Here is a 103,431-nt window from a genome sequence, read left to right on the forward strand (position 1 = left end):
CCCGCACCCCGTCCGTACCCCGCGACGGAGGGTGACAGCGATCTGTGCGGGCTCTGCCAGCGATCGCTGCCAGCATCGGCGACATGCGGTACGGATTCCAGGCCGAGGCCCTCGTCAAGCGTTTCGGCACGAACACAGCGCTCAGCGGCGTCGACTTCGCGGCCCGCCCGGGCACGGTACTCAGCGTGCTGGGCCCCAACGGCGCGGGCAAGACCACGGCGGTACGGATCCTCGCCACCCTGCTGCGCCCGGACTCGGGCACGGCGACGGTCGGCGGGATCGACGTGGTGCGCCAGCCGGCCCGGGTGCGCCGGCTGATCGGCATCGCCGGGCAGGACACCTCGGTCGACGAGGACCTGACCGGCACGGAGAATCTGGTGCTCATCGGTCAGCTGCTCGACCTGCGCAAGGCCGAGGCGGCCGCGCGGGCCGTCGAGCTGCTGGAGCGGTTCGAGCTGACCGAGGCGGCCGGCCGTCGGGTCCGCACCTACTCCGGCGGCATGCGGCGGCGCCTCGACCTGGCCGCCAGCCTGATCGGCCAGCCCGCGGTGATCTTCCTCGACGAGCCGACGACCGGGCTCGACCCGGCCAAGCGCGAAGAGGTCTGGCGGATGATCCGGACGATGGCCGGCGACGGCACCACCGTCCTACTCACCACGCAGTACCTGGAGGAGGCGGACACCCTCTCCGACGACATCGTCGTCCTCGACCGGGGCAAGGTGATCGCCGACGGCAGCCCGGACGAGTTGAAGCAGGTCGTCGGTGGGCAGACCATCCAGCTGCGCGCGGCCGATCCGGCGCAGGTCAGCGAGGCCGCGGCCATCCTGGGCAGCGTCGCCGGGCACGTGCCCGAGCAGGTCGGCCCCGGGGTGCTCACCGTGCCGGTGGTCGGCGACTCCGCGTTCACCGAGGTGGTCCGCCAGCTCGCCGCGGCGAACATCGCGGTCACCGAGCTGTCCCTGCGGCTGCCCAGCCTGGACGAGGTGTTCTTCACCCTCACCGGCCGGCACACCGCCGAGCCCGAGCGCGAACAGGAGGTGGCGGCGTGACCGCGACCAGTGTTCCCAGCCAGTCCACCGGCACGGTGACCGAGCCGGTCAAGCGCCCGTACGGGCTGCTCCGGCACAGCCTCGCGCTGGCCCGGCGGAGCCTGATCAAGGTGCGCCGCACCCCGGAGGGGCTCGCCCACGCGGTGCTCATCCCGGTGATCTTCCTGGTGATGTTCGTCTACCTGTTCGGCGGCGCGGTCTCCGGCAACACCGGGGACTACCTGCAGTTCATCTTCCCGGCCGCGCTGGTGATGACGGTGATCATCTCGGGCATCATGATCACCGGGGTGAGCCTGAACGCGGACATCCGCACCGGCGTCTTCGAACGGTTCCGCAGCCTGCCCATCGGCCGGTCCGCGCCGCTGATCGGCTCGGTCCTCGGTGACCTCATCCGGTACGTGATCTCGCTGGTCACCGTGTTCGCCTTCGGCTACCTGCTCGGCTTCCGGGTGGAGACCGGCTTCCTCCAGGCCCTCGCGGCCGGCGCGCTGACGGTGTTCTTCGGCTTCTGCCTGAGCTGGGGTTACGTGCTGGCCGGCGTGGTCTCCCGGGATGCCGCCGGAGTGCAGGGCATCGTCACGCTGACCATGTTCCCGCTCGCCTTCGGCACCAACATGGTGGCGCCCACCGACACCCTGCCGGGCTGGCTCCAGGCCTGGGTCAAGATCAACCCGGCCAGCCACGCCATGGAGGCGTGCCGGGGCCTGCTGCTCGGCGGGCCGGTGGCCGGACCGGTGATGCGCACCCTGCTCTGGTCGGTCGGGCTGCTGGCGTTCTTCATGCCGCTGGCGGTGCGCGCCTACCGACGGCGTACCTGAGCGTCGATGAGGGCGAGGGCGCCGGCCCGGTCCCGGGCGCGCCCTCGCTCGACGGCGGCGGCGTGCAGGTCCCCGCCCAGCGTGTCGGCGAGCCGACGGCCCAGTTCGGTCGCGTCCGGGTGGAACGAGTCCGGGCCGCGGTGCAGAGCGCTGGCCGCGCCGAGCAGTTCCGCCGCCAGTTCCGCCTCGCCGGACGCCAGGCACGCCGCCGCCGTGGCCACCCCGATCTCCGCCAGCACCGGCATGTAACCCGGCTCGACGGACAGGGCGAACGCGGCGGCCAGGTGCTCCCGGGCGGCCGCCAGGTCCCCCCGGGCCACCGTTAGCTGGGCCACGGCGCACCGGTGCATCGACCGGTACAGCGCCGCGTCGAAGGTGATCCGCTCCAGATCGGCGCGGGCCCGGTCGTACGCTCGCGCCGCCTCGTCGAGGGCGCCGTCGTAGCGGGCGAGGTGGCCCAGCCAGAGGTGGGCCAGCACCAGGTAGCGGGCGGCGACCGGCCGGGCCGCCGGGGCGACCAGCGAGCGCAGCTCGTCCCGGGCCCGCGACAGGTCGCCGTGCCAGATCAGCGCGACGGCCAGCAGGACGCGCTGGAGCGCGGCGTCGGCGGTCGCGTCGAGCGTGTGCAGCAGGGTGGCGGCCTCCTCGGCGGCCGCCATGGCCACCGGGAAGTCACCGAGCACCAGGTGGACGTGCGCCTCGAAGGTGAGCGCCATGGCCAGGCCCCAGCGGTCCCCCGTCTCCCGGAACGCGGTCGCCGCCTCCGCCAGGTCGGCCCGCATCGCGGCGGTGTCGCCGTCCTGGCCGTGCAGCAGCGCCGCCATCAGCATGAGCGTGCCGCGCGCCCACGGGTCGGGGTGGCGGCGCAGGTGGGCGATGGCCGCCAGGCCGGCGGCGACGTCCTCGTGAACGAAGGCCAGCGCCGGGTCGAGCAGGGCGGCGACCGGGTGGTCGTCCGGGCCGTCGCAGTCGGGCAGGCGGGCCAGCAGGGTGTCAATCGGGACGTCCCCGCCGACCCGGCCGCCGGTGAGCACGGTGTTGAACAGGTAGGCCGCGGTGGCGGCCCGGCGCGCCGCGGGCGGCGCCTCGCCCGGCAGTTCGAGCACCGCCCGCAGCCAGGCGCCCGCCTCGGCGTGGTTGCCCTGCACCGTCCACAGCGGGCTGACCGCGGCGGCCAGCCGGACCGCGACCCCCGCGTCGCCGGTGTCGCAGGCGAAGTGGAACGCGGCCAGCAGGTTCTCCCGCTCCGCGGCCAGCCGGGGCAGCCAGACCACCTGCTCCGGCCCGCGCAGCCGAGGCTCGGCCCGCTCGGACAGCTCCAGGAAGTACTGGGCGTGCGCCCGCCGGGCGGTGGCCACCTCGTCCTCCTCGGCCAGCCGCTCCAGGCCGTACTCCCGGATGGTCTCCAGCATCCGGTAGCGCGGCCGGGGGCCGTCCAGCCGCTGCAGCAGCGACTTGTCGACCAGGGCGGAGAGCAGATCCAGCGCGGCCGGCGCGATCGGCGGGGACAGCTCGCAGAGGCGGGCCGCGCTCTCCGGGGTGACCGCGCCGGGGAAGACCGCCAGCCGCTGCGCCAGCCGGCGCTCGTCGGGCTCCAGCAGATCCCAGCTCCAGGCGACCACCGCCCGCAGCGTGCGGTGCCGGGGCATGGCCGTGCGGCTGCCCCCGGTGAGCAGCCGGAACCGGTCGGAGAGCCGGGCGGCCAACTCCTCCACCGGCAGCGTCCGGGTGCGGGCGGCTGCGAGTTCGATGGCGAGCGGCAGGCCGTCCAGCCGCCGGCAGACCTCCACCACGGCGGCGACGTTGGCCTCGGTGACCGCGAAGCCGGGGCGGACCGCGGCCGCCCGATTGACGAACAACTGCACGGCCGGGGACCCGACGGCCTCGGCGAGGGTGGCCGCCGGGGCCGGCAGGCCGAGCGGCGGCACCGGGCAGAGCGCCTCGCCGACGATGCCCAGCGGCTCCCGGCTGGTGGCCACGACCCGCAGCTGGGGGCAGCGGCCGAGCAGTTCGTCGACCAGTTGGGCGGCGGCGTCCACCAGGTGCTCGCAGTTGTCGAGCACCAGCAGCGTCGGCGCCACCGAGAACGCCTCGACCAACTGGTCGAGCAGGTCGCGCGGCGCCGGGCCCTCGAGCAGGCCGGCCTCGCGCAGGCCGAGCGCCCGGACCACCACCTGCGGCACGTCGGCCGGGTCGGTGACGGCGGCCAGCTCGACCAGCCAGGCGCCGCCGGGATGGGCGTCGGCCAGCGTGCCGGCGAGCGTGGTGGCCAGCCGGGTCTTGCCGGCGCCGCCCGGTCCGACCAGGGTCACCAGCCGGCCGTCCCGGAGCTGGTCGGCGAGGCGGCGCAGCTCGGTGTCCCGGCCGACGAAGGTGGTCAGCGGGGCCCGCAAATTGCCCGGCCGGGCGACCGGGCCCGGGGGCTCCGCCGGGGCGGCCCGGCCGGCGGCGGCCGGCGGCCCGGCCGGCGGCGGGGCCGTGTCGGCCGGCGTGGCCGGGGCGAGCGGGACGGCGGCCGGAGTCAACGCCGGGTCCCGGCGGAGCATGGCCACGTGCAGGTCGCGGACCCGGGGGGACGGGTCGACGCCGAGTTCCTCGGCGAGCCGGGCCCGGAATTCCTCGTACGACCGCAGCGCCTCGGCCTGCCGACCGGTGGCGTAGAGGGCGTTCATCAGCAGCGCACGGGTGCGCTCCCGCAGCGGCTGCCGGGCGGCCAGCTCCTCCAGCTCGGCGACGAGCTGGTCGGCCCGGCCGGTGACCAGGTCGGCCTCGGCCCGGTCCTCCAGCGCGGAGAGCCGCAGCTCCTCGAGCCGGGCGGCGGCCGCGGCGGCGTACCGGGTGTCGGTGACGTCGGCGAGGGCCGGGCCGCGCCACAGCGACAACGCCTCGGCCAGGCAGGTGGTCGCGGTGACCGGATCGCCCGACCGCAGCGCCCGCTGGCCCTCCCGGGCCAGCCGCTCGAACCGGTAGGCGTCGACCGCCTCCCGGGGCAGCTCCAGCCGGTAGCCGCCGTGCGCCGAGTGCAGCGCGGAGGTGACCGGCAGGGCGCGGCGCAGCCGGGAGACCAGCGACTGGACGGCGTTCGTCGGGTCGGTGGGGGCGGTGTCGGCCCAGAGCGCGTCGGTCAGCGCCTCGACGGTCACCGTACGGCCGACCTCGAGGGCGAGCAGGATCAACAGCCGGCGCAGCCGGGCGCCGCCGATCTCGACCTGTCGCCCGTCGGCGGCCACCGTGAGCGGCCCGAGGATGCCAACCTGCATGCGCCCCATCATCTCACCGGGTACCGACGCGGTGACGAACAGTCGGTGCCGTGGCGAGGCGCCGGCCGGTCGGGTCAGTCCGGCGTGGCCGGGGTCGACACCCGGCCGACCAGATAGGTGTAGAGGACGGCGGAGTTCACCCCGTCCAGGCCGAGGGCGGCGTGCAGCGCGTCGTCGTAGAAACCGCAGAGGCCCACGCTGGACAGCCCCAGCCCGGTGGAGACCAGGGAGAGGTTCTGCGCCACGTGCCCGCCCTCCAGCAGCACCAGGCGGTAGGACCGCAGGCCGTAGTGCAGCCGCTGGTAGGTCAGGTCGGCGACCAGGAAGAGCCAGAGCGGGCAACCGGCGGCGTCGATCTTGCCGCCGGCCTTGGTGGCGGGCAGCCGGGGGTCGGTCGCCGGCACCGCCGGGATGAGTTCGCCGGTCAGGTCGCGGGCGTCGAGCGGGAGCAACGCGTGCGCATCGGGGTCGTGCAGGTAGAGGCCGCGCGGCACACCCGCCACGTCGTGGCAGTAGGCCAGCAGCCGCACCGGGTAACGGTTGCCGCCGCTGGGGTGGGGCCGGACCCGCAGCGGCGCCTCCGCGCCGTCCATGGTCTTCTCCCCGGTGACCGCGGCGGAGTGGTAGAGCAGTCGGCCCACCTCGTCGGCGGTGAGCGGGCCGGTGTACGTGCCGTAGGCGCTGCGCCGGGCGAGCAGCACCTCGGCCAGCCCGGGCAGCTCCGCGTCGGGCCCGGCCAGCGGCAGCGGCGTCCCGCGTACGGGCAGCGGCTGCCGGCCTTCCGTGCCGGCGCCGACCAGGTCCGGCATCTGGTCGAGGATGGTGGCCGGCGCGTACTTGGCCTCCTCGTGCAGCCGGCGGTCGAGCGCCTCGGGACCGTCGGCGAAGAACGGACCGCGCGGCGTGGCCCGGAGCACCGCGAGGGACACCAGCCAGGCCGCCTGGGCCCGTTCGGCGGCGGTCAGGCCGATCCGCTCCTGGTGCGCCCCGACCAGCCGGCGCAGGACCGCCCCGGCCGGAGCGTCGAGCCGGCCGGCGCGCTCCAGCTCACGCAGTTCGCCGAGGGTGTCGGCGAGGTGCCGCCGCCACTCCCCCAGCCCGGTGCCGGCGGCCCCGACCTCCTCGCGAATGCGTCGGTGCCAGGCCGTCCACTCCGCCTCGTTGCGCAGGAAGGCCGTCTCGGCGGCGAACCGGCCCTCGCCGGCCGGCGCGACCTCGCCGGCCGGGACCCGCGTACGGTCGCCCGGATCGACCGGTCCGGCGTCGCCGCGCAGCCAGGCCAGCGACGACGCCCAGTCCAGTCCGGTGGCGACCACCGCCGCCAGCAACAGGCCGGCGGCGGCCCGCAGCCGGGTCGGCGCGGAGCGGGCATCCGCCCAGACTGCCTGCTCCAGCCCGGGGGCGACGGCCAGGTGCCGGTCGACGACGTCGGCCGCACCGGGGCCGCCCGGGCCGGCGGCGGGCGGCGCGGTCTCCGGTCGGGCGGAGGCGGTCAGTGTCATCGGCGTACGCTCCCTCGACGGTCGGGCGGTGAGCGCACGATAGGCAGCCGGGGAAGCCGGTCACAAGCATCGAATCTGGGCAATCTGGGAGGTGATCCGGCGGGGCCCCGGGTGGACAATCCGCCGGCTCCCCGGCACCGGCCCGCGCGGACCCGCCGCAGCCGTCTCGGGGGCGGCGGTGCGCTCGTGGCGGTACTACTCGCCGGCCCCGGCCAGCGGTGCCGGCGCGCTGCGGGAACAGCAATCTGCGCGAAGACAGTACGCCCGCGCAGGCGCACCCTCTAGGCGGACCCGGCCGGTCCCGGCGGCCCCGGTACCGCCGCCGACCAGGCATGATCCGCCGGCCACGCCGGCCGGGCAGCACCCGGAGAACCCCTACCGACACCCGTACCCGCCGGAGGCCCCAGTGACCACGGACCCCGAGTCGCGGCGCACGTTCCCGCTGACCGACCTCCAGGCCGGCTACCTCGTCGGCAGCAGCCCGCTGATCGAACTCGGCGGGTTCCGGCCCACCATGTACGTCGAGCTGGACGTGGCCGGCTTCGACCCGGAGCGCGCCCGGGCGGCGGTCGACCGGCTGATCGACCGGCACGAGCACCTGCGCACGGTGATCCTGCCCGACGGCGGCCAGCGGGTGCTGCCCGACGTCCGGGTGACGCCGTTCCCGCTGGCGGTGACCGACCTGACCGGACTGCCGCCCGCCGAGCGCGACGCGGCGCTGCGCGCGGTCCGGGAGCGGATCGCCGAGCAGGGGGTGGACCCGACCGGCTGGCCGCTGTTCCAGGTGGTCGCCCAGCGGCTGCGCCGGCACCGGTGGCGGCTGCACCTGGCGATGAGCCTGCTGCTGCTCGACTCCGCCAGCACCCGGCACCTGCTCGGCGAATGGTGGCAGCTCTACCAGGACCCCGGGGTCGCGCTGCCCCCGGTGGCGCGGGCCTTCGCCGACAGCGTCCGGGACCTGGTGGCCTGGCAGGACACCGAGCCGTACCGGGCGCACTGGCGGTACTGGGAGCAGCGGCTGGACAGCCTGCCGGACGCGCCGCAGCTGCCGCTGGCCGGCCCGCTGGCCGGCATCGATCCGGTCCGTCTGGTCCGCCGGGTCTGCCACCTCAGCCGCGCCGAGTGGGACCGGCTCTGCGCCGCCGCCCGGCAGCACCGGGTGCTGCCGCCGAGCGCGCTGCTCCAGGTCTTCGCCGAGGTCCTCGGGGGCTGGGCCGCACAGCCCCGGTTCTGCCTCAACGTGCTGCACCAGAACCTGCCCACCCTGCACCCCGAACTGGCCGGGGTGGTCGGCCAGCTCAGCGCCACCCTGCCCCTCGAGGTGGACCTGGGCGCGGGCGACGACTTCTGGGAGCGGGCCCGGCAGTTGCAGCGCCAGCTCTGGCGGGACATGGCGCACAGCGACGTCACCGCCGTGCGGGTCACCCGGGAGCTGGCCGCCCGGCGCGGCTGGACCAGCCGGGCAGCCCTGCCGTACGTCTTCAACAGCATGCTCGCCCCGCGCCGGCCGGCCGGCGCGGCCGCCGGGCGGCCGGTCTGCCGCCAGGTCGACAGCCACCTGCGCACCCCGCAGGTGTTGGTGGACAACCAGCTCCAGGACGCCCCGGACGGGGGCGTGGACTGCATCTGGGACGTGGTCGACGACGCCTTTCCCGCCGGGCTGCCGGAGGCGGCGTTCGAGGCGTACGAGCGGCTGCTGCGGGCGCTCGGCGCGGCCGGGACGCCGCCCGAGCCGGTGCCGCCGGCCCACCGGGCGGTGGTGGCCCGGGACAACACGCCCGCCGGGCCGCCGCCGGCCGGCCGGCTGGAGGACGGCTTCCTGCGCCGGGCCACCGAACGGCCGGACCACCCCGCGGTGGTCACCGACACCCACACGTTGAGCTACCGGGACCTCGCGACCGCCTCGGCCGCGGTGGCCGGGGCGCTGCGCCGGCACGGCGTCGGCCCCGGTGACCTGGTGCCGGTGGTGATGGCCAAGGGCTGGGAGCAGGTGGTCGCCGTCCTCGGCGTGCTGCGCGCCGGCGCGGCGTACTGCCCGGTCGACGTGGCGCTGCCCGCCGAACGGATCGGCCACCTGATCGACGAGTGCGCGGCCCGGGTGGCGCTGGTCCAGTCGCACCACCCTGCCGACCTCGGCGGGCGGGACGTGCCGGCGATCCAGGTGGACCGGCTCCCGGCCGCCGCCGGGCCGGAGGGGCCCGACGGGCCGGCCGGGGCGGCGGGCGACCTGGCGTACGTGATCTACACGTCCGGCTCCACCGGCCGGCCCAAGGGGGTCGCGGTGGCGCACCGGGCCGCCCGCAACACGGTGGCGGACATCAACCAGCGGTTCCATCTGGGCCCCGACGACCGGGTGTTCGGCATCTCCTCGCTCAGCTTCGACCTGTCCGTCTGGGACGTGTTCGGCACCCTGGCCGCCGGCGCGACCCTGGTGCTGCCCGCCGGTGGCAGCCGCCCCGACCCGGTCGGCTGGGCCGACGCCGCGACCCGGCACGGGGCGACCGTGTGGAACTCGGTGCCCGCGCTGGCCCAGATGCTGGTCGAGGTGGCGGCCGCCCGACCGGCCGACGACCGGCCCCCGGTCCGGGCGTTCCTGCTCAGCGGCGACTGGGTGCCCACCGTCCTGCCCGACCGGCTCCGGGCGACCTGGCCGGGCACCCGGGTCACCGCGCTGGGCGGCGCCACCGAGGCGGCGATCTGGTCCAACAGCTACGAGATCGGCGCGGTCGACCCGGCCTGGCGGAGCATCCCGTACGGCCGGCCGCTGCCGAACCAGACCATGCGGGTGCTCGACGAGCGGTTCCGGCTACGTCCACCGTGGGCGGTCGGCGGCATCTACATCGGCGGGGCCGGGCTGGCCGAGGGCTACTGGCGGGACCCGGAGCGGACCGCCGAGCGGTTCGTCACCGACCCGGCCACCGGAGAGCGGCTCTACCGCACCGGCGACCTGGGGCGGTACTGGCCGGACGGCACCATCGAGTTCCTCGGCCGGGAGGACCGCCAGGTCAAGGTGCAGGGGTTCCGGGTGGAACCGGGCGAGATCGAGGCGGTGGCGCGGACCCACCCGCAGGTGCGGGACTGCGCGGTCACCACCCAGCAGGTGCCCGGCGGGCAGCGCCGGCTCGTCGCCATCGTGGTGCCCGCGGCGGAGACGACTCCGCCGGATCCGGCGGCGCTCGCCGGGTACCTGCGGGAGAGGCTGCCCGCGTACCTGGTGCCGGCGCGGATCCACCTGCTGGACCGGCTGCCGCTCAGCGGCAACGGCAAGGTCGACCTGGACCGGGCTCTCGCCGCCGCCGAGGCCGCCGCCGGCTCCGGACCGGAGACCGACCGACCGGCCGCGGCGGTCGGCGGAAGTCCACTGGAGGAGCGGATCTGCCGGGTCTGGGCGGAGCTGCTGGAGGTGCCGGCGGTCCGGCCGGACGACGACTTCTTCGCCCTCGGCGGCAACTCGCTGCTCGCGCTGCGCCTGGTGCAGCGGCTCCGCGCCGAACTCGGCGCCGAGGTGCCGTTCGGGCAGATCTTCGACGCGCCGACGGTACGCGGGCTGGCCGCCCGGCTCGCCGCCGGCGACGGCACCGTCCGGTGTGCCGTACCGCTGGCCGACGGTGCCGGGCAGCCGCTGTTCCTGTGCCACCCGGTGGGCGGGTCGGTGGCCCGCTACGCCGACCTGGCCCGCGCCTGGGCCGGCCCGGTGTACGGCTTCCAGAGCCGGGCCCTGGCCGGCGACGACCCGGCCGGCCCGCCCAGCCTCGCCGACATGGCCGCCGGCTACCGGGCCGAGCTGCGCCGGCTGGCGCCGCACGGACCGTACCTGCTCGCCGGCTGGTCGATGGGAGGTGTGCTGGCGCACGAGCTGGCCGCCCAGCTGCGCGACGAGGGCGAGGCGGCCCGGGTGGTCATGGTGGACAGTGACATCCGCACCCAGCGGCTGCCGGCCGACGAGCGGGAGCGGCACCGCGAGTTCCTCACCGACCTGGCCGGCGGTGCGCTGCCCACACCGGTGATCGCGGCGCTCGACGCGGCCCCGGCGCACGGGCTGGCGGGCGCGGCGCACGAGGCGGCGCGGGCGACCGGGCTGCTGCCGGCCGAGCTGGACGAGGCCGGGTATCGGCGGCTGGTCCGGGTACACGGGGACAACCTGGCCGCACTGGCGGCGCACCGGCCCGCCCCGGGAGTGGCGCCGGTGCTGCTGATCGTGGCCGACCGGGTGGAACGCCCGGACCCGGTGCCCGCCTGGCGGGCGGCCTGCCCGGAGCTGACCGTGGAACGCTGGCCGGAGGACCACCACTCGATCGTGTCCGCCGCCGCCTCGGCCCGGTTGGCCGAGCGGATCGCCCGTTTCGCCGCCGAATCAGAGGCGGCGACGACCGCCGCCGGGGGCTCCGGTCGACACCGGGTTGTGCTCGGTCACTAGCCCGTCCGACGGCGGTCTTTCCAGCTTCCGACCGCGGCAACGTGAGGGACCCGGCCCGGCGGAGCCTCCCGATCAGGCTCCGGGGCGGTCAGGACGGCGCGTCGGCGCCCGCAACCGCTCGGTTCACGGCCGCGTGGATCTGCAGCCAGGTCGGATCGCCTTCGGTCGCGTCCGTCACGGTTGCCAGGTCATCCGGTTGCCAGGTACGCACCCCGTCGGTGCGAACGGCCTGCTCCTCCCAGGCGGCGTCGTCGGGAACCTCGGACGTCTCGTCCACGAACGCCGCCACCAGGGCCTGCGATGCCGCACGTTCCGCGCCACGGTCCCCTGCCGGGACGGCCGGCACGGACACGACGCACAGGTTGCCGTCACCATCCGCGACGACGATTGCACCCGTCGCCGTGGCGGCCAGCGCGGTGACCGGGGAACCGGCCAGGACGTCGTGCTCGACCAGGTGTGCGTCACGGACGTCGAGCTCGACGAGAACCCCGGCCGGCGTGCCGACCCACAGCACGCCGGGCCGGGCCCCGAAGGCGATGTTGTGCCGCGACCAGGCCCGCATCTGCTCGAGCCACTCGTCCGGATAGGGGTAACCGGGGCTGGGCGGCCCGAGGGTGGTGCCGAGGACCCGCTCGAGCGAGGGGAACGCGAACACCTCGACGGTGTGCCCGTACGAGTTGCCGCGGATCGCGAAGTGCCGGCCGTCAGCGCTGAAGATCGGCGTCTGGTAACCGTCCACGTCCAGGATCAGCGTCCGGCGCAGAAGGCGCATCGCGGCCGGGACCGCCTCGCCGTCGACTCGCGCGAAGGTCGCGTACGTGGCACCCTGGTCGCTGCGGAGAGTGACCAGCAGCCCGCCGCCCGGATGTACGGCGACACCCGTGTCCCACCTCGGCCCGACACCGACGGTTGCCGACCCGAGATCGAGAACGTCGGAGGACTCCCACGCGTCCTCCCCGCCGCCGGAGGCCGGCGACGCCCACAGCGTCCGGCCGTCGGGGCTGAAGGCCAGACTGTGATAGGCGGTGGGCGAGGGAGCACCCGCCAGCGCGGACACGTCGCCCGCCGTCCACTGCACCACCTCACCGTCGACCGCCACCACCAGCAACGGCTCGTACGGATGCCACGCCGCCACCGGTGTCCGCTCGAACCGGTCCCAGCCATCGGCTTCTCCGTAGCCGGGCGAGTCCGCACCCACGATGCCGCACTCGCGCGGATTCCCGTCCGTGTGGTCCCAGACGCGGACGGTCGGGCGTTCGGAGTCCCAGCCGGCGACCAGCGGCAGGCGGGGATGGCACATCAGCCGTTCGACGGGAGCCCCACCGTCCACCCGGACACGCGTCGTGATCTCCAGCGCCATTCCGGCACCATAGCGTCGGGGCCGGACATCGTGCGGGAGTCTGCAGCACAGCCACGCACGCTCACGCGGCGTGCGTTGGCCTCCTCAGTCACTCGTACGGCCAGCCCAGCAGCTCGCACGCGATGGGCCACCAATGGCGCTCGGCCAGCGGCGAGGGCGCGCCGGGTGGCGCCGAGCCACGTACCGACCTCATCGGACGGGACGAGGGTCGGATCGTTCGGCGTGAAGACCGGAACGTGGGCGACCGGTGCCGGCAGGCGATACGTCTCATCCGGTGTTGGTACGACGTTCCGCACGAAACCGACACACCGCGTGGGGGTGCCCTCGGTCAGGTACCGCGATGTCAGGTCCGCGATCCCCGCCGATGCCGGGCGCCACCCGTCCCCGGTGCCGAGGAACACGGTGGGGATGTCGAGGCCCTGGGCGTCTGGACGCAGAACAGTTCCCGACCGGCGGGGGTGTCGCGCCGCATCAGCAGGCGGACGATCACCGCGGGTTCCGGAACCTCGATGTCGTTGCCGAACCAGACCTCGGCAGTGCTGCTCACAGGTAGCCACGGTGCGTTCGGGACGGACCGGATCAGTCTCGGCGAGTCGATCACGCGGCCATGTTGCCACTTTCGCAGTTGGCGGCCCGGTGTCAAGCGGTGCGCGTCCGGCCGGGATCGGTGCAGGCAGGTTCAGCTCGACCGTGGAACCCTCGCACCGCACCGGCCCGGGTGCCACGCACCCGCTGCCTCGGCGATGTCCCGGAGCAGTTTCCCCCGCTCGGCGAACGCGGGCGCGCCGCCGTCAGCCGCGGTACTCGACCAGGCAGAACTCGTGATCCTCCGGGTCGGCCATCACGACGACCACACCCTCCTCGTGGTCGTGCCGCTCACCGGTGAACCGGCCACCGAGATCGATGACCGTCGTCATGGCCTCGTCGATGTCGTCGACGGTGATGTCGAGGTGCATCCGCACCTTGCCGGTCCGGGGCTCCGGCACCGGCTGGAACACCAGCCGCGGTTGCGGGTCACCTCGCTCGCCGAGGTAGACCCAGCCCTCCTGCGACGGGCCGGGCTCGCGACCGAGCAGGGCGCTCCAGAATCGGGCCACCCGCTCCGGGTCAAGGCAGTCGATCGTGACACCGGACCAGACGTTCGCCATGCGCCGATCCTGGCAGGGCACGTCCATCGAGAATTCGATGGCCTCGCCCGCCCTCGCCAGTGCTCCGCTCCTGCCGCCCATCGGCCGGGTCGTCAGGACCAGTCGAACGCCTGGGCGTCGGAGGAGAGGTAGCTGCCGTCGACCAGCTCCGGCCAGGTGGCGTAGCGGCGCAGGCCGTAGAGCAGGGGCCGCTGCGGGCGCAGCTGGCTGACCGCCCGGACCCGGCCCATGACCACAGCGTGGTCGCCGACCACGCTGTCGTCGACCACCTCGCAGTCGGCGATGGTGTGCGCGGCGTCGAGCAGGTGCGGGCCGCCGGCCGCCGGGCCGACGCTCCAGCGGACCCGCTCGAAGCGGTCGACCGCCCCGGAGGCGAACAGCTCGGCGTAGGCCCGGGCCTGGTGGTGCAGCAGGTTCACCGCGAACGACCGGCTCGCCGCGATCGCCTCCAGGGTCGGGCTGCCGCAGCGCAAACAGACCAGCAGGATCGGCGGGTCGAGGGAGACGCTGCACAGCGAGGTGCAGGTCATTCCCCACGGCCGGCCGTCGGAGTGCAGCGCGGTGGTCACCGTGACGCCGGACGGGAAGCTGGCCATCAGCGGTCGCATGTCGACCGGTGGGCTCTCCGCCGGCACGAGCTGATCCTTGGTGCTCATCGTGCGCTCCTCACACCGGGGGTGACGCGGCTCCGGCGGCGACCACGCCGGGCGCGGGCCGGGGCCGGGAGGTGGACCGGGCCGCGGCGCGGACCTCCGCCACCAGCGCGGCGGTGAAGGACCCGAACGCGGGACCGAGGAAGTGGAAGTGCCCGCCGGGGAAGAGCAGCCGCCGGAACGGTCCGGTGGTCTCCTCCGCCCAGGCCGCGATCGCCGCCGGCGGCGCCCAGTCGTCCTCGGTGCCTCCGAAGGCGGTCATCGGCACGGTCAACGGTGGGCGGACGGGTGGCGGGGCGTACCCGGCCAGCGCGCCCAGGTCGGCGCGGACCAGCCGGAGCAGCTGGGCGCGGAACTCGGGCACCTCGTGGATCCGGTCCGGCATGCCCCCCAGCGCGAACAGGTGGCGCAGCATCTCGTCGTCCGACAGGTCGTACGGCAGGGTCGCCTTCGGACCCCGGTAGCCGGCGGCGGGCCGGCCCGAGACGCCGAGCCAGACCGGTTCGACACCGTGCGCGCCGAGCGCCCGCGCGGTCTCCGCCGCGACCACCGCGCCCAGGCTGTGCCCGAACAGGGCCAGCGGCGCGTCGGCCCAGTCGAGCAGGTCCTCGACCACCCGGGCGACCATGGCAGGGATGTCCCGCAGCGGCTCGTCGCGGTGCCGGCGGCCCCGACCCGGCAGGTCCGGCAGGAGCAGGTCCCATTCGGGCGGGAGGCCGCGGCTGAGCGGAAAGTAGGCGCTGCCGGAGCCACCGGCGTGGTGGAACGCGACCAGGCGCAGGTCGGGGTCCGGGACCGGCCGTGGCCGCAGGAACGCACTCATCTGGTCACTCCCGTCCCCCGGCCGCGACCGGGCGGCCGGTGATGTGGTCGGCGATCGTCGCCAGCAGCGCGGCCAGCGGGCGCTCGATGGGCAGGTCCTCGGGGGTGAGCGCGATCTGGAACCGTTCCTCGATCCGGGTCATGAACAGGGTGGAGACGAACGAGTCGCCACCCGTCTCCAGGAAGGACCGGCTCGGGTCCAGCTCCTCCTCGGCGTGCAGCACGTCGCGCAGCTCGGTCATCAGGTACGCCTCGATGCCCGCCCGGTCGGTGGGCAGCGGCGCCACGTCCCCGCCGCCGGCCGCCGCGGCGGTGCCGGCCGCGCCGACCGGCTCGTCCACCCAGAACCGCCGGCGCCGGAACGGGTACGTGGGCAGGTCCGGCAGGATCCGGGCACCGGCCGGGCGCAGCTCGTCGAAACGGACGTCGAGCCCGGCCAGGAAGAGCGCGGCCAGCGCCTCCAGCAGCAGCCCGGGTGCCGCTTCGGGAACGTCGGTGACCAGCGGCACCAGGTACGCCGCACCGTCCTCGCCGCGCCACTCCAGGCGCCCCGCGTGCTCCGGCCGGCCGGCGTCGCGGCGGGACCGGACCCGGACCCCGAGCCGGGCGAGCAACGCCACCCACCGCTCCGGCGCCTCGCCGGCCGGCTCGGCCGGGAGCAGCCGGGGCCAGCGTTTCCGGACCACCGCCAGGGCGACCTCCAGGGCGGTGTGGTCGACGGCGGTCCAGAAGGTGACCGGGCGCAGCCGCCCGGCCGGGCCGGCCGGCTGCCGGACCGCCGCCGCCAGCCGGACCGCCAGCTCGTCGGCGCCGCCGCCGACCACCGCCACCCGGTGCCCGAACGGGGTACGCCCGGCGCGCAGGGTGTGGCAGAGCGACGGCAGGTCCGCCGGGTCGGTGGCGCGAAGCCGCGCCACCACGGCCGCGCCGAGGGTGGCCAGGCCCTGCGGGTCCCGGGCGGAGATGGTGAGCAGCTCCGCACCGTCCGGCGCGGCCGGTCCGTCCGACCCCGCCGGCCGGTACGCCTCGAGGACCACGTGCGCGTTGGTGCCGCTCATCCCGAACGAGTTCACCCCGGCCACCCGGCGGGGCAGCTCGGCCGGCCAGGGCGTCGTGCGCCGGGGCACGGTGAAGCCGAGCCGGTCCCAGGGAATGTGGTCGTTGAGCGGGCCGTCGGACTCGTCGGCCGCGGCCGGGATCTCGCCGTGGTGCAGCATGAGCACGGTCTTCATCAGCCCTGCCGCCCCGGAGGCCGCCTCCAGGTGGTTGAGCCGGGCCTTGACGCTGCCGATGCCGAGCGGCACCCCGCGCTTCCGGACCGCGGCGCCGAGGGCGGCGTCGAGGGCGCCCACCTCGACCGGGTCGCCGAGCAGCGTGCCGGTGCCGTGCGCCTCGACCCAGCCGACGTCGGCCGCGTCCACCACGGCGTCGGCGAGGGCCGCCCGGACCACCTGCTCCTGGGCCGGGCCGCTGGGCACGGTCAGCCCGGAGGCGGCGCCGTCGTGGTTGACCGCGCTGCCGCGGACCACGGCGAGGATCGGTCGGCCCTCCCGCTCCGCCTCGTCGAGGCGCATCAGCACCAGCACGCCTACGCCCTCGCCCCGCCCGTACCCGTCGGCGGAGGCCAGGAAGGACTTGGAGCGGCCCTGCGGGGAGAGCGCCCGGCTCTGGCACAGCGACACCATCAGGTTCGGCGACAGCAGCAGGTTGGAGCCGCAGACCAGCGCGTACCGGCACTCCCGGGCCCGCAGCGCGCGGACCGCCAGGTGCATCGCGACCAGCGACGAGGAGCAGGCGGTGTCCACGCTGACCACGGGGCCGGCGAAGCCCATCACGTAGCTGATCCGGCCGGCGCCGAAGCAGAGCCCGCCGCCGGTGGCGTAGTACGGGTCGAGCGGGGTCTTGTCCTCCCGCACGGCCAGCCGCTCGCCGTACTCGGAGGCCATCATGCCGAGGTAGACGCCGACGTCGAGCCGGTCGGCGCGGCGGACCGCCACGCCGGCCCGCTCCAGGGCCTCCCAGGCGGTCTCCAGCAGCAGCCGCTGCTGCGGGTCGAGCAGCTCGGCCTCCCGCTGGGAGATGCCGAAGAAGTCCGCGTCGAAGTGGCCGATGTCGCTGAGAAAAGCCGCACGGTCCACGTAGGAGCGGCCCGGCCGGACCGACCCCGGCCGGTACGCGGCCCGCAGCCCGGGCCGGTCGTCGGGGATGCCGGTGACCGCGTGCGCGTCGCCGCGCAGGAAGTCCCAGAACTGCTCCGGCGTGCGCAGGTCGCCGGGGAAGCGCAGGCCGAGCCCGACGACGGCGAGCGGCGGACGCTGCTCCCGTTCCAGCTCGCGGATCCGGGCCTGCTGCCGGCGGGAGAGCCGGAGCTGGTCCTCCACGAGTCGGCGCAGCTCGGTGGCGTCCATGGTCACGTCCCTCACTCCTCCATGGCCAGGTCCGCCCGGACGGCCCGGACCAGCTCGTCGATCGACAGGTCGGCCAGGTCGCCGTCGGTGCCGGCCGCGTCGGCGTACGCCGGCCCGGACCAGGCGCCGGCGGTCGGCGCGCTGTCGGCCGGGTCGTCGGGATAGAGCAGGTCGATCGCGTACACGGCGACCTGCGTGATGGTCGGGTGGTCGATGGCGACGGTGGCCGGCAGGTCCACGGCGAGGGCGTGTGACAGCCGGGTCCGCAGGTCGATCACCATGATCGAGTCGAGGCCCAGGTCGACGAAGCCGGCCTCGTCGTCGAGCGCCCCGGGGTCGCCCAGCGCCTCGCCGGCCACCGCCCGCACGGCCGCCCGGAGCCGGTCCTCCCGCTCGTCGGCGGCGGTGCGGTTCAACTCCTCGCGGAGCCAGCCGCGCGGTGCCGCGGGTGCCACGGTCGTGGGTCGGCCGGCCCCGCCGGCGAGTGGGAGCAGCAGTGCCGCCCGAGGATGGCCGGCCGCCCGCTCGACGTACGCCCGGGCGTCCACCGCCACCGCGACGAGCCGGTCCCGGGCGGCGGTGAGCGCGGCGCGCAGGATGGTCTCGGCCTCCCCGTCGGTGAAGGGGCGCACGCCCAGCCGGTCGATCGCCCGCCGGGTCGCCTCGGTGGCCGCGAGGCCACCCTTCACCCGCGGCGTCCACGGTCCCCAGTCGACGCTGACGGCGGGCAGGCCACCGGCGCGGAGCCGGACGGCCAGTCCGGCCAGGTAGCCGTTGGCGGCGGCGTAGTTGGCCTGGCCGGCGGAGCCGAGCACGGCGGAGACCGAGGAGAAGTGCACCAGCGCGGCCGGCCGCCGGCCGGCCATGGCTGCCAGCAGCCGGTCCGCGCCGGCCGCCTTGCCGGCGAAGACCTCCGCGTAGGCCGCCTCGTCGAGCTGCTCGAAGGCGCCGTCGGCGGTCCGCCCGGCGAGGTGCCAGACGCTGCCGATCGGCCCGTCGCGTTCCGCCTCGGCCACCATCCGCCGGCAGTCGTCGGGGTCGGTGACGTCGCCGCGTACCACCCGGATCCGGGTGCCACCGGCGGTGAGCTGGTCGATCGCCGCGCTGGCGGCCGGGTCCGGCGCGGACCGGCCGACCAGGGTGATCGCCGGGACCCCGTGCCGGGCGAGGAAGCCGGCGACGCTCAGTCCCAGTGCGCCGAGTCCTCCGGTGACCAGCGCGGCGCCGGTCGTCACGGCGGCCGGCAGGTCGGCCTCGGGCGGGGGCAGCGGGCGCAGCCGGGCCACCCGGAGGCCGTCGGGGTCGATCCGCAGCCGGGTCTCCGGCAACCCGCGACGCACCTCGTCGACGAGCAGCGCGGCGGCGTCACCCGGGTCGGCGTCGGCGGCGAGCTCGACCCGGACCAGGCGGCGGTCCGGGTGTTCCGCCTCGACCGCGGCGAGCATCCCCCACAGCGCCTCCCGGACCGGGGCGGCAGCGGCCCCCTCGGCGCAGACCACCAGGTACGGCACGGCGGCGGTCCGCAGGTCGTCGGCGAGCCGGCGGACGGCGGACAGCGCCGCCTCGGCCGACTCTCCCGGCTCGGCGGCCGCGAACCGCAGGTCCAGCACCAGGTCGGCCGGCTCGTCGCCGGGGTCGGCGACGTGCCCGGCGACCGCCTCGGCGAGCGCGGGCCGGACGTCGCCGCCGAGGACGGCGGCGCGCGGCGGCGCGACCGGGTCCGGGGCCGGCCGGTCCGCCTCCGGCGTGGTCCAGGCCAGCTCGTGCACGTGCCCGGCGGTGTCCCGCAGCGACCGCTCCAGCAGGTCCCGGGGGGCGTGCCGGATGCGGAACCCGTCGACGGCCAGCACGGTCCGGCCGCGTCCGTCGAACATGTGCAGGTCGGCCTCGTCCACCTGGCGGGTCCCGTCGGGGCGGACGGTGGACCGCCGGGCCCGGACGTGGCCCCACAGCTCCCCGGCCGGGTCGGGCCGGCGGGCCAGGCTGAGCCGGGCGGCGGCGAACGGGATCGCCAGCCCGCTCCGGCCGGCCTCCTCGGCCGCTCCGTCCGCCCCGCCGGGGTCTACGCCGAAGGTCACCGTGCTCTGCAGGCAGGAGTCGAGCAGGCCGGGGTGGATGGCCCAGCCGGCCGGATCCTCGTTCATCCGCTCCGGGCGGGCGTAGCGCACCAGGGCCTCGTCACCACGCAGCCACACCTGGTCGATCCAGCGGAACGACGGGCCGAGCAGGTAGCCCATCTCGCGGAAGTGCCGGTAGAAGTCGGTGCCGGCGAGGCGCCGGTCAGCTGCGGCCTGGAAGGCGGCGAGGTCGGGCACCGGCCGGGGCTCGGCCGCCGGCTCGGCCAGCAGCCGGGCGGACAGGTGCTCCTGCCAGCGGTCCCGTTCCGCGTCCAACAGACTCTGCACGCTGACCGTCCGGCCGCCGTGCTCCTGCTCGGCCTCGATGACCTGCAGCTCGTACCGCTCGCCGTCGTGCAGCACCAGGGCCCGGGGGAAGACCAGGTCGGCCAGGACGGGCGGGGTGCCGTCGCCGGCCAGCGCGGACAGCACGGTGGCGGTCTGCGAGGCGCCGGGCACCGAGACGGTGCCGTAGAGCCGGTGGTCGGTCAGGTGCGGCGGGAACTCGGTGCTCCGCTCGGTGCGGAACACCCGGCCGCGCAGAGCGGGCGAGCGGACCGGCGTACCCCAGGCGGGCGTCTCCGCGGCCGGGCCGGCGGCGGCGACCGCCTCTTCGGCCCCCGCCGCCCAGTAACGGGTCTGTGCGAACGGGTAGCGCGGCGCCTCGACGCGGGCAGCGGGGCGACGGGGCTGTACCCGCGACCAGGTCAGGTCCTGCCCGAGCGGGTAGAGGGCGGCGGCCGCGGCGAGCAGCACGGCGCGGTCGGGCGAGCCGCGGCGCAGCGACGACAGCAGGCCGCCGGCCGGTGCCAGGCCCGCGGCCCGGACCAGGTTGACCAGGGTACGGTCCGGGCCGATCTCCAGGCACACGTCGACGTCGAGCGCGGCGAGCCGGCCGGCGCCGGCGTGGAAGCGCACCGGCTGGCGGGCGTGGCGCACCCAGTACTCGGCGTCGTACGTGTCGGGGCCGGCCACCGCCCCGGTGAGGTTGGAGATGACCGGGATGGCCGGGGTGTGGTGGTGGACCGTGGCGCAGACCGCGCGGAACTGGTCCAGCGCCGGGTCCAGCAGTCGCGAGTGGAACGCGTGCGAGACGCTCAGCGCCCGGTGCCGTACGCCCTCGGCACGCAGCCGGGTGGCGAGGGCGTCGACCTCCTCGGGCAGTCCGGAGACCACGGTGGCCTCGGGCCCGTTGACCGCCGCGACGTCCAACCCGGTGCCGGCGATGAGGTCACGGACCCGCTCCTCGGTGGCGACCACGGCGAGCATCGCGCCCGGCCGGGTGGCCTGCATCAGCCCGGCCCGCTCGGCGATCAGGTCGAGCCCGGCGGGCAGGTCCAGCACCCCGGCCACGATGGCGGCGGCGATCTCGCCGACGCTGTGGCCCATCACCACGGCCGGGGTGAGGCCCCAGGAGCGCCACAGCTCGGCCAGCGCCACCTCCAGGGTGACCAGGGCCGGCTGGGTGACCCGGGTCTCGTTGATCGCGGTCCGGTCGTCGCCGGTGAAGATCAGCTCGGTCAGCGAGGCACCGAGCGCCGGGGCGAGTCGCCGGTCGCACTCGTCGAAGACCGCCCGGAACACCGGCTCGGTGGCGTACAGCTCGCGGCCCATGCCGAAGAACTGACTGCCCTGCCCGGAGAAGAGGAAGGCGACGCGGGGCGGCCGGGTCACCGGGACCGGGTCGGCCGGCGGCGCGGCGGCGGCGGCGGCGAGGAGTTGCTCCCGGTCGCGACCGAGCAGGGCCACCCGGTACCGCAGGTGGGCCCGGCCGGCGCCGGCCAGCGCCGCCAGGTCGGGCAGCTCCGCGGGCGGGCAGTCGGCGATGCGGTCGCGCCAGCCCTCGACCTGCCGGCGCAGCCCGTCCGGACCGGCGGCGGAGAGCGGGACGAGCAGCGGGCCGGCGGCCGGCGTCGCCGGCTCCGACGCCGGTTCCGGGACGGCTGGCTCCGGGCCCGGCTGAGACGCCGGTTCCGGGGCCGGTTCCGGGTCGGCGAGCAGGACGTGCGCGTTCGTGCCGGTGAAGCCGAAGCCGGACACCCCGGCGAGCCGGGGCCGGTCGGCGCGGGGCCAGGCGACGGGGCGGTCCACCACCCGGACGTCCATGCCGGCCCAGTCGATGTGCGGGTTGGCTTCGGTGAAGTGCAGGTTGGCCGGGATGGTGCCGTGCCGCAGGGCGAGCACCGTCTTGATCACCGAGGCCATGCCGGCGGCCGACTCGCAGTGGCCGATGTTGCTCTTGACCGAGCCGAGCCGTAGCGGCCGGTCGGCGGGCCGGCCCGGGCCGAGCACCCGCCAGGCGGCCCCGACCTCGATCGGGTCGCCGAGGGAGGTGCCGGTGCCGTGCGCCTCCAGGAAGTCCACCGCGGCGCCGGCCACGCCCGCGTCGGCGAGCGCGGCGGTGATGACCTGCTCCTGCGCCCGGCCGCTCGGCGCGGTCAGCCCGGAGGAGCTGCCGTCCTGGTTGACCGCGCTGCCCCGGACCACGGCGAGCACGGCGTCGCCGTCGCGGCCGGCGTCGGCGAGTCGTTTGAGGACGAGCACGCCGCAGCCTTCGGCCCGGACGAAACCGTTGGCGTCGGCGGAGAAGGTCCGGCAGCGCCCGTCCGGCGAGAGCATGTGCGCCCGGCTCACCGCGACCGAGGCGAGCGGGTCGACGATGACGTTCACCCCGCCGACGATCGCCGCGTCGATCTCCCCGGCGCGCAGCGCGCGGATGGCGAGATGAAGGGCGACCAGCGAGGACGAGCAGGCGGTGTCCACGGCGAGCGCCGGCCCGGCCAGGCCCAGCACGTACGCCAGCCGGCCGGCCACCGCGTTGAGCGCGGTGCCGGTGCTGTAGTACGCGTCGAGCCGGTCCACCCCCGCGCCGGCCAGCACCCGGGCGTAGTCGCCGTTGCTCACCCCGACGAAGACGCCGGTACGGGTGCCGGCCAACCCTTTCGGATCGATCCCGGCGTCCTCCAGCGCGTGCCAGGCACACTCCAGCAGCAGCCGCTGCTGCGGGTCGAGATTCTCCGCCTCCCGGGCCGGCACACCGAAGAAGCCGGCGTCGAAACGGGCCACGTCCCGCAGGAAGCCGCCCTGATCGGTGGTGATCCGCGGGACGCCGTCCGGCTCGGCGGTGTGGAACGTGCGGCGGCTCCAGCGGTGCGAGGGCACCGCGCCCACCGCGTCCCGGCCGGAGCGGAGCAGTTCCCACAGCTCCTCCACCGAGTCCGCGCCGGGAAAACGCCCGGCCATCCCGACGATCGCCGCCGGCCCGGCCGGGGACACCGCCGGCCCGGTCACCGCGGCGACCGGGACGGCCGGCTCCCCGACCTGCGGGACGGCCGGGACGAGATCCGTCGGGATGGCCGGAGACACGGGCCGGAGCGCGGCCGGTCCGTCGGGGAACGGCCCGTCGGCGGCGTGCGCCCGGGCGTGGTCGGCCGCGGGCACGCCCACCACCGCGGCCGGCCCGCCGCGCAGGGCCAGCAGGTGGTCGGCGCACTGCCGGACGGTGGGGTGGTCGAAGACGTCGGCCACCTGCAGCGGCACCTCGAACGCCTCGGCGAGGCGGCGGGCCAGGTCCACCGCCATGATGGAGTCCAGGCCGAGGTCGAAGAAGCCGGCGTCCTCCTGGACGACGTGCTCCGCGGGGTGTCCGAGCTGGGCGGCCAGCAGCCGGGCCACGTGGCCGCGGGCCACGGCCGGGCGGGCACCCACCGGCAGCACGGTCAGCTCCGCGACCACCGACGGCTCGGGTTCCGCGCCCGCCCGGACAGCGGGGACGGATTCGCCGCCGGCGGCGGTGGTCCCGGGGTGGGCGGCGGCCGGCGGGGCGGCGAACAGGCCGCGCCGGCGCAGCCCGCCCAGCACGCTGTCCAGCCGGGGCCGGTCCAGCGGGCACGCCACCAGGTAGCCCTCCGGTCCGGGCGTCTCGTCCCGCAGCGCGGCGCAGCCGGTGACCGGGTCCAGCGCGCCCACCCCGAGCCGGGCGAACCGCTCCCGGGAATCACCGTCGGCCATCCCGGACACCGCCCACGGCCCGTACGCGATGCTGACCGCCGGGAGCCCGAGCGACCGCCGGTACGCGGCGAGCGCGTCCAGCCCGCCGTTCGCGGCGGCGTAGGCGGCGTAGCCCTCGGTGCCCCAGAGCGCGGACACCGAGGAGACCAGCACGAAGAAGTCCAGCGGCAGGTCCCGGGTCAGCCGGTGCAGCCACCAGGCGCCGCCCACCTTGGCACGCAGGGCGGCGGCGATCCGCCCGGCGTCCAGTTCGGTGGCGGGGATCCGGTGGATGGTGCCGGCGGCGTGCAGCACCCCACCCAGCGGTGGCATCCCGCGCAGCGCGGCGGCGACCTGCCGGCGGGCGTCGGCGGCGTCGCACCCGCCGCCGACGTAGCCGACCCCGATCCCGGCGTCGCGCAGCCCGGTCAGCAGCTCCCGGGCGGCGGCGTCGAGTTCGGCCTCGGCGCGCCGGCCGACCAGCAGCAACCGGCGGGCGCCCCGCCGGACCAGGTCGGTGACGAGTTCCCGGCCGACCGCGCCGAGCGCGCCGGTGACCAGGTAGGTGGCGTCGGCGCGGACCCGCAGACCGGCCGGCGCGGCGTCGGCGCCGCGCAGCCGGGCGGCGCGGACCCGGCCGGCGCGCACCGCGACCAGGTCCTCCAGCACCGGGCCCGGCGACGCGGTGAGCAGATCGAGCGCGGCGTCCAGGTCGCCGGGGGTCGGGCGGGCGGGCAGGTCGACCACGCCGCCGAAGGCCGCACCGAACTCCAGCCCCAGCACCGGGGCGAGGCCGTGCAGCGGACCGTGGTCGGTGGCGGCCACCTCGTCGGCCGGCCCGGTGCGGCGGGCGCCCCGGGTGAGCAGCACCGCCCGCCGGCCGGTCACCCTGGTTGCGGCCAGCGCCGCCACCGCCGTGGTCACCGCGGCGACGGTGACCGCGGCCCGGCCGACCGGGTCGACGACGTCCTCGTCCGCTTCGGCGTCCTCGTCCGGTTCGACGAGGACGGAGTGCGCGGCGGGGGCGAGCACGAGGGTGCCGTCCGGCTGGTCGGCCCAGAACCGGGTCCACTCTCCCGCGCCGCCCGGCAGCACCGCCGCCCGCCAGCCCGGCGGGGCGTCTCCCGGCCGCGGCGTGAGCAGCGTGCCGGCGAGCCCACGGGCCGCCGCGGCGGCGGCCAGTTCGGCGGCGAGCGCGGCGTCGTCCCCGGCCAGGACCAGCGGGCCGGTACGGGCGGCGGGGACCGGCCGGTCCAGCTCGGTCCAGACCACCTCGTGGGTGTCCGGGGCGGACCGGGGCGGGCCGGCCTCCCCGCCTGCGGGCTGCTCCGGGGCGTACCGCTGGCGCTGCCACGGATAGCCGGGCAGGTCGAGCACGGCCCTAACCGCCGACGCGGCGGCGAGGGCGGCGGGGTCGACCTGGTCCGGCGGGGCGCCCGCGGCCAGCGCGGTGAGGCCGCTGACCGCGGTGTCCGGGTCGGCGGCGGCGACCCAGGTCGCCACCGGCAGCCGGCTGCGCCCGGCGTTGGCGGTGGCGGCGAAGGCCGGATAGTCCCCGGCCGGCAGTGCCCGCACCCGCCGGGCGTACGCGGCGGCCAGCTCACGCAGCGCCTCCGGCGTACGGGCGGAGACCACGAACCCGGCCACGGGGCCGCCCGGCGGGGCCGGCCGCTCGGCCAGTTCGTCCGGCTCGACCGCGCCGACGACCAGGTGGGCGTTGGTGCCGCTCATCCCGAACGAGCTGACCCCGGCCATCCGGCCCGCCCCGTCGGCCCAGTCGATCAGCCGGTCCGGCACCACCATCCCGGTGCCGCCGAGGTCGATGCGCGGGTTGAGGGTGCGCAGGTGCACCACCGGCGGCACCTGCCGGTGCTGGACGCAGAGCACCGCCTTGACCAGGCCGGCCACCCCGGCCGCGGCCTCCAGGTGCCCGAGGTTGGTCTTCACCGAGCCGACGGCGAGGGGCGCGTCCCCGTTGCGCCGGCCGAGCACGGTGGCCAGCGCCTCCATCTCGATCGGGTCGCCGAGCGCGGTGCCGGTGCCGTGTGCCTCCACGTACCCGATGTCGGCGGGTCCGGCGCCGGCCCCGGCCAGGGCCGCCTCGATGAGCGCCACCTGGGAGAGCACGTTCGGCGCGGTGAACCCGCTGGACCTGCCGTCCTGGTTGACCGCGCTGCCCCGGATCACCGCGTGGATCCGGTCGCCGTCGCGGACCGCGCGGGCCAGCGGCTTGAGCACCAGCGCGCCGGCGCCCTCGCCCCGGGTGAAGCCGTTGGCCCGGGCGTCGAACGCCTTGCACAGGCCGTCCGGGGCGAGCGAGCGGGTCTGCACGACCAGCCGGGTCGACCGGGGCGACATGATCAGGTTGACTCCGGCGGCGACGGCGACCTCACACTCGCCCCGGCGCAGCGCCTGCACCGCGAGGTGCACCGCGACCAGCGAGGACGAGCAGGCCGTGTCGACCGCCATGGCCGGCCCGGTCAGCCCCAGGTTGTACGCGAGCCGGCCGGCGGCGAAGCAGTGCCCGTTGCCGGTGGCCCAGTAGGCGTCCGGCTCGCCGGGAAGCCAGTCCCGGTAGTCCTGGCCGGTGATGCCGACGTACAGCCCGACGGGGCGGCCGACGAGCCGGTCCGCCGGGACGGCGCCGTTCTCCAGCGCCTCCCAGGCGACCTCCAGCAGGAGCCGGTGCTGCGGGTCGAGGGCGCGGGCCTCGCGCGGGCTGATGCCGAAGAAGTCGGCGTCGAAGTCGAGCACCTCGTCGAGGAAGCCGCCGCGCTGCGGCAACTGCGCCCACTCGGCGGCGAACGGGCCCTGCCGGGCCGCGGGCATCGGCCCGACCAGGTCCCGGCCGGCCGCCAGCGCGTCCCAGTACGCCCCGGTGTCGGCGATCCCGCCGGGCAGCCGCAGGCCGATACCGACGATGGCGACGGGCTGGTCGCCACCCTGTTCGTCCAGCTTGCGGCGCAGCGTCCGGATGGTGGCCAGGGCCCGCTTGAGCTGGGCGTCCTGCCGCTTGGCGGCGGCGTTGTCGGTGTCGTCCATGACCTCGGTTCCTCGGGGCGGATGCGGTCGGGCGGGCGGTGCCGCGGGGTCAGCCGGTGGCGCTGGGCACCGGCGTCTCGGCGCCCGCACCGGCCGGCTCGGCGGCGGATGGTTCGGCGGTGCGGGCGAGCTGCTCACAGAGGGCGCCGGCCAGCGCACGGGCGCTGCCGTACGTCCACAGCAGGGTGGGCGACAGCCGCAGCCCGAACGCCTGCTCCAGCCGGTTGCGCAGTTCCAGGCCCATCAGCGAATCCAGGCCGAGGTCCTTGAACGGGGTCTCCCGGTCGACCCGGTCGGCGTCCAGCCGGAGCACCCGGCCGGCCAGCTCGCGCACCTTCGCCTCGGCCAGGGCGGCCCGTTCGGCGGCCGGCGTCTGCAGCAGCGTGCCCCGGAAGCCGTGCGTCGGGCCGGCGGCGTCCCCGTCCCGGGCCGCCGACCGCAGCCACTGCCAGCTCGGCAGCCCGGCGGTGTCCGGGTACGCGTCGAACCAGCGGCGCAGGTTCAGCGGCACGTACCCGACCACCGGCTCGTCGCGGCCGAGCATCCGCAGCAGCGCCGGCCACGCCTCCCCGGTGGGGAAGCTCTCCATGCCCCGCTCGGCCAGCCGGGCGCCCCGGTTCTCGTCGGCCGCGGCGAGGCCGACGTCGCCGAACGGGCCCCACTGCACGCTGAGCGCGGGCCGGCCGGCCCGCCGCCGGGCCTCGGCGAAGGCGTCCAGCCAGGCGTTCGCCGCCCCGTACGCGGCCTGGCCGGCGTTGCCGATCAGCGCGGCGGCCGAGGAGAAGAGCACGAACAGGTCCAGCGGGTCGTCGGCGGTGACCGCCTCCAGGGCCAGCGCGCCGTCCACCTTGGGCGCGAGCACCCGGGCCACCTGCTCGGCGGTGAGAGTGCCGACGGTCGCGTCGTCGAGCAGGCCGGCGGCGTGGAACACGCCGCGCACCGGCGGCAGGCCGGCGCGTACCTCGTGCAGCGTCCGGCGCAGCACGGCCTCGTCGGCCACGTCGCAGCGGAGCACCTCGACCGTGGCGGCACGGCGCAGCGCCGCCAACCGGGCCTGCGCGGCGGGCTTGGGCTCCGAGCGGCCGATGAGCACCAGCCCGCCGGCGCCGTGCGCGACGAGGAACTCGGCCAGGGCCAGGCCGAGCGCCCCGAGGCCACCGCTGATCAGGTAGGTCCCGTCCCGGAACCGCCCCCCGGGCAGCGGCACGGCGGTGACCGTGTCGACGGTGGTCGGGTCCGCGACCACCAGCTTGCCGATGTGCGTGCCGTGCGACATCTCGCGCAGCGCCTCGGCCGCCTCCGGGTACGGGAAGACCCGGGTGGGCAGCGGCGGGAGGGTGCCGTCGGCGATCCGCTGCCACACGTCGGCGAAGAGCCGGGCGAAGCGGTCGGGTCGCCGGTCCATCAGGCCGGCGAGGTCGACGGCGGCGAGGGTGATGCCCTTGCGGAAGGCGTCCAGGCCGATCGGCCGCCCGGCGTAGATGTCCTTCTTGCCGATCTCGATGAACCGGCCGTCCTCGGCGAGCACGTCGAGGCCGAGCGGGATCGCCGCGCCGGTCAGCGAGTTGAGCACGACGTCCACGCCCTGCCCACCGGTCGCCGCCCGTACCTGGGTGGCCCAGCCGAGGTCGCGGGAGTCGAAGACGTCGACGACGCCGAGCGCCCGCAGGCGCTCGCGCTTGGCCTCGCTGCCGGCGGTGGCGACGACCCGGGCGCCGAGGGCGCGGGCCACCCGCACCGCGGCCAGGCCCACCCCGCCGGCGGCGGAGTGCACCAGCACCGTCTCACCGGGAGCGAGGCGGCCGAGGTCGGCCAGGGCGTACCAGGCGGTGGCGTAGACCAGCGGAAGGGCGGCGGCGTCGGTGTCGGAGAGTTCCGCGGGGATCGGCCGGGTGTGCCCGGCCCGGACGGTGACGTGGCTGGCCAGCGCCCCGAAGACGCAGGCGGCCACCCGCTCCCCCGGCCGGGGCTCGGTGACCCCGTCGCCGACCGCGACGACCCGCCCGGCGCACTCGCCGCCGAGCAGGCCGGCCCCGCCGGACGGGTCGGGGTACGTGCCGACGGCCTTCATCACGTCGATGAAGTTGAGTCCGGTGGCGGTGACCTCCACCTCCACCTCACCCGGACCCGGAGCGCGTCGGGCCAGCGGGACCGGAACCACCCCTTCCCAGCGTCCCGGCCGGGAGGAGACGACCCGGAACGGCTGCGCCGCGGTGCGCGGGGCGGGCAGTTCGACGCCGTCCTCCTCGGGCAGTTCGCCGCGGGCCAGCCGGCCGACCCGCCGGCCGTCGGCGCGCAGCACCACCTGGTCGTCCTCCCCGCCGAGCAGTTCGGCGGCGCACCGGGCGGCCCGGTCCGGGTCGGTCGGGTCCACGTCGATCACCCGGGGGTCGAGTTCGCCGTGCTCCCGGCGGAGCGCCCGCAGGTAGCCCCAGTAGAGAGCCGCGCCCGGATCGGGCCGGTCGTCGGGCGTGGCCGCCTGCGCCCGGCTGGTGACCACGGCGAGCCGGGGCGGCACGCTCCGGCCGGCGCAGGCGCGGGCCACGGCGGTGAGCCGGAGCAGGCCCTGCCGCTGCGCGCCGAGGCCGGCCTCGGCGTCCGGCGCGACGAAGACCACGCCGGCGGCCTCCGCGCGGGGATCGGTGGCGAGCAGGTCGTTGCCGTCGTCGACCGGGTCGGCGCCGGCCGCCCGCAGCGCGGTCACCAGTTCGCCCCGGGACGCCGGGCCGCAGACCAGCCACCGGCCGGGGTCCGCCGGCACGGCCGGCGGCTCGGCGGGCGGCTCGGCGGGCGTCCAAACGAGGCGGTGCAGCCGGTCCGCGCCGTCGACGCCGCCGGCGGTCCGGGGTAGCGGGCGCAGCCGCAGCCCGCGCAGGGTCAGCACCGGCCGCTGCTCGACGCCGAGGACCCGCACGTCGTAGTGCTCGGCGTCGTGCCGGACCACGTGCGACCAGACGGTCGTCGGCGGCTCGTCGAGGTCGGTGTGCAGCAGGATCCGGTCCACGGCGACCGGCACCACGGCCTCGTCGCCGGGGCAGAGCGCGAGCGCCACCTGGAGGGCCCCGTCGGCGAGCGCCGGGTGCAGCGTGTGCGGCCGGTTGCCGGCGCGCAGCCGCTCGGGCAGGACCACCTCGCCGACCGCCTCCGCGCCGTCCGGGTGCACCCGCAGCGCCCGCACCGGGCGGAACGCCGGGCCGTAGTTGAGCCCCCGACCCGCCCACTCTCGGTAGAAGGCGTCCGGGTCGGTGGGGGCCGCTGCCTCGGCCCAGTCCGGGTAGCCGGGGGCCGGACCGTCGACCGGCCGGTAGGACACCCGCCCGCCGGCCGCGGCGGTCCAGCCGGCCGCGCCGTCGGGCAGGTGCAGCAGGCGTACGCTGCCGCCCTCGGTGACGTCGTCGCGCCACTCCACGGTCAGCCGCACGCCGTCGCCGGCGAAGGTGACCTCCCGGTCGAAGGTCACCTCGTCGAGGCTGCCGGGCCGGCCGCCGGTCCGCGCCCGCGCGGCCGACAGCAGCAGGCCGAGCATGGCCGCGCCGGGCAGCACCACGGCGTCGTGCACCCGGTGGTCGGCCAACCAGGGCTGCTCGGCCAGCGTCGGCGTGACCGGCGCGTGCCAGGTGTCGACCTGCCCGGGCGCCGGGGCGAGCGCCACCTCGAGACCGCGCCCACCCGTGCTGCGCCGGGGCCGGGCGGTCGGCCAGTATCGTTCCGGCCGCATCGGGTAGCCCGGCAGGTCCACCCGGCGGCCCTTGGGCAGCCCGCCGAAGGGGGCCAGCCCGGCCACGTACGACCGGGCCAGGGCACGGGCCATGTCCTCGGCGGCGCCCTGGTCGCGGCGCAGGGTGGAGAGCACCGCCACCGGTTCGGCGCGCTCGGCGGCGAGCTGCTCGACGGCCGGGGTGAGCACCGGGTGCGGACTGATCTCCACGACATGGGTGACGCCGTCGTCGAAGGCCTGTCGCATGGCGTCGGCGAAGAGCACCGGGTGGCAGAGGTTCTCCACCCAGTACCGGGCGTCGAGTTCGGGGCCGCCGAGCAGTCCGACCCGGACGGTCGAGAGCAGCGGCACGGTGCCGGCGCTCGGGCGCACCGGCTCCAGCGCGGCGAGCAGGTCGTCGCGGAGCGCCTCCATCTGCGGGCTGTGCGAGGCGTAGTCCACGTTGACCAGGCGGCAGAAGACCTCCTCGGCCTCCAGCAGTTCCTTGAGCGTGAGCACGTCGTCCCGGTCGCCGGAGAGCACACAGGACCGCGGGCCGTTGTGCACGGCCAGGGCAACCGTCTCCTCGAAGCCCTGCAGCGCCTCCCGGGCGCCGTCCCGGTCCAGGTCCACGGCGAGCATCAGACCCCGCCCGGAGGTCCGCCGGGCGATCGCGCTGCGCCGGGCCATCAGCAGGGCGGCGTCGGCGTAGGAGAGCGCGCCGGCCAGGGTGGCCGCGGTGATCTCGCCCTGGCTGTGGCCGAGCACCAGGTCCGGGTGCACGCCGTTGGCCCGCCACAGCTCGGCCAGGCCGAGCGACATCGCCCAGAGCGTCGGTTGGAGCATGTCGATCCGGGTGGTCCACTCGTCGCCCGCCTCGTCGGCGACGACCGCGGTGAGGTCCCAGGAGACGTGCGGGCGGAGCGCCTCGGCGCAGCGGCGCACCACGTCGGCGAAGACCGGGCTGCACTTGTACAGCTCCCGGCCCATCCCCCGCCACTGCGACCCCTGGCCGGGGAAGACGAACGCGGTTCGGCGGTGCGCCACGGCCCGGCCGCTGGGCAGGTCGGGATCCTCGGGCGCGTCCGGCCCGCTGGCGGCGAGCCGGGCCAGCCCTTCCCGCAGCGCGGCCGGCCGGTCGGCGACCACCGCCGCACGGAGCGGGAAATGGTCCCGGCGCCAGGCCAGGGTGCCGGCGACGGCGGGCAGGTCGGCCTCCGGCTCGGGCACCCGCTCGGCGAGTTCCCCGGCGAGCGCGGCGAGCGCGGCCGGCCGGCGGGCGGAGAGCGGCACCACGGCGGGCAGGCCGGTGTCCGGCGGCCCGCCGGCCGGGCCGGTGGCCGGCGTGGGGGCCGGGCCGATCACCGCGTGGGCGTTGGTGCCGCCCCAGCCGAAGGAGTTGACCCCGAGGTAGACCGGCTCGTCGGCGGGGAGCGGCAGCGGTTCCCGAACCACGGTGACGTTGAGCCGGTCGAACGGGATCTCCGGGTTGAGCGTGGCGGAGTGCAGGCTCGGCGGCACGGTGCGGTGCCGCAGCGCGAGCAGGACCTTGAACAGGCCGGCCATCCCGGCCGCCGCCTCGAGGTGGCCGATGTTGGTCTTCACCGAGCCGACCGGCAGCGGCCCGACGGTGCGGGCCCGGCCGAGCACCTCGCCGATCGCGCCGGCCTCGATCGGGTCACCCCGGCCGGTGCCGGTGCCGTGCGCCTCGACGTAGCCGATCTGGTCCAGCGGCACGGTGCCGTCGCCGTACGCCAGGCGGAGCAGCTCGCGCTGCCCGTCCGGGCTGGGGGTGACCAGGCTCTCCCCGCCGCCGTCGTTGTTGACCACGGACCGGACCAGCACGCCGTGCACCCGGTCGCCGTCGCGCAGCGCCCGGTCGAGGCGCTTGACCAGGATGGCGGCCACCCCCTCGCCACGGACGAACCCGTCGGCCCCGGCCGCGAAGGCGGCACACCGGCCGTTCGGGGAGAGCCCGCCGAAGTGGGTGAGTCCGATGGAGACGTCGGGGGCGAGGATCAGGTTGACCCCGCCGACGACGGCGGCGTCGATCTCGCCGGAGCGCAGCGCCTGCGCGGCGAGGTGCAGGGCGACCAGCGAGGACGAGCAGCCGGTCTCCACCGTCAGGCTGGGACCGCGCAGCTTCAGGGCGTACGACACCCGGGCGGCGATCACGTCGAGGGCGTTGCCCACCAGGCTGTGCTGGCTGGTCGGGGCGCCCCGCTCCCGGCGGGCGAGCTCGTAGTCGTGCCAGGACGCGCCCACGTAGACGCCGGTGCGGGTGCCGGCCAGGCCGGCGGCCGGCTGCCCGGCGTCCTCCAGCGCCCGCCAGGCGATCTCCAGCATGAGCCGTTGCTGCGGGTCGATGTCCTCGGCTTCGCGGGGCGAGATGCCGAAGAAGGCGGCGTCGAACTCCTCCACGCCGTCGAGGAAGCCCCCCACCGCCTGGATCTCGCGTTCCGGGTCCAGTTGGGCCGTGACGTCCCACCGCTGCGCCGGTACGCCGACGATGGCGTCGCCACGTCCGGTCAGCAGTCGCCACAGGGCCTCCGGATCGTCGGCGCCGGGGAAGCGTCCGGCCATGCCGACGATCGCGATCTGGTCTGCCGTGTCGAAGTCTGCCATCGCGTCCATTCACTGCCTTTTCGTCGACGGGACCGCGGCGGGAGAATGCAGGAATTGCGGTTACGACCGTTCGTCGCCCGGCGGTGTGGGAATTCCACGGGTGGTGGGCGAATTGTCGCCGCCCATCAGAATCTACGCGGGCGATGAATGGGCGGTAACCCCGATTCACCCTGTCCGCACCCGAGGCCGACCCCTATCGCAACCGCCCGCAGGAAGCGACGGAGACCAATGGGGACGGACCCCGCAACGCGCCGGCGGCGGCCCCGGTGGGGAACGCCGGGACCGCCGCCGCACCGCATAGGGGTGTGGTCAGGGGCGCAGCCGCATCCGGACCAGGCCGGCCGTGGCCCGGGTCATCATGCCGCCGATCTCCTTCGGTGCCTTGCTCCGGCTCCACACCGCGTTGCGCGCCATCTTCGACGGGGATGCGCTGAAGCAGCGGTTCTCCGGGTCGCCGAAGCCGAACGACGGGGGCAGGTAGTCGGCCGAGGCAATCTTGGCGAAGATCTGCGCGGCGCCGTCCTTCGGGGCCAGCGTGCCGGCCTCCACCGCCTGGCAGGTCTGCCGGGTGAAGACGCCCAACTCGCTGAACTTCTCACTGACCGGGAACGGCGATCCGGGATGGCGGCTGTCTTCCAGGGCGAGGAAAACCTTGTCGTCACCGCTGCGGGAATAGCGGAAGTAGGCGTCCTCGATGACGACGTTGCCGAGCATGGTGCCGAGCTGCCAGGTGCGGTTCACCGCATTCCACAAATCGTAGTCGCGGAAGGCGATGAACGAGCTGTAGACGATGTCGTCGTGGAAGTCGAACAATCCCTGCTGGAGCGTCTCCAGGTACTCGAACCGCTCGGTCGACCAGTTGCCGTCCCGAGCGGCCGCGATCAGCCGCCAGGCCATGATGTTGATCAGTTCGAGGGTGTTGGTCATCCCGCGTGAGTAGAGCGGGTCGATGAAGCCGGCCGCGTGCGAGGTCAGGCAGAACCGGTCCCCCACGATCTGCTTGGCCGAGTACTGCAGCCGGCCGGTGGAGACCCACGGCCGCACCGGCTTGGCGTCCTCGAACTGCCAGGCGATGTCCGGGAAGCGGCTCAGGAACTGCCGGAACTCCTCCTCCGGCGGCACGTCGGTCCTGGGGTGGACCCGGGGGTCGAGGGTCAACCCGACGCTGACCAAGGGGTTGAGCGAGTCCGGGTGGTTGTCGAACGGGATCACCCACATCCAGCCGCCGTCGAAGACGTGGTGCAACGTGCCGTGATGCCACGGGTTCGGCTGGTCGTGACCGCGCGCGGCGGCCGGCGACCCGTCGTACGGGCGGACCCCGATGAGATGCGTGAAGATGCTGCGCGAGTGCACCCGGGCCCGGGTGGGGACCTCCCGCAGCTCGAACTTGTCGGCCAGCGGCGACCGGAACCCGCCGGCGTCGACCACGTAGCTGGCCCGGAACTCCTCGCCGCGGTCCGAGCGCAGCACCGCGCCCTCGTCCGGGTCGATGTCCACGTCGACGACCCGGGTGTTGAGCCGGGTGTGCGCGCCGTACTTCACCGCGACCTGGAACAGGTACGTGTCCACGTCCTGCCGGAACAGGTGCGACTCGGTCCGCAGCATCGACGGGACGACCAGCTGGTTGATCTGCTTGGGGTCCTGCGGGGCGCCCTCGCGGTGGTAGACGAAGCCGAAGTTCTGCTTGCGGCCGCAGTTGCGGGAGACGTGCTTCTGCACGCCACGGAAGCTGGACAGCGGCTTGATCTCCGGCACGCCGTAGCGGTCCGCGATGATCCGGGTCATCCCGGACGTGAAGGGGATGGTGGACTCCCCGATCGCGAACCGTGGGTGGGCGCCGGCGTCCAACAGCAGCACCTTGACGCCGTTGCGGGCCAGCACCGCACCGAGCATGCCGCCAGCGATACCACTGCCGAGGATCGCCACATCGTACCGGTCGTCACGTCCCGATCCGGAGCTGTCGAGCGGCAATCTTCTCACCTCCTTCTCGTCGGAAAACGGTGTGCGGGGGCCCGACGGCCGGCGGGCCTCATCCCGCCACCGCCATGTCCAGCACGATCTCTTCGGGCAGGTCCGCCCGGGTCTTGACGCCGAGCTTGCGGAACGTCCGGGTCAGGTGCTGCTCCACCGTGCTGACCGTGATGCACAGCCGGCGGGAGATCTCACGGTTGGTGTGGCCGCGCGCGGCCAGCGCCGCCACCCGGCGTTCCGCCCCGGACAGCAGCGACAGCGCGGCCACCCGGCTCACCTGCTCGGCCGGGTCGGCCGGGTCGGGTCGGACCGGGCCGGCCTCCAGCGGCAGCCGGCGCAGGATCGGCCGGGCGCCGCAGGACCGGGCCAACCGGGCCGCCGTCTCGACCAGGGGCCGGGCCCGCGCGGGTCGGCCGGCCTGGTAGTGCAGGCAACCGAGGTCGCCCAGCGCCTGGGCGAGCTGGGCCTGGTCGCCGCAGCCGCGGAGCACCTCGACCGCCTCGGTGAGCAGGTCGGCGCGCTCCCCCGGCGGGCTGACCGCGGCCAGCACCCGCAGCGACATGCCCCGGGTCCGGGAGGCCCGCGGACCGACCAGGGCCAGCTGCTCGCGCGCGAGGGTCCGGGCCCGCGCGACGTCACCGGCGAGCAGGTACGCCTGGGCCGCCTCGGCCCGCCACGGCACCAGCGCCGGCCGGTCGAAGCCCCAGGAGGTCATCAGCTGGCCGCACGTGGTGAGGTCGTTGAGGGCGGCGTGCGGGCGGCCGTTCTCCAGCTGGAAGCGGCCCCGCGCGTGCAGGTAGTAGAGGCCGAACCGGCTCTTGAACATGCCCTCCGGCACCGGCATCTCCAGGTAGGTCGACGCCGCGTCGTGGTCGCCGGTGTCGGTGGCGGCCTGCACCAGGTTGGCCAGCGGGCCGCCGATGCAGACGCCCCAGCTCTCCAGCGGCACCTGCTTGAGCGCCGCCTCGGCAAGCTGCCGGGCCAGCAGCGGGTTGCCCTGGCGCAGCGCGATGCTGGCGCGCAGCGAGGCGAACTCGGCCTCCCAGAGCGGCACCTGCCAGGCCCGCGCCTCGGCCAGCCAGTGGTCGCACCAGCTCGCCGCGGCGGGCAGCCGGTCGGCGAACTGGAGGGTGGCCACGGCGCACATCAGCGCTTCCTGGGTCTTCTTGGTCAACCGCATGGCCCGCATGCACGCCTCGGCGTCGGCCACCGCCTCGTCCTCGTCGCCGCCGGTGAGCAGCGACGAGAGCGCCGCCGCGCTGCGTACCCGGGGGTCCCGGGTGGGTCGGGCGGGGTTGCGCTCCGGGCGCAGCCGCCCGGTCACCAGCGCCGGGTACGAGGCGGCGAGGATCTCCCGGGTCGCGCGCAGCTCCGCCGAACCGGCCGGGTCGTTCTCCTCGCCCCGGGCGACGATGCGCTCGACCGCCTCCGCCGCCTCCTCGAAGCGGCCGTGCCAGAGCAGATACTTCGCGAGCATCAGGGCGTGCCGGTCACCGAGCCGGCCCTCCCGCAGCGCCTCGGCCAGCTCGCCCAGATGCCGGGCGCTCATCGACGGGTTCAGCAGCCAGGCCGCGCTGGTCAGCAGGGCCTTCAGCGGGACGCGCAGGCTCTCGTCGGCGCAGATCCGCAGCGCCACCTCGGCGCAGGCGTACGCGTCGGCGGCCCGGTTCTCGACCAGGTGCCGCTCGGCCGCGGCACGCAGCACCGGCAGCGCCCAGTCGGGCAGCCCCCGGTCGGCGGCGACCAGGTGGCGGGCCACCCGGGTCGGCGGCGCACCGTCGGAGTAGAGCAGTTCGGCGGCGCGCCGGTGCAGTCGTGCCCGCTCGCTCGCCGGCACGCTGGCGCGCAGCGCGGTGATGGCGGCCGGATGCCGGAGGGCGTCCCCGTCGAGCAGGCCGGCGGCGCCGAGCGCGTCCAGCCCGCGCAGGACCGTGGCGGGTTCCTCGTCCTCGAGCAGGCGCACCGCCAGCGCGGCGCTGTCGGTTCCCTCGTCGAGCACCGCGAGCGCCTGCGCCACCCGCATCAGCACCGGCCGACCGCGCAGCACGCAGCTGAGCACGGCGTCGCCGTACGCCTCGCCGGCTCGGACCCGGGTCCCGGCGGCCGGCGGCCGCTCCCCGTTGCGCTGGTCCTCGACGAGCGCCCGGACCAGCAGCGGATTGCCCGCACTGACCTGGTGGATCTCGCCGGCCAGCGCGGCGGCGGTGTCGGGGTCCAGGTGACGGTGCAGCACGGTGGCCACCCCTGCCGGCGAGAGCCGCGGCAGCGGGATCCGGCGGTAGCTGGGCAGCCGGAGCAGCTCGGCGCGCAGCCGCGGGTTGGTCGGCCGGGACAGCACGCACTCGGCGACGACCACCGCCACCCGGGCGTTGCGCAGCCGGCCGAGCAGCTGGATCAGCCAGTGCTGGGAGACCGCGTCGGCGAACTGCACGTCGTCGACGCAGACGAGCACCGGCACCCGCTCGGCGACCTGGAGCACCTCGGTGCAGAGCTGGTGCAGGGCGGCGGCGGTTCCCGCGTCGAGGGTGCGCGGCTCGGCCTCCGGGACCGGCCCGGCCGCGCCGAGCCCGTCGAGCAGCGCGCCGATCCGGCCGGGGGCCGCCCAGGGCAGCTCGGCGTAACGGAGCAGTTGGCCGAGGACACCCCCGGGCGACTCCCGTTCGGCCCAGCAGCCCACCGCGGTGAGCACCGCGAAGCCGTCCGCCTCGGCCCGGCCGCGTACGGCGTCGAGCAGTTCCGACTTGCCGCAGCCGATGCCGCCGTTGATCAGGACGGCGCCGCCGGTGCCCGCGGCGCAGGCGGTCAGAACCTCCGCCAGCGCGGTCAGCTCAGGTCCACGTTCGACGAGGTGCATCTGTTTCTCCTCCTAAGCCGACGACCGGGCCGCCGGTACCAGGTCCGGCACCTTCGCCGGGACGGTGATCTCCACCGGCCGGCGGTAGATCCAGGCGAGCAGCGGGCCGGTCATCGCCGTGGTGACCAGCGCCATGACGACCATCAGCGAGTAGAGGGAGCCGTCGAGCAGACCGATCCGCAGCCCGACGTCCAAAATGATCAGCTCGGTGAGTCCGCGGGTGTTCAGCATCGTGCCGAGCGCCAGTGACGCGCGGGCGGGCAGGCCCTGCATCCGCGCCGCGAGGTAGGTGCCGCCGAGCTTGCCGGCCACGGCGGCCAGCAGGATGACGCCGAAGTCCAGCAGGCCGTCCAGGCCCACCCCGCCCAGGTCCACCTTGAGCCCGGCGACCACGAAGTAGACGGGGAGCAGAACGGCGGTGAGCTGGCCGGTCTGCCGTTGCACGGCCTCGCTGCGTCGCTCGGCGCCGCCGGTCGGCAGCACCAGGCCGAACAGGAACGCGCCGAAGATGAAGTGCATGCCCATCGCCTCGGTGGCGGCGGCCGAGAGCAGGGCGCCGCTGAGCACGGCGGCCAGCCGGGGGACGCTGATCGGATCGTCCGGATCACCGCCGGTCACCAGTCGCCGCAGCAGCGGCCGGACGACGACGAACATCACCGCGACGTACGGCAGGAGCAGTAGGACCCGCCAGTGCCCGTCCTCGCCGCCGATGGCGGCCTGCACGGCGGCCAGGGCCACCCAGGCCACCACGTCCACCACGGCGGCGGTCGCCAGGGCGAAGGTGCCGACGGCGGTCCGCGACAGCCGCCGGTCGGCGATGATCCGGGCGAGCACCGGGAACGCGGTCACCGACACGGAGAGGCCGACGAAGATCACGAACGCGACGGCGTCGCTGTGGCCGTGGCCGATCAGCAGGTACCACCCGAGGCCGAGGCCCAGGCCGAACGGCAGCAGGGTGGACCCGGCCGCCACCACGGCGGTGTTCCGTCCCATGCCGCGCAGCACACCGCGCTCCAGTTCGAGGCCGACCACGAACATGAACAGGGCCACCCCGACGTCCGCCATGCCGGACAGCAGCGGCCGGACCGCTGCCGGGAACAGGTTCGCGCCGATCCAGCCGCCGAGCAGGGTCGGCCCGAGCAGGATGCCGGCGAGGATCTCGCCGACCACCGGCGGCTGCCCCAACCCGACGGCGACCTCGCCGAACCCGCGGGCGAGCAGCAGGATCAGCGCCAGGTCGACGAACAACATCTGGATGGTGTGGCTGGTCATCGGGCCCCATTCGCTTCCGTGCGGGGCCACGCGGCAGCCGCCGGAGCGGCTGCCGCGTGGGTGGGTCAGGCTCCGACGGCGGCGGTCTCCGCGCGCTCGGCGATGAGGTCATCCACGTTGATGTTGAACAGCGGGTGACGGCCGCTGAGACCCGAGACCAGGGTGACGAAGTCCTGCCGCGGGTCGCGCTCCCGCTTCGGGTCGACGATCGTCTGGGCCTGCTCCCAGTAGAACTCCTTGTACCTGGTGCGGTCGTAGAACTTCCCGACGAAGGTGCGGATCTCGTCGAAGAACGCCCGGTACGCGGTCGCGTACCGCTCGAGCGCGGCGTCCTCGATCTCCGGGTGCTCCAGCACCTTGTCGACGATCTTCGACAGGGCGCTGCCGGCCAGGGTGGCCAGCGCCACGCCGGTGGAGAAGAGCGGGTCGACGAAGGCGGCGGCGTCGCCGACCAGCGCCCACCCCGGGCCGTAGAACCGGTCGCAGGTGTACGACCAGTCGCGGGCCGACCGGAAGCCGGTGGACTGGCGGGCGTTCTGGAGCAGTTCCTTGAGCTGGGTGGACCGGGCGAGCTGCGTCCGGAACAGGTCCTCCAGCGAGTCGTCGGAGGCGGCGGCCGCCGCGGAGGCGGTGACGTAGCCGACGCTCATCGTGCCCTTGTCGATCGGGATACCCCAGAACCAGCCACCCTCGAGCCCCTCGATGAGGATGTTGGTGTACTCGTCGCCGGGGAGCCGGTCGGCGTTGTCGAAGTAGGTCCAGACCGCGACGTTGCGCATGTCCTCGTGCCAGTTGACGTTGCTCAGCTTGCGGCCCAGCACGCGCGCCTGGCCGGAGGCGTCGATCACCAGAGTGGCCCGGGCCTCCTGGACCTCCTCGGAGCCCCGGATCGTGTAGCGGACGCCGACGACCCGGCCGTCCTCCTCGATGGCCTCCTTGACCGTCGCCTCCTCGATCACATGCGTGCCCAGCTCCCGCGACCGGTCGAGGATCATCGAGTCCAGGTCGGCCCGGCGGACGTGGTACGAGTAGCTGTAGGGGCCGCCCTCGATGAACGAGAAGCCCCACGGGATCTTCTGGGCACCCCAGACCAGGGTGCCGCCGTGCTTCTTCTCGAAGCCGCGCTGCTCCATCCGGTCGAGGAGCTTCAGCTCCTCCATCGGCCGCATGAAGCCCGGGATGAGGGACTCCCCGATGTGGTAGCGGGGGAAGCGCTCGCGGTCCAGCACGAGGACCCGCCGGCCGCGCTCGCTCAGCAGCGCTGACAACGTGGCGCCAGCGGGGCCGCCACCGATGACGACGACGTCGAAGTCGTCTGGGATGCCGTAGAGATTGGACGACATTCGCAACTCTCCCTTGATCGGGCCACGAAAGGGCGCGCGACCCGGGCGGACCGATGTCTGACGACCGGCCCCGCGCGGTCCGACGAGCGGGTCCCGGGTGCGCCAGGCCAGTTTGCGCAGGCCGTTCTGCAGACCCTCTGGACGCGGTCTTAAGGGGCTCTGCCGGCCTCGGGTCGCGTCGGCGGACCGACGCGGACGGCCTCTCGGGGCGGCTCGCCCGGCCGGCATTTCCACAAGGTCCGGGCAGCTCAATGACGGTCTCCGCAGCCGGCCGACGGATTCTCCACAATGGATGCCGCCGGTTCGGATGTGGGTGGTGGCCACCGGCGCCGGAATCCCGCCGGCAGGACCGGTGGCACCGACTGCACGATGCATCCTGCAGGCTGCGCCGGGCGCGGGTGAGCCGCCCCGCCCGCGCCCGCCCGCTGGCGTCCGGGCGCACCGCGCGAACCAGGGGATCCGTTGACGTCAGGAAGTCTGCTGCCCGATCGAGCCGGGAGGCGGCCGGCTGTGGGCGGTGCGTCAGGCTCCGCGTGCGGGTCGGCCCGCACGCCGTGGTGGAGTCGGGGCGAGCCGGCGGGTGGACGCCGTGGGACGCACGGAAGCGCGGCAGTGCGCGGGCTCAGGCGGGACGTTCGGCGCCGGCCGGGGCCGGCTCCCGTGCCGCCGGATCTCGGCCGCCGGCGGGCGGACCGAACCGGCCGGTCGCCGCGACAGCGGCTGCGAGCAGGGCCAGCCCCACCCCGACCAGCGCCGCCGCGTGCAGGCCGGACACGTAGGCCAGCCGGGCCGCCGCCCGCAGTTCCGCGCCCGCCGGGCCGGCCTCCTCCGCCCGGCGCAGGGCAACGCCCAGGTGGGCACCGAGGGCCGTGGAATCGGCCCGGTACGCCAGGGTCAGCACCGTGCCGGCGAGCAGCACGCCGACCGCTCCGGCGACCTGGCGTACGGCGGTGGTGAAGCGGACCACGCCGAGCAGTTCGTCCGGCCTCTCCGCGGTGGCCGCCCGCATCGCGCTGGTCAGCATCGCGCCAAGGCCCGCCCCGACGGCGACCAGTCCCACCGTGACCCGGGCGGCGGTGGTGGCGGTGCCCGCCGCGGCGAACAGCGCCAGGCCGGCAGCGACCAGCACGGCACCGGCCACCGCGGGCGCCCGTGGGCCGACCCGGGCGCCGAGCCGCTCGCCGAGGCCCCCGCCCACCAGCAGGGCCCCCACCAGCGGCAGCAGCCGCAGACCGGCGGACAGCCCGCGGGCGGAGCCGACCCCGTCGAGGTACGGCGTCAGCACGAACAGGAACCCGTTCATGAGCAGGTACACCAGCGCCAGCACCAGGACCGGACGGCTCAGCCGGGAACCGCCGTCGCCGGCCGGCCCGCCCCGCGCCGCCCGCGACTCGGGGAAGAGCACCGCCACGAGCAGCGCGGCCACCACCACGATCGGCGGGTCGACCAGGAAGACGGAGCCCCACCAGTACCGTTGCAGCAGCGCGCCGGCCACCAGGGGACCGAGGCAGAGCCCGAGGCTCACCGCGGCGGAGGCCACCGCGAACGCCCGGACCCGCTCCTCGGGCGGGAACAGCACCGGCAGCATCGCCATCGCGGTCGGCATGACGACGGCGGCGCCGACGCCCATGGTCACCCGGGCGACCAGCAGGGCGGTCACGCTGTCGGCCAGCGCCGCACCGACCGCGCCGAGCCCGAGGACCAGCAGGCCCGCCAGGAGTACGCGCCGCCGGCCGAGCCGGTCGGCGAGGGCGCCGAGCGGCACCATCAGCAGGCCGAAGGCGAGCAGGTAGCCGACGAAGACGCCCTGGAGCTGACCGGCCGAGGCCGGAAGCGTGACCATCAGCTCCGGCAGCGCCAGGAAGACGGTCGTGGTGTCGAGCCCGATCAGCAGCAGGCAGGCCACCACCGCGGCCAGGGCCCACCAGCGTCGCGGCCGGGGTGGGGTCGGCGGTGCCACGGCAGCTCCCTTTCTCGACGATGGACGGTCGGCACGGTCGCGGCGACCGGCGGGCGGGCCGGTCACGTCCGGCCCGCCCGGTGGCTCAGCGGGCCCGCGCGGACTGCGCGATCACCTCGGCGCGGGCCGGCGAGCGGCGGGCGGCCACCAGCGAGCGCAGCACCGTCGCGGGCCGCAGCAGCGCCGACGGCGGGCAGAGCAGGTGCTGCATCTCCAGCAGCACCTTGTGCACCTCGGGCGAGACGTGGCTGGCTAGCATCGCCTCGCGGGCGTACCGGTTGATCAGGTCGGTGCCGAACGGCTTGGGCCCGGTGGTCTCCGGGTAGGCGAAGTCGCCCCCCGTCGCCATCCGCCACGGCGTCTCCAGCACCTCCGCCGCGGCCCGGTAGTAGTGCCGGGCCATCTCGGCCGAGGCGGTGCCGAACCTGTCGAGGCTGCGGCCGAGCGCCAGAGCCTCCAGGGTGGCGGCGGTCATGCCCTGCCCGTACAGCGGGTTGAAGCTGCAGACGGTGTCGCCGAGGGCGACGTACCCGGCGGGCAGCCGGTCCAGGCGTTCGAAGAAGCGGCGGCGGGCGGCCGGGAACTGCCGGGTCTCCAGGTCGCTCAGCGGCTCGGCCTTCTTGATCAGGTGGGCGATGGCCGGCGAGGGCAGGCCCTCGGCGAAGTCGAGGAAGCCGGCCGGGTCGGCCGGCGCGTGCTCCTTGTGCCAGCCGCCGATGGTCACCACCCACCGGTCGCCCTCGACGGCGAAGGCCGCCGCCGCCCGCTTGTGGTGCGGCGGCACCGCGGCCATCAGGGCGAGCAGCGTACCGTCGGGCAGGTCCCCGGGCTGCCGGCTGTAGATCCGGCTCGTGTAGCCGACGTCGATCCGGACGACGGCGTTCTCCGGCGCCGGGCACTCGAGCTTCTCCAGCCAGCGGTCGGACCGGCCGCCGCCGCGCCCGGTGGCGTCCACCACGAGATCCGCCGCGAGGGTACGGCCGTCGTCCAGTTCCACCCCCGTGACCCGGCCACTGACGCCGGTGAGGCCGGAGACGGCGCGCTGGTCGTGGACGGTCACGTTGGCCAGCCCCAGGACCCGCTTGCGTACCGTGAACTCCAGGAACGCCCGGGTCTGGCTGATCCCGAGCATGCCGCTGCGGAACCGCACCCGCAGCCCGCCCATCTGATGGAACAGCAGGTCCGCGCCGGGGTCGAAGGGCACCGCCCCGCCGGCGATCAGCTCGTCGGTCAGGCCCGGGTACAGCTCCTCGAGAGCGAGCCGACCACTGATGAGCAGGGCGTGCGCGTGCATGCCGTGCGGCACACCCCGGCGGTCCCGGGCGTGTTCGGTCGGGAAGCTGTCCCGGTCGACGACGGTGACCCGTTCGAACCGGCGGGCGAGGGCGGTGGCCGCGGCCATTCCGCCGATGGAGCCACCTACGACGATGGCATGGCTACCGATCATGCTCACGGACTCTCCTCAGGGCTGGCTGTCGGGAAGCGAGACCATCGGGTGGCGCGCAGCTCGGCGGCGCCGCCGGGTGTGCTGAGTCTGCCGCCGCAGGTCTGGAGGTTCTCTGGTCGATGTCTGAACGGGCTCAGGCGGCACTCTCCTCGTACTGGCGGAGGGCCTCCTCCCGGCGCTGGAGGCCGAGCATCCGGCCCAGCGCGGCCATCCGGCTGGCCCGGGTCTCGGCCTCGCTGCACTCGGTGGCGTAGACGCGGACCAGCGGCGGGAACCGGTGCAGGCAGCCGGTCACCTCCTCGAGGAGGTGGTGGTCGGCGAGGACCTGGAGCTGGTTCTGCGCCTCGGCGCGGGTCAGCCCGGCGAGCGCGGCCGCCATCTGGGTGGTGACCGCGGTGCTCGGACAGCAGCCGAGCATGCGGAACATCCGGGCGGCCTCGGGCGGCAGCCCGTGGTAGGAGACGGCCAGCGCGGCCCGCACGTCGGTGCTCGAGTCGCCGCGCACCGCGAGATGGTCGAGCCGGGTGTGTGGCAGCCGGTACCGACGGACCAGGTCGCCGGGGGTGAGGGTGGGCTCGGCGGCCAGCGTCATGGCCGCGATGCGCAGCGCCAGGGGCAGCCGTCCACACAGCTCCGCCAGCTCGGCGACGTCGTTGGCCCGGCCGGTCAGCCGGCCGGCGCCGGTCAGGTTGGCGAGCAGGTCGGTGGCCTCCGCCGTGGAGACCGGCCCCAGCGTGAGCCGGTACGCCCCGTCGCGGGCGGCGAGCCCGCGTTGCCGGCGGCGGCTGGTCACCAGGACGCAGGCGGGCCCGCCCGGAATGAGCGGGCGGATCTGCTCCGGGTCCGCCGCGTCGTCGAGGACCACCAGCATCCGCCGCCCGTGCAGCACGCTGCGGTAGAACGCGCTGGCCGCGTGGAGCTCGTCGGGGATGTCCTGCTGGTCGATGCCGACGCTGACCAGCGCGAAGGTGAGGGCGTCCAGGGGGGACAACGGTGGTGCACCGCCCGCGGCGGAGCCGCGGAGGTCGACGAAGAGCTGCCCGTCCGGAAAGCCGGCGGCGATCTCGTGGGCCAGTTCGAGGACGAAGGCGGTCTTGCCGGCGCCCGGTCCGCCCTCGATCGCGGCGACGGTGGTCGCGCCGCGGTGCTGCCGGTCCCGCTCGACCACCTCGCGCAGCCGGGCCAGCTCGGCCTGGCGACCGGCGAACCCGCGCGGCCGACAGGGCAGCTGGGCCGGCCGGCGCAGGTCGCCGGGGCGTGGCTCGGGCGAGGCGGGAACCTCCGCCGGCAGCTCGGGCGCCGGCTCGTCCAGGTCGGGGTGCCCGGCCAGGATCTGGTTGTGCAGGTCGCGCAGTTCGAGAACCGGCTCGATGCCCAGTTCCTCACGGAGCAGCTGCCGGGTCTGCCGGTAGAGGCTCAACGCGTCGGCCTGCCGGCCGCTGCGGTAGAGGGCGAGCATCAGTAGCCCGCGCAGCTTCTCACGCAGCGGTTCCTTGGCCACCGCTGCGGAGAGCACGGTGACCGCGTCCGCCGCCCGGTGCAGGTCGAGCAGAAGCTCGGCCAGCTCCTCCACCACGGTCAGCCGCTGTTCCTGCAGGCGGGTCCGCTCCACCGCGGCGAACGGCCCGGGTACGCCGAAGTACGCCTCGCCGCGCCACAACCGCAGCGCCGACTGGTAGACCTCGGCCGCCTTCGGGTGGTCGCCCTCCTCCCGCAACCGGCGGGCCTGCCGGTGCCGGGTCGCGAAGAGGGTCGTGTCCAGGTCGTCGGGGTCCATGAACAGCGCGTACCCGCCGCCGGTGGAGACCAGGACGTCCCCGAGTTCCCGCCGGCTACGTCCCGGTTCCAGCACGCGGCGCAGGCCCGCGACGTACGTGTGCACCCCGTTGGCGGCGGTCGGCGGCACCTCGCTGCCCCAGACCGCGTCGATGATCTCCTCAAAGCCGACCACGTCGTTGATTCGACTGGCCAGCAGGCCGAGCACCGCCCGCTGTTTCGGCGGCCCGAGCGTGATCTCGACCCCGTGCCGCCAGGCGCGCATGGGGCCGAGCACGGCCAGACACAGTGAATCCTGAACTTGTCGCACCGAACGCCTCCCCCAGCGTCCGCGCGGGGTCCCGAGGGCCGGATTACCACCGATCCTCGGTCCCGGCGGCAGACCACCACCGTCGTTGCCGCCCACCGCCTCCCCGCGCCCGGCCGGTCGACCCGCGCGGGTGCTCGACCGGGCCACCCGGAGCGTCAATTCCCGGTGGGCTTTCTGAATGGACCGTCCGAGGGCCGGCCGGAGCCGGACCGTTAACCGGGCGACCCAATCACGCCTCGTTGATTCTGGTCCTATTTAGTTGATTCTGGCCCTGTTCAATTGTGCTCCGCGTTCCCTTTCACCGATGCGTCGGCGGGACGGGTCGGCGGTGGCGAACGGCGGAGCACCGAACCAGACTCCGCCCGCATCGGCAGGATCGGAGAAGACTCTGCCAGGGACAGCGCGCCCGTAACCACTCCCAGATTGCTGTGAGCGAGGAAGCGCCTGCGCAGGGTGGTCATCGACCGCGGGCTATTCATGTCGCACTCCCGACAAACGTCTCATGTGGAGTATGCGGCATTCGACCGGAGCCGACATCTGCCGGCAACATTCCTGCCCCCAGCGTTTACCGACAGCTCTTCGAGCACCGGGCAAACGCGGCCAGAAAACTTTCACCGTCAATTTCCCGCGACACATTAGGCGGACGCACGCGGGAGGATGTTGTGGTTGATCCGGAACAGGTTCGCCGGGTCGTGTTCAGTCTTGACATCGACCAGCCGGGCGTAGGTGGCCGGGTCGAACGTGGCCCGCACGGCCTGCTCGGTCGCGTCGTGCACGCCGAGGAAGTTGAACAGGCCCGGGGCCAGCCATGGTCGCAGCCGCTCGTGCAGGCCCTCGTGAGCCGCCCGCAACGCGGCCAGGTCGACAGCGTCGGCCAGCGACATCGAGGAGAGACTGAACCCCGCGTCCCGGCCGCCGACCGCATTCGCCACCGCCGGCGGGCGGGCGTACGCGCCGCCGAGGTGACGCAGCTCGACCGCGTACGGGGCACCCGCGTCGGGACCGGCCGCGGCGAGCAGGGCCGCCACCGTGTCCGGCTCCAGGGCCCGCAGCGCGACGTTCCGGCCGTAGCTCGCCGCCGGGTCGGTGGGCTCGTGGTGGATCGAGCCGACCCGCTCGTACGGCAGCACCCCGAGGGTGTCCATCAATGCGGGCGCGGCGGCACGCAGCGGCGCGACCAGCCGCTCCCCTTCCTCCGGCGCGCCGCACCAGGCGATCCGCAGGTGCATGACGTACCGCCCGCGCAGCGGGGCGGGGGCGGCCTCGATGTCCGGCACCAGGACCATCAGCAGCGAGGAGGTCATCTCGTCCGGCACCGCCCGGGTCCAATCGGCGTACGCACCCAGCGCGTCGGGCACCGCCTCGGCGCCGAAGTAGAGGCCGCCGCCGTAGAGCCGGCTGACCGGGAACAGGTCGACCTCCAGCGCGGTGACCACGCCGAAGTTGCCCTTGCCACCGCGCACCGCCCAGAACAGGTCGGGCTCCTGCGTCGCGGTGAGCCGGCGCAGTCGGCCGTCGGCGGTCACCAGGTCGATCGCCCGCACGTGGTCCGCCGCGAAGCCGAACCGCCGGCCGAGCATGCCGATCCCGCCACCGGTGGTGTAACCGACCGCGCCGACCACCGGGCTGGAGCCGTTGAGCGGCGCCAGGCCGTGCGGAACCGTCACGGCGAGCACGTCGCGCCACCGCACGCCGGCCGCCAGCCGGGCGGTGCGCGCGGTCGGATCGACGCGCACCCCGGTCATCCGCCCGGTGTGGACGAGCACCGCGTCGTCGGCCGGCACCGCCGGACCGTGCCCGGTCGCCTGCACGGCGACCGGCCGCTCCTCGGCGGCGGCGAGACGCACCGCAGCCGCCACGTCGTCGGCGTTCACCGCCTCGACCACCAGAGCGGGCTTGTGTTCGATGACGCGGTTGTACCCGCAGCGGTGCGTGTCGTAGCCGGCGTCACCCGGACGATGAACCGGTCCCGAAATCCCATTCATGGCAGCAACCATAATGGGCGGTCCGGCAACCCGAGACTACTTAACCGCGCGGCGAACATACTCTGTCGGCTTTTTTCCGGCGCCAACAAAGGGGTAGCGTACGTCGATAGGCCGGCATCCGTCCGGTAGATGTCCGGAAGGCGACCCGAGGTTGTCGCCACACCTGGACAACGCTCGGCCCCCATCGCAGAGAGCACCTGTGAGCTGCTGGTTCACCCATCGGCGAGGGAACGATCCGGTGGCCGGCCGCAAGGCTACGGGCGCACCAAGACAGCAATTTGCGCGAAGACTTCTCGCCCCTCTGACGCGATGCTGAAGCGGGTCGACGGGGCCCTCGGCGCACCCCGCGTCCATTCCGCAACGCCTATGCCTGCGCCACCCCGCCCTTTTCGCCACGAGTCGGCGGCCGTGATTGGTGACCTCATGACAACCAATTCGCACCTGGGAACCCGCGACGCGCCGGACCTCGACGACCTTGCCGTCGTCCGCCGGCACCTGCTCGGCGCCCCCGGGCCGGACGCACCGGTGATCCGACGCCAGGTCGGCGCCAGGATCGAGGCGGCGGACGGCTCCGCCTGGCTCGATGCGGCCTCGGCGGGCTTCGGTCCCGGCCACCCGGCGGTGACCGAGCGGCTCGTCGCGCAGGCCGGTCACACCGCCCTGTCCAGCCGGATCCTGGTGAGCCGGCCACTGGCCGAGGCGGTGACCGCGCTGCACCGGCTCTGCCCCGATCCGCTGACCGTGTCGTACCTGTGCAACAGCGGTGCCGAGGCGCTGGACTCGGCGCTCAAGCTCGCCAAGGGCACGCACCGACGCCGGCGCCACGTCGTGGGCTTCGCCACCGCCGACCACGGCACCCTCCTGCACGGCCTGTCGCTGACCCACGGCTTCCCGCTGCTGCCGGACCAGCCGCTGGGTCCGGTCGCGGTGCCCCGGGACCGCCCCGACGAGTTGGTGGCCCGGGTCGGGGAGGACGTGGCGGCGGTGGTGGTGGCACCGGCCGCCCCGGGACGCCGGCTGGCCGACCTGTCCCCTGACTGGTGGCGCCGACTCCGGGCGGCCTGTGACCGGAGCGGCGCACTGCTGGTGCTCGACGAGCGGCTCACCGGCCCGGCCCGGCTCGGCGTCGACCTCGCCGTCACCCGGCTGCCGGTCACGCCGGACGCTCTGGTGCTCGGCGAGACGCTCGGCGCGGACGCGATTCCGGTGGGCTGCGTGGTGACCAGCCGAGCCACCTACGACCGGGTCTACGCCCGCCGCAACCCGAGCCTGCACGGCTCGACCTTCGGCGCCAACCCGCTCTCCGCCGCGGCCGTCGCCGCCGTGCTGGCCGTCGCCGCCGAGGAGCGGCTGGCCGCGCGCCAGCGGGAGGTGGAGACCCTCGCCCGGGCCCGGCTGGCGCCGCTGGTCGGCACCGGCACGGTGACCGACGTCGGTGCCGACGGCGCCCTGGTCTGGCTGCGGCTCGCCGAGCCCACCGCCGTCCGGACACTGGTCGCCGAGCTGACCCGGGAACGCGTGCTGGTGCGTCCACCGGCGGGCGACGTGGTGGCCGTACTGCCGCCGCTCACCGCCACGCCGGAGGACGTGGCCGAACTTCTCGACCGGGTCGCCGCCGCCGGCGGCCGGCTCGCCACGACCGGGCCCGACACCGCGCGGGAGGTAAGCGCATGACCTCGCTGGACGACCGGCAGCGGATCTTCTCCGCGCTGGGCCGGCACTGGAACCCGACGGCGGCGACCATGCTGGCGGCCGCCGGGCGGGCGGTGGAGCACCGTGCCAGCGGCAGCCAGGTGTACGCCGAGGACGGCACCGCCGCGCTGGACCTCGCCGCCAGTTACGGCGTGTTCCTGGTCGGGCACGGCAACCCGCGGGTGGCTGCGGCGGTGACCGACGCGCTGCGCCAGGCGCCGGCGAACCCGCCGGGTGCGGTGCACCCGGCCACCGCCACGCTGTTCCGCGCCCTCGGCGAGATCCTGCCGGCCGGCGTCGACCGCTACGTGCTGGGCTGCTCGGGCGCCGAGATCTGCGAGACGGCGCTGCGCGCGGTGCTGCTGGCCCGGCCGGACCGGCACCGGATCGTCGTCGCCGACGGCAGCTACCACGGCAAGACCCTGGCCGCGCTGTCGCTGCTGGGCCAGGGCAACCACCGCGCCCCCTTCGAACCGCTCGGCGACCACCTGGTGGTCGTGCCGTACGGCGACGCCGCCGCGGTGCACGCGGCCGTGGCGGACGGCTCGGTGGCGGCGGTGTTCCTGGAGCCGGTGCTGGGCGGCGCGCACCTCACCGTTCCCCCGCCCGGGTACGTCCGCGCCGTGGCGGACAGCTGCGCGGCCACCGACACCCTGTTCGTGGCCGACGAGATCCAGACCGGGTTCGGCCGTACCGGCCGGATGTTCGCCGTCGAGCGCGACGAGGCGCGGCCGGACGTCATGCTGCTGTCCAAGGCACTCACCGGCGGATTCGTGCCGGTCGGCGTCTGCGCGCTCAGCTCCGCAGTGGTGGACGACGCGACCCGGCACCCCCGCTGGCACCCGTCCCTGCTCACCTCGGGCGCCGCGGTCACCGGCGTCGCGGTCGCGGCCGCGGCGGCCACCGTCGCCGAGGTACGCGAGCGGGACCTGCCGGCCCGGGCCGCCGAGTTGGGCCCGCGGCTCACCGAGGGCCTGGCGGAGGCCGTCCGTCGGCACCCCAAACACCTTCGGGCGGCGCCCGGGATCGGCCTGATGGCCGGCCTGCGGACGGCCAATCCCGCCGTGGAGCTGATGGTGTCGATCGGCATGGGGCAGCGCGGCGTACACACCGGGCACTCGCTCAACGAGCAGATCGCCGAGCCGGTGCTGCGGATGTACCCGCCGCTGACCTGCACGGCCGAGGAGATCGACCAGGCGCTCGCCGCGCTCGAGGAGACGCTCACCTGGCTCGACCGGCAACCCCGGGCGATGACCCGCGCGGCGACCGCACTACTGCGCCGGCAGTACCGGCTGCCTCCGCGGCTGCTGCTGCGGATGAACCGATCCCCGATCCGGATGGACTGGCAGGCGGCATGACGACGACCCGATCCGCCACGGCCGCCGAGGAGCCGGAGGCGACCATCGGCGCGAACCCGCTGCGGGTCCGCGTCGCCAGCCGACCGTCGCCGCAGTGGGACGCGGCCGCCGCGTTCGTCCGCACCGGATATGCCGAGAACTACGGCGCCCTGATCGAGCCGGTGCCGGACTGCTTCGTGCTGGCCGCCCGGCACCACCCGGACCGGCCGGAGGAGATCCTGGCCTGCGGCGGGATGACCTTCAACTCCTCCCGGGGCTTCTTTTCCGAACGCTACCTGGACCACCCGTTGGAGGAGGCGCTCCAGCGGGTCGCCGGGACGCCGGTGTCCCGCGACGACGTGGTGGAGGTCGGCTCGTTCGTGGCGGTCGGCGGCAGCGGCGCGGAGCTGATCCGGCTGCTGCCGCTGCTCGCCTGGTGCCAGGGCATGCGCTTCGCGCTGTGCACGGCGACCGGCCCCCTCGCGGCCGCGCTGCCGCAGTTCGGGGTGCCGTTCCTGTCCCTGGGCCGGGCCCGGCCGACCTGGATGACCCCCGGCGAGCGGAGGCGGTGGGGCACCTACTACGACCACGCGCCGACCACCGGCCTGGTGCCGCTGGACCGGATCGGCGACCTCATGCGCGCCTGCACCGGCCGGTACCGGTTCCTCAACCTCGACGTCGCCCTGCGCCGCGCGCTGCCCCGGGAGGCACTGACCGATGCTCGTTGAGGAACGGCTCACCCGCCTCGCCGGCGACGGGCGCGCCCTGGTCGAGGCGCTGGACCACGACGGGCGGCCGGCCGCCGTGCTGTCCTACCGGGACGGCCTCGGTGCCGCCCGGGTGCTGGCCGGCCGGCTCCGGCTGGCGCGGACCCGGCCGGTGGTCGGCGTGCTCACCGGCAACACCGCCGAGTTCGTGGTCGCCGACCTCGCACTGCTGCTCTCCGGCGCGGTGGAGGTGCCGGTGCCGCTGGCGTTCTCCGCCGAGCAGGCGGCCAGCCTGCTGCCCGAGGCCACGATCTGCCTGGTCGACGAGGCGGGCCGGCGACGGCTGGCCGAGTGGGGCCCCGAGCGGGTGCTGCCGGCCGGCTGCCAGGTGGTTCCGGTGCAGCTGGCCGACCTGGTGGCCGAGTCCGGCCCGGCCACGCCACCCTGGCCGGACGCCCCGTGGCGGGACGAGCAGGCGATCTGCAAGGTGGTGCACACCTCCGGCACCACCTCCCACCCCAAGGGCGTGCGCATCCGGGGCGCCGGGCTGGACGCGCTGATCCGCTCACTGGACCGGGTCATGCCGGCCGGTGCCTACACCCGCTACCTGTCGCTGGTCCCGTTCAGCCTGCTGATCGAGCAGGTCGCGGCGATCTACCTGGTGATCTGCCACGGCGGCACGGTGATGCTGCTGCCGCCCGACGAACCGCTCGTGGGCACCTCGTCGTTCGCGGCGGGCGGGGTGCTCCGCTACACCCCGACCGCCCGGCCGACCGCGCTGGTGGCCACGCCGGCCCTGGCCGAGGAGCTGGCCGACCGCGCGGACCGGGCCGCGGCGCGGGGCCGGCCGGTGGTCCGGGAGCTCTTCGGCCGGGACGAGCCGCCGCTGATCTGCTGCGGCGGCGCGCCGGTCGACGTCGGCACGCTGCACCGCCTGGACCGACACGGCCTGACCGTGTACGAGGGCTACGGCCTGAGCGAGAACAGCTCCACGGTCTCCTGGAACCGCCCGGGCAGCCGGCGGATCGGCACGGTCGGGCAGCCGTTGGACCACGTCGAGGTGCGGCTGGCCGACGACGGTGAACTGCTGGTGCGCAGCTCGTCGCTGTTCGCCGGGTACACCGGCATCGACCCGTCCGCGTGCCTGGTCGACCGGGACGGCTGGCTGCACACCGGCGATCTGGCCGAGATCGAGGAGACCGGCCACATCCGCATCGTCGGCCGCAAGAAGAACGTCATCGTCACCTCCGCCGGACGCAACATCGCCCCCGAGTGGGTGGAGGCGCAGTACGCCACGCTGCCGTTCGTCCGGGCCAGCGCCGTGGTCGGCGACGGGATGCAGACGCTGCACGGACTCTTCCTGGTCGCCGCCGGGACCGACGAGGCCACCGCCCGGCGCGAGCTCGCCGCGCTCGGCGCGCAGCGGCTCTCCGCTGTGGAGCGGGTCTCCGCCGCCTGCGTGCTGCCCGCCGGCGACGACCTGTACGGCCGGTACTTCACGGTGACCGGCCGGCCCCGGCGAGACGAGATCAGGGCGGCCATGGCCGACGGGCGGCTGCCCTGCGGTCCGCTGGACCCGCCGGCCGACCGGCCGGCGCCCACCCCCTTCGAGACCACCCTCGGGAGATGACGGCAATGCTGACCACGACCTTCGCCATGAGCCGCTACGGCACCGGCAACGGGCTGCTCTGCACCGCCCCGGCCACCGCCGCGCTCACCGACCTCGACCCACTGGTCACCGTCCGGCTGCTGCGCGAGTCGGGCTTCATCGTGTTCCGCGGCTTCCGCACCGATCTCGAGCTCTTCTCCGCCCTGGTGCACGCGATCTCCGGCCGGATCACCCTCGACCCGGCGCGCGAGTTCCACGGCGGGGACGTCGCGCAGAAGGTGGATGCCGGCGCCGACGCGGTCGGCCTGCACATCGAGAACGGCAACAGCCCGTTCGCCCCCGACCTGACCTGGTTCTTCTGCGAGAAGGCGGCCGCCGAGGGCTCGGAGACCACGGTCTGCGACGGCTACCGGGTCTGGGACGGGTTCGGCGAGCAGGCCCGGGCGCAGTTCGCCGCGCAGGACATCGCGTACAGCCGCCGGGTGGAGGAGGACCGCTGGAAGGCGTTCGTCCGGCACCATCTGGGTGACGCGAAACCCGCCGACGAGATCACCGTGGACGACATGCGGGCGCTGGCCACCGGGCCGGGGAAGACGCTGATCGAGCCGCTGGACGACGGCGCGATCCGCTACGAGTTCCAGGTGCCGGCGGCGCACCCGACCCTGTTCGGTTCCCGCCTCGCGTTCGCCAACAGCATCCTCGGCCCGTCCTACAACTACGAGAAGCCGCGGATCACCTTCGCCGACGGCACCGAGTTCTCCGCCGAGCTGATGCACGAGGTGGAGGAGAAGACGGCGGCCCTCACCGAGGACCTCGCCTGGCAGGATGGGGACGTGGCGCTCATCGACAACACCCGGGTGATGCACGGGCGGCGGCAGATCCTCGACCCGGCCCGCACCATCTACAACGCGCAGAGCTACCTGTCCGACGAGCTCCGCGCGGCGGCATGACGGAGGCCGTCCAGGAGCGGATCATCGTCCGCGCGCCGGCCGCCGTGGTGTACGCGGCGGTCAGCGACGTCCGGCGGATGGGTGAGTGGAGCCCGGAGTGCGTCGGCGCCACGCTCGACGACCCGGGCTCCCCGCTCATCGTGGGCAGCACCTTCCGCGGCCACAACCGGCAGGGCCGGTGGCGCTCCTGGACGACCCGGTGCGCGGTGACCGCGGCCGAGCCGGGTCGCTGCTTCGCCTTCGACGTCCGGCTGGGCGGCACGCTGGTGTCCAGCTGGCGGTTCGACCTGGTCGCCGCGCCGGACGGCGTCGGGACGGAGGTGCTGCAGTCGTGGTGGGACCGGCGCGGGCCGGCCCGACGCCGGGTCTCCGCCCTGGCGTCGGGGGTCCGCGACCGGTCCCGGCACAACCGCGACGGGATGCGGCGGACGCTCGCGGCGCTGAAGGTCAGCGTCGAGCGCGCAGCACCGCCTCACCGTTGAGATGCCGCTGCACGAAGTCGAACGCGCGGTCCCCGATCTTCGGACCGATCTCCCACGAGGCCTTGACGGCGGGCAGGAAGTGCACCCCACCCCAGACCCGGCCCATTCCGCAGTCGTGCATCCAGTCGGTCCAGGTGTCCCAGCTCAGCACGAGGTCTTCGCGCGGCGTGAGGCCCGGCTCGATGATCGAGGAACCGGCCGGCCGATCGAACCGGAACTGCACCTGGTCCGTGCCGAGGAAGCGGCGGGCGGCCTGCGTCTCGGCGGAGCAGAGCAGGGTCGAGACGGACGGGTACTCGGGGTGGTCGGCCACGGGCAGGTAGCTGCGCCACTGCTCGGCGGGCAGGTCCCTGACGGTGCCCTTGCCCGGACCGCCCCAGGCGGTCACCGTCCGGCCCGCGTAGACGTGGCGGATCGCACTGAACGGGCGCACCGCGTCGTAGAGGTTCTTGTTGTACCAGGCCACGATGGCGGCGTCGAAGGTGGCGGTCTCCACCGCCGCGTGCAGGTGCACCCAGGCGTCCAGGTCCAGCCCGGCGCTCTGGATCGCCTGCCCGACGGCGGAGCCGAGGCTGACGAACTTGTTGTCGAAGAATTCGGCCTTCATCTTCTGCTCGTCGGTGAGCCGGGCGGAGACGGCGAGCGCCTCGTCCACCTGCCGCTTGTAGGCCGCCCTGTTGTGGTGGTTGCTGGCGGTCGGCACCGGCACCCGGAACTCGTCCAGGTCGGTGATGGTGAACGGGACGACGTGCGGCAACTGCGGGGTGATGAACTGCTGCACCTTGAAGACGCCGTTGCCCTTGGTGACGATGTCCGGCTGCCAGTGCGACGGGTCGGTCAGCTCGTAGGCGGTGTTGCGGGGCCGGTAGCCGGTGTAGTCGGAGTAGGGCTGGCGGTGGTAGACCTGGCCGCCCTCGTCGCCGAGCTGGTTCATCCCGTCGTGCTCGCGGACGGCCACCAGACCCTTGCCGGCCAGGTTGCCGATACCGACCGGAGTACTCGGGTCGGTGCTGTCGTCGGCCGGGTCCAGGCCGACCGACTGGAGCATCTCCCGCCAGGTCTGGGCGTAATGCGGCATCAGGCTGTTGAACACATGGAACGAGGCGTACAGGATGGCGATGTTCTTGTTGCGGTTGGTCGTCGCCTCGGCGCGCGGCCGGCGGGGCAGCTGGGTGTGGATGCCCACTGCCGTCGGGTGGTAGGGGGCGATCGCGTCGAACCAGGACAGCTCCAGCATGTTCGCGTATCGGATGATCAGCGGCGCGTCGCTGGGCGCGAGAGTCTCGTAGATGGGCGGGGCGGCGAACGGTCCGAGCACCGTCTCGGCGGCGTTGCCCGTGTCGAAGTCGAACGGCGGCACCTCGGTGGCGGCGGCGGTGGACGGTGCGGCCGAGGCGGCGCTGGTCCCGCTGAGGGCCAGGCCGACGCCGGCGCCGGCCGCGCCGAACAACACCGAGCGACGGGAGGTGGCGTGCTGGCGCACCCGGGCCAGCCAGTAGTCCTGCATGAGTCGTCCTTCACGGGGAGGGCGCCGGTGGACCGGCGCGGGCGGGGTCGCGGACCGGGCCGCCGCCGGCCGGCGTGGCACGCCGGGACGGGCCGGACCGGCGGTGCCGGCACGGGTGGAGGCGGCGCCGGGCCGCGCGGTCGGGTGGCGGGTCAGGTCCGACGAGGACGGTCGGACTGGTCCGGAGCAGCCGGACCGAGGTGGGGAGGCGCATCGGCCCCCTTGCGCGATTCCCATCCTGGGAGTGAGGACGATCACTGTCTTCTCCCAGATTGCTGGCCGACGGGCACCCGGAGAACCGTGTCCGAACGACCCGCGGTCCGCTGTCCGACCGGCCAGGGTTACCCGTCGGTCGGCGTCCGGGGCGGGCCGTTCCCGTCCCGGTCGAGTAGGGGCTCGGACCCGCCCGCTAGGGGTTGTCCGCGCTGGTCCGGTGCGTTTGGCTGGGTCCGACGCAGGCACGTGCCGTCCGATCAGGACGGACGGGCGCATCGCCCGCCCCGACGGGGCGGCCGTACCCCGGGAGGGATCGCATGACGGATCGGGTCGAGGCGGTCGTGGAGGCGCTCTACGACGGTTTGAAGCGGATGGACGCGCCGGCGGTGGTCAGCCTCTTCCACCCGGACGCGGAGATCGTCACCCCGAAGTCGCTGCCGTGGTCCACCGGCCACTACAGCGGGCTGGAGGGGGCGATGTCGTACTTCACCGGGGCGCTGGAGATGCTCGACGACAATCGGTTCGACGTCGAGGAGGTCCGCGTCTCCGGCGACGACTGGGCAGCGGCCATCGGCATGTGGTACGGCCACTTCCGCAGCGGCGGCGAGTTCAACGTGCGCTTCGTGCACTTCTGGACGCTGCGGGGCGGCAAGGTGATCAAGGGCGAGGGCATCTCGGACACCGATGGCATCGTCCGGGCCAGCCGCGGCGAGAAGGTGGGCTGATTCCGTGGGTCAATCCGGCCCGGCGGTGCGGACCGTCGCCGGGCCGGGTTGACCCACGGAGTCCGGACCGGTATCCGCCGTCGCCCGGCTCGGCCCGGCGGCGCGGGTCCCGGGCGGGCGTCAACCGCCGCCGCCACCCCGACCCGGCCGCCACATCAACCCTGCCGAGCCGCCCGCCCGGACACCCGGGCCGCAGCTCGCCGCGGCGCCGCGCGCGTTCGCCCGGCAGCGGTCAGGTACGCCAGGACGGGTCGCTGCGCGAGATCGTCCGCAGCCCCTGCCTCGGCGCCGGCCCGACCAGACCCGCCACGTCCTCCAGGCAGCTCCGCCCATGCGTCCTGGCCCAACCGGACCGGGGCCGAGCAAGCTGCGGCGCGGCACTTCGCGTGCGGCGGCACCGGACCGGCCGGCCCACGCACCGCAGTACGTCGCGGTCGGCGCATGCCATCCGGCGGCGCAACCGGCGAGCACCACCGAAGTCCGGATCTGCCGCCGGCTCAAGGATCCGCCACCCGGCTCACCCAGGGCCGCACGAGGCGGGCGCCAGGTGAACCCGTTCGACGCTTCGTGGTCGGGACCGACACGTCCGGCGGGTAATCACGACGCCGGATGTTCGCCCTCTTTCGGACGCGCCGGCCGCAAACTCTTCCGCGGCCGATATCCGCGGCCGCAAGAGAATATCGATTCACCATTGTCGCTTCATGCGGGCTCTTGACGACATCGTCTCGGGCGGTCGGGGGTGGCAATCTCGGGCGGGCGGGGGTGGCAATTCAGCGGATCACCGTGGCCGCGCCGCGCACACCTCTCGGGCCACCCCGGACGGTAGGGGCCCACCTCCGGAGAGTAGGGGTACCTGCGGCGGCGATCCGTCGCTACATTGATCGAGGATCGTCGAATGACTATGGCAGACAGCATTCGGGGGTGTGATGACCATGGTGGGCAAGACAATGGAAACACTGGTGCATCGCGCCATCGCGGAAATTCGCGAGCACTACGACGAGCCGCTTTCTCTCGACGATCTCGCCAGAACGGCCACCATGAGCAAGTTCCACTTCCTGCGCACGTTTCGCGAATTCACGGGTGTCACTCCGATTCGCTTTCTCTCCGCAGTCCGGATAGACGAGGCGAAGCGCCTGCTCTTCGCCACCTCGCTCACCGTGGCCGACATCTCGACGCACGTCGGCTACCTCAGCCTCGGTACCTTCACCCGTCGGTTCACCGAATGCGTCGGACTCACGCCGACGGCCTACCGTCGGCTGGCCAGGGGCACGGCGACGCCCGTGCCGGAGCCGCAGGCCTCGCCCGGGCCAGGGACCCGGCAGATCACCGGCGTCGGCGCGGGCACCCTCGGCGGCACCGTCACGGCCAGCTCGGACACCTCGTCACCGATCTTCGTCGGCCTGTTCGGCAGCCGGATCCCGCAGGGACGCCCCGTGGTCTCCACCGCGCTGGCCGGGCCCGGTCCATGGCTGCTGCCCGAGGTGCCGGCCGGATCCTGGCACCTGCTCGTCGCCGCCACGGCGGCCGGCTGCGGCGACGCGGCGACCCGCCGGACTCTCCTGGTCGGCACCGCCGACGAGATACGGGTCCGGCCCGGGGCCCGCATCTGCCTCGACGTCACCCTGCGTCCCCTCGACTGGACCCGTCCACCCCTGATGGTCGCCCTTCCCGGAGTCGAGGCGCTGCGCGCCGCGGCGTGAGCCGATCGGCATCCTCTGCTCAGTCAAGCAATACGGGAGATGCGCCACGACATCGCTGAGCGCAACCTTTCCTACTGTCCGCCAGGGCATCCAGCTACCCCGTCAGGAACACGCCCGATCCGAAGGAGGCCCTCGTGCGGAAGGTCTACGTCATACTCGTCGGTCTGCTCACCGTCAGCATCGCCGTGCAGTTCTACCTGGCCGCGTCCGGCGCGTTCGAAACCCCGCAGACCGACGATTCGTTCGCCGCGCACCGGACCGTCGGCTTCATGGTCATCCCCGGCCTCGCCCTGCTGGCGACGCTGGCCGGCGCGCTGGCCCGCGTGGGTGGCCGGCTGATCGCGCTGACGATCCTGCCCGTCGGCCTGGTCGTCCTGCAGAGCGTCACCCGGGTGGTGGCCGACGCCTTCAACACCTCCGCCGGCGACAGCACCGGCGTCAGCACGGCCATCTTCGGTCTGCACGCACTCAACGGGCTGGCCATCATGGCCCTGTCCGGCTACCTGATGCGCCGGGCTCGCGCGCTGCTGAGGGGTCCGCAGCCGAGCGAGCCCGCGCGGGCGCCCGAGTCGACCGCTGCCTGACGTCACCGGGCTCCATGGCAACCTCACAACTCATCGCGCTCGACCTGGTGTCCGCAGCGGCCGCCGTGATCGCCTGGCTGGCTGCCGGGGCACTGGCGGCGGCCCGACAGGCCCGGGCCGCGATCGCGATCACCGCCGTCGCCACGCTGGTCACGGCCCTACGGTTCTGGCCGGCGCTCGCGCTGTCCCGCCGCGGCTGGTGGTTCGCGCAGGAGAAACTCACGCTGAGCCTGCCGCTGCTGGCGGTCACCGCCGCCGTCGCGGTGGCGGTGGCCGGCCCGCGGCTGGTGCGCGCCGGCCGACCGGGCGGGCCGGCCCGCGACGCCGCCCGACCGGCAGTGGTCGTGTCGCTGCTGACCGCCGGGTACGCCGCAGCCGCCGGTCTCGTCGTCACCTTTCTCCTCGGCTCCCCGGTCACGCTGGCGGACGCCCTCATCGCGGTCACGCTGCTGGCCGCGGGGACGTTCGTCACCTGGCAGGTCGTCGCGCCGAACCGGTCCACACCCGCACTCGTCGCGGGGATGTCGGTCGTCGCCCTGGGACTGGCCGGCGTCGGGCTGGCCGCGATGCCGGCTGATCCGGCCGACGCCGGCGGCGGCCCGCCCATCCGGTTCCCCGCGACCAGCGGCAGGCCGGTGACGGCGCTGCGGGGTGCCGCCTCCGACATGGCATCCGGTGGCACCGTGCGCCGGTACACACTGACCGCGCAGAAGGCCGTCGTCACGCTCTCCTCCGGCCGGCAGGTCGACGCCTGGACCTTCAACGGCCAGGCACCCGGCCCGGCCCTCACCGCGGTCGAGGGCGACCTGATCGAGGTGACGCTGCGCAACCGCGACGTGGAGCGCGGGGTGACCCTCCACTGGCACGGCTACGACGTCCCGCCCGGCGAGGACGGCGCCGCCGGGCTGACGCAGGATGCCGTGCTGCCCGGCCGGGAGTTCGTGTACCGGTTCGCCGCCCGGCAGGCCGGCACGTACTGGTACCACACCCACCAGGTGTCCTATGTCGGCGTCCGCAAGGGTCTCTACGGCACGCTCGTGGTGACTCCCCGAGCCGGCCCGCCCGCCGGGTTGGATCTGTCGATGCCGGTGCACACCTTCGGTGACGTGACGGTGCTGGGCCGGCACGACCAGCCGCTCGAACAACGGACCCGGCCGGGCACGCCGACCCGGTTACGCCTGATCAACACCGACAACACCCCGCACCGGTTCACCCTGTCCGGGACGGGGTTCCGGCTCGCGGCGGTGGACGGCCGGGACCTCAACCAGCCCGGCCAACTCGACCGCACGGCGCTGGTTCTCGCGGCCGGCGGGCGGTACGACCTCGTCTTCACCATGCCCACCGCGCCGGTGCTGCTGCTCGTCGACGACGACCCCACGGGCGGTGTCCGGCTCCGGCCGGACACCGGTGCCGGGTCCGATGCGGCCGCCGGGGACACCAGCCGCTGGAAGACGCTCGACCTGCTCTCCTACGGCACCCCGGCCGCCGCCCCCTTCGACCGGACCAGCCACTTCGACCGGCGGTTCACGATGGTGTTGAACCGAAACCTCGCCCTGGTCGGATCGACGCCGACGTTCGCGCAGACGGTGAACGGCCGCGCGTACCCCTCGATCCCCACGCAGGTGGTCCGGGAGAACGACCTGGTGTTGATGACGATCGTCAACCGCGGGCAGGACATCCACCCCTGGCACCTGCACGGCCACGCGGTGCGCATCCTGTCCCGCGACGGTCGGGCGCCGACCGGGAGTCCGCTGCTCCTCGACTCGTTCGACGTGCTGCCGGGCGAGGTGTGGGAGGTCGGCTTCCGGGCCACCAACCCCGGACTGTGGATGAACCACTGCCACAATCTCAGCCACTTCGAGCAGGGCATGGGTCTGCACCTCGCCTACGCGGGCATCACCGACCCGGTCCACGGCTCACACAACGCCCACGGGTGAGGACGGACGCCCGCACCGGAGCGGGGACCAGCGCCCGACGGGGCCGCAGGCTGCCGCCCGTGCACAGGCGGCGGCACGAGTGCTGCCGCCTGTGGGTCCCACGGCGGGACCGGCCGATCAGCCGGCGTGCCGCCGCCCGCCCGACGTCGGGCCCGCGTCGATGGCCACGGCGGCGACCACCACGGCCGTCGCGAAGATCAGGGCCGTGACGACGAACGCCCTGGTGTATCCGTGCGTCGTGGCCTCCAGGATCCGCTCGGGAAGGGCGGCGCCGCCGACGGGTCGCCCGGACCCGCGGCCGCCGGCCAGCCCCAGCCGGTCGTTCGTGATCGACTGGGCCAGCGCGGCCAGCGTCGCCACCCCCAGCGCCCCGCCGATCTGCTGGCCGGTGTTCAGCACCGCCGACGCGATCCCCGAATCGCATACGTCGACGCCGCGTACCGCGCCGAGCGTCAACGGCACGAAGGTGGCGCCGAGGCCCAGCGAGAGGACGAACATGGCCGGCATGAGCGTGCCGAGGTACGACGAGTGCGGCGTCAGCGTGCTCAACCAGATCGCCCCGGCCGCGGCTACCAGCAGCCCCGGCGCGGCCAGGAGTCGCGGCGGCACCCTCGTCATCAGTCGCCCGGCGACCGTGGCCATGACGCCGATCCCGACATTGATCGGCAGGAAGGCCAGGCCGGTCCTGACCGCGCTGTAGTGCAGGACCTGCTGGGTGTAGAGCGTCAGGAAGTAGAACGTGCCGAACATGCCGGCCCCGACGAGGCAGGTGGTCCCGTACGAGCCGGCCCGGTTGCGGTCGCGCAGCAGGTGCAGCGGCAGCATCGGATGCCGGCTCCGCAGCTGGGTGAACAGGAAGATCACGAGCAGCCAGGCAGCCACCCCGAAACAGGTGATGGTGAGTCCGTCCGCCCAGCCCTCCCGGCCGCCGCGCGTGATCGCGTAGGCGAGCGTGAGCAGACCCCCGGTGCCGAGAGCGGCACCCAGATGGTCGAGCCTGCCGTTCGAGCGCCCCGGCTCGCGGAGCACGGCGGTGCCAGCGAGAACGGCTGTCCCGACGGGCACGTTGATCAGGAAGACCCAGCGCCAGTCGAGGTATTCGGTGAGCGCTCCGCCGAGCAGCAGACCGACGGTAGAGCCGACGCCGGCCATGGCCGCGTACAGGCCCATGGCACGATTGCGGGCCTTGCCCTCGGCGAAGGTGGTGGCGATCAGCGCGAGCGAGGTCGGCGCGGCGACGGCGGCCCCGACGCCCTGCAGCACCCGGGCCAGGATCAGCAGGCCCAGGTTCGGTGCGACGCCCCCGAGCAGGGAGGCGAGCACGAACACGACGATGCCGAACCGGAAGACGCGGCGACGACCGAACAGGTCGCCGACGCGACCGCCGAGCAGCATCAGCCCGCCGAACGCGAGCGCGTACGCGCTGACGATCCAGGACAGGTTGTCGACGGAGACGTCCAGCGCCCGCTGGATGGTGGGCAGGGCGATGTTGACGATGGTGGCGTCGAGCACGACCATCAGTTCGGCCCCGGTGAGCACGATGAGTGCGAGCAGGGGATGGCGGGTGCCGGGCGCGGATGTGCCTGCCTCGGGCGCCGGGCCGGTCCGGGTGTCGGACGACATGGAACCTCCAGTCGACAGAAGGCCGATGCCGGTCTCGGATCTTCTGACCCGACGCATCGCCGGTGAAGGAGAGTGACGCCCTCTCATCAGCCCTTCAGCCACCTTCGGAGCCATCCTCGCCGGGTCAGTTGGCGGGCGAGATGGCGCTCGATGCTGGTCAATGGCAGATCAGGACGCCACTTCTCGGGGTGGCCCGGCGGCGGGCCGCCGGGATTCTCTGACGGGATGGTGACTGTCGACTCGCCCAGAGCGATCAGACCCTCCCAGGCGAAACGCAGCACACGGATGACGACGAGACGCACCGGCACAGGGTCGCCCGGCCCGCTAAAGGCGAGGTAAGACCTTCGTTTCGCCGCCGGCGCCTCGGCCGGGGGCGGGCTGGCCGCCATGTTTCCGCCCACCGTTCCGAACCCGGGTCAGGCCGAGTCCCGGGCCTCGAGTTGGAAGTCCGCGTCATCGGCGAGTACCGCCTGGTGGGCCAGCCGAAGCTCCAGGCCCGGTTCGATGCCGAGTTCCTCGATGAGCTGCTCCCGGATGCGGCGGTAGAAGACGAGGGCCGCCCCGCTGCGCCCGCCGCGGTGCAGGGCCACCATGAGCCGGGCGCAGTACGCCTCGTTGAGCGGGTCCTCCGCCAGCAGCCGGCGCAGCTCGCCGACCAGCTCGGCATGGCGACCGAGCAGCAGGTCGAGGTCGATGCGTCGGGTGAGTGCGGTCATCCACGCCTCGTCGTACTGCAAGGCGGCGCCGGCGAGCGCGGGGCTCTCCCGGAGATCCTCCAGAGTCGGCCCTCGCCGCAGCGCCAGCGCCTCCCGGTACTGGCGGGAAGCCAGTTCGTAGCGGCCGGCCCCCGCGGACTCGGCGGCCAGGACACGCAACCGGTCGAAGCACACCATGTCCAGGATGCCGTCGTTGACCTGGAGCTGGTAGCCGGGAGCGCGGGTGCGCAGGGTGCACCAGCGGCCGTCCAACCCGTGCCGCACGAAGAACTTACGCAACTGCGAGACGTACACCCGCAACGCGGCCAGCGCCGTTGCCGGCGGCCGGTCACCCCACAGTTCACGGATCAGCACCTCGGTGGATGCGATGGCGTTGGGCCGGACCAGCAGGGTCGCCAGCAACTGACGCAGCTTGCGCTGCGGAAGTGGAACCTCCACCGAGTCCACCGAGATCTCCAGTGGACCGAGCAGCCGCAGGGCCACCCGGCGCGGGCGGATCGGCTCCGGCGCCGTGATCGGGCGCACCAGCGCGGGGGCGGTCATGGTTGAACCTCCAGTCGGGGGTGGACGCTGCGGAAGAACGCGAGTGGTCGCTCCTCGCGGAGCAGTCCGAGGTCGACGACCTCGCCCAGCACGATCTGGTGGTCCCCGCCCGGATACAGGTCGCGCACCCGGCAGTCGAGGTAGGCCAGAGAGCCACCGATGACGGGCGAGCCGGTCGGACCCGGACGGTGCGCCACGGTGCCGAAGCCGGCCGTCTCCCGGGCGGCGAAGGCGCGACAGAGGTCGGCCTGGTCGGCGGCGAGGACGTTGACGGCGAAGGCCCCCCGAGCGCGGACGGCAGCCAGCGCCCGGGAATTCGCGTGGACACAGAACAGCACCAGCGGAGGGGCGAGCGAAACCGACGTGAATGAATTGACGGTGAGTCCGACCGGTTCGGCGTCGGGGCCCTGGCAGGTAATTACGACGACTCCGGTTAGAAACCGGCCGCACACCTCCCGAAGCACCCATCCGTCCACGGGTGCCGGACGCGGTTCCGGAGAGCCTGAGACGATCATACTGCTCACATTGGACCCCTTCCGAATGAACGCCTCCGCCCATCCTCGCGGAACAGCACTGAAACCCGAATAGGGCCGGTACGAGTGCGGCGATCCTAACGACGGGGCAATGAGTCCGCCTACGGTCCAAGGGATGACACAGGGGATACTTTCGTCCGGCCCAACTGGCGGCCGGTGTCTGGCGGGCGCGGCGCAACCGCTGGTCATACCGGTGGGTCGGTCCGGCGCCGGCGAGGTGCGGCGGCATCGAGAAAGGCAATTTTGGAGAGCTTCCGCCGATCGCCGGACACGCCTTCCGCCGTGCCCGCCAACGGAGCCGGACCCCTGTCGACCTGGCTGAAACTGTCCTGCGGCGTAGGCTTTTTCCGGCCCTCACCTGCGCTTTACCGGCCCGGGCGAATCTATTTTGGGTCGCCCGATCGGCGTACTCGCAAAAGAGAGGAAACAGAATGCGCAGCACCCTCATCGTGGCCCGCCTGAAGCCCGGCGCCGCAGCCGATGTGGCGCGCATCTTCACGGAATCCGACGCCGGCGAACTGCCGCACCTGATCGGGGTCCGGGAACGCCGGCTGTATCGCTTCCACGACCTCTACATGCATCACATCCTGTCCGAGACCGACGTCCGGCGTCCCCTTGCCGACGTCCGGAGCCACCCGCTGTTCCAGGAGGTCAACACGCGGTTGAGCGCGCACATCGGCGCCTACGACCCGCAGACCTGGCACGGCCCGGAGGACGCCATGGCCCACGAGTTCTACACCTGGCGGGCGGACGACTGAGCGTTCGCCCCGTCCCGGGCCCGGCCACCGGTCGCGGCGGGGACGCGGACCCTGGAAGGAGGCTGGCGTGCCCAGCGACCGAATGACCAAGATCGCGGCAACGGACGTCGCGCCGAACCGGCGCCGGGGTGGCGACCTACGTACGCTGCTCAGTCCGGCCACGGCGGGCTCCACCTCGGGCTTCATGGGGGTGCTCACCCTGGAGCCGGGCGAGGTGGTCACCGAGCACTACCACCCCTACTCCGAGGAGTTCCTGTACCTCGTCACGGGGAAGATCACGGCACGGATCGACGGGGAACCCGTGCCGATGAGCGCCGGCGAGGCACTGCACCTGCGCGTCAACGTCCGCCACCGGCTGGAGAACGACGCCGCCACCCGGGCCTTCCTGGTCTTCCAGCTCGGCCCGCTGGCTCCCCGTCCCGAGTTGGGGCACGTGGACACCGAACCGCTGCCGGAACAGGAGTCCGCATGAACCCGCGACGAGCCGTGGTCACCGGGATCGGGGTGGTCTCTCCCGGCGGCATCGGCGCCAAGGCCTTCTGGCAGCTGCTCACCGAGGGACGCACCGCGACCCGCGCCATCACCCACTTCGACGCCTCGGGCTACCGGTCCCGGATCGCCGCCGAGTGCGACTTCGACCCCGCGGCCGCCGGCCTGGGGCCGGACGAGATCGACCGGATGGACCGCTGCTCGCAGTTCGCGGTCGTCGGGGCGCGCGAGGCCCTCGCCGACAGCGGCGTCGAACTCGACGATCTGCCGTCACACCGCGTCGGCGTCTCGATCGGCAGCGCGGTCGGCTCCACCGTCACGCTGGAACAGCAGTACATCCGGGTCAGCGGCGGCGGCAGCCGGTGGGTGGTGGCGGCGGACGCCCCGTTCCCCCACCTGTACCGGGCGCTGGTGCCCAGCGCGCTCGCCGCGGAGGTGGCGTGGGCGTCCGGCGCGCAGGGCCCCGTCCGGATGGTGTCGACCGGATGCACCTCCGGTCTCGACGCCGTCGCCCAGGGCGCCCAGTTCATCGAGGACGGCGCGGCCGACCTGGTGGTGGCCGGCGCCACCGACGCGCCCATCTCCCCCATCACCGTGGCCTGCTTCGACGCCATCAAGGCCACCTCGCCGAACAACGACGAACCCGCCCACGCCTCCCGCCCCTTCGACCGGAACCGCGACGGATTCGTGCTCGGTGAGGGTGCCGCCGTGCTGATCCTCGAGGAGGCCGGGGCCGCCCGGCGGCGCGGCGCCCGCGTCTACTGCGAGATCGCCGGGTACGCGCAGCGCAGCAACGCCTTTCACATGACCGGCCTGCGTCCTGACGGGGTAGAGATGGCCGAGGCCATCCGGGTCGCGCTCGACCGCGCGAAGCGGCCGGCGGAGGCTGTCGACTACGTCAACGCGCACGGTTCGGGCACCCGGCAGAACGACCGGCACGAGACCGCCGCGTTCAAGGCTGCCCTCGGCGAGCACGCCTACCGGGTGCCGGTGAGTTCGATCAAGTCGATGGTCGGGCACTCGTTGGGGGCGATCGGCGCGCTGGAGCTGGCGGCGTGCGCGCTGGCCATCGAGACGAACACCGTGCCGCCGACGGCCAACCTGCACCATCCCGACCCGGAGCTGGACCTGGACTACACCCCGCTGACCGCACGGGCGCACCGGACCGACACCGTGCTCAGCGTCGGCAGCGGCTTCGGCGGCTTCCAGACGGCCATGGTGCTGGTCGCGCCCCGCCCGGTGGTGCAGGGTGTCTGACCGGGCAACGGGCAACCGCGCGGTGATCACCGGCATCTCGGCCATCGCTGCCGGCGGCACGGGGGCAGCGGCGTTCTGGCGCGCGCTGCTGGACGGCCGCAGCAACCTCGGTCCGGTCACCCGGTTCACCGCCGACGACTTTCCGGTACGGGTCGTCGGCGAGGTCGCCGGCGAGGAGATCCTGCCGACGGTCGACCCGAGGCTGGCGGTGCAGACGGACCGGTGGAGCCAGCTCGCGCTGCTGCTGTCCGAGGAGGCGCTGCGCGACGCCGCCGTGCGGCCCGAGGCGTTCTCCCCGTACGACCTGGGCGTCATCACCGCCTCGTCGTCGGGCGGGAACGCCTTCGGGCAGCGGGAGATCCAGGCGCTCTGGTCCAAGGGGCCCCGCCACGTCGGCCCGTACCAGTCGATCGCGTGGTTCTACGCCGCCACCACCGGGCAGCTTTCCATCCGGCACGGCATGAAGGGGCCCTGCGGGGTGACCGTCGCCGAGCAGGCCGGTGGCCTGGACGCGTTCGGGCAGGCCCGCCGGTGCCTGCGCCGCGGCGACGCGAAGGTCGTCCTGACCGGCGGTACCGAGGCCCCGCTGAGCCCGTACGCGCTGCTCTGCCAGACGACGTCGCGGCGGTTGAGCACCAGCACCGACCCGGAACGCGCCTACCTGCCGTTCGACGCGGCCGCGCGCGGCCACGTCCCCGGCGAGGGCGGCGCGATCCTCGTCCTCGAAGCCGAGGAGAGCGCCCGCGAGCGCGGTGTCCGGCCGTACGGTGAGGTCGCCGGTCACGCCGCCACGTTCGACCCGGCGCCGGGCGCTGCGGGTGACACGTGGCCCACACCGTTGCGTCGGGCGGTGGAGCTCGCGCTCGTCGACGCCGGCGTCGGACCTGAGGAGATCGACCTGGTCTTCGCCGACGGAGCTGGCACCCCGGAGCTGGACCGGGCGGAGGCCAGCTGCCTCGTCGAGGTGTTCGGCCCGTGCGGCGTGCCGGTCACCGCACCGAAGGCGCAGTACGGGCGGCTGTACGCGGGCGGCGCACCGCTGGACGTCGTTTCGGCGGTGCTGGCGCTGCGCGAGCAGGTCATCCCGCCAACCGCCGCGGGTGTCAACCCCGACCCCGGATACCGGCTCGACGTCGTCGACCGCCCCCGCGAGGCGCCGCTACGCACCGCTCTGGTGCTCGCCCGGGGCTACGGCGGTTTCAATTCCGCCCTCGTCGTGCGCTCGCTCGACGCGTGACCACCCGTACCCCCAGACCACCGAAAGGACCGGCCGTCATGCCCCTGCCGCCGCTCTCCCCCGCGGAGTTCCGCACGATCGTCCAGCGCTGCACCGGAGTTCCGGCCGAGGAGCTGAGACTGGACGACCCGCAGCTCACCCTCGACGAGGTCGGGGTGGACTCCCTGGGCCTGCTCAACATCCTCACCGAGGTGGAGAACCGCTACGACATCCGGCTCGACGCCGAGGGGCTCACCCGGCTGCCGGAGATCCTGGCGCTGATCAACGAGAAGCTGGCCCCGTCGACGCGTACCGACAACAGCGTCGTCATCGACGCGCCGCTCGAGCTGGTGTGGGACCTGACCAACGACGTGGCGAACTGGCCGAACCTGTTCAGCGAGTACGCCGCCGCCGAGATCCTGCACCAAACCGGCGACACCGTGCGGTTCCGGCTCACCATGCACCCGGAGCCGGACGGCACCGTCTGGAGCTGGGTCTCCGAGCGGGTCATGGACCGGGCCGCCGGCAGTGTACGGGCGCACCGGGTCGAAACCGGGCCGTTCGCGTTCATGAACATTCACTGGACCTACCGGCAGACGGACGCCGGCATCGAACTGCGCTGGGTGCAGGAGTTCCACATGAGGCCCGACGCACCGGCCGACGACGAGACGATGGCCGGGCACATCAACCGGAACTCGAAGGTCCAGCTCGCCCTGATCAAGGATCGGGTCGAGGCGGCCGCCCGGGCCGGCGCGGCGGTGACCCGATGAGCCAGCCGGACTTCGCGCTCAAGGGCCGCCACGTCCTGGTCACCGGGGGTTCCCGCGGCATCGGCCGGGCGACCGTGCTGGCGCTGGCCGGGCAGGGCGCCTCGGTGACGGCCTGCTACGTCAACGAGAGCGAGCAGGTCGAGTCGCTCCGGCGCGAGCTGGACGAGCGGGGTGCGCAGGGCAGCCTGGTGCGCTGCGACGTCGCCGACCAGGCGCAGGCCGTACGGCTGTGCGAGGCGGCACGTGACGCCTACGGTCCGCTCGACGCGGTGGTGAACAACGCCGGGGTGATCAGCCACCTCCCGCTGGCCGACCTTCCGCCCGAGGAGTGGCGGCGGGTCCTCGACACCAACCTGACCGGCATGTACCACGTGAGCCGCGCCGCGCTGCCGCACGTCGCCGAGGCCGCCTCGGTGGTCAACATCAGCTCGGCGGTCGCCGACCACGGTATGCCCGGCGCCGCCCACTACGTCGCCGCCAAGGCCGGGGTGATGGGGCTGACCCGGGCACTGGCCAAGGAGCTCGGGCCGCGCGGCATCCGGGTCAACTGCATCGCCTCCGGCCTGGTGGAAACCGACCAGATGAAGGCGGTCACCCCCGAGGGACGCGCCCGCTACGAGCAGATGATCTCGCTGCGCCGGCTGGGCCGCCCCGAGGAGATCGCCGACGCGGTCCTGTTCCTCGTCTCCCCGGCCGCCCGCTACGTCACCGGCGCCACGCTGAACGTCGACGGCGGCATCTGAGCGGGCGGGCCGACAGCCGTGCTGCGCACCGTACTGGAGATGACCGTCCACCCGGGCCGCGCGGAGGAGTTCCGCGCTGCCTGGCTGGAGACGGCGCGGGTGGCCGCGCGGCTGCCCGGCAGCGTCGCCCAGACGCTGCTGCACGATCCGCACCGCCCGGGCACCTACCTGATCATGGCCGACTGGATCGACCGGGCGGCCCTCGAAGCCTTCCAGACCAGCCCGGAGCGGGAGCGGCTCAGCGCCCGGCTGGAGCAGTTCCGCTCCGCAGCGAACAAGCGCGTGCTCGAGACCGTCGAGCACGTACCCGCCCACCCCAACCAGGGAAGGTGATCCGTCATGCCCGTACGCGTCATGGTTTCCGCCCGCATCGACGACAAGAACCGGGAGGCGTTCGAGGCGGCGTACCGCGCGGTCGCCGCCGTCGTCTCCGGCACGCCCGGCCACATCCGCGACGAACTGTTGCGCGACGTCGAGGAGCCGGGCCGCTACATCCTGCTCGCCGAGTGGGAGAGCGAAAAGGCGTTCCGCACCTGGGAGGACGCGCCCAGCCACCGGGAGATGGCCGCGCCGATGTTCCCGTACTGGAGCGGCGGCGGCATCGAACGGCGGATCTTCGACCTGCGCGCCCGGCTCGACACCGTGCCGTCGGGCGCCTGAACGGGCGCCCACCATGACGAACCTCCGCAAGGCCCTGGTGATCGGGGCCGGCATCGGCGGGCTCACCGCGGCGGCCGGGCTGCTGCGGCAGGGCATCGGGACGGAGGTGTTCGAGGCGCGGCCCACCCCCGGGCGGCTGCTGACCGGAGGGGGCTTCATGCTGTGGCACAACGCCTTCCTCTCGCTACGCCGGATCGGGCTGGACGAGGCGGTCGCGACCGACTCCGTGCGGATGCGCTTCCACGAGTTCCGCTCCGACACCGGCCGCCGGTTGGCACGCTGGCATCTCGACGCACCGACCCGCGAGTGCGGCGCGCCGGCCTGCGCTTTGCGCCGGTCGACCCTGCACAGGGTGCTCACCGAGGCGGTGGGCGAGCACCGGATCCGGCTCGGCGCCCGGCTCACCGGCTACAGCCAGGACGCCGACGGGGTCACCGCCCACTTCGCCGACGGGTCCACCGCCCACGGGGACGTGCTGATCGGCGCCGACGGACTGCGCTCCACCGTCCGCGCGGTGATGCGGCGGGGCTCTGAACCCCCGCCGCGGTACGCCGGCTACACCGCCTGGCAGGCCATCGCCCGCCTCCCGGGCGAGTCGGTGGTGCCCACGGGCACCTTCTTCAACCTCTGGGGCAGGGGCGGCCGCCGCTTCCTGTACTGCCGGTTGAACGAGAACGAGGTCTACTGGGACGCCATCACCAGCGATCGGGCGGCGCGGACGATCGACACCGTGCGGCAGCCGCGCGGCGTCGCGCTGGCCCGGGCGTACCGCGACTGGCCGGAGCCGATCGGCCGGATCATCGCCGCCACCGACGAGGAGGCGATCCTGCCGGTGAGCATCCACGACCGGCCGCCCGGCGGCGGCTGGGCCCACGGGCGGGTCGTCCTCATCGGCGATGCCGCTCATCCGATGACACTCAACCTGAGTCAGGGCGCGGGCCAGGCCATCGAGAGCGCGGTGGTGCTCACGGGCATGCTGGGGCAGGCGACGTTGGCGGACCTGGCCGGGGTGCTCCGCGCGTTCGAGGCCGCCCGCCGGGCCCGCACCGCCGACATGGTGACCACCTCCTGGCGGATCGGCACCCTCGGGCTGGTGCACGGCACACCGCTGTGCCGGTTGCGGGACCTGCTGATGTACGCGTTCTTCGACAGCGTCGCCCGCAGTCAGAGCTATTCGCTGATGCTGGACGAGCGGCTCGACCGGGGATCGGTCCTGCCGGTCGCCCGGGCGACCGGATCCGGCCCCGGGAGGTAGCCCGTGGCGCTGACCGCTTCCCTGGCCATCGCCTTCGTCCTGTGCACCGGGATCCTGGCCGGCGCCCTGGTCGCCGTCGACCGGGCCGTGGTGCCGATGCTGCTGCACCTGCCCCGGCAGACCTGGTCCGAGGTGCACCGCCTGCTGGATCCGGGTTTCGACCCGTTGATGCCCACGGTCAACAAGGTGGCCCTGGTCACCGGCCTCGGGCTGACCCTTCTCGCCCCGGGCACCGCCGCCCGGGCGGCCTTCGCCACCGCGTTCGCCGGGGTGGCGGGGGTGGCTCTGGTGTCCGAACTGAGCAACGTCCGGATGAACCGGCGCATCGACGAGTGGGCCGCGGTCGGAGAGATCCCGGACGGTTGGCGGGCGCTGCGGGCCCGCTGGGCCCGCGCCAACCGGTGGCGTACGGCGTCCGCCGTCCTCGCCTTCGCCGGTGCGCTCTGCGGCTGCTGGCTGGCCTGGGCCTGACCGTGCGCCGACCCCATCCCCGATCCCTAAGGAGTGTGAACCCGGTGGACACAGCAGACCCGCGCGGCGGAGTCGACGAGCGCATTCGGCCGGAGCCGGCCGACTTCGCCGGCACGGTCGCCCTGGTGACCGGCGCGAGCAGCGGCATCGGCGCGACCACGGCCCGGCTGCTCGCCGCCCGGGGTGCCCGGGTGGCGGTGAACTTCCACAAGGGGGCGGAGCGGGCGCAGGAGGTCGTCGACGACATCCGGCGGCTCGGCGGCCACGGCGTGCCGCTACAGGCGGACGTGACCGACCCCGAGCAGGTGGACGCCCTGGTCGCCGGCGTCACCTCCGAACTCGGCCCGGTGGACGTGCTGGTGCTCAACGCCGCCGGGCTGGGCGCCCACGACGCGCGCATCGCGCCGGCCACCGAGCTGACCTGGGCGGACCTGGACCGGGTGGTGACGGCACAGCTCAAGGCGCTGTTCCTGACCGCCCGGGCCGTGCTGCCCTCGATGTTCGCGCGGGGTTCCGGCGCGGTGGTGGCCGTGGGTGCGGCGCTCGCCCGCCGGCCCGCGCCCGGCTTCCTGCCGCTGGCCGTGGCGAAGGCCGGGGTGGAGGCCGCGGTGCGGACTCTCGCCCAGGAGGCGGGACCGCGCGGGGTGCGCGTCAACGCGGTCGAACCGAACCTCATCCTCACCGACCTCGCCCGGTACCTCCCCGAGGAGCAGCGGCGGGCCGTCGCCGAGCGGGCCGCGGTACGGCGTAACGGCACCCCGCGGGACGTGGCCGAGGCGATCGCGTTCCTCGCCTCGCCGCGCTCCTCGTACCTCACCGGCAGCTGCCTGGTCACCGACGGCGGCACCACGTTCGCGTGACCCGGCGAACAGAGCAAGACCGATTTTCCCCCCTTTATCGCCCCCTTTACCGCTCCCTGGTTCGCTATCCCTCAGCCGCTCGAGAACCGGGCCGGAATCCGAGCCCAGGAAAGGACGAACGTGTCGGAGAATCAGCCAAAAGTAGTCAGCCGGGACGACGTCGAGCCCGTGCGGTGGTTCGGTGAGGAAGGCCGCTTCCTGCTGCGCAAGGAGGACACCGGCGGTCTCTACAGCTTCTACCAGATCACGACCCAGCCCGGCAGCGGCCCGCCGCTGCACGTTCACGAGAAGGCCGACGAGGCGTTCTTCGTCAACAAGGGACGCTACGAGTTCGAGGTCGGCGGCGTCCGCACGATCGTGCCGGCCGGTTCCGTCATCTACGGCCCGCGCGGGGTTCCGCACCGCTTCCGCAACCTCTCCGACGAGCCCAGCCAGTTGCTGGTCATCGCCACGCCCGGCGGGGTCGAGCACTTCTTCATCGGGCTCGCCGACCTGGTCGCCGAGGGACGGCCGGACTGGGACAAGATGCAGGAGTTGGCCACCCGGAACAACATCCGCGGCTTCCGTCCGACGGACGGCTCCCACCCCACGGTGGGCGGACCGCCGGCCGCGATGCAGGGGGCGCCAGGCTGACACCGCGCGGTGGGGGTCCCTCGACCGCGTCGCCGTACCGGCCCGACCCGACCCGGCCGGGGCACCACGGTGCCCCGGCCCGTCGCCCGGCCACCCCGTCTGCCCGACCCACCGTCTCCCCGCGCCGCGGGCGCCGGGGGCACCACGATGCCTGCCCGGATGCGCCACCACCACCGGGCACCTGACCGACCAGGGAGGAACCATGCCCGTGCAGCCGTCCGGACACCGCCCCCGGCCGCAGGCCGCGGCCCGAAGTCGTCACGACGTACTCATCCTCGGATCGGGTATCGCCGGCTCGACGCTGGGCGCCATCCTGGCCCGGCAGGGCGTCTCGGTGCTGCTGCTCGACGCCGGGGTGCACCCGAGGTTCGCCGTCGGCGAGTCGACCACGCTCTACACCCTGAAGCTGTTCCGCCTGCTCGCCCGCCGTTACGGCGTGCCCGAACTGGAGCCGCTGACGTCGTACGAGGGCTGCCGCGACGAGATCGGGCCGACCAGCGGCACGAAGCGGCACTTCGGCTTCATCCGCCACGAGGCGGGCAAGGAACCGGATCCGGCGGAGTTCCTCCAGTTCAGCCCGCCGTCGAAGGCGTTGCAGACCAGTCACCTGTTCCGCCAGGACACCGACGCGTACCTGTTCCACACCGCCATCCGGTACGGCTGCGACGTTCGGCAGGCGTTCGAGGTGGAAGACATCGAACTGGCCGACGACCACGTCGCCCTGATCGGTCGCGGCGGCGAGCGCCACGAGGGCCGCTACCTGGTGGACGCCAGCGGCTTCCGCTCCCCGCTGGCCCGCAAGCTGGCGCTGCGGCGGCCTCCCGAGGCGCTGAAGCACCATTCGCGCTCGATGTTCACCCACATGATCGGGGTTCGGTCGACCGACGAGTGTCTCCGGGTGGGGCCCGAGGACGCGCCGCCCATCCCCTGGGTGGAGGGGACCATGCACCACCTGTTCGACCGTGGCTGGTTCTGGTCCATCCCGTTCAACAACGCGCCGGACTCGAAGAACCCGCTGGTCAGCGTGGGACTCACGCTGGACGAGCGGCGGTACCCCAAGCCGGACGGGGTCGGCCCGGAGGAGGAGTTCCGGCAGTTCGCCGCCCGCTTCCCCGCGGTGGAGCGGCTGTTCACCGAGGCACGTACCGTCCGGCCCTGGGTGTCCGCCGGCCGGATCCAGTACACGTCGAGCCGGACGGTCGGGCACCGCTGGTGCCTGATGTCGCACGCGGCCGGATTCATCGATCCGCTCTACTCGCGGGGCCTCACCAACACCGGGGAGGTCGTCAACTCCCTCGCCTGGCGGTTGCTGGAGGCGCTCGCCGAGGACGACTTCACGCAGGAGCGGTTCCGCTACGTCGACGAACTCCAGCAGGGGCTGATCCGCTACAACGACGAACTGGTCAACTGCTCGTTCATCTCCTTCGCGGACCACAGCCTGTGGAACGCGGTCTACCGCGTCTGGTGCGCCGCCGAGGTGCCCATCAACCTGCGCTTCGACCGGTTCACCGAGCGCTTCATGGCCTCCGGGGACGACGGTGTGCTGCGGGTGATGGAGCAGGCCGCCCATCCGGGCTCGCCGGTACCCGGCTCCCCCGGCTACCAGGCCCTGTTCGAGGAGATGGTGCGGGTCTGCGAGGCGGTCGACCGTGGCGAACGTACCGCCGGCCACGCGGGACGGGACCTGCTGACCACCCTGCGGGACGCACCGGTCGTGCTGGACCACCTGGGGTTGCGCGACCCGGCCTGCCGGTTCGTCTACCCGAAGCCCGACGACCTGCGGCGGATGGCCCGCTGGCTGCGCCACGACGGGCCGGACGAGCTGCGCTACCTGATCACCGGTGTCGACGACAAGGGCCAGCCGCTGCCGGCGGTGGTCGACGAGGAGCTGGCCGTACCCCAGTGACCGGCCGACGACCCGAGCCGGACGGGCGGTCCCCGAGCTGGAGGGCCGCCCGTCCGGCTCGAACGCGGGTGGTCAGGCGGCCACCCGGGGCGCGGTCCGGAACACCGGGCAGCGCGGGGCGGCCGCCGCGAAGCTCTCCGGGGACGGGGAGTCGACCAGACCGTTACGGACGAAGGCGCCCACTCCCCTCGGGTTCTGGCCGGGGAACTCCCGCAGGATCCTGCCGCGCTGCTCCTCGGGCACCTCGACCAGCTCGACCTCCTGCCGCCGGCGCCCTCGCTCGAGCACCCCGTGCCCGGCGACCCGGGCGTTCTTGACCCAGTCCGAGTTCGGATAGGCCTGGACGATGTACCGGGTGCCGTCGACGACCACCGGGGCCACCGGCGTGGTACGCGGCAGGCCGCTCTTGCGGCCGGTGACGGTCAGCAGCTGCATCGGGCCGACCGGAAGGCCGGCCCGGTGCAGGAGGATCACCAGGCGGTTGCGCGCCTTGTGCCGAACGGAGTTGGCGTGTGCGCTGGCCATGCGGAAGTGTCCTTTCCGGACGGGGTCTGGGTCTACACGTGACGAGCATGCCAGCGCGACGGCGGTCGCGGGAGCTTCGGCTCAGGCACGGTGCACGCGTCGGATGACGGTCCGCACGATCGACCGGGGCATCGCCCGCATGAGCGGCAACCGGATCCGGTACGCCATCCCCGGCACCGCGGCGGGCCGGCCGGCGGCGACGGCCCGGAGCCCGGCGTCCGCGACCTGCTCCGGGGTCAGCCAGTTGATCTTCGGCAGGGTGTCCGGCGCGACGCCGGCGGCGGCGTGGAACTCGGAGCGGGTCAGACCGGTGTGCACGGTCGTCACGTGCACCCCGTACTTGGCGACCTCCATGGCCACGCTCTCGCCGAAGGAGGAGAGGAAGGCTTTGGACGCGGCGTAGGTCGCGGAGCGGGGCTTGGGCAGGACCGCGACGAGCGAGGAGACGTTGACGATCCCGCCGGCGCGCCGGGCGATCATGCCCGGCAGGCAGGCCCGCGACAGTCGCATGGGGACCACCGCATTCAGCATCGCCGTGTGCAGCTCACGTTCCGGCGGCAGATCGGCGAACTCGCCGGACCCGCTCGACCCGGCGTTGTTCACGAGCAGCTCGATCGGACGTTCCGGATCGGCCAGACGCTCCTCGGCCGCGCGGAGCTGGGTCTCGTCGGTGAGGTCGAGCTGCATCACCTCGGCGCGGACCGCGTGCCGCGACGCCAACTCCTCGGCGAGTTGCTTCAGCCGGTCACCCCGCCGGGCGACGAGGACGAGGTGCACGTTCTGCCGGGCGAGCAGTTGGGCGAATCCCTCGCCGATACCGCTCGACGCCCCGGTCACCATGGCCGTGCCGTACGGAAATCGTCGCATGACATTCCCCGAATCTGTCGGGCGATCCAAGCATGACCGATTCAGCTTAGCGGTCGGCTCGAATTCGGACCAGTAAGGAAAAAGCGCGACCAGGCCCGCTTCACTCGGCCTTGACGCGAGATTTATGCGGCGCTGGTGGAATTCCGATGGATGGTAGGCGCCGATCGAGCGCGAACACCCGGCGCCACCGTCGCATTCCGCAGTGCCGCTTCCGGAATGCACCCGCCCCCCTTTCCCGAGCCGTCGAATGGCTGGTGTCGCTGCCATGACCTCCTCCCTCCAGAGACAAGAACCGTCGCCCACCGCCGACCTGGCCGGCCCCGGACCCCGGCTGGAATCCCTCACCGGGCTGCGCTGGATCGCGGCCTTCGGGGTCTTCCTGTCGCACGTCAGCAGGCTGCTGCCGATCCCGCACACGCGCGACGTCTTCGTGCTGGGCTCCTCCGGGGTCACGTTCTTCTTCGTGCTCTCCGGTTTCGTGCTGACCTGGACCCACACGGCCAGCGACCGGGCCGGCGCCTTCTACGGTCGACGATTCGCCCGCATCTGGCCGGTGCTGCTCGTCGGCGTGCTGGTCCCGCTCTTCCTGCAATTGCCGGACATGCCAGAGGGCCAGACCGAGGAACTGGTGCTGATCGCTATTTCCGCAATTCTGCTCTACCAGGCGTGGATTCCGAACTGGATCCTCGGCGGGACGAATCCGGTCACCTGGTCGCTGACGTGCGAGGCGTTCTTCTACGCCCTGTTCCCGTTCCTGGCGAAGTTCACTTTGCGGCGTTCCCTGCGCTGGCTCGGCTGGGCGGCGGTCGCCCTGGTGGTGGTCGCCTGGGGCATCCGGATCTGGCTGTGGGACGCCTACCCGCCCCAGGCGCGACCGTCCTTCAACGGCGTGGAGGGCCTGATCTTCGGCAACTACTCCCCGATCGCCCGGGTCTGGGAGTTCCTCCTCGGCATGGTGGCGGCAGCGGCCGTGCGTCGCGGCTGGCGCTCGTCGGTCTCGGTGTGGGCGGCCACCACGCTGCTGGCCGCCGGGATGTTCGGGCTGTGGCTGCTGCGGGACGAGACCTGGCGCTCGGCAGTCGTCTACGACGCGCTCGCCCAGGTCACCGCGCCGCTGTACGCCCTGGTGGTGGTCGCGGTCGCCACCCGGGATCTGGCCGGCGGCCGGTCCTGGCTGAAGACCGCGCCGATGGTCGCGCTCGGCCAGTGGTCGTACGCCTTCTACCTGCTGCACTTCACCGTGCTCTTCGAGATCGCGTCCCGCGTCTACGCCAAGAGGAGCATCTTCCAGTTCTACCTGCGCCCGGCCGAGGAGAGCTGGTCGAACCTCTGGTGGGCCCTGCTCGCCCTGGTCGTCGCCACCACGGTCAGCGGACTGCTGTACAAGCTGTACGAGCGGCCGGTGGAGCTGTGGCTGCGGGCCCGCATCGGTGGGCGCCGGAGCGTCCCCGCGCATCTGGAGAGCCACCCGCGGTGACCGTCCAGGCGCAGCCAGCAGGTGCACACCCGTCCGAGGAGAGGTTGCCGGGGATGACACTGCACGGATTCAGCACCCAGGCCGACGCCGCTCGGCTCGACTCCCCCGTGGAGTCCGCGTTGGAGGACCCGTTCGACGTCATGTTCGTGGGCTGGTCCTTCGTCCGGAGCAAGCTCGTCACCGTGGCACTCGACCTGGGCGTCTTCGCCACGCTGGGCGAGAAGTCGCTCAGCGCGGAGGAGCTGCGGGAACGACTGGACCTGCATCCCCGGGCGACCCGGGACTTCCTCGACGCGCTGGCCGCGCTCGGGCTGTTGCGACGTACGGGTGACCGTTACCGCAACAGCCCGGCGGCGGCCCGGTACCTGATTCCGGGCGGAGACGCCTTCGTGGGCGGCTTCCTGCGGATGACGATCGATCTGATCGGCGCCGATCAGAAGGCGCTGATCGGGTTGCTCCGCGGCGGAACCGCCGGGGGGCAGGGCGAGGGCGGGGAGGTGCCGTTCACCCGGATCTTCCATGACCGGGCGCGACTGCGGCTCTTCCTGTCGGCGATGGACGGCTTCAGCGGGGCGGTGGCGACCGAGTTGGTGCGCGTGTTCGACTGGACCCGGTACGCCACGTTCAGCGACCTGGGCGGGGCCCGCGGCAACCTGGCCGCACACCTCGCCGCGGCGCATCCCCACCTCACCGGAACGGTGCTCGACCGCCCGGCGATGGAGCCGTACTTCGACGAGCTCGTCACCGGGCGCGGAGTCCGGGGCCGGGTCCGCTTCCTGGGCGGCGACTTCTTCACCGACGACCTGCCCGCGGCGGACGTCGTGATAATCGGCAGCGTCCTGCACGACTGGCCGGTGGAACGACGCCGGGAGCTGCTCCGCAGGACCTACGCCGCGGTCAACGACGGGGGCGCGGTCATCGTGTACGACACGATGCTCGACGACGCGCGGGCCGGCACGGACAATCTCGTGCTCAGCATCATCATGATGATGCAGTCCGCACAGGCGACCGGGTTCACGCCGTCCGAGTGCCGGTCCTGGCTGGCCGACGTCGGCTTCACGGTGACGGGGTGCTGCCCGCTGCCCGCCGCGACGACCGCGCTGATCGGCCGCAAGCTCTGACCCGCACCATCCATCGGCGGCCGGTGCCCGGCGGCGACCCGGGCACCGACCGCCTGCGGCGCCCGGCGGGTCGCTCGGGCGGCGGCAGGGCGGAACGGCGGAGGTTCGGCGGGTCCGGCCGGAGTCCGGGCGGTGGCGCGACCGGTGACCCGGGCGGCGACCGGGGGCACTCACCGCCGGCGACCGGGGGCACTCACCGCCGGCGGCCGGGCCGCACGGCGCGGCACCGGCCGGCACCGCGCCCCGGCCGGTCGCCACCGCGCAGCACGACCCGTGAACCGCCCGGCCCGGGGCGCGGGCCGGCCCGGGCGCGGCCGGGCCGGGCGGGGCGGGGCGGGCGGGGCGGGGCGGGCGGTGCCCCGGAGCAGGCACCCGGTGGTGGCGCAGGCCGGCGTCCCCGCCCGCCCGCCACGAACCGTCCTGCCCGACGAGGCTCCCGACGTCAGACCTAGGACGTCGAGGGCCATTATCAGAAAGCACGCAAAATTAGACAGGACAATTTAAAACCACCATTGGCAGCCTAAAGGAACTCGCCAATATGGGATAAACGCCGACGTGGAACAGATCGGCGTCGGTCACTCTATCCTGTGTACGAAGTCTGCGCTGTCTCATGCATCCCCGGGGGAGTACATGTCTGGCTCGACACGCATCAGCATCCTACTGATCGACCCACATCCCATCTCTCTGACCGGACTGCGTACCATTCTTGAGGGCGATCCTGACCTGCATGTGGTCGGGGTGGCCGGGAACGTCGACGCCGCGGCGGCCCGATATCAGGAAATGCCACCTGACATCCTCATCGTCAATACCCACACGGATCCCGCCGACGGGGTCCGGAGCGTGGCCACCCTCTCGCGACACCAGCCACCACCTCATCCGGCCCCCAACGTGCTCGTCCTGACCAGCAACGCCGCCGAGACGGCGAGTCAGGCCCTGGAAGCGGGAGTCAAGGGGGTACTGCCCTGCAGCAGCACCTCGGAAGAGCTCATCGCCGCGGTCCGCATCATCGCAACCGGCCGATCCATGCTCATCCCGATGGCGCGCCAGAGACCCAGCGACTCTCCACTGGGCCTGCTCACCGAGCGCGAGATCAAGGTATTTGAACTCATGACGCGTGGATTCAGCAATGCGGAGATCTCCGCGGAGCTGACACTCAGTCAGAGCACCGTCAAATCCCACATTCAGAGAATAATGGAGAAGCTCGGGCTGCGCAACCGGGTGCACGTCGTCATATTCGCGTACGAGAAAAACCTCGTCTGCACCAGCTCCTGACCGCGATGCGGTAAGAATCAACGGGCACCTGCGGCGCGCATTCGTCGCCGGCGCGCAATGGATCGACACGCGGCAACCACCCTCTGGCGGATCATCTCGAATGTTGCGTGAGAGATCGCCGGAGGGCGGCCGAACCGGTGTGTAAATTCCGATCATCGTCCGATCAGCCGGCGCTCTCTCCGCGCAGTTGACGCACGACCTGCCACAGATCGAAGACGTTCCGATCCTCCATCACCAGGCCGTTCTCCACGCGCCACAACTGCATACCCTCCGAGACGATCGACCGCCCGGTGGCGGGCACCCCGGCGAACTCCCGTACGTGTCTCGCCCGGGTGGTGAACCAGGTGGCCACCCACGGGCCCTCGGCCACCTGGACACCGACCCGCACCGTCAGGTCTGCGAAGGCGGCGTGCCGACGCCGTACGCTCTGCTTGGGCCCCTCCGGCCCGACCCGCACGCCGCCGAGCTCGAACTCGGGCGCGAAAATCCGGTCGGCCACATCCACATTGCCTCGGGTCCAGCCCTGGTCGAACCAGTACCGGGCGAGAGCCTTGTTGGCCTCCTGGACCGTTGCCGCCCCATCGCGTACGGGCATCGCAGTCACCTGCTTCCGGCCGCGGCGTTCGCCTTGAGAATCGCGTCGAGGCTCTCGCCGCCGAGCGAACTCAACTCCGGCAGCGGCGAAGTGGCCGCCCATCGCAGGAAGTCCATCATCTGCCGACGGTCCGGGAAGATGAAGCGCTTCTCCGGGTCCTTCCAGCCGAAGTCCGGGGGTACCGCCTCGGATTGCTGAACGAGCCGGAGGATGATGTCGGCTGCGGTGTCGCCGTCAATCTCCTTCGACTCGTAGCGGGCGCACGCCTCCGCCGTCCCGTCGAGCACCGCCTTGAAGGCATCGCTGTCGGGCCACCAGAGCCCGACGTGCGGAACCTTCTCCAAAGTGTCGAAGAGGCTCGCGTCGCGGGTCGCGCGATAGGTGCGCAGCGCCTTGTTGATGCGCAACGTGCCCGGAGTGGTACCACAACCCCAGACCCGGAACACGGCATCCCAGAGGCGATAGTGCGAGAACGCGATGAACGAGCAGTTGACGAGGATGTCGTTGTAATCGAGCAGGCCCTGCTCGAGTTCCTCGACGTACCGGAACCGCTCCTCGTCGAAGTCTTCGTCAGCCAGCGCGTCCAGCAGTCGCGGGGCCAGGGCGGCGATCACCTCCATGGTGTTGGACATGCCGCGCGAGTACAGGGGGTCGAGGAACCCCGCCGCGTGCGACATGAGGCACCAGCGCCGTCCCACGGTCTGCCGGGACGAGTACTGCAACCGCCCGGTGGACACCCACTCCCGAACCTTCCGGGCGCCCTCGAGCTGCCGTGCGACGGCCGGGAACCGGTTCGCCAGGCGGGCGAACTCCTCCTCCGGGCTGATGTCCTCGGGCCTGGGGTACAGCCGCGGGTCGAGGGTGACACCCACGCTGCACACCGGGTTGCGCGACAGCTTGTGGTTGTCGAACGGGATGATCCAGAACCAGCCCCGCTCGAACAGGTGGTGCATGGTGCCGTCGTGCCAGGGCACGGGCGGCTGGTCCTGCGGCGCGGCCGGCACGATCTCGTCGAAGGGCTGGACGCCGACCATGTGGGTGAACAGCGAGCGGGAGTGGTGCAGGAAGCGGCAAGGCTCCTCGCGCAGCTGCAGGTGATCCGCCAGGGGTGACCGGAAGCCGCTCGCATCCACCAGGTAACGGGCCCTGACCTCGTGCCCGTCGACGCCGGTCAGGGTGACCCCGTCGTGGTCGAGGATGATGCCGGACACCCGCCACTGCTGGCGCGACTCGCAACCGTACTTGACCGCGGCACGGAACAGGTACGCGTCGCAGTCCTGCCGGTAGAGGTGGCAGGAGGAACTCAACTCGTCGGGGATGACGAACTGGTTGGACTCCCTGGGGTCGGGCTCCTCCCCCGGTCGGTGCAGCATGAACCCGAAGTGCCGCTTCTGCCCGAAGGTGTTGCTGATCTGCTCGTTGATCGTGGTCGCGTCGCAGAGCGCGTGGAACTCGGGCACGTCGTAGCGCTCGGCGAGCATCTGCAGCCACGAGACGAGCTGCGGGATCATCGACTCTCCGACCGCGAACCTCGGGTGGGTGGCTGCGTCGGCAAGCAGTACCTTGGCACCGGAGCGGGCCAGCACGGCACCGAGAGTGGATCCAGCGATGCCTGACCCGAGGATCACCACGTCGTAGCTCGGCCTCTGTTTTGACACTGTCGGCTTCCCTTCCGCAGTCATCGAGTCTCGGACGGCGCACCGTGGCACCAGGTCCTGTCTCCACTGTGGCGGATGGTGATGAAGCACGGAAAAAGTACGCATAAGCCGCGGCGCAGAGGTCCGCCCAGGCGTCGGCACCACCTGCCCGCCACGCCTCGGCGCCGGGACCGGCCACATCCCGGCGGCCGGTCCCGGACTCGCCCGACGGGCGTCTATCCGGCTACCTGATCGGCCGCGGCACGCTCCGCGGTGAGCGGGGTGGTGACCTCGGGCCGGGTGCCTGCCCGGGGGGTGACAAGCAGCCGACCCAAGGAGCGTGGGAACCACCAGTTCGACCGCCCGAGGAGGGTGACGAGCGCCGGAGTCAGGAAGCCCCGGACCACGGTGGCGTCGATGATGATTCCTGCCGCCAGGGCGGTGGCGAACACCCGGACGTCGGTGACCGGGATGTTGGACAGCGCGGTGAACGCGAGGAACAGAATGAACGCCGCGGAGGTGACAAGCCGCCCGGTGCGGCTGATGCCCATGACGACCGAGGGCACCACCGTGTCCTGCTCGCCGTCGGCGGCCAGTTCGAGATGGGTCTCGCGGATCCGATGGAGGATGAACACCTCGTAGTCCATGGACAGTCCGAAGAGGAACGCGAAGACGGCCATCGGAATCCAGATGGTCACCGCCCCGATGGCCGGGGTGTCGAACAGCAGCTCGCTGCCGTACCCCTTCTGCCAGACGAGGACGATCACCCCGTACGCCGCGCAGGTGGACAGCGCGTTGAGCACCAGCGCCTTCAGCGGCAGGACCACGGAACGCAGCGTCCGGGCCAGCACGATGAAGGTGAGCAGGGCGACGAAGATCAGGATAAGCCCGAACGAGCCGTAGACCGCGTCGATGAAGTCGATGTCCAGCGCGGGACCGCCGCCGGCAAGGGCTCCCGGAGTCTCACGGGCGGTGTCCAGCACCGCGGACATCGCGTCACGGCCGGAGTTGCTCGACGGGTCGTCGGTGGTCCACACGTCGACAATCCGGTTCCCGCCGCCGGCCCAGTCCGTCGGGGCGACGACTCCCGCGACGCCGTCGAGGCCACCGAGCCGGCCACCCATGGCGTCCGCGGCGTCGGCTCCGACGATCACCTCGGCGGGGCGCGCGATGCCCTCACCGAAGCCCGCGTCGACGATCCTGTCGAAGGCCCGGGCGGGGGCCCCGCCCTCGGCGAGCGTCGTGGTCTCCGGCGCACCCAGCCGCAGTGCGAGCACGGGAGCGGCCAGGGCCACCAGGAGTGCGCCACTGATCAGCGCCGAGAGAACCGGGTGCCGGGTGGTCACCCCGGCGAGCCGGCTCCACAGCCGGCTGTCCGGCCGGTGCCGGCGGCGCGGCCGGTCGAGCTTGTCGCCCCAGGAGAACAGCAGGACCGGCAGCAGGGTGAGGGCGACGGCCACGCTCACCAGGGGGATGAACAGGCCGGCATACCCGACGCTGCGGAGGAAGGGCACGGGCAGGACGACGAGCGCGGCGAGCGAGATCGCCACCGTGGCGCCGCTGAGCGCGACCGCCCGGCCGGCGCTGGCGATGGCGCGGACGACCGCCTCACGGCGCGCCTCGGGTTCGAGGCCGTCGGCCCCCGGCTTGTTCCGTTCCTCCCGCCAGCGGGTGACCACGAGCAACGCGTAGTCGATGGCCACCCCCAGGCCGATCAGGGCTACCAGGAACTGGACGATGAACGACACGTCGGTGACCCCGGTGACGCCCCGCACCAGCAGGAACGTCGTGGGGATGGCGGCCACCGCCATCAGCACCGGCACGATGGCCAGGCCGCTGGCGAAGACGAGGATCAGCACCACCAACGCGCCCAGGGCGCCGATGAGCGTCTCGTAGATCGGGCTGGGCGGAGCGCCGCTGTTACGGCCGGAGAGGACGGGTTGCCCGGTCAGCTCGACCTGGGCGCCCGCGACCGTGGTCTTGGCGACCTTCTCGGTGATGGCCGGCAGCAGGTGGTCGTAGGGCGCGTTGGTGGGGTTGGCCGGCGGATAGAGCAGCGCCACGGTGGTGCGCCGGTCCGCCGAGACGAGAGAGTCGCCGCCAGGGTTCAGGTAGGAGGCGCTCCGACCCCCCTGCGGCGTGACGCCCTGCACGAGCGCGTCCCACTCCTGGCGCACCGCGGGGCTGTCGACGGTCGTGCCCTGCGGCACGGTCACCACGAGCAGCAACGGAGCGTTGCGTCCGCCGGTGCGGTTGAACTGCTGGGCAAAGGCGTCGTTCGCCTCCTGGCTCGGCCGGTCCGGCAGGCGTGCCTCGTAGGTCAGTCGGTCGATGGTGCTGCCCGTCGTGGCGCCCCCGAGGAGGGTGAGGGCCACCCAGGCGAGGACCACCAGCCACCGATGAGCGAGCACCCAGCGCGTCATCCGCTCCACGGGTCTCGAACCTCCTGTAGCAACGCTATTGTGTAGCGACACATAATATCTTGCCTCAAGATAGCGAGTGGCCGCCGACGACCGCAACAACAATCCGAAACGGGTCGCGGACGGACGGTGGCGGGCGCAGGGAGTGCCCGGCCCGACGGGCACCGATCTCCTCGCCGGCGACCGGAGGCGCCATCTCCTCCCGGGCCGCACCGTGCCGGTCCCGGCCACCGCCGGCGGGCGCGCCGGCCCCGCGGTGTCCGGCCTTCCGCCCGGCGGGTCCCGGGCGTGGCCGTTCGTGCAGGGGCGGGTGGCTGGCGCTGAGAGTAGGCCGGGCGGTGGGGGTAGGGGTGCCGGCCGCCCCGAGATGAGGGGTCCTTCCGGGGCCGGCGCGGCTCGGTGTGGGGTGGGCGGGCGGCCTCGGCCCACGCCCCGACCCGGCGCCGATGTGTAGCATCGTGAGATATGAAGGCAGAGACCCTGAGAGGCAACCTGGAAGGGATGCTTCTGTCTGTGCTCGAGCCCGGACAGCTACATGGTTACGCCGTCATCGAAGAGCTCAAGCGGCGCAGCGGCGAGGCGATCAACCTGCCGACCGGCACCGTCTATCCCGCGCTGCACCGGCTGGAGGCCGCCGGGCTGATCGGCAGCGAGTGGTCCCGGCACAACGGCCGGCGCCGCCGCAACTACTTCCTGACCGGCAAGGGGCGCCGCGCCTTGGCGGACAGGCGCGAGGCGTGGCAGTGGGAGTCCTCGGTCATCTCCGGCGTCCTGAAGACCGAGGCGTGATGGCGGCCGCGGTCCTGCAGCGCTACAGCGACCGGCTGGCCCAGCACCTGGTCGGGCCGCACTCGCGGCGGTCCGCGATCCTCGAAGAGGTCATGGACGGTCTGGAGTGTGCCACCGAGGGCAACCTGGCGGACTGCCCCGACCGCGAGGCGGCCGCGCGCCGCGCCGTCGCCGAGTGGGGGCCGCCCGGGGAGGTGGCCCGTGCCTACAACGACGCGACGCTGCGACTCAGCGCGAACCGGCTGTCGCTGCTGGCGGTCTACGTGCTCCCGCTGCTCGCCTTCAGTTGGGCGTACGCCCTGCTCAGCGGGCCGAAGGGGCCGTGGGTGCATCACCCACCGATGTTGATCCTGGGGTTGTCGATCGCGACGATCGGCGTCGTGCTGTGCCTCGGCGGAGCATTCTCCGGGCTGTGGCGGGGCAGCAAAGTGCGGGCGGCGGTCGGGCCGCGGGACGACGTGATCACGTTGGGGGCGCTGGCGGCCATCGTCGGGATGCTCTGCGTCGTGGGCGCCCTGGTCATGCTGCTGCTCAACCGGGGGATCACCCACCCCGAGTCCCTGGACTGGCCGCTGATCTCCGTGCCCGCGACACTGAGCACGCTGTCCGGCGCCTACTTCTTCCTCTCCCTGAGGCGCTTCGTCGCCATCATCCGGGCCGCGCGCTCCGCGTAGCGCCGTTCGTCGGCACCCGGACCCGCCCGGTGTCGGGAGGCGCCGTGTCGCCCGGTGTACGCGTCAACCGCCGACGAGCCGGACGGCCGAACGCGACGGGCTGACCCCGCACCGGACGGGTGCGGGGTGGCGCCGGGTCGTCAGTCCTCGGCCCGCCAGCGGTAGAACACGGTGGCCAGCGAGTCCTGCGGGCCCCGCCAGCTCTCCGGCCGGTACGGCTCGACGTACGGGGCGAGTTCCGCCATCAGCTTGCCGAAGGCCGGTTTGCGGTGGTTGTGCCGGAGGCTCTCGGCGATCGACGCGTCCTGCTCGACCAGGTGCACGAAGACGTCGTCGATCGAATAGAGGAAGCGCGCGGTGACGCCGAGTTCGGTGGGGAGCGGGCCGGCGTCGGACTCGGCGAAGATCCGGGCCACGTCCGCCTCCGCCCCCGGCTTGATCCGCTGGACGATCACGGTCAGCGTGGTGTCCCCCGGGTCCGCGCTCTCCTCCGGCGCCCAGCGGTAGAACTCCTTCGCGACCGAGTCGGACGGGTTCGTCCAGTACCTCGGGTAGGGCGTCACGTACGGCCCGATGGCCTCGGCGATCTTCTGGAACGCGGGCAGTCCGCGGGTCTGCCCCGAGATCTTCGGGTCCTGCCTGCGCTCGATGACATGGAGGTAGAGGTCGTGGTGGGAGAGCAGGATCCGCCCGATGACCCCGAGGTCCTGCGGCCGGGTGGTCCGGTCGTAGTAGCCGAAGACGTCGCCGACGGTGCCCTCGCTGCCGGGGACCATGTGACAGACGATCACGTTGCGGAAGACCATGACTGCTCCTTGGTGGGATTCGGATGAACGAGCCGGGAAACGGTCGTCAGGCGGCGAAGGTGACCGGCAACTCCAGCAGGCCCCGGAACGGTGACGCCGCCGGCAGCCGGCGCACCTCGGCGAGCGGTACGGCCAGCCGCAGCCCGGGCAGGCGGCGTAGCAACGCCCCGAGGCCGATCTGCGCCTCCATCCGGGCCAGCGAGACCCCGAGGCAGTAGTGGACGCCGTGACCGAAGCCGAGGTGCGGGCCGCGTACCCGGCGGATGTCCAGCCGGTCCGGGTCGGTGAAGTGCGCCGGGTCGTGGTTCGCCGCGTTGATCACGACGCCCACGACCGCGCCCTGCGGGATCTGCACGCCCTGGTACTCGACGTCCTCCGCGGCGATCCGTGGACTGGCCACCGGCAGCGGGCCGTCGAAGCGGAGCAGCTCCTCGATCGCCGACGGCAGCAGCTGCGGCGTGGCGCGCAGCAGCTCCAGCTGATCGGGATGGGTGAGCAAAGCGAGCATCGCGTTGCCGATGAAGTCGGCGGTGGTCTGGTGTCCGGCGAACAGCAGCAGGAACGTGGTGGCGACGACCTCCGCCTCGGACAGCGTCGCGTCCTGGTCGCAGGCCTCGATCAGCGCGCCGATCATGTCGTCGGCCGGCTGTGCCCGCTTGGCCCGGACCAGGTCGGCGAGGTAGTGGTGCAGCCGCAGCTGGGCGTCCTGCACCGCGGCCCGTTCCTCCGCCGGGCTGCGACCGGCCGACCCGGACGTCCGGATCACCTGGGTCCAGTCCAGAACCCGGCCGTGGTCCACGGGCGGTATCCCGAGCAGTTCGCAGATCACCGTCATCGGCAGCGGGATCGCGAAGTCGTGCATCAGTTCGGCCCGCCCGTGCGGGACGACCTTGTCGAGCAGGTCGTCCACGATCCGGGCCACCCGGGGTCGCAGCGCCTCGATCCGGCGGGGCGCGAACGCCTGCGACACGATCCGGCGCAGCCGAGTGTGCTCCGGCGGGTCGGAGTTGAGCATGTTCCGGTTCAACCCGGCCGAGTTCGGCCCGAAGATCCGCAGGTAGTGCTGGTCGGGGCCGTAGAGATCCTTGGAGAGCCGGGGGTCGGTCAACGCGACCCGGGCGTCGTCCAACCGGGTGATCAGGTACTGGTCGAACCGGGCGCTGACCGGACACACCGGCCGGTCGGTCCGCAGTCGCGCGAAGGTGGGGTACGGGTCGGCCGCGAACTGGTCGGTGTACAGCTCCGTGCCGGGTACGGGATCCTCGGTCATCTCGACTCCCCGGGTTCGCCGCTGACGCTGTGCAGCACCTGGTAGGTGTGCCGGTCGGCGGACTCGCGCAGCTCGCGGATGATGCGCAGCAGCCGGTCCCGGTGTGCGCTGCGGCCGAAGGCGTCCAGCCGTTCCCGGTCGGCCCAGTCACTGATGATCAGGTAGCTGCGCGGGTCGTCGGCGTCGCGGACCAGGTCCTGGTGCAGGCAACCGTCCAGCGTCCGGATCTCCGCGGCCGCCGAGAGCCACTCCGCCTCGAAGCGCTCCTCGCAGCCCTCCCGGGCGCGCATCGCGAGCACGGTACGGATCCGGGTCATCGGGCACCGCCGAAGACCAGGTGCAGGTGCTTGCGGAGGCCGTCGCCGTCGACCGGCTGGCTGCGGTACGCGACGTGGCCGTCCGGCCGGACCAGGTAGAGCGCGACGCCTGCGACGCCGTAGGCGGCGCGGAACGCCCCGTCGGCGTCCACCAGCGCGGGCGGCGCGAGCAGGCGCGGCGTGGGGGCGTCCGGGCTGAGCAGCAGGTACGCGTCCAGTTCGCCGGCCGCCTGCCGTCCCGCGTCGACGCACAGCTCCGCCGCCGAGGTCAGCGCCTTCTCGTCGGCCGCGGCATCGGCGTAGACCAGCAGGGTGTGCCGGGTGCCCCGGGTCAGGTCGCGCAGCCGCAGCGGGTGCCCGACCCCGCGCCGGCGCAGGCCGACGACGTCGGGTGCGCGGTCGCCCGGCCCGGGGCCGGTGCGCAGCGCGTCGGGGTCCACGACGGACTCTCCCACCAGCGGGCTGCCGGCGTAGCTGAGCAGCATGGACATCTCCTGGAGGAACTGCCGCTCCAGGTCCGCCCGGTCCAGCTCGTCGGTGAACGCCATCCGTACCGCCCGGCCGACGATCTCCTCGCCCTCCGGCCGCCGTTCGGTCTCGTAGCTGTCCAGCAGGCCGGGCGCCGCGATCCCGCGTACCGCCAGGGCCAGCTTCCAGGCCAGGTTCCAGGCGTCCTGGATCCCGGTGTTCATGCCCTGACCGCCCGCGGGCGGGTGCAGGTGCGCCGCGTCGCCGGCCACGAACACCCGGCCGTCGCGGTAGCGGTCCACGATGCCGTGGCTGATCCGGAACACCGAGGACCAGCGCAGGTTCGACGCCCGGGTGCCGGGCGGGGCCAGGTGGTCGAGCGCGGCCTGCACGTCGGCCAGGGTCGGCTCGGCCAGCTCCTCGCTGAACCCGGGCGGGGCGTCCTGGCCGCCGGTCTGCGCGAAGAACCGGGGCGGGGCGAGGGTGGCGACGCGGTACCGGGACTCGCCGCGCAGCGGCACGCAGACCAGCATGCCGTCCATCCGGCCGTCGGTCTCGTGCAGGAACCGGAGCAGGTGCCCCTCCGGCATGTCCCAGTCGACGTCCACGTCGCCGAGCATGAACAGCTGCGGGAACCGGCCGAGCCCGCCGGTGAAGGTCAGCCCGAGCAGCTCCCGGACCCGGCTGTGCGCGCCGTCGCAGCCGACCAGGTACTTCGCGCGGACCGTTTCGGTGCCGCCGTCGGCGGTGGCCACCACGGCGGACACGCCGTCGTCGTCCTGGCTGAACGAGATGAGCCCGGACCCCCGCTGCGGGCGTACGCCGAGGGTGGCCAGCCGCCGGGTGAGCAGCCGCTCGGTCTCGTACTGGGGCAGGCCGAGGTGGGCGTACGGCAGCCCGGGCAGCTCCCAGCTCATCCGGTGCGTCTCGACGCCGTTGACGAACACCATGTTTCCGGTGAGCCAGACGCCGGCGTCCATCGCCTCCCGGACGATGCCCTGCTCCTCCCAGAGCTCCATCGTGCGGCAGTGCACGCCGATCGCCTTGTCGGCCTGCCCGGGCGGCGCGGCCAGCTTGTCGATCACCCGGCACTCGACGCCGCGCCGGGCCAGTTCGACGGCGGCGGTGAGCCCGGTGGGGCCCGCCCCGACGACGAGTACGTCCGTTGTCCTGTGCACGTCGGCCTCCCTGCCGGTCCTCGGTTGTCGGCTGCTGCCCGGATCGGCCACCGCGTGGAAGAGCCGGCGCCGGATGTCGAGGAGGAACGGCGCGATCGGGCCGGCCTCCTCCTGCGCGTGCGCCGGGTTGCGGATCCAGCGGTGGAACTCCGCCTCGCCGCGCCATTCGGCGAAGATGTGGTGAACGTCCGACCCGGGCTCGCAGAGCAACTCCTCGCGCAGGTAGCCGGGCACCGCGGCCATCCGGGTGAGGACCTCGGCGTATCCGCGCCGGAACTCCGCGCGCCGGTCGGGCGGCACGGTCAGCTCGACGTCCACGTAGATGGTCGACTCGGTGGGGGCATCCCGCATCACCCGCCGGTCCGGTGGCCCAGCGCAGAGCGGCCGAACGGCCTCGACGAAGCGCGTGGCGACCGGTCCGGCCAGGTACCGGCGGTGCGCGCCCTCGTCGGACCACTCGGCGACCAGGACGAACACGAGCGGGTCGGCGGCGTCGCGCAGCAGGTCCTGACGGATGCTGCCGGCCAGCCCGGCGATCTGCCCGGCGACCGTCCGGCACGCGACCTCCATCACGGACTCGCATCCGGGGCGGGCGGTGAGCCGGAGCATCGTCCTGATCATGGAGTCTCCTCGGACGGCCGGGACGGGACGAGGGGCTGGCGTCGTGCTGCGACCCTGCCGGAGGTCGCGTCAACCCCCCGTCACCGACGACCGGCGCCGAGTCCGGTGCCGGTGACGCCCCTGGGACGGCCGGACGTGTCCGGGGTCAGGGCCGTCGGCGGGCGCGGACGACCGCGTCGCGGAGAGTGACCTCGTGACCGTGGTGGGCGGCGGCCATCCGGGAGCTGACCTCGGCGACGGTCACGTCCCACCGCCCGGGGTCGAGACCGGCCACGGCCTCCTCGACGGTGACTGGCGCAGCGGTGCCGGGCGACGACGGCGCGTGGCCGACGACGAGCAGCGTGCCGCCCGGGGCGACCGCCGCCGCGAGCCGGCGCAGCGGCGCCGGGCCCGCCGCCGCCGGGTGCACGTAGTGGGAGCACACCAGGTCGAAGCTCTCCTGCGCCGGCGTCCACCGGGTCAGGTCGGCCTGGACCCAGTCGATCCGGCCGGCCACGTCCGCGCCCAGGGCGGCGGCGTGCTCGCGGGCGTGCCGCAGGGCGGTGGCGGCGATGTCCACCGCCGTCACCCGCCAGCCGCGCCCGGCGAGCCAGCCCGCCTCGACCCCTTCGCCGCACCCCGCGTCCAGCGCGGTGCCCGGCGGGCGGTCCGCGACCGCCGCCACCAGGTGCGGGTTCGGCGCTCGCCGGTGGCCCGGCCCGTGCCGCTGGTAGCGCTGCTCCCAGTACGCCTCGTCGAACTCTTCGGACACCTGTCGTCTCCATTCCCGGCTCACAGCCCGTGCCGGCGGTCGCCCGCCACCAGCTCACCCACCCGCGCCTCGGTCCCGGGCGAGAACGGCTCCCGGAGGGCGGCGACCGCCCGGCGGGTCTCCTCGCCGACCAGGTCGGCGTTGATCTGGGCGGCCACCACCGTGCCGGCCGCCGCGGCGGCGCCGACCTGGGCGGCGGGGTCGGTGGCGTTACCCACCACCCACACCCCGGGCGCCTCGGTGCGGCCGGTCGGGTCGGCGGGGACGTGCTCTCCCATCCCCGACGGGTGATCCACCGCCCGCAACCGGAGCGCCGCCAGGAAGCCGGCCCGCGCCACCATCCGCGGCGCGACCGCGAGGGCGTCCCGCCGGACCAGCCTGCCGTCGGCCAGCCGTACCCCGGTAAGGCGGTCCTCGACCACCTCCAGCCCTGCGACCTGGCCGGACACCACCCGGATGCCCCGGGCGGCGAGCTGCTCGGCCGGCTCCTTCCCGAGCGTGGTGGTGTGGGCGAAGTAGGTGACGTCGGCGCTCAGCTGGCGGAACAGCAGCGCCTGGTGCACCGACATCGGCCCGCCGGCCAGCACCCCGACGGCGCGGTCCCGGACCTCCCACCCGTGGCAGTACGGGCAGTGCAGCACGTCCCGGCCCCACCGCTCGCGCAGCCCCGGGACGTCGGGCAGCTCGTCCACCAGGCCGCTGGCGACCAGCAGCCGCCGGGCCCGGGTCGCCCGGCCGTCGGCGAGCGTCACCGTGAGCCCGTCGCCGTCCCGGGTCACCGCCACCACCTCGCCGGGCAGCACCTGGCCGCCGTACCCCCGGACCTCCGCCCGGCCGCGGGCCAGCAGTTCCGCCGGCGGCATCCCCTCCCGGGCGAGCAGCCCGTGCACCCCGGCGGCCGGGGCGTTGCGCGGGGCGCCGGCGTCGAGGACGACCACCGAACGCCGCGACCGGGCCAGGGTCAGCGCCCCGCTCAACCCGGCCGCTCCGCCGCCGACCACCACCACGTCGTACCCGTTCCCGAGCTCTTCGGTCACCGTGACCACCTCCCACGGCCACCATCCGGCCGGTCGCGTCCGGTGGCAAACATCGTTGCCGAAGTGGCAAACTGCGGGGCATGGACGACGCCCTCGACCAGACCCTCGACGCGGTCGGACCCCGACTGCGCGCGCTGCGCCAGCAGCGCACGACCACCCTCGCCGAGCTGTCCACGGCGACCGGCATCTCGGTGAGCACCCTCTCCCGGCTGGAGTCCGGCACCCGGCGGCCCACCCTCGAGCTGCTGCTGCCCCTCGCCCGGGCGCACGGCGTCACCCTCGACGAACTCGTCGACGCCCCGCCCACCGGCGATCCGCGCGTCCACCTGCGCCCGATCACCCGGCACGGGATGACCATGCTGCCGCTGACCCGCCGGGCCGGCGGCATCCAGGCGTACAAGCTGATCCTTCGGGGCGACAGCCGAAGCACCGAGCCGGACCCGCAGAGCCACGAGGGCTACGAGTGGCTCTACGTGCTCAACGGGCGGCTGCGGGTGGTCCTCGGGGAACACGACCTGGTGCTCTCCCCCGGCGAGGCAGCCGAGTTCGACACCCGGGTGCCGCACTGGTTCGGTGCCGCCGACGCCGAACCGGTCGAGTTCCTCAGCCTCTTCGGCCGCCAGGGCGAACGCGCCCACCTGCGCGCCCGTCCCAGCGCGCCGGGCCGGCAGGACGGGCGCTGACCCGGCTCAGCCCGCGACTTTCGGGCGCCCGGGCGCGCGGCCGGCGTGGCCTCCACCGACGCCCGCAGCGAGACGGGGTGAGCGCGCCGGCCACCTGTCCCGCGCCCGCGTCAGGATCGTCGTCATCAACCGGCGGGGAGCTCGGCCGGGGCCGTCTCCGTGGCTGCGGCGTCGCCGACCGGGGCGCGCCGGACCCGCGTCAGCGCCGCGATCCGGGTGACCGCCACGCTCAGGTTCGTGATCGCGGCGACCGCCGTCCAGCCGACCAGCGGCGGCGTGTAGTACGTCAGCTGCTGGAACGTGACGTCCCGCCCGCCGCCCACCACGGAGCCCAGCAGGCCGGGCAGCGCCACCAGCAGCCCGGCGGGAACCAGCCGGGGCACCAGCCGCAGCACCGGCCGCCACCGCGGCCGGCCCGCGAACCGGCGTATCCAGGCACCGCCACGGCGCAGGTTACGCACACCGAGCGCCACGCTGACCAGGGTCAGACCGGCCAGGACGAGGTCGACGAGCAGCCGCACCGGCGCGGGCACCCGCGGAGTGCCGCCGGTCACCAGCTCCGCGAGGGCGTCGGCCAGCTGATCGGTGCCCTCGTTGCCCAGGCCGACACCGCTGTTGCCCAGCACCGCGATGCCGTGCCCGGAGGGCAGCAGCAGCTGGCTCGCGGTGTAGGTGAACCACACCCCGTTGTGCCGGGCCCAGCCGTTGTCGTCGCGCTCCCAGCCCATGCCGTAGCTGCGGTGCGGGTTCGGCGGGGTGTGCATGGCCGCGATGCTCGACGCGGAGACCAGGCGCGCGCCGCCGGCCGCGACACCGTCGCGGTTCTGCAGGATCAGCCACTGCGCCAGGTCCCGCGCGGTGCTGACCACGCCGTCGGAGCCGGCCACGAAGCGCTTCGGCTCCGCCACCGGGACGGTCATCCCGTACGCGAACAGGTGACCCTTCGCCACCTGCCTCGGCAGATCACGCGGGGTCTGGTCGATGGTGACGGTGGACCGCATGCCCGCCGGCCCGAACACCCGGTCCCGCAGATAGTCGGCGAACGGCCGGCCGGAGACGACCTCGACCAGCCGCGCCGCCAGGTGGTAGTTCGTGTTCGTGTACGCGTAGCCGGTGCCGGGATCGGTCGCCAGGGTGGCCACCCGCGCCCGCTGCTGCGCGGCCTCCAGCGAGTCGGGCTGCGGCAGGCTCTTCTCCCGCAGGGTGCGGTCGGTGATCCCGGAGGTCTGGTTCAGCAGCTCCCGCACCGTGATCCGCGGCCCGCGGGCGTCGTCGACCCGGAAGTCCGGCAGGTACCGGCGCACCGGCGCGTCCAGCTCCACCCTCCCCGCCTCGACCAGCTGCAGCACCGCCAGCGCGGTGAACGACTTGCTGACCGACGCGACCGGCATCGGGGTCGTCGCGGTCACCGCCGCCCCTGAGGAGTCGTGACCGTAACCCCCGACGTGCAGCACCCGGTCCCCCTTGGTGATCGCCACGGCGATCCCCGGATACCCGGCCCGGCCCGCGAAGTCCGCCACCACCCACTCCACCGCGCCGGCCGCCACCGTCGCCCCACCGGCCGGTTCCGCGGCCAGGGCCGGGCCGGCGGCCAGGAGAATCGCCGCGCCCGCCGCCGCCGCCGCCGACCCGACGATCCCCCACCACCTGCGAAGACCACTCGCCCGCACCGCACACTCCGATCATCTCGACTGACGTCGGCGACGCTACGGACTCGCGCGGTACGGCCACCGGACCCGATCGACAGCTACCACCCCTGACTTTCGTCAGGCCCGCCGTGCGCGGCAGCCCGGCTCTCCTGACCCGCCCGTGCCCGGACCGCCGCGGGCAGGTCCGGGCACGGGCGGGCCGTCCGGGAGGTCAGGAGACGCGCACCGCCCACGCCCCCGTCACGTGCTGCGGCTGGACGGTGATCGTGATGGTGTCACTCTTCGTCGGCCGGTCGAGGTCGTCGGGGAGGAACTCCTCGTAACAGCCGTTGTCGATCTCGGCTCGGCTCGGTTTCGCCGCCGTCGGGGCGTAGTCCCACTTCACGCAGGTGGTGATCTCCCGCCCGTCGGCCAGCACCCGCAGGGCGCCCGGCGTCTGGGACTGCGCCAGGAACGTCAGCCGCTTGTGCCTGGGCACCTGCAGGGTCTGCGGGGCGCGCGGATCAGCCGGCGCGCTGTGGATGGTGATGCCGTCGTCCGCGGTGGCCAGCGGCGGCAGGGTGGCCGGCCGAGGCGGCAGCGGGTACGCGGCGAACGGGACGGCCTCCCCGGCGGCGAGCGCGATGGTGCCGGTTGCGGGGTTTTCCTGCCGGGCGTGCGGCAGCATCCCGAAACCGTCCGTCGAGAGCCGCAGGGTGACGGGCCGTCCGACCTTGATGCCGAGGGAGGCCAACCACTGGGCGTCGAGCCGATGGGTCGATCCGCAGCCGCCGCCGAGGCCGGAGCCGTCCGGCATGATCAGCCAAGCGTCGATCTCCGGCGGGTCGCAGCGGGTCCAGATCACCAGGTTCGTGCTGGTGGGGACGAAGGTCAGGCTGACGGTCCGGTCCGACGCCGGGCCGGAGGCCGCCCACCGCACCCGGCCCCCCTCGTGGTACTCGGGGAAACCCTCGATCGTGCGGGCGGAGGGGCTCGGGCTCGGGGTGGGCGAGTCGCCGATGGGTGGCTTCGGGACCGGTGGCCGTGCCGCCGTCGCCCCGATCCCGACGGCGACGGCCACCACCGTCACGGCCGCGCCGGCGGCGGCTGTCCGGCGGCGGCGGACCCGCGCGATGCGGCCGTGCACGGCGGCGAGCCGCGCCTGCTCGACGCTCTTCCCGGCCACCTCGGCGGCCCGCTCCTCGAACACGTCCCGCAGCATGCTGTTCATGCCTTCACCCCCAACGTCTCGTCGAGCCGCAGCTTGGCCAACGCCTTCGCCGCCTGGCTCTTCACGGTGCCGACCGTGCAACCCATCACCCGGGCGATCTCCACCTCCGAGAGATCCTCGAAGTAGCGCAGCACCAGTACCGTTCGCTGCCTCTTGGGCAGCCGACCGAGGGAGCGCCACAGTTCGTCGCGAACGTCGAGGACGGCGAACGGATCGGGTGGTGGGCCGCGGTCCTCGGGTGGTTCCGCGACCGCCTCCTCCGCGTTCCACCTTCGCCGCCACCACGACGCGTACGTGTTGGCGATGATCTTCCGGACGTACGGTTCGGGTCCGCCGTCGATGCGGTGCCAGGCGAACCAGGCCCTGGTGAGCGCGGTCTGGAGCAGGTCCTCGGCGAGCACCCGGTCCCGGGTCAGCAGGTACGCCGTCCGCAGCAACCGGGACGAGCAGGCCACCACGAACTCGTCGAACTCCTGCCGCTTCGCCACCCGCGCCTCCCTCGTTCCCGGTCAACGGTGAATACCGGTCGGGCGGTGGGCGAGGTTGCCCGGGCGGCGACGAAAGTTTGGCGGGCACTGCCGCGCCGCGCCCCGCGACGGACGTCGCGCGTTACGGCACGGCGGGGCGCCCGCCGGGTCAGCCGACGGCTGCGGCGGCGGCCCGACCGGCGGTACGGCCGGAGAAGAGACAGCCGCCGAGGAAGGTGCCCTCCAGGGCGTTGTACCCGTGCATCCCACCGCCGCCGAAGCCGGCGACCTCGCCGGCGGCGTACACCCCGCCCAGCGGCTCGCCGTCGGGCCGCAACACCCGGCCGGACAGGTCGGTGTGCAGTCCGCCCAGGGTCTTGCGGGTGAGCACGTGCAGCTGGACGGCGAGCAGCGGGCCGGCGGACGGATCGAGCAGGCGGTGCGGGGTGGCGACCCGGATCAACCGGTCGCCCCGGTAGCGACGGGCGCCCTGGACGGCGGTGAGCTGGGCGTCCTTGCCGTACGGGTGGGCGATCTCACGGTCCCGGGCCTCGACCAGCCGGCGCAGCTCGGCGGCGTCGAGCTGCGGCCCGCCGGTCTCGGCGGCCAGCCTGTTCATCCCGTCGACCAGCTGCGACAGGTCGTCGGCCACGACGAAGTCGGCGCCGTGCCGCTTGAACGCCTCGACCGGTCCGGGCGCGCCGGGGCGTACCCGTTGCAGGACCCGCCGGACGCTGCGGCCCGTCAGGTCCGGGTTCTGCTCGGAGCCCGACAGCGCGAACTCCTTCTCCAGGATCTTCTGGGTGAGCAGGAACCAGCTGTAGTCGTACCCGGTGGACCGGAGGTGCCGCAGGGTGGCCAGGGTGTCGAAGCCGGGGAAGAGCGGCGGCGGCAACCGCCGGCCGGTCGCGTCGAGCCACAGGGACGAGGGGCCGGGCAGGATCCGGATGCCGTGACCGGGCCAGATCGGATCCCAGTTGCGCAGCCCCTCGGTGTAGTGCCACATCCGGTCGGGGTTGATGATCTGGCCGCCGGCCGCCTCGGTGACGGCGAGCATCCGGCCGTCGACGTACGCGGGCACCCCGGTGACCATCCGCTGCGGCGGGGTGCCGAGCCGGGCCGGCCAGGCGCGGCGGACCAGGTCGTGGTCGCCGCCGATGCCGCCCGAGGTGATGATCACGGCCGGCGCCGCGTGGGCGAACTCGCCGACGACGGTGCGGGAGGTGGGCCGGCCGCGGGGCGCGTCGTCGGGTGCCAGGACCGCCCCGCGCACGCCGGTGACCACGCCACCGGTGGTCACCAGCTCGTCGACGCGGTGCCGGAACAGCAGCCGGATCCGGCCCTGCTCCGCGGCGGCCCGGACCCGCCGGGCGAACGGCTCGACCACGCCGGGGCCGGTGCCCCAGGTGACGTGGAACCGGGGCACCGAGTTGCCGTGCCCGTCCGCCGCTCCCCCACCGCGCTCGGCCCAGCTCACCACCGGGAAGATCCGGTGGCCCATCGCGCGCAGCCAGGCCCGCTTCTCCCCGGCCGCGAAGTGCACGTACGCCTCGGCCCAGCGGCGCGGCCAGTGGTCCTCGGGCCGGTCGAAGGCGGCGCTGCCGGTCCAGTCCTGCCAGGCCAGCTCGACGGAGTCGCGGATGCCCATCCGCCGCTGTTCGGGCGAGTCGACCAGGAAGAGTCCACCGAACGACCACCACGCCTGCCCGCCGAGGTTCTGCTCGGGTTCCTGGTCGAGCAGCAGCACCCGGCGGCCGGCGTCGGCCGCCTCGGCGGCGGCGACCAGGCCCGCGAGGCCCGCCCCGACCACGATCACATCGGTATCCACGTCCCCGACGGTACGTACCGGGCTGCCAAAATCTTTGCTCGGGGTACGCATGAATCACGCCCGGATTTGTCACCCGGATGACAAGGAGTCCCGTCGGTGGCCGACACCCTTTTCGCCATCGAACCCGGCCTCGCCGGCCTCGCGCCGGCTGTCGGCGCATACCTGCGCGGGCTGCGCGGGCCGTTGCACGAGCGGATCCTCGGCACGGTACGCGCGGCGATGCGGGCGCAGGGCCGCTCGCTCACCGGCGGGCAGGGGCGGGGCCTCGCCCTCGGCGTGCAGACCGCGGTGGACGCCTTCGTCGACGCGGTCGCCGACCCCGGTCGGGACCTGGCCGCCACCCGGGCCGTCTTCCACACGCTCGGGCGCACGGAGTACCGGGAGGGGCACCGGGTGGACGCCCTGCGGACGGTGCTCACCCTCGGCGCGCGGGACATCTGGGCGTTCCTGGTGGAGCACACCGGGGACGACGGTCCCACCCCCGCCGACCTGTACGTGATCGCCGGGGCGCTGTTCGGCTACGCGGACGCCCTGGCCGGCGCCGCCGCCGAGGGGTTCCTCGACGAGCAGCGCGACGCCGCCCAGGACTGGGTGACCACCCGCCGCCGCCTGATCACCCTGCTGGTCCAGCCGGAGCCGCCGGCCGACGCCGCCCTGCACGCGGCCGCCGACGCCGCCCGCTGGCCGCTGCCCCGCACCGTCGCGGTGCTCAGCGTGGACGGCACCGACGCCGAGCACCTGGCCCGGGCCATCGGCGGCGGCGCGATCGGCACCGTCATCGACGACGCCGTCCGGATCGTGCTGCCCGACCCGGCCGCCCCGGGCCGCCTGGACGGGACCCGCCGGGCCCTGGCCGGGCGGCGGGCGGCGCTCGGGCCGACCGTCGCGCTGAGCCGGGCCAGGTTGTCCTACCGGATCTCCCGTCGGGCGTTGGCCCTGCGCCAGGAGGGAGTGCTGCGGTCGGACCCGGTCGTCGGCGACGACCACCTGCCCATCCTGCTGCTGCGCTGGGAGCCGGGGCTGGCCGACCACCTCGCCGACACCTGTCTCGCGCCGCTGGCCGGGCTGCGTCCCGGGAACCGGCGAGCCCTGGCCGAGACGTTGTACGGCTGGCTACGCCGACAGGGGCAGGTGGTCGCGGTGGCCGAGGAGCTGCACACCCACCCGCAGACCGTCCGCTACCGGATGCGCAGGCTGCGCGAGCTGTTCGGCGCGACGCTCGACGACCCGGACGCCCGGCTCGCCCTCCAGCTCGCCCTGCGCCACCGGCTCGGCCGCGCCGACGGATGACCAGGTCCCGCCGGCTCCTCCCGCGGGGGCTCGCGGTCCGGCCGCCGGTCACCAGGTCGGGGCCGGCCGCTCCCCCGGTTCCAACGCGGGGGTGGGGTCGCCGGTCCACGGCGCGGACCGGCGGCCCCGGCTCCGGTGGTGGCGGTCAGAATCCCGTCATGCCGGCCCCGTACGGATACAGCGGGTTGCCGTATGTCGTGGCCGGGGGTTGGCCGGCGTCGATGCTGGCCCGGATCTGGTTGCGCTCCGTGGTGGTGGCGCCCAGGTCGTAGGGCAGGTCCCAGGCCTCGACGGCGTCCGCCGGCACGTCGGTGCCACCCGGTCGGAGCACCTGGTCCAGGCTGCGCGGGAGCTGCCAGGGCAGCTTGCCGCTCGGCGCGTAGTCACCGAAGAGCAGGCCGGCCAGCGCCGGGCCCATCTCCTCGCCGCCCCGGTAGGTGACGACGATGGCGCTGGCCAGGTCGCGCCACTCGGTGATGACGTACGGGCGGGGCAGGACCAGCGCCACCACCACCGGGATGCCCCGGGACCGGAAGTTCTGGATCACCGCGAGCTGGTCCGGCGGCAGGTACGGCTGTTCCTTCGGCCAGTTGGTCGCGTGGGTGTAGGACGCCTCCCCCACCGCCACGACGGCCAGCTTCGGGTTCGGCCCGTCGTCGGCGTAGACGTTCACGCCGCTCTGGGTGGCCCGGGTGCGGATCGCGTCCAGGAGGGTCTGCGACCCGTACTCGGCGTGGAAGAAGCTGGTCCAGACGCAGCAGGCGGCGGTGTCGGCGGCGCGCGGACCGGCCACCACGATGTTGTCGCCCGGGTTGAGCCGGATCGGCAGCACCGCGCCGTCGTTCTTCAGCAGCGTCATCGCCTCGCGGGACGCCTGGTTGGCCAGCGCCGCGTACGCCGGCTGGTGGAACCGGTACGGGCCGTTGACCGGGTCGCCGTACGGGTTTTCGAAGATGCCGAGCTGGAACTTCAGCCACAGCACCCGCCGCACGGCGTCGTCGATCCGGGACGCGGGCACGTTCGCGACGAAGGTGGCGATCGAGAAGCCGGCCGCGCCCGGGTCCGCCCCGCCCATCACGTCGGACCCGGCGTTCGCCGCGCCGACCCAGGAGCCGGAGGGCAGCCAGTCGGTGGTGATCAGGCCCTGGTAGCCGAGGTTCTGCCGCAGGTACGCGAGGATCGGTGCGCTGTCGCCCGCGCCCGGGCCGCCCGGATCGAGGTACGAGCTGCCCGCGTACCCGGGCATGATGTTGACCGCGCCCGCCTCCATCGCGGCGCGGAACGGGATCATGTGGTACTTGATCGTCACGCCGTCGTAGACGATCAGCGCCTCGCCGCCGGCGCCCTCACCCGGCCAGTGCTTGACGGTGGCGAGCACGGAGTTCGGGTTCAGCTCCGGGCCGCCCTGCAGGCCGGCCACCAGCGCCCGCACCTGGGCCGCAGCGACCTGCGCGTTCTCGCCGTTGCCCTCCTGGATGCGCGGGTAGATCACCTTGGTGCCGACCTCGGCGAGCGGCCCGAGGACGCCGCGCGTGCCGACCTCGAGCTGTTCGCGCCGCTGCATGTCGCCGAGCCTGTAGTCCAGCGCGTAGTTCTTCGCGGCGGCGAGGGCGCTCTGCATGGGATAGCTGGTCTGGTAGCCGTGGATGGTGTCGCCGGCCGAGACGAACGGGATGCCCAGCCGGGTGCCGGACGACGCGAGCAGCTGGTTGTGCAGGTCCTGCGCCTGCGCCGGGCCGAAGTGCCAGCCCGAGCGCGGGTACGCCTGGGCGTTGTAGAACATCTGGTACGCCTTCTCCTCGGCCGTCATCCGGCTCAGCAGGTCGTCGACCCGGGTCTCCACCGGCAGGCGCCAGTTCTCGTACGGCTCGATGGCGCCGTTCCGGTTGAGGTCCCGGCTGCCGGCGACGATGCCGATGCCGTCGGCGACGGTCTCGAGGGTGGGCAGGTAGACGCTGAAGCGGCGGATGTTCGAGGTGAGCGGGGTGCCGCCGACCGAGGTGACGTACCACTTGTAGGTCCAGCGGTCCGGCAGGTCCCAGACCGGCGTGTAGGAGGTGCCGGTCGGCTCTGCGACCTTGGTGTAGAGGTCGATGAGGTTGCCGGAGGCGGTGAAGTCGTAGTCGGTACGGCTGATGTTGATCCACACCTGGTAGCGGGTGGCACCGCCGACGGCCGCCCAACTGAGGGTGGGCCGGCGGGTGGTGGTGACCATGGCGCCGTCGGCCGGGGCGGTCAGCGCGAACTGGTTGAGCGTGCCCGGTGGCTTGGTGGGGCCGGAGAGCATCGGCGCGGTGGTGGCGGTGTCGTCGATGGTGCCGTATGCCTGGAATTCCCAGAACGAGTACCCGTAGCCGGTGGCCCGGGCGGTGCCGTAGAACCGCAGGTACCGTCCGGCGCCGGCAACGGTGAGCTGCTCGACGCCGCCCTTGCCGGTCGTGGTGGTGTAGATCGTCGTCCAGGTGTTCCCGTCGTTGGACGTCTCCAGCCGGTAGCCGGTGGCGTACGCGGCCTCCCAGTTGATGACGACCTTGCTCACGGTGGCGACGCCGCCGAAGTCGACGCGCAGCCACTGCGGGTCGCTGAACTGGCTCGACCAGCGGGTGGTGGTCCGACCGTCGAGCGCGGCGGCGGGCGCGTTGCCACCCTCCCAGGACGACGCGTCGACCTTCTTGAACTCGGAGATCGGCCGGCCGCCGGGCTGGCCACCGCCGCCGGTGGTGCCGTAGACCTTGAACTCCCACAGCGAGTAGCCCCAGCCGGTCCCCCGGGCC

At 73.9% G+C, this 103,431-nt stretch carries 72 protein-coding genes; 33 read left to right on the forward strand and 39 right to left on the reverse strand.

Annotated elements, in window-relative coordinates; translation table 11 throughout:
- Positions 1-83: 83 nt before the first annotated feature.
- On the forward strand, positions 84-1,049 hold the full coding sequence (locus ACL02O_RS08470) for an ATP-binding cassette domain-containing protein (protein WP_412817427.1): 966 nt from the start codon (positions 84-86) through the stop codon (positions 1,047-1,049).
- Positions 1,046-1,867, forward strand: a complete 822-nt coding sequence (locus ACL02O_RS08475; protein WP_412817428.1) for an ABC transporter permease — start codon at positions 1,046-1,048, stop codon at positions 1,865-1,867. Before ACL02O_RS08470 ends, ACL02O_RS08475 begins: the two co-directional genes overlap by 4 nt.
- Here ACL02O_RS08475 and ACL02O_RS08480 read toward each other — a convergent pair.
- Both ACL02O_RS08480 and ACL02O_RS08485 read right to left on the reverse strand, forming a co-directional pair.
- The gene (locus ACL02O_RS08480) at positions 1,849-5,127 is read right to left on the reverse strand and encodes an AfsR/SARP family transcriptional regulator (RefSeq protein ID WP_412817429.1); all 3,279 of its coding nucleotides are present in this window, start codon (positions 5,125-5,127) and stop codon (positions 1,849-1,851) included. The genes ACL02O_RS08475 and ACL02O_RS08480 overlap by 19 nt on opposite strands.
- A 74-nt stretch (positions 5,128-5,201) precedes the next feature.
- Positions 5,202-6,629, reverse strand: coding sequence for a SagB family peptide dehydrogenase (locus ACL02O_RS08485; protein WP_412817430.1), 1,428 nt, complete (start codon positions 6,627-6,629; stop codon positions 5,202-5,204).
- Between the two features lie 406 nt (positions 6,630-7,035).
- On the opposite strand from ACL02O_RS08485, the gene ACL02O_RS08490 reads away from it, so the two are divergent.
- Complete coding sequence (locus tag ACL02O_RS08490) at positions 7,036-11,046, forward strand: non-ribosomal peptide synthetase (RefSeq protein ID WP_412817431.1); 4,011 nt, start codon at positions 7,036-7,038, stop codon at positions 11,044-11,046.
- Between the two features lie 88 nt (positions 11,047-11,134).
- Here the strand turns inward: ACL02O_RS08490 and ACL02O_RS08495 are convergent, their stop codons facing one another.
- The 16 genes from ACL02O_RS08495 to ACL02O_RS08570 form a co-directional block, all read right to left on the reverse strand.
- Positions 11,135-12,406 (reverse strand): hypothetical protein, encoded by a 1,272-nt coding sequence (locus ACL02O_RS08495; RefSeq protein ID WP_412817432.1) that lies wholly within the window; start codon positions 12,404-12,406, stop codon positions 11,135-11,137.
- Between the two features lie 791 nt (positions 12,407-13,197).
- Positions 13,198-13,554 carry a VOC family protein gene (locus ACL02O_RS08500; protein ID WP_412817433.1) on the reverse strand — a complete coding sequence of 119 codons (357 nt, stop codon included), beginning with the start codon at positions 13,552-13,554 and terminating at the stop codon, positions 13,198-13,200.
- Between the two features lie 92 nt (positions 13,555-13,646).
- Complete coding sequence (locus ACL02O_RS08505; protein ID WP_412817434.1) at positions 13,647-14,210, reverse strand: flavin reductase family protein; 564 nt, start codon at positions 14,208-14,210, stop codon at positions 13,647-13,649.
- Positions 14,211-14,220: 10 nt separating this feature from the next.
- Entirely contained in the window at positions 14,221-15,030 is an 810-nt protein-coding gene (locus ACL02O_RS08510) for a thioesterase II family protein (RefSeq protein ID WP_412817435.1), read from the reverse strand.
- 4 nt (positions 15,031-15,034) lie between these two features.
- A complete protein-coding gene (locus ACL02O_RS08515) occupies positions 15,035-17,437 on the reverse strand; it encodes a beta-ketoacyl synthase N-terminal-like domain-containing protein (protein ID WP_412817495.1) in 2,403 nt (800 codons plus the stop codon).
- 11 nt (positions 17,438-17,448) lie between these two features.
- Positions 17,449-26,586 carry an SDR family NAD(P)-dependent oxidoreductase gene (locus ACL02O_RS08520; protein WP_412817436.1) on the reverse strand — a complete coding sequence of 3,046 codons (9,138 nt, stop codon included), beginning with the start codon at positions 26,584-26,586 and terminating at the stop codon, positions 17,449-17,451.
- 49 nt (positions 26,587-26,635) lie between these two features.
- The gene (locus ACL02O_RS08525; protein ID WP_412817437.1) at positions 26,636-32,908 is read right to left on the reverse strand and encodes an SDR family NAD(P)-dependent oxidoreductase; all 6,273 of its coding nucleotides are present in this window, start codon (positions 32,906-32,908) and stop codon (positions 26,636-26,638) included.
- A 309-nt stretch (positions 32,909-33,217) separates the two neighbouring features.
- Positions 33,218-34,888 (reverse strand): NAD(P)/FAD-dependent oxidoreductase, encoded by a 1,671-nt coding sequence (locus ACL02O_RS08530; protein ID WP_412817438.1) that lies wholly within the window; start codon positions 34,886-34,888, stop codon positions 33,218-33,220.
- 49 nt (positions 34,889-34,937) lie between these two features.
- The gene (locus tag ACL02O_RS08535; protein WP_412817439.1) at positions 34,938-37,733 is read right to left on the reverse strand and encodes an ATP-binding protein; all 2,796 of its coding nucleotides are present in this window, start codon (positions 37,731-37,733) and stop codon (positions 34,938-34,940) included.
- Between the two features lie 12 nt (positions 37,734-37,745).
- Positions 37,746-39,005 (reverse strand): cation:proton antiporter domain-containing protein, encoded by a 1,260-nt coding sequence (locus ACL02O_RS08540; RefSeq protein WP_412817440.1) that lies wholly within the window; start codon positions 39,003-39,005, stop codon positions 37,746-37,748.
- Between the two features lie 65 nt (positions 39,006-39,070).
- Positions 39,071-40,348, reverse strand: coding sequence for an NAD(P)/FAD-dependent oxidoreductase (locus ACL02O_RS08545; protein WP_412817441.1), 1,278 nt, complete (start codon positions 40,346-40,348; stop codon positions 39,071-39,073).
- Between the two features lie 622 nt (positions 40,349-40,970).
- Positions 40,971-42,308 carry an MFS transporter gene (locus ACL02O_RS08550; RefSeq protein WP_412817442.1) on the reverse strand — a complete coding sequence of 446 codons (1,338 nt, stop codon included), beginning with the start codon at positions 42,306-42,308 and terminating at the stop codon, positions 40,971-40,973.
- Positions 42,309-42,393: 85 nt separating this feature from the next.
- On the reverse strand, positions 42,394-43,755 hold the full coding sequence (locus ACL02O_RS08555) for an FAD-dependent oxidoreductase (RefSeq protein ID WP_412817496.1): 1,362 nt from the start codon (positions 43,753-43,755) through the stop codon (positions 42,394-42,396).
- 133 nt (positions 43,756-43,888) lie between these two features.
- Positions 43,889-45,808, reverse strand: coding sequence for an AfsR/SARP family transcriptional regulator (locus tag ACL02O_RS08560; RefSeq protein WP_412817443.1), 1,920 nt, complete (start codon positions 45,806-45,808; stop codon positions 43,889-43,891).
- A gap of 308 nt (positions 45,809-46,116) precedes the next feature.
- Positions 46,117-46,302 carry a hypothetical protein gene (locus ACL02O_RS08565; protein ID WP_412817444.1) on the reverse strand — a complete coding sequence of 62 codons (186 nt, stop codon included), beginning with the start codon at positions 46,300-46,302 and terminating at the stop codon, positions 46,117-46,119.
- A 174-nt stretch (positions 46,303-46,476) separates the two neighbouring features.
- Complete coding sequence (locus tag ACL02O_RS08570) at positions 46,477-47,826, reverse strand: FAD-binding oxidoreductase (RefSeq protein ID WP_412817445.1); 1,350 nt, start codon at positions 47,824-47,826, stop codon at positions 46,477-46,479.
- Positions 47,827-48,249: 423 nt separating this feature from the next.
- Between ACL02O_RS08570 and ACL02O_RS08575 the strand changes: the two genes are divergently transcribed.
- The 6 genes from ACL02O_RS08575 to ACL02O_RS08600 are packed head-to-tail and all read left to right on the forward strand — an operon-like array spanning position 48,250 to position 54,603.
- On the forward strand, positions 48,250-49,500 hold the full coding sequence (locus ACL02O_RS08575) for an aminotransferase class III-fold pyridoxal phosphate-dependent enzyme (protein WP_412817446.1): 1,251 nt from the start codon (positions 48,250-48,252) through the stop codon (positions 49,498-49,500).
- On the forward strand, positions 49,497-50,876 hold the full coding sequence (locus tag ACL02O_RS08580) for an aspartate aminotransferase family protein (RefSeq protein ID WP_412817447.1): 1,380 nt from the start codon (positions 49,497-49,499) through the stop codon (positions 50,874-50,876). The genes ACL02O_RS08575 and ACL02O_RS08580 overlap by 4 nt, the downstream gene beginning before the upstream one ends.
- A complete protein-coding gene (locus ACL02O_RS08585; RefSeq protein ID WP_412817448.1) occupies positions 50,873-51,583 on the forward strand; it encodes a thermostable hemolysin in 711 nt (236 codons plus the stop codon). Before ACL02O_RS08580 ends, ACL02O_RS08585 begins: the two co-directional genes overlap by 4 nt.
- Positions 51,573-53,192, forward strand: coding sequence for an AMP-binding protein (locus ACL02O_RS08590; RefSeq protein WP_412817449.1), 1,620 nt, complete (start codon positions 51,573-51,575; stop codon positions 53,190-53,192). The genes ACL02O_RS08585 and ACL02O_RS08590 overlap by 11 nt, the downstream gene beginning before the upstream one ends.
- Positions 53,189-54,121: a TauD/TfdA family dioxygenase gene (locus ACL02O_RS08595; protein WP_412817450.1), complete on the forward strand. Its 933-nt coding sequence runs from the start codon at positions 53,189-53,191 to the stop codon at positions 54,119-54,121. The genes ACL02O_RS08590 and ACL02O_RS08595 overlap by 4 nt, the downstream gene beginning before the upstream one ends.
- Positions 54,118-54,603 carry an SRPBCC family protein gene (locus ACL02O_RS08600; protein ID WP_412817451.1) on the forward strand — a complete coding sequence of 162 codons (486 nt, stop codon included), beginning with the start codon at positions 54,118-54,120 and terminating at the stop codon, positions 54,601-54,603. Before ACL02O_RS08595 ends, ACL02O_RS08600 begins: the two co-directional genes overlap by 4 nt.
- On the opposite strand, the gene ACL02O_RS08605 is transcribed toward ACL02O_RS08600, so the two are convergent.
- Complete coding sequence (locus ACL02O_RS08605) at positions 54,569-56,110, reverse strand: vanadium-dependent haloperoxidase (protein ID WP_412817452.1); 1,542 nt, start codon at positions 56,108-56,110, stop codon at positions 54,569-54,571. The genes ACL02O_RS08600 and ACL02O_RS08605 overlap by 35 nt on opposite strands.
- Positions 56,111-56,643: 533 nt before the next feature.
- On the opposite strand from ACL02O_RS08605, the gene ACL02O_RS08610 reads away from it, so the two are divergent.
- The 4 genes from ACL02O_RS08610 to ACL02O_RS08625 all read left to right on the forward strand — a co-directional run bounded on the left by ACL02O_RS08610 (position 56,644) and on the right by ACL02O_RS08625 (position 61,272).
- The gene (locus ACL02O_RS08610; protein ID WP_412817453.1) at positions 56,644-57,051 is read left to right on the forward strand and encodes a nuclear transport factor 2 family protein; all 408 of its coding nucleotides are present in this window, start codon (positions 56,644-56,646) and stop codon (positions 57,049-57,051) included.
- 947 nt (positions 57,052-57,998) lie between these two features.
- Positions 57,999-58,751 (forward strand): AraC family transcriptional regulator, encoded by a 753-nt coding sequence (locus tag ACL02O_RS08615; RefSeq protein ID WP_412817454.1) that lies wholly within the window; start codon positions 57,999-58,001, stop codon positions 58,749-58,751.
- 134 nt (positions 58,752-58,885) lie between these two features.
- Positions 58,886-59,335 carry a DUF6220 domain-containing protein gene (locus ACL02O_RS08620; RefSeq protein WP_412817455.1) on the forward strand — a complete coding sequence of 150 codons (450 nt, stop codon included), beginning with the start codon at positions 58,886-58,888 and terminating at the stop codon, positions 59,333-59,335.
- 14 nt (positions 59,336-59,349) lie between these two features.
- Positions 59,350-61,272 carry a multicopper oxidase family protein gene (locus tag ACL02O_RS08625; RefSeq protein WP_412817456.1) on the forward strand — a complete coding sequence of 641 codons (1,923 nt, stop codon included), beginning with the start codon at positions 59,350-59,352 and terminating at the stop codon, positions 61,270-61,272.
- A 117-nt stretch (positions 61,273-61,389) separates the two neighbouring features.
- On the opposite strand, the gene ACL02O_RS08630 is transcribed toward ACL02O_RS08625, so the two are convergent.
- The 4 genes from ACL02O_RS08630 to ACL02O_RS08645 form a co-directional block, all read right to left on the reverse strand.
- Entirely contained in the window at positions 61,390-62,895 is a 1,506-nt protein-coding gene (locus ACL02O_RS08630) for an MFS transporter (RefSeq protein WP_412817457.1), read from the reverse strand.
- Between the two features lie 86 nt (positions 62,896-62,981).
- The gene (locus ACL02O_RS08635) at positions 62,982-63,197 is read right to left on the reverse strand and encodes a DUF6059 family protein (RefSeq protein WP_412817458.1); all 216 of its coding nucleotides are present in this window, start codon (positions 63,195-63,197) and stop codon (positions 62,982-62,984) included.
- Between the two features lie 114 nt (positions 63,198-63,311).
- Positions 63,312-64,154: an AfsR/SARP family transcriptional regulator gene (locus ACL02O_RS08640; RefSeq protein ID WP_412817459.1), complete on the reverse strand. Its 843-nt coding sequence runs from the start codon at positions 64,152-64,154 to the stop codon at positions 63,312-63,314.
- Positions 64,151-64,876, reverse strand: coding sequence for a flavin reductase family protein (locus ACL02O_RS08645; RefSeq protein WP_412817460.1), 726 nt, complete (start codon positions 64,874-64,876; stop codon positions 64,151-64,153). The genes ACL02O_RS08640 and ACL02O_RS08645 overlap by 4 nt, the downstream gene beginning before the upstream one ends.
- A gap of 242 nt (positions 64,877-65,118) precedes the next feature.
- Here ACL02O_RS08645 and ACL02O_RS08650 point away from each other — a divergent pair, with 242 nt between their 5' ends.
- From ACL02O_RS08650 to ACL02O_RS08710, 13 genes are all read left to right on the forward strand, one after another.
- Entirely contained in the window at positions 65,119-65,445 is a 327-nt protein-coding gene (locus ACL02O_RS08650) for a TcmI family type II polyketide cyclase (protein ID WP_412817461.1), read from the forward strand.
- Between the two features lie 82 nt (positions 65,446-65,527).
- Entirely contained in the window at positions 65,528-65,917 is a 390-nt protein-coding gene (locus ACL02O_RS08655) for a cupin domain-containing protein (RefSeq protein WP_412817497.1), read from the forward strand.
- On the forward strand, positions 65,914-67,191 hold the full coding sequence (locus ACL02O_RS08660) for a beta-ketoacyl-[acyl-carrier-protein] synthase family protein (RefSeq protein ID WP_412817462.1): 1,278 nt from the start codon (positions 65,914-65,916) through the stop codon (positions 67,189-67,191). The genes ACL02O_RS08655 and ACL02O_RS08660 overlap by 4 nt, the downstream gene beginning before the upstream one ends.
- Complete coding sequence (locus ACL02O_RS08665; RefSeq protein ID WP_412817463.1) at positions 67,184-68,428, forward strand: ketosynthase chain-length factor; 1,245 nt, start codon at positions 67,184-67,186, stop codon at positions 68,426-68,428. Before ACL02O_RS08660 ends, ACL02O_RS08665 begins: the two co-directional genes overlap by 8 nt.
- Before the next feature lie 38 nt (positions 68,429-68,466).
- Positions 68,467-69,177, forward strand: coding sequence for an SRPBCC family protein (locus ACL02O_RS08670; protein ID WP_412817464.1), 711 nt, complete (start codon positions 68,467-68,469; stop codon positions 69,175-69,177).
- Positions 69,174-69,920, forward strand: a complete 747-nt coding sequence (locus ACL02O_RS08675; RefSeq protein WP_412817465.1) for an SDR family oxidoreductase — start codon at positions 69,174-69,176, stop codon at positions 69,918-69,920. The genes ACL02O_RS08670 and ACL02O_RS08675 overlap by 4 nt, the downstream gene beginning before the upstream one ends.
- A 39-nt stretch (positions 69,921-69,959) precedes the next feature.
- A complete protein-coding gene (locus ACL02O_RS08680) occupies positions 69,960-70,253 on the forward strand; it encodes a putative quinol monooxygenase (RefSeq protein WP_412817466.1) in 294 nt (97 codons plus the stop codon).
- Positions 70,254-70,259: 6 nt separating this feature from the next.
- Complete coding sequence (locus ACL02O_RS08685) at positions 70,260-70,580, forward strand: antibiotic biosynthesis monooxygenase family protein (RefSeq protein WP_412817467.1); 321 nt, start codon at positions 70,260-70,262, stop codon at positions 70,578-70,580.
- Between the two features lie 13 nt (positions 70,581-70,593).
- Positions 70,594-71,835, forward strand: a complete 1,242-nt coding sequence (locus ACL02O_RS08690) for an FAD-dependent monooxygenase (protein ID WP_412817468.1) — start codon at positions 70,594-70,596, stop codon at positions 71,833-71,835.
- 3 nt (positions 71,836-71,838) lie between these two features.
- Positions 71,839-72,306 (forward strand): anthrone oxygenase family protein, encoded by a 468-nt coding sequence (locus ACL02O_RS08695; RefSeq protein ID WP_412817469.1) that lies wholly within the window; start codon positions 71,839-71,841, stop codon positions 72,304-72,306.
- 44 nt (positions 72,307-72,350) lie between these two features.
- The gene (locus ACL02O_RS08700; protein ID WP_412817470.1) at positions 72,351-73,166 is read left to right on the forward strand and encodes an SDR family NAD(P)-dependent oxidoreductase; all 816 of its coding nucleotides are present in this window, start codon (positions 72,351-72,353) and stop codon (positions 73,164-73,166) included.
- A 120-nt stretch (positions 73,167-73,286) separates the two neighbouring features.
- Positions 73,287-73,799 (forward strand): cupin domain-containing protein, encoded by a 513-nt coding sequence (locus ACL02O_RS08705; RefSeq protein ID WP_412817471.1) that lies wholly within the window; start codon positions 73,287-73,289, stop codon positions 73,797-73,799.
- A gap of 202 nt (positions 73,800-74,001) precedes the next feature.
- Entirely contained in the window at positions 74,002-75,705 is a 1,704-nt protein-coding gene (locus ACL02O_RS08710; protein ID WP_412817472.1) for an NAD(P)/FAD-dependent oxidoreductase, read from the forward strand.
- Positions 75,706-75,777: 72 nt separating this feature from the next.
- Here ACL02O_RS08710 and ACL02O_RS08715 read toward each other — a convergent pair whose 3' ends face one another.
- On the reverse strand, positions 75,778-76,230 hold the full coding sequence (locus ACL02O_RS08715) for a nitroreductase family deazaflavin-dependent oxidoreductase (RefSeq protein ID WP_412817473.1): 453 nt from the start codon (positions 76,228-76,230) through the stop codon (positions 75,778-75,780).
- 81 nt (positions 76,231-76,311) lie between these two features.
- A complete protein-coding gene (locus ACL02O_RS08720) occupies positions 76,312-77,097 on the reverse strand; it encodes an SDR family NAD(P)-dependent oxidoreductase (RefSeq protein WP_412817474.1) in 786 nt (261 codons plus the stop codon).
- A 265-nt stretch (positions 77,098-77,362) separates the two neighbouring features.
- Between ACL02O_RS08720 and ACL02O_RS08725 the strand changes: the two genes are divergently transcribed.
- From ACL02O_RS08725 to ACL02O_RS08735, 3 genes are all read left to right on the forward strand, one after another.
- A complete protein-coding gene (locus tag ACL02O_RS08725; RefSeq protein WP_412817475.1) occupies positions 77,363-78,574 on the forward strand; it encodes an acyltransferase family protein in 1,212 nt (403 codons plus the stop codon).
- Between the two features lie 53 nt (positions 78,575-78,627).
- Positions 78,628-79,695, forward strand: a complete 1,068-nt coding sequence (locus ACL02O_RS08730; protein ID WP_412817476.1) for a methyltransferase — start codon at positions 78,628-78,630, stop codon at positions 79,693-79,695.
- A gap of 555 nt (positions 79,696-80,250) precedes the next feature.
- A complete protein-coding gene (locus ACL02O_RS08735; protein ID WP_412817477.1) occupies positions 80,251-80,967 on the forward strand; it encodes a response regulator transcription factor in 717 nt (238 codons plus the stop codon).
- A 163-nt stretch (positions 80,968-81,130) separates the two neighbouring features.
- Here the strand turns inward: ACL02O_RS08735 and ACL02O_RS08740 are convergent, their stop codons facing one another.
- The 3 genes from ACL02O_RS08740 to ACL02O_RS08750 form a co-directional block, all read right to left on the reverse strand.
- Positions 81,131-81,562 carry an ester cyclase gene (locus tag ACL02O_RS08740; RefSeq protein ID WP_412817478.1) on the reverse strand — a complete coding sequence of 144 codons (432 nt, stop codon included), beginning with the start codon at positions 81,560-81,562 and terminating at the stop codon, positions 81,131-81,133.
- A gap of 5 nt (positions 81,563-81,567) precedes the next feature.
- A complete protein-coding gene (locus ACL02O_RS08745; protein ID WP_412817479.1) occupies positions 81,568-83,220 on the reverse strand; it encodes an NAD(P)/FAD-dependent oxidoreductase in 1,653 nt (550 codons plus the stop codon).
- 215 nt (positions 83,221-83,435) lie between these two features.
- Entirely contained in the window at positions 83,436-85,622 is a 2,187-nt protein-coding gene (locus ACL02O_RS08750) for an MMPL family transporter (RefSeq protein WP_412817498.1), read from the reverse strand.
- A 510-nt stretch (positions 85,623-86,132) separates the two neighbouring features.
- Between ACL02O_RS08750 and ACL02O_RS08755 the strand changes: the two genes are divergently transcribed.
- Both ACL02O_RS08755 and ACL02O_RS08760 read left to right on the forward strand, forming a co-directional pair.
- A complete protein-coding gene (locus tag ACL02O_RS08755) occupies positions 86,133-86,408 on the forward strand; it encodes a PadR family transcriptional regulator (protein ID WP_412817480.1) in 276 nt (91 codons plus the stop codon).
- Positions 86,408-87,082, forward strand: a complete 675-nt coding sequence (locus tag ACL02O_RS08760; RefSeq protein WP_412817481.1) for a hypothetical protein — start codon at positions 86,408-86,410, stop codon at positions 87,080-87,082. The genes ACL02O_RS08755 and ACL02O_RS08760 overlap by 1 nt, the downstream gene beginning before the upstream one ends.
- A 140-nt stretch (positions 87,083-87,222) precedes the next feature.
- On the opposite strand, the gene ACL02O_RS08765 is transcribed toward ACL02O_RS08760, so the two are convergent.
- From ACL02O_RS08765 to ACL02O_RS08790, 6 genes are all read right to left on the reverse strand, one after another.
- On the reverse strand, positions 87,223-87,888 hold the full coding sequence (locus tag ACL02O_RS08765; protein WP_412817482.1) for a TcmI family type II polyketide cyclase: 666 nt from the start codon (positions 87,886-87,888) through the stop codon (positions 87,223-87,225).
- A gap of 46 nt (positions 87,889-87,934) precedes the next feature.
- The gene (locus ACL02O_RS08770; RefSeq protein WP_412817483.1) at positions 87,935-89,158 is read right to left on the reverse strand and encodes a cytochrome P450 family protein; all 1,224 of its coding nucleotides are present in this window, start codon (positions 89,156-89,158) and stop codon (positions 87,935-87,937) included.
- On the reverse strand, positions 89,155-89,475 hold the full coding sequence (locus ACL02O_RS08775) for a putative quinol monooxygenase (protein WP_412817484.1): 321 nt from the start codon (positions 89,473-89,475) through the stop codon (positions 89,155-89,157). Before ACL02O_RS08775 ends, ACL02O_RS08770 begins: the two co-directional genes overlap by 4 nt.
- A complete protein-coding gene (locus ACL02O_RS08780; RefSeq protein ID WP_412817485.1) occupies positions 89,472-91,742 on the reverse strand; it encodes an FAD-dependent monooxygenase in 2,271 nt (756 codons plus the stop codon). The genes ACL02O_RS08775 and ACL02O_RS08780 overlap by 4 nt, the downstream gene beginning before the upstream one ends.
- A 145-nt stretch (positions 91,743-91,887) precedes the next feature.
- Entirely contained in the window at positions 91,888-92,493 is a 606-nt protein-coding gene (locus tag ACL02O_RS08785; protein ID WP_412817486.1) for a class I SAM-dependent methyltransferase, read from the reverse strand.
- 20 nt (positions 92,494-92,513) lie between these two features.
- Positions 92,514-93,530, reverse strand: coding sequence for an NAD(P)/FAD-dependent oxidoreductase (locus ACL02O_RS08790; RefSeq protein WP_412817487.1), 1,017 nt, complete (start codon positions 93,528-93,530; stop codon positions 92,514-92,516).
- Between the two features lie 80 nt (positions 93,531-93,610).
- On the opposite strand from ACL02O_RS08790, the gene ACL02O_RS08795 reads away from it, so the two are divergent.
- Positions 93,611-94,213: a helix-turn-helix domain-containing protein gene (locus ACL02O_RS08795; protein ID WP_412817488.1), complete on the forward strand. Its 603-nt coding sequence runs from the start codon at positions 93,611-93,613 to the stop codon at positions 94,211-94,213.
- Between the two features lie 125 nt (positions 94,214-94,338).
- Here ACL02O_RS08795 and ACL02O_RS08800 read toward each other — a convergent pair whose 3' ends face one another.
- The 4 genes from ACL02O_RS08800 to ACL02O_RS08815 all read right to left on the reverse strand — a co-directional run bounded on the left by ACL02O_RS08800 (position 94,339) and on the right by ACL02O_RS08815 (position 99,367).
- Positions 94,339-95,883 carry a serine hydrolase domain-containing protein gene (locus ACL02O_RS08800; RefSeq protein ID WP_412817489.1) on the reverse strand — a complete coding sequence of 515 codons (1,545 nt, stop codon included), beginning with the start codon at positions 95,881-95,883 and terminating at the stop codon, positions 94,339-94,341.
- Between the two features lie 190 nt (positions 95,884-96,073).
- Positions 96,074-97,072: a hypothetical protein gene (locus ACL02O_RS08805; protein WP_412817490.1), complete on the reverse strand. Its 999-nt coding sequence runs from the start codon at positions 97,070-97,072 to the stop codon at positions 96,074-96,076.
- On the reverse strand, positions 97,069-97,560 hold the full coding sequence (locus ACL02O_RS08810; RefSeq protein WP_412817491.1) for a SigE family RNA polymerase sigma factor: 492 nt from the start codon (positions 97,558-97,560) through the stop codon (positions 97,069-97,071). Before ACL02O_RS08810 ends, ACL02O_RS08805 begins: the two co-directional genes overlap by 4 nt.
- Positions 97,561-97,708: 148 nt before the next feature.
- The gene (locus ACL02O_RS08815) at positions 97,709-99,367 is read right to left on the reverse strand and encodes an FAD-binding dehydrogenase (RefSeq protein WP_412817492.1); all 1,659 of its coding nucleotides are present in this window, start codon (positions 99,365-99,367) and stop codon (positions 97,709-97,711) included.
- A 96-nt stretch (positions 99,368-99,463) separates the two neighbouring features.
- Here ACL02O_RS08815 and ACL02O_RS08820 point away from each other — a divergent pair, with 96 nt between their 5' ends.
- Positions 99,464-100,657 carry a PucR family transcriptional regulator gene (locus ACL02O_RS08820; protein WP_412817493.1) on the forward strand — a complete coding sequence of 398 codons (1,194 nt, stop codon included), beginning with the start codon at positions 99,464-99,466 and terminating at the stop codon, positions 100,655-100,657.
- A gap of 145 nt (positions 100,658-100,802) precedes the next feature.
- Here the strand turns inward: ACL02O_RS08820 and ACL02O_RS08825 are convergent.
- Positions 100,803-103,431 (reverse strand): glycoside hydrolase family 3 C-terminal domain-containing protein (locus ACL02O_RS08825; protein ID WP_412817494.1); only part of this gene is annotated, 2,629 nt, incomplete at its 5' end.

Source organism: Micromonospora mangrovicola (genome assembly GCF_047200535.1).
Taxonomy (GTDB): domain Bacteria; phylum Actinomycetota; class Actinomycetes; order Mycobacteriales; family Micromonosporaceae; genus Micromonospora.

Bases quoted from the DNA above. Each gene is read 5' to 3' on its own strand.
- ACL02O_RS08805 (WP_412817490.1), bottom strand. From the start codon at position 97,072: ATGAACAGCATGCTGCGGGACGTGTTCGAGGAGCGGGCCGCCGAGGTG.
- ACL02O_RS08565 (WP_412817444.1), bottom strand. From the start codon at position 46,302: ATGACCACCCTGCGCAGGCGCTTCCTCGCTCACAGCAATCTGGGAGTG.
- ACL02O_RS08625 (WP_412817456.1), top strand. From the start codon at position 59,350: ATGGCAACCTCACAACTCATCGCGCTCGACCTGGTGTCCGCAGCGGCC.
- ACL02O_RS08545 (WP_412817441.1), bottom strand. From the start codon at position 40,348: ATGTCGTCCAATCTCTACGGCATCCCAGACGACTTCGACGTCGTCGTC.
- ACL02O_RS08470 (WP_412817427.1), top strand. From the start codon at position 84: ATGCGGTACGGATTCCAGGCCGAGGCCCTCGTCAAGCGTTTCGGCACG.
- ACL02O_RS08585 (WP_412817448.1), top strand. From the start codon at position 50,873: ATGACGACGACCCGATCCGCCACGGCCGCCGAGGAGCCGGAGGCGACC.
- ACL02O_RS08600 (WP_412817451.1), top strand. From the start codon at position 54,118: ATGACGGAGGCCGTCCAGGAGCGGATCATCGTCCGCGCGCCGGCCGCC.
- ACL02O_RS08515 (WP_412817495.1), bottom strand. From the start codon at position 17,437: ATGGACGCCACCGAGCTGCGCCGACTCGTGGAGGACCAGCTCCGGCTC.
- ACL02O_RS08740 (WP_412817478.1), bottom strand. From the start codon at position 81,562: ATGCCCGTACGCGATGGGGCGGCAACGGTCCAGGAGGCCAACAAGGCT.
- ACL02O_RS08595 (WP_412817450.1), top strand. From the start codon at position 53,189: ATGACGGCAATGCTGACCACGACCTTCGCCATGAGCCGCTACGGCACC.
- ACL02O_RS08730 (WP_412817476.1), top strand. From the start codon at position 78,628: ATGACACTGCACGGATTCAGCACCCAGGCCGACGCCGCTCGGCTCGAC.
- ACL02O_RS08480 (WP_412817429.1), bottom strand. From the start codon at position 5,127: ATGCAGGTTGGCATCCTCGGGCCGCTCACGGTGGCCGCCGACGGGCGA.
- ACL02O_RS08750 (WP_412817498.1), bottom strand. From the start codon at position 85,622: ATGACGCGCTGGGTGCTCGCTCATCGGTGGCTGGTGGTCCTCGCCTGG.
- ACL02O_RS08715 (WP_412817473.1), bottom strand. From the start codon at position 76,230: ATGGCCAGCGCACACGCCAACTCCGTTCGGCACAAGGCGCGCAACCGC.
- ACL02O_RS08770 (WP_412817483.1), bottom strand. From the start codon at position 89,158: ATGACCGAGGATCCCGTACCCGGCACGGAGCTGTACACCGACCAGTTC.
- ACL02O_RS08610 (WP_412817453.1), top strand. From the start codon at position 56,644: ATGACGGATCGGGTCGAGGCGGTCGTGGAGGCGCTCTACGACGGTTTG.
- ACL02O_RS08650 (WP_412817461.1), top strand. From the start codon at position 65,119: ATGCGCAGCACCCTCATCGTGGCCCGCCTGAAGCCCGGCGCCGCAGCC.
- ACL02O_RS08680 (WP_412817466.1), top strand. From the start codon at position 69,960: ATGACCGTCCACCCGGGCCGCGCGGAGGAGTTCCGCGCTGCCTGGCTG.
- ACL02O_RS08520 (WP_412817436.1), bottom strand. From the start codon at position 26,586: ATGGACGACACCGACAACGCCGCCGCCAAGCGGCAGGACGCCCAGCTC.
- ACL02O_RS08510 (WP_412817435.1), bottom strand. From the start codon at position 15,030: ATGAGTGCGTTCCTGCGGCCACGGCCGGTCCCGGACCCCGACCTGCGC.
- ACL02O_RS08685 (WP_412817467.1), top strand. From the start codon at position 70,260: ATGCCCGTACGCGTCATGGTTTCCGCCCGCATCGACGACAAGAACCGG.
- ACL02O_RS08690 (WP_412817468.1), top strand. From the start codon at position 70,594: ATGACGAACCTCCGCAAGGCCCTGGTGATCGGGGCCGGCATCGGCGGG.
- ACL02O_RS08505 (WP_412817434.1), bottom strand. From the start codon at position 14,210: ATGAGCACCAAGGATCAGCTCGTGCCGGCGGAGAGCCCACCGGTCGAC.
- ACL02O_RS08780 (WP_412817485.1), bottom strand. From the start codon at position 91,742: ATGATCAGGACGATGCTCCGGCTCACCGCCCGCCCCGGATGCGAGTCC.
- ACL02O_RS08615 (WP_412817454.1), top strand. From the start codon at position 57,999: ATGGAAACACTGGTGCATCGCGCCATCGCGGAAATTCGCGAGCACTAC.
- ACL02O_RS08675 (WP_412817465.1), top strand. From the start codon at position 69,174: ATGAGCCAGCCGGACTTCGCGCTCAAGGGCCGCCACGTCCTGGTCACC.
- ACL02O_RS08725 (WP_412817475.1), top strand. From the start codon at position 77,363: ATGACCTCCTCCCTCCAGAGACAAGAACCGTCGCCCACCGCCGACCTG.
- ACL02O_RS08645 (WP_412817460.1), bottom strand. From the start codon at position 64,876: ATGACCAGCGGTTGCGCCGCGCCCGCCAGACACCGGCCGCCAGTTGGG.
- ACL02O_RS08775 (WP_412817484.1), bottom strand. From the start codon at position 89,475: ATGACCCGGATCCGTACCGTGCTCGCGATGCGCGCCCGGGAGGGCTGC.
- ACL02O_RS08575 (WP_412817446.1), top strand. From the start codon at position 48,250: ATGACAACCAATTCGCACCTGGGAACCCGCGACGCGCCGGACCTCGAC.
- ACL02O_RS08535 (WP_412817439.1), bottom strand. From the start codon at position 37,733: ATGCACCTCGTCGAACGTGGACCTGAGCTGACCGCGCTGGCGGAGGTT.
- ACL02O_RS08605 (WP_412817452.1), bottom strand. From the start codon at position 56,110: ATGCAGGACTACTGGCTGGCCCGGGTGCGCCAGCACGCCACCTCCCGT.
- ACL02O_RS08570 (WP_412817445.1), bottom strand. From the start codon at position 47,826: ATGAATGGGATTTCGGGACCGGTTCATCGTCCGGGTGACGCCGGCTAC.
- ACL02O_RS08720 (WP_412817474.1), bottom strand. From the start codon at position 77,097: ATGCGACGATTTCCGTACGGCACGGCCATGGTGACCGGGGCGTCGAGC.
- ACL02O_RS08795 (WP_412817488.1), top strand. From the start codon at position 93,611: ATGGACGACGCCCTCGACCAGACCCTCGACGCGGTCGGACCCCGACTG.
- ACL02O_RS08710 (WP_412817472.1), top strand. From the start codon at position 74,002: ATGCCCGTGCAGCCGTCCGGACACCGCCCCCGGCCGCAGGCCGCGGCC.
- ACL02O_RS08760 (WP_412817481.1), top strand. From the start codon at position 86,408: ATGGCGGCCGCGGTCCTGCAGCGCTACAGCGACCGGCTGGCCCAGCAC.
- ACL02O_RS08640 (WP_412817459.1), bottom strand. From the start codon at position 64,154: ATGACCGCCCCCGCGCTGGTGCGCCCGATCACGGCGCCGGAGCCGATC.
- ACL02O_RS08670 (WP_412817464.1), top strand. From the start codon at position 68,467: ATGCCCCTGCCGCCGCTCTCCCCCGCGGAGTTCCGCACGATCGTCCAG.
- ACL02O_RS08555 (WP_412817496.1), bottom strand. From the start codon at position 43,755: ATGATCGGTAGCCATGCCATCGTCGTAGGTGGCTCCATCGGCGGAATG.
- ACL02O_RS08655 (WP_412817497.1), top strand. From the start codon at position 65,528: ATGACCAAGATCGCGGCAACGGACGTCGCGCCGAACCGGCGCCGGGGT.
- ACL02O_RS08495 (WP_412817432.1), bottom strand. From the start codon at position 12,406: ATGGCGCTGGAGATCACGACGCGTGTCCGGGTGGACGGTGGGGCTCCC.
- ACL02O_RS08580 (WP_412817447.1), top strand. From the start codon at position 49,497: ATGACCTCGCTGGACGACCGGCAGCGGATCTTCTCCGCGCTGGGCCGG.
- ACL02O_RS08590 (WP_412817449.1), top strand. From the start codon at position 51,573: ATGCTCGTTGAGGAACGGCTCACCCGCCTCGCCGGCGACGGGCGCGCC.
- ACL02O_RS08525 (WP_412817437.1), bottom strand. From the start codon at position 32,908: ATGGCAGACTTCGACACGGCAGACCAGATCGCGATCGTCGGCATGGCC.
- ACL02O_RS08540 (WP_412817440.1), bottom strand. From the start codon at position 39,005: ATGACCAGCCACACCATCCAGATGTTGTTCGTCGACCTGGCGCTGATC.
- ACL02O_RS08500 (WP_412817433.1), bottom strand. From the start codon at position 13,554: ATGGCGAACGTCTGGTCCGGTGTCACGATCGACTGCCTTGACCCGGAG.
- ACL02O_RS08765 (WP_412817482.1), bottom strand. From the start codon at position 87,888: ATGGTCTTCCGCAACGTGATCGTCTGTCACATGGTCCCCGGCAGCGAG.
- ACL02O_RS08660 (WP_412817462.1), top strand. From the start codon at position 65,914: ATGAACCCGCGACGAGCCGTGGTCACCGGGATCGGGGTGGTCTCTCCC.
- ACL02O_RS08630 (WP_412817457.1), bottom strand. From the start codon at position 62,895: ATGTCGTCCGACACCCGGACCGGCCCGGCGCCCGAGGCAGGCACATCC.
- ACL02O_RS08485 (WP_412817430.1), bottom strand. From the start codon at position 6,629: ATGACACTGACCGCCTCCGCCCGACCGGAGACCGCGCCGCCCGCCGCC.